The sequence below is a fragment of the Ralstonia condita genome (genome assembly GCF_958405655.1).
In the GTDB taxonomy this organism is placed as follows: Bacteria; Pseudomonadota; Gammaproteobacteria; order Burkholderiales; family Burkholderiaceae; genus Ralstonia; species Ralstonia condita.
Genome location: NZ_CATYWO010000004.1, coordinates 55,602 through 168,409 on the forward strand (window position 1 = coordinate 55,602; position 112,808 = coordinate 168,409).

At 63.4% G+C, this 112,808-nt stretch carries 112 protein-coding genes and 1 other RNA gene (2 of these 113 cut by a window edge); 64 read left to right on the forward strand and 49 right to left on the reverse strand.

Annotated features, from left to right (window positions below; translation table 11 throughout):
• The 12 genes from lapB to gyrA form a co-directional block, all read right to left on the reverse strand.
• Positions 1–1,227, reverse strand: the 5' portion of a protein-coding gene (gene lapB, locus R2N03_RS13975; protein ID WP_316658247.1) for a lipopolysaccharide assembly protein LapB. Its footprint begins 48 nt before the window's first position; the window shows 1,227 of its 1,275 coding nt (coding positions 1–1,227); it begins with the start codon at positions 1,225–1,227; its stop codon lies beyond the left edge, outside the window.
• Between the two features lie 3 nt (positions 1,228–1,230).
• On the reverse strand, positions 1,231–1,554 hold the full coding sequence (locus R2N03_RS13980) for a LapA family protein (RefSeq protein ID WP_316658248.1): 324 nt from the start codon (positions 1,552–1,554) through the stop codon (positions 1,231–1,233).
• Positions 1,555–1,732: 178 nt separating this feature from the next.
• On the reverse strand, positions 1,733–2,161 hold the full coding sequence (locus tag R2N03_RS13985; RefSeq protein WP_316658249.1) for an integration host factor subunit beta: 429 nt from the start codon (positions 2,159–2,161) through the stop codon (positions 1,733–1,735).
• 36 nt (positions 2,162–2,197) lie between these two features.
• A complete protein-coding gene (gene rpsA, locus R2N03_RS13990; RefSeq protein ID WP_316658250.1) occupies positions 2,198–3,886 on the reverse strand; it encodes a 30S ribosomal protein S1 in 1,689 nt (562 codons plus the stop codon).
• A gap of 133 nt (positions 3,887–4,019) precedes the next feature.
• The gene (cmk, locus tag R2N03_RS13995) at positions 4,020–4,712 is read right to left on the reverse strand and encodes a (d)CMP kinase (RefSeq protein WP_316658251.1); all 693 of its coding nucleotides are present in this window, start codon (positions 4,710–4,712) and stop codon (positions 4,020–4,022) included.
• Positions 4,713–4,738: 26 nt separating this feature from the next.
• Positions 4,739–6,043 carry a 3-phosphoshikimate 1-carboxyvinyltransferase gene (gene aroA / locus R2N03_RS14000; protein ID WP_316658252.1) on the reverse strand — a complete coding sequence of 435 codons (1,305 nt, stop codon included), beginning with the start codon at positions 6,041–6,043 and terminating at the stop codon, positions 4,739–4,741.
• 22 nt (positions 6,044–6,065) lie between these two features.
• Positions 6,066–6,962 carry a prephenate dehydrogenase gene (locus R2N03_RS14005; RefSeq protein ID WP_316658253.1) on the reverse strand — a complete coding sequence of 299 codons (897 nt, stop codon included), beginning with the start codon at positions 6,960–6,962 and terminating at the stop codon, positions 6,066–6,068.
• Positions 6,963–7,059: 97 nt separating this feature from the next.
• On the reverse strand, positions 7,060–8,184 hold the full coding sequence (gene hisC, locus R2N03_RS14010; RefSeq protein ID WP_316658254.1) for a histidinol-phosphate transaminase: 1,125 nt from the start codon (positions 8,182–8,184) through the stop codon (positions 7,060–7,062).
• A 94-nt stretch (positions 8,185–8,278) separates the two neighbouring features.
• Positions 8,279–9,394 carry a prephenate dehydratase gene (pheA, locus tag R2N03_RS14015; protein WP_316658255.1) on the reverse strand — a complete coding sequence of 372 codons (1,116 nt, stop codon included), beginning with the start codon at positions 9,392–9,394 and terminating at the stop codon, positions 8,279–8,281.
• Positions 9,395–9,481: 87 nt separating this feature from the next.
• A complete protein-coding gene (gene serC / locus R2N03_RS14020; RefSeq protein ID WP_316658256.1) occupies positions 9,482–10,618 on the reverse strand; it encodes a 3-phosphoserine/phosphohydroxythreonine transaminase in 1,137 nt (378 codons plus the stop codon).
• Between the two features lie 114 nt (positions 10,619–10,732).
• Complete coding sequence (locus tag R2N03_RS14025) at positions 10,733–11,293, reverse strand: DUF2059 domain-containing protein (protein ID WP_316658257.1); 561 nt, start codon at positions 11,291–11,293, stop codon at positions 10,733–10,735.
• Between the two features lie 128 nt (positions 11,294–11,421).
• The gene (gene gyrA / locus R2N03_RS14030) at positions 11,422–14,082 is read right to left on the reverse strand and encodes a DNA gyrase subunit A (RefSeq protein WP_316658258.1); all 2,661 of its coding nucleotides are present in this window, start codon (positions 14,080–14,082) and stop codon (positions 11,422–11,424) included.
• Between the two features lie 420 nt (positions 14,083–14,502).
• On the opposite strand from gyrA, the gene ompA reads away from it, so the two are divergent.
• Positions 14,503–15,159: an outer membrane protein OmpA gene (gene ompA, locus R2N03_RS14035; RefSeq protein ID WP_316658259.1), complete on the forward strand. Its 657-nt coding sequence runs from the start codon at positions 14,503–14,505 to the stop codon at positions 15,157–15,159.
• A gap of 150 nt (positions 15,160–15,309) precedes the next feature.
• Here the strand turns inward: ompA and R2N03_RS14040 are convergent, their stop codons facing one another.
• Entirely contained in the window at positions 15,310–15,810 is a 501-nt protein-coding gene (locus tag R2N03_RS14040; RefSeq protein WP_316658260.1) for an outer membrane lipoprotein, read from the reverse strand.
• 163 nt (positions 15,811–15,973) lie between these two features.
• Between R2N03_RS14040 and ubiG the strand changes: the two genes are divergently transcribed.
• The 4 genes from ubiG to ssrA all read left to right on the forward strand — a co-directional run bounded on the left by ubiG (position 15,974) and on the right by ssrA (position 21,620).
• On the forward strand, positions 15,974–16,690 hold the full coding sequence (gene ubiG / locus R2N03_RS14045) for a bifunctional 2-polyprenyl-6-hydroxyphenol methylase/3-demethylubiquinol 3-O-methyltransferase UbiG (RefSeq protein WP_316658261.1): 717 nt from the start codon (positions 15,974–15,976) through the stop codon (positions 16,688–16,690).
• Positions 16,687–17,376 carry an HAD-IA family hydrolase gene (locus R2N03_RS14050; RefSeq protein WP_316658262.1) on the forward strand — a complete coding sequence of 230 codons (690 nt, stop codon included), beginning with the start codon at positions 16,687–16,689 and terminating at the stop codon, positions 17,374–17,376. The genes ubiG and R2N03_RS14050 overlap by 4 nt, the downstream gene beginning before the upstream one ends.
• Before the next feature lie 107 nt (positions 17,377–17,483).
• Complete coding sequence (locus tag R2N03_RS14055) at positions 17,484–21,230, forward strand: DUF748 domain-containing protein (RefSeq protein WP_316658263.1); 3,747 nt, start codon at positions 17,484–17,486, stop codon at positions 21,228–21,230.
• A 32-nt stretch (positions 21,231–21,262) separates the two neighbouring features.
• Positions 21,263–21,620: a transfer-messenger RNA gene (ssrA, locus tag R2N03_RS14060) on the forward strand.
• A gap of 309 nt (positions 21,621–21,929) precedes the next feature.
• On the opposite strand, the gene R2N03_RS14065 is transcribed toward ssrA, so the two are convergent.
• From R2N03_RS14065 to phnC, 5 genes are read right to left on the reverse strand one after another with little or no spacing between them, the layout of a single operon-like run.
• On the reverse strand, positions 21,930–22,814 hold the full coding sequence (locus R2N03_RS14065; protein ID WP_004629222.1) for a LysR family transcriptional regulator: 885 nt from the start codon (positions 22,812–22,814) through the stop codon (positions 21,930–21,932).
• Positions 22,811–23,821, reverse strand: coding sequence for a phosphonate dehydrogenase (locus R2N03_RS14070; protein ID WP_009238667.1), 1,011 nt, complete (start codon positions 23,819–23,821; stop codon positions 22,811–22,813). The genes R2N03_RS14065 and R2N03_RS14070 overlap by 4 nt, the downstream gene beginning before the upstream one ends.
• A 24-nt stretch (positions 23,822–23,845) precedes the next feature.
• Complete coding sequence (gene phnE / locus R2N03_RS14075) at positions 23,846–24,643, reverse strand: phosphonate ABC transporter, permease protein PhnE (protein ID WP_009238668.1); 798 nt, start codon at positions 24,641–24,643, stop codon at positions 23,846–23,848.
• 12 nt (positions 24,644–24,655) lie between these two features.
• A complete protein-coding gene (phnD, locus tag R2N03_RS14080; protein ID WP_024973167.1) occupies positions 24,656–25,516 on the reverse strand; it encodes a phosphate/phosphite/phosphonate ABC transporter substrate-binding protein in 861 nt (286 codons plus the stop codon).
• A gap of 2 nt (positions 25,517–25,518) precedes the next feature.
• Complete coding sequence (gene phnC, locus R2N03_RS14085) at positions 25,519–26,337, reverse strand: phosphonate ABC transporter ATP-binding protein (protein WP_020200553.1); 819 nt, start codon at positions 26,335–26,337, stop codon at positions 25,519–25,521.
• Positions 26,338–26,589: 252 nt separating this feature from the next.
• Between phnC and R2N03_RS14090 the strand changes: the two genes are divergently transcribed.
• Entirely contained in the window at positions 26,590–27,309 is a 720-nt protein-coding gene (locus R2N03_RS14090; protein ID WP_009238671.1) for an NYN domain-containing protein, read from the forward strand.
• 97 nt (positions 27,310–27,406) lie between these two features.
• Here R2N03_RS14090 and R2N03_RS14095 read toward each other — a convergent pair whose 3' ends face one another.
• From R2N03_RS14095 to R2N03_RS14115, 5 genes are read right to left on the reverse strand one after another with little or no spacing between them, the layout of a single operon-like run.
• A complete protein-coding gene (locus R2N03_RS14095) occupies positions 27,407–27,886 on the reverse strand; it encodes a hypothetical protein (RefSeq protein ID WP_004629233.1) in 480 nt (159 codons plus the stop codon).
• Entirely contained in the window at positions 27,883–28,254 is a 372-nt protein-coding gene (locus tag R2N03_RS14100) for a hypothetical protein (protein WP_004629235.1), read from the reverse strand. The genes R2N03_RS14095 and R2N03_RS14100 overlap by 4 nt, the downstream gene beginning before the upstream one ends.
• Positions 28,254–29,645: a recombinase family protein gene (locus R2N03_RS14105; RefSeq protein ID WP_024973169.1), complete on the reverse strand. Its 1,392-nt coding sequence runs from the start codon at positions 29,643–29,645 to the stop codon at positions 28,254–28,256. Before R2N03_RS14105 ends, R2N03_RS14100 begins: the two co-directional genes overlap by 1 nt.
• Positions 29,642–30,091, reverse strand: a complete 450-nt coding sequence (locus R2N03_RS14110) for a DUF2924 domain-containing protein (protein ID WP_024973170.1) — start codon at positions 30,089–30,091, stop codon at positions 29,642–29,644. Before R2N03_RS14110 ends, R2N03_RS14105 begins: the two co-directional genes overlap by 4 nt.
• On the reverse strand, positions 30,091–30,282 hold the full coding sequence (locus tag R2N03_RS14115) for a hypothetical protein (RefSeq protein ID WP_024973171.1): 192 nt from the start codon (positions 30,280–30,282) through the stop codon (positions 30,091–30,093). Before R2N03_RS14115 ends, R2N03_RS14110 begins: the two co-directional genes overlap by 1 nt.
• A 227-nt stretch (positions 30,283–30,509) precedes the next feature.
• Between R2N03_RS14115 and R2N03_RS14120 the strand changes: the two genes are divergently transcribed.
• The 18 genes from R2N03_RS14120 (at position 30,510) to R2N03_RS14205 (ending at position 45,328) form a co-directional block, all read left to right on the forward strand.
• On the forward strand, positions 30,510–30,788 hold the full coding sequence (locus R2N03_RS14120; RefSeq protein ID WP_024973172.1) for a helix-turn-helix domain-containing protein: 279 nt from the start codon (positions 30,510–30,512) through the stop codon (positions 30,786–30,788).
• Positions 30,789–31,625 carry a hypothetical protein gene (locus R2N03_RS14125; protein WP_024973173.1) on the forward strand — a complete coding sequence of 279 codons (837 nt, stop codon included), beginning with the start codon at positions 30,789–30,791 and terminating at the stop codon, positions 31,623–31,625. It abuts the gene before it with no gap.
• Positions 31,626–31,727: 102 nt separating this feature from the next.
• Positions 31,728–33,164 carry a hypothetical protein gene (locus R2N03_RS14130; protein ID WP_024973174.1) on the forward strand — a complete coding sequence of 479 codons (1,437 nt, stop codon included), beginning with the start codon at positions 31,728–31,730 and terminating at the stop codon, positions 33,162–33,164.
• Between the two features lie 13 nt (positions 33,165–33,177).
• Positions 33,178–34,110: a hypothetical protein gene (locus R2N03_RS14135; RefSeq protein ID WP_024973175.1), complete on the forward strand. Its 933-nt coding sequence runs from the start codon at positions 33,178–33,180 to the stop codon at positions 34,108–34,110.
• 85 nt (positions 34,111–34,195) lie between these two features.
• Positions 34,196–34,459: a helix-turn-helix transcriptional regulator gene (locus R2N03_RS14140; RefSeq protein ID WP_024973176.1), complete on the forward strand. Its 264-nt coding sequence runs from the start codon at positions 34,196–34,198 to the stop codon at positions 34,457–34,459.
• Between the two features lie 11 nt (positions 34,460–34,470).
• Positions 34,471–34,953 (forward strand): hypothetical protein, encoded by a 483-nt coding sequence (locus R2N03_RS14145; RefSeq protein WP_024973177.1) that lies wholly within the window; start codon positions 34,471–34,473, stop codon positions 34,951–34,953.
• Positions 34,950–35,798 (forward strand): ATP-binding protein, encoded by an 849-nt coding sequence (locus tag R2N03_RS14150; RefSeq protein WP_024973178.1) that lies wholly within the window; start codon positions 34,950–34,952, stop codon positions 35,796–35,798. The genes R2N03_RS14145 and R2N03_RS14150 overlap by 4 nt, the downstream gene beginning before the upstream one ends.
• A gap of 5 nt (positions 35,799–35,803) precedes the next feature.
• Positions 35,804–36,430: a hypothetical protein gene (locus tag R2N03_RS14155; protein WP_024973179.1), complete on the forward strand. Its 627-nt coding sequence runs from the start codon at positions 35,804–35,806 to the stop codon at positions 36,428–36,430.
• Between the two features lie 10 nt (positions 36,431–36,440).
• On the forward strand, positions 36,441–37,295 hold the full coding sequence (locus tag R2N03_RS14160) for a P63C domain-containing protein (RefSeq protein ID WP_024973180.1): 855 nt from the start codon (positions 36,441–36,443) through the stop codon (positions 37,293–37,295).
• Entirely contained in the window at positions 37,292–37,792 is a 501-nt protein-coding gene (locus R2N03_RS14165) for a DUF6511 domain-containing protein (protein ID WP_024973181.1), read from the forward strand. The genes R2N03_RS14160 and R2N03_RS14165 overlap by 4 nt, the downstream gene beginning before the upstream one ends.
• Positions 37,789–38,526 (forward strand): PD-(D/E)XK nuclease family protein, encoded by a 738-nt coding sequence (locus R2N03_RS14170; protein ID WP_024973182.1) that lies wholly within the window; start codon positions 37,789–37,791, stop codon positions 38,524–38,526. The genes R2N03_RS14165 and R2N03_RS14170 overlap by 4 nt, the downstream gene beginning before the upstream one ends.
• Positions 38,523–38,777 (forward strand): hypothetical protein, encoded by a 255-nt coding sequence (locus tag R2N03_RS14175; RefSeq protein WP_024973183.1) that lies wholly within the window; start codon positions 38,523–38,525, stop codon positions 38,775–38,777. Before R2N03_RS14170 ends, R2N03_RS14175 begins: the two co-directional genes overlap by 4 nt.
• Positions 38,774–41,065, forward strand: a complete 2,292-nt coding sequence (locus R2N03_RS14180; protein ID WP_024973184.1) for a phage/plasmid primase, P4 family — start codon at positions 38,774–38,776, stop codon at positions 41,063–41,065. Before R2N03_RS14175 ends, R2N03_RS14180 begins: the two co-directional genes overlap by 4 nt.
• A 128-nt stretch (positions 41,066–41,193) precedes the next feature.
• Positions 41,194–41,658, forward strand: coding sequence for a crossover junction endodeoxyribonuclease RuvC (locus R2N03_RS14185; protein ID WP_024973185.1), 465 nt, complete (start codon positions 41,194–41,196; stop codon positions 41,656–41,658).
• A 1-nt stretch (position 41,659) separates the two neighbouring features.
• Positions 41,660–41,869 (forward strand): hypothetical protein, encoded by a 210-nt coding sequence (locus R2N03_RS14190; protein ID WP_024973186.1) that lies wholly within the window; start codon positions 41,660–41,662, stop codon positions 41,867–41,869.
• Entirely contained in the window at positions 41,862–42,278 is a 417-nt protein-coding gene (locus tag R2N03_RS14195) for a DUF6362 family protein (protein ID WP_024973187.1), read from the forward strand. Before R2N03_RS14190 ends, R2N03_RS14195 begins: the two co-directional genes overlap by 8 nt.
• Before the next feature lie 357 nt (positions 42,279–42,635).
• Positions 42,636–44,069: a site-specific DNA-methyltransferase gene (locus R2N03_RS14200; protein WP_024973188.1), complete on the forward strand. Its 1,434-nt coding sequence runs from the start codon at positions 42,636–42,638 to the stop codon at positions 44,067–44,069.
• On the forward strand, positions 44,066–45,328 hold the full coding sequence (locus R2N03_RS14205; protein WP_024973189.1) for a site-specific DNA-methyltransferase: 1,263 nt from the start codon (positions 44,066–44,068) through the stop codon (positions 45,326–45,328). The genes R2N03_RS14200 and R2N03_RS14205 overlap by 4 nt, the downstream gene beginning before the upstream one ends.
• Here R2N03_RS14205 and R2N03_RS14210 read toward each other — a convergent pair.
• The 3 genes from R2N03_RS14210 to R2N03_RS14220 all read right to left on the reverse strand — a co-directional run bounded on the left by R2N03_RS14210 (position 45,292) and on the right by R2N03_RS14220 (position 46,621).
• The gene (locus R2N03_RS14210) at positions 45,292–45,660 is read right to left on the reverse strand and encodes a hypothetical protein (protein WP_024973190.1); all 369 of its coding nucleotides are present in this window, start codon (positions 45,658–45,660) and stop codon (positions 45,292–45,294) included. The two genes, R2N03_RS14205 and R2N03_RS14210, sit on opposite strands and share 37 nt — an antisense overlap.
• A 97-nt stretch (positions 45,661–45,757) precedes the next feature.
• Complete coding sequence (locus R2N03_RS14215; protein WP_024973191.1) at positions 45,758–46,321, reverse strand: DUF3489 domain-containing protein; 564 nt, start codon at positions 46,319–46,321, stop codon at positions 45,758–45,760.
• A gap of 93 nt (positions 46,322–46,414) precedes the next feature.
• The gene (locus R2N03_RS14220) at positions 46,415–46,621 is read right to left on the reverse strand and encodes a DUF6900 domain-containing protein (RefSeq protein ID WP_024973192.1); all 207 of its coding nucleotides are present in this window, start codon (positions 46,619–46,621) and stop codon (positions 46,415–46,417) included.
• Positions 46,622–46,727: 106 nt separating this feature from the next.
• Here R2N03_RS14220 and R2N03_RS14225 point away from each other — a divergent pair, with 106 nt between their 5' ends.
• From R2N03_RS14225 to R2N03_RS14360, 28 genes are all read left to right on the forward strand, one after another.
• Positions 46,728–47,294: a hypothetical protein gene (locus tag R2N03_RS14225; protein ID WP_024973193.1), complete on the forward strand. Its 567-nt coding sequence runs from the start codon at positions 46,728–46,730 to the stop codon at positions 47,292–47,294.
• Positions 47,294–49,252, forward strand: a complete 1,959-nt coding sequence (locus R2N03_RS14230) for a phage terminase large subunit family protein (protein WP_024973194.1) — start codon at positions 47,294–47,296, stop codon at positions 49,250–49,252. Before R2N03_RS14225 ends, R2N03_RS14230 begins: the two co-directional genes overlap by 1 nt.
• A 30-nt stretch (positions 49,253–49,282) precedes the next feature.
• Positions 49,283–49,774 (forward strand): hypothetical protein, encoded by a 492-nt coding sequence (locus R2N03_RS14235; RefSeq protein WP_024973195.1) that lies wholly within the window; start codon positions 49,283–49,285, stop codon positions 49,772–49,774.
• The gene (locus R2N03_RS14240; protein WP_024973196.1) at positions 49,774–50,166 is read left to right on the forward strand and encodes a hypothetical protein; all 393 of its coding nucleotides are present in this window, start codon (positions 49,774–49,776) and stop codon (positions 50,164–50,166) included. The genes R2N03_RS14235 and R2N03_RS14240 overlap by 1 nt, the downstream gene beginning before the upstream one ends.
• Positions 50,166–50,387 (forward strand): phage head-tail joining protein, encoded by a 222-nt coding sequence (locus R2N03_RS14245; RefSeq protein WP_024973197.1) that lies wholly within the window; start codon positions 50,166–50,168, stop codon positions 50,385–50,387. The genes R2N03_RS14240 and R2N03_RS14245 overlap by 1 nt, the downstream gene beginning before the upstream one ends.
• On the forward strand, positions 50,387–51,898 hold the full coding sequence (locus R2N03_RS14250; protein ID WP_024973198.1) for a phage portal protein: 1,512 nt from the start codon (positions 50,387–50,389) through the stop codon (positions 51,896–51,898). The genes R2N03_RS14245 and R2N03_RS14250 overlap by 1 nt, the downstream gene beginning before the upstream one ends.
• Positions 51,899–51,931: 33 nt before the next feature.
• Positions 51,932–53,167 carry a S49 family peptidase gene (locus tag R2N03_RS14255; protein ID WP_024973199.1) on the forward strand — a complete coding sequence of 412 codons (1,236 nt, stop codon included), beginning with the start codon at positions 51,932–51,934 and terminating at the stop codon, positions 53,165–53,167.
• A gap of 1 nt (position 53,168) precedes the next feature.
• Positions 53,169–53,546: a head decoration protein gene (locus tag R2N03_RS14260; protein WP_024973200.1), complete on the forward strand. Its 378-nt coding sequence runs from the start codon at positions 53,169–53,171 to the stop codon at positions 53,544–53,546.
• Between the two features lie 2 nt (positions 53,547–53,548).
• Positions 53,549–54,562: a major capsid protein gene (locus tag R2N03_RS14265; protein ID WP_024973201.1), complete on the forward strand. Its 1,014-nt coding sequence runs from the start codon at positions 53,549–53,551 to the stop codon at positions 54,560–54,562.
• Positions 54,559–54,864: a head-tail joining protein gene (locus R2N03_RS14270; RefSeq protein ID WP_235202017.1), complete on the forward strand. Its 306-nt coding sequence runs from the start codon at positions 54,559–54,561 to the stop codon at positions 54,862–54,864. Before R2N03_RS14265 ends, R2N03_RS14270 begins: the two co-directional genes overlap by 4 nt.
• A gap of 4 nt (positions 54,865–54,868) precedes the next feature.
• Entirely contained in the window at positions 54,869–55,315 is a 447-nt protein-coding gene (locus R2N03_RS14275; protein ID WP_024973203.1) for a hypothetical protein, read from the forward strand.
• A 5-nt stretch (positions 55,316–55,320) separates the two neighbouring features.
• The gene (locus R2N03_RS14280) at positions 55,321–55,548 is read left to right on the forward strand and encodes a DUF7210 family protein (protein ID WP_024973204.1); all 228 of its coding nucleotides are present in this window, start codon (positions 55,321–55,323) and stop codon (positions 55,546–55,548) included.
• A complete protein-coding gene (locus tag R2N03_RS14285; RefSeq protein ID WP_024973205.1) occupies positions 55,545–56,297 on the forward strand; it encodes a phage tail tube protein in 753 nt (250 codons plus the stop codon). The genes R2N03_RS14280 and R2N03_RS14285 overlap by 4 nt, the downstream gene beginning before the upstream one ends.
• A gap of 11 nt (positions 56,298–56,308) precedes the next feature.
• Positions 56,309–56,722 carry a DUF6631 family protein gene (locus tag R2N03_RS14290; protein ID WP_024973206.1) on the forward strand — a complete coding sequence of 138 codons (414 nt, stop codon included), beginning with the start codon at positions 56,309–56,311 and terminating at the stop codon, positions 56,720–56,722.
• A 41-nt stretch (positions 56,723–56,763) separates the two neighbouring features.
• Positions 56,764–56,928, forward strand: a complete 165-nt coding sequence (locus tag R2N03_RS14295) for a hypothetical protein (protein WP_235202021.1) — start codon at positions 56,764–56,766, stop codon at positions 56,926–56,928.
• Positions 56,903–57,547: a DUF6441 family protein gene (locus R2N03_RS14300; RefSeq protein WP_024973208.1), complete on the forward strand. Its 645-nt coding sequence runs from the start codon at positions 56,903–56,905 to the stop codon at positions 57,545–57,547. The genes R2N03_RS14295 and R2N03_RS14300 overlap by 26 nt, the downstream gene beginning before the upstream one ends.
• Before the next feature lie 3 nt (positions 57,548–57,550).
• Positions 57,551–61,528 carry a tape measure protein gene (locus R2N03_RS14305; protein WP_024973209.1) on the forward strand — a complete coding sequence of 1,326 codons (3,978 nt, stop codon included), beginning with the start codon at positions 57,551–57,553 and terminating at the stop codon, positions 61,526–61,528.
• Positions 61,529–61,537: 9 nt separating this feature from the next.
• Positions 61,538–61,948: a hypothetical protein gene (locus R2N03_RS14310; RefSeq protein ID WP_024973210.1), complete on the forward strand. Its 411-nt coding sequence runs from the start codon at positions 61,538–61,540 to the stop codon at positions 61,946–61,948.
• The gene (locus R2N03_RS14315; protein WP_024973211.1) at positions 61,948–65,556 is read left to right on the forward strand and encodes a hypothetical protein; all 3,609 of its coding nucleotides are present in this window, start codon (positions 61,948–61,950) and stop codon (positions 65,554–65,556) included. Before R2N03_RS14310 ends, R2N03_RS14315 begins: the two co-directional genes overlap by 1 nt.
• Positions 65,557–65,602: 46 nt before the next feature.
• Positions 65,603–66,871 (forward strand): hypothetical protein, encoded by a 1,269-nt coding sequence (locus tag R2N03_RS14320; RefSeq protein WP_024973212.1) that lies wholly within the window; start codon positions 65,603–65,605, stop codon positions 66,869–66,871.
• 3 nt (positions 66,872–66,874) lie between these two features.
• Positions 66,875–67,870 carry a hypothetical protein gene (locus tag R2N03_RS14325; protein ID WP_024973213.1) on the forward strand — a complete coding sequence of 332 codons (996 nt, stop codon included), beginning with the start codon at positions 66,875–66,877 and terminating at the stop codon, positions 67,868–67,870.
• Positions 67,867–68,262, forward strand: coding sequence for a hypothetical protein (locus tag R2N03_RS14330; RefSeq protein ID WP_024973214.1), 396 nt, complete (start codon positions 67,867–67,869; stop codon positions 68,260–68,262). Before R2N03_RS14325 ends, R2N03_RS14330 begins: the two co-directional genes overlap by 4 nt.
• A gap of 17 nt (positions 68,263–68,279) precedes the next feature.
• A complete protein-coding gene (locus tag R2N03_RS14335; RefSeq protein WP_024973215.1) occupies positions 68,280–70,247 on the forward strand; it encodes a hypothetical protein in 1,968 nt (655 codons plus the stop codon).
• On the forward strand, positions 70,240–70,461 hold the full coding sequence (locus R2N03_RS14340) for a hypothetical protein (RefSeq protein ID WP_024973216.1): 222 nt from the start codon (positions 70,240–70,242) through the stop codon (positions 70,459–70,461). The genes R2N03_RS14335 and R2N03_RS14340 overlap by 8 nt, the downstream gene beginning before the upstream one ends.
• A 67-nt stretch (positions 70,462–70,528) precedes the next feature.
• Positions 70,529–70,837, forward strand: coding sequence for a DUF6127 family protein (locus tag R2N03_RS14345; RefSeq protein WP_286879704.1), 309 nt, complete (start codon positions 70,529–70,531; stop codon positions 70,835–70,837).
• The gene (locus R2N03_RS14350; protein ID WP_024974783.1) at positions 70,834–71,055 is read left to right on the forward strand and encodes a DUF7940 domain-containing protein; all 222 of its coding nucleotides are present in this window, start codon (positions 70,834–70,836) and stop codon (positions 71,053–71,055) included. The genes R2N03_RS14345 and R2N03_RS14350 overlap by 4 nt, the downstream gene beginning before the upstream one ends.
• On the forward strand, positions 71,052–71,552 hold the full coding sequence (locus R2N03_RS14355) for a lysozyme (RefSeq protein WP_024974782.1): 501 nt from the start codon (positions 71,052–71,054) through the stop codon (positions 71,550–71,552). The genes R2N03_RS14350 and R2N03_RS14355 overlap by 4 nt, the downstream gene beginning before the upstream one ends.
• Positions 71,549–72,043, forward strand: a complete 495-nt coding sequence (locus tag R2N03_RS14360) for a hypothetical protein (RefSeq protein ID WP_037057371.1) — start codon at positions 71,549–71,551, stop codon at positions 72,041–72,043. The genes R2N03_RS14355 and R2N03_RS14360 overlap by 4 nt, the downstream gene beginning before the upstream one ends.
• A 22-nt stretch (positions 72,044–72,065) precedes the next feature.
• Here R2N03_RS14360 and R2N03_RS14365 read toward each other — a convergent pair whose 3' ends face one another.
• The 5 genes from R2N03_RS14365 to R2N03_RS14385 all read right to left on the reverse strand — a co-directional run bounded on the left by R2N03_RS14365 (position 72,066) and on the right by R2N03_RS14385 (position 80,257).
• Positions 72,066–74,030: a DUF2357 domain-containing protein gene (locus R2N03_RS14365; protein WP_286879702.1), complete on the reverse strand. Its 1,965-nt coding sequence runs from the start codon at positions 74,028–74,030 to the stop codon at positions 72,066–72,068.
• A 1-nt stretch (position 74,031) separates the two neighbouring features.
• Complete coding sequence (locus R2N03_RS14370) at positions 74,032–76,035, reverse strand: McrB family protein (protein ID WP_286879701.1); 2,004 nt, start codon at positions 76,033–76,035, stop codon at positions 74,032–74,034.
• Positions 76,036–76,077: 42 nt separating this feature from the next.
• A complete protein-coding gene (locus R2N03_RS14375) occupies positions 76,078–77,136 on the reverse strand; it encodes a DNA-methyltransferase (RefSeq protein ID WP_200868548.1) in 1,059 nt (352 codons plus the stop codon).
• Positions 77,137–77,584: 448 nt separating this feature from the next.
• A complete protein-coding gene (locus R2N03_RS14380) occupies positions 77,585–79,342 on the reverse strand; it encodes a DUF262 domain-containing protein (RefSeq protein WP_024973312.1) in 1,758 nt (585 codons plus the stop codon).
• Between the two features lie 15 nt (positions 79,343–79,357).
• On the reverse strand, positions 79,358–80,257 hold the full coding sequence (locus R2N03_RS14385; RefSeq protein ID WP_037056838.1) for a helix-turn-helix transcriptional regulator: 900 nt from the start codon (positions 80,255–80,257) through the stop codon (positions 79,358–79,360).
• A 208-nt stretch (positions 80,258–80,465) separates the two neighbouring features.
• Between R2N03_RS14385 and R2N03_RS14390 the strand changes: the two genes are divergently transcribed.
• A complete protein-coding gene (locus tag R2N03_RS14390) occupies positions 80,466–80,870 on the forward strand; it encodes a lysozyme (protein ID WP_009238717.1) in 405 nt (134 codons plus the stop codon).
• 81 nt (positions 80,871–80,951) lie between these two features.
• On the opposite strand, the gene R2N03_RS14395 is transcribed toward R2N03_RS14390, so the two are convergent.
• The 9 genes from R2N03_RS14395 to mads1 all read right to left on the reverse strand — a co-directional run bounded on the left by R2N03_RS14395 (position 80,952) and on the right by mads1 (position 91,271).
• Positions 80,952–82,106, reverse strand: coding sequence for a S1C family serine protease (locus tag R2N03_RS14395; RefSeq protein WP_024973314.1), 1,155 nt, complete (start codon positions 82,104–82,106; stop codon positions 80,952–80,954).
• 23 nt (positions 82,107–82,129) lie between these two features.
• Positions 82,130–83,095, reverse strand: coding sequence for a zinc metalloprotease HtpX (locus R2N03_RS14400; protein WP_024973315.1), 966 nt, complete (start codon positions 83,093–83,095; stop codon positions 82,130–82,132).
• A gap of 7 nt (positions 83,096–83,102) precedes the next feature.
• The gene (locus R2N03_RS14405) at positions 83,103–83,573 is read right to left on the reverse strand and encodes a phosphate-starvation-inducible PsiE family protein (RefSeq protein ID WP_024973316.1); all 471 of its coding nucleotides are present in this window, start codon (positions 83,571–83,573) and stop codon (positions 83,103–83,105) included.
• Between the two features lie 75 nt (positions 83,574–83,648).
• Positions 83,649–84,089 (reverse strand): thioredoxin TrxC, encoded by a 441-nt coding sequence (gene trxC, locus R2N03_RS14410; protein ID WP_024973317.1) that lies wholly within the window; start codon positions 84,087–84,089, stop codon positions 83,649–83,651.
• Positions 84,086–85,969 (reverse strand): ATP-dependent zinc metalloprotease FtsH, encoded by a 1,884-nt coding sequence (ftsH, locus tag R2N03_RS14415; protein WP_024973318.1) that lies wholly within the window; start codon positions 85,967–85,969, stop codon positions 84,086–84,088. Before ftsH ends, trxC begins: the two co-directional genes overlap by 4 nt.
• Positions 85,970–85,996: 27 nt before the next feature.
• Positions 85,997–87,427 carry a cardiolipin synthase gene (gene cls / locus R2N03_RS14420; RefSeq protein ID WP_024973319.1) on the reverse strand — a complete coding sequence of 477 codons (1,431 nt, stop codon included), beginning with the start codon at positions 87,425–87,427 and terminating at the stop codon, positions 85,997–85,999.
• Positions 87,428–87,444: 17 nt separating this feature from the next.
• On the reverse strand, positions 87,445–90,294 hold the full coding sequence (gene clpK, locus R2N03_RS14425; RefSeq protein ID WP_024973320.1) for a heat shock survival AAA family ATPase ClpK: 2,850 nt from the start codon (positions 90,292–90,294) through the stop codon (positions 87,445–87,447).
• Between the two features lie 93 nt (positions 90,295–90,387).
• On the reverse strand, positions 90,388–90,957 hold the full coding sequence (locus R2N03_RS14430; protein WP_024973321.1) for an Hsp20/alpha crystallin family protein: 570 nt from the start codon (positions 90,955–90,957) through the stop codon (positions 90,388–90,390).
• A 32-nt stretch (positions 90,958–90,989) separates the two neighbouring features.
• Positions 90,990–91,271, reverse strand: a complete 282-nt coding sequence (gene mads1, locus R2N03_RS14435) for a methylation-associated defense system helix-turn-helix domain-containing protein MAD1 (RefSeq protein ID WP_024973322.1) — start codon at positions 91,269–91,271, stop codon at positions 90,990–90,992.
• A gap of 742 nt (positions 91,272–92,013) precedes the next feature.
• Between mads1 and R2N03_RS14445 the strand changes: the two genes are divergently transcribed.
• Positions 92,014–92,646: a LysE family translocator gene (locus R2N03_RS14445; RefSeq protein ID WP_316658265.1), complete on the forward strand. Its 633-nt coding sequence runs from the start codon at positions 92,014–92,016 to the stop codon at positions 92,644–92,646.
• Positions 92,647–92,729: 83 nt separating this feature from the next.
• Here the strand turns inward: R2N03_RS14445 and R2N03_RS14450 are convergent, their stop codons facing one another.
• The 6 genes from R2N03_RS14450 to R2N03_RS14475 all read right to left on the reverse strand — a co-directional run bounded on the left by R2N03_RS14450 (position 92,730) and on the right by R2N03_RS14475 (position 96,960).
• The gene (locus R2N03_RS14450) at positions 92,730–92,957 is read right to left on the reverse strand and encodes a sulfurtransferase TusA family protein (RefSeq protein ID WP_316658595.1); all 228 of its coding nucleotides are present in this window, start codon (positions 92,955–92,957) and stop codon (positions 92,730–92,732) included.
• A gap of 47 nt (positions 92,958–93,004) precedes the next feature.
• Positions 93,005–93,586, reverse strand: a complete 582-nt coding sequence (locus R2N03_RS14455) for an NUDIX domain-containing protein (protein ID WP_316658266.1) — start codon at positions 93,584–93,586, stop codon at positions 93,005–93,007.
• Positions 93,587–93,600: 14 nt separating this feature from the next.
• Entirely contained in the window at positions 93,601–94,638 is a 1,038-nt protein-coding gene (locus R2N03_RS14460) for a threonine aldolase family protein (protein ID WP_316658267.1), read from the reverse strand.
• A gap of 40 nt (positions 94,639–94,678) precedes the next feature.
• Positions 94,679–94,867 (reverse strand): 4-oxalocrotonate tautomerase, encoded by a 189-nt coding sequence (locus R2N03_RS14465; protein ID WP_316658268.1) that lies wholly within the window; start codon positions 94,865–94,867, stop codon positions 94,679–94,681.
• 17 nt (positions 94,868–94,884) lie between these two features.
• On the reverse strand, positions 94,885–95,670 hold the full coding sequence (locus tag R2N03_RS14470; RefSeq protein ID WP_316658269.1) for a class II aldolase/adducin family protein: 786 nt from the start codon (positions 95,668–95,670) through the stop codon (positions 94,885–94,887).
• Positions 95,671–95,745: 75 nt separating this feature from the next.
• Positions 95,746–96,960, reverse strand: a complete 1,215-nt coding sequence (locus R2N03_RS14475) for a YbfB/YjiJ family MFS transporter (protein ID WP_316658270.1) — start codon at positions 96,958–96,960, stop codon at positions 95,746–95,748.
• A gap of 101 nt (positions 96,961–97,061) precedes the next feature.
• On the opposite strand from R2N03_RS14475, the gene R2N03_RS14480 reads away from it, so the two are divergent.
• The 3 genes from R2N03_RS14480 to R2N03_RS14490 all read left to right on the forward strand — a co-directional run bounded on the left by R2N03_RS14480 (position 97,062) and on the right by R2N03_RS14490 (position 100,201).
• Positions 97,062–97,973 (forward strand): LysR family transcriptional regulator, encoded by a 912-nt coding sequence (locus R2N03_RS14480; RefSeq protein WP_316658271.1) that lies wholly within the window; start codon positions 97,062–97,064, stop codon positions 97,971–97,973.
• A 66-nt stretch (positions 97,974–98,039) separates the two neighbouring features.
• Positions 98,040–99,431 carry an NfeD family protein gene (locus R2N03_RS14485; protein WP_316658272.1) on the forward strand — a complete coding sequence of 464 codons (1,392 nt, stop codon included), beginning with the start codon at positions 98,040–98,042 and terminating at the stop codon, positions 99,429–99,431.
• An 11-nt stretch (positions 99,432–99,442) separates the two neighbouring features.
• A complete protein-coding gene (locus tag R2N03_RS14490) occupies positions 99,443–100,201 on the forward strand; it encodes a slipin family protein (protein ID WP_316658273.1) in 759 nt (252 codons plus the stop codon).
• A 121-nt stretch (positions 100,202–100,322) separates the two neighbouring features.
• On the opposite strand, the gene R2N03_RS14495 is transcribed toward R2N03_RS14490, so the two are convergent.
• From R2N03_RS14495 to alaS, 3 genes are all read right to left on the reverse strand, one after another.
• Complete coding sequence (locus R2N03_RS14495; RefSeq protein ID WP_316658274.1) at positions 100,323–101,363, reverse strand: purine-nucleoside phosphorylase; 1,041 nt, start codon at positions 101,361–101,363, stop codon at positions 100,323–100,325.
• Entirely contained in the window at positions 101,360–102,475 is a 1,116-nt protein-coding gene (locus tag R2N03_RS14500; protein ID WP_316658275.1) for a purine-nucleoside phosphorylase, read from the reverse strand. Before R2N03_RS14500 ends, R2N03_RS14495 begins: the two co-directional genes overlap by 4 nt.
• Before the next feature lie 304 nt (positions 102,476–102,779).
• Positions 102,780–105,422 (reverse strand): alanine--tRNA ligase, encoded by a 2,643-nt coding sequence (alaS, locus tag R2N03_RS14505; RefSeq protein ID WP_316658276.1) that lies wholly within the window; start codon positions 105,420–105,422, stop codon positions 102,780–102,782.
• Between the two features lie 207 nt (positions 105,423–105,629).
• Between alaS and R2N03_RS14510 the strand changes: the two genes are divergently transcribed.
• From R2N03_RS14510 to R2N03_RS14540, 7 genes are all read left to right on the forward strand, one after another.
• Positions 105,630–106,850: a CaiB/BaiF CoA transferase family protein gene (locus R2N03_RS14510; protein WP_316658277.1), complete on the forward strand. Its 1,221-nt coding sequence runs from the start codon at positions 105,630–105,632 to the stop codon at positions 106,848–106,850.
• 37 nt (positions 106,851–106,887) lie between these two features.
• Complete coding sequence (locus R2N03_RS14515; RefSeq protein ID WP_316658278.1) at positions 106,888–107,340, forward strand: DUF2214 family protein; 453 nt, start codon at positions 106,888–106,890, stop codon at positions 107,338–107,340.
• A 212-nt stretch (positions 107,341–107,552) separates the two neighbouring features.
• Entirely contained in the window at positions 107,553–108,038 is a 486-nt protein-coding gene (locus R2N03_RS14520) for a tripartite tricarboxylate transporter TctB family protein (RefSeq protein ID WP_316658279.1), read from the forward strand.
• A 10-nt stretch (positions 108,039–108,048) separates the two neighbouring features.
• Positions 108,049–109,551: a tripartite tricarboxylate transporter permease gene (locus R2N03_RS14525; RefSeq protein ID WP_316658280.1), complete on the forward strand. Its 1,503-nt coding sequence runs from the start codon at positions 108,049–108,051 to the stop codon at positions 109,549–109,551.
• Positions 109,552–109,736: 185 nt separating this feature from the next.
• A complete protein-coding gene (locus R2N03_RS14530; protein ID WP_316658281.1) occupies positions 109,737–110,723 on the forward strand; it encodes an esterase/lipase family protein in 987 nt (328 codons plus the stop codon).
• A 13-nt stretch (positions 110,724–110,736) separates the two neighbouring features.
• Complete coding sequence (locus tag R2N03_RS14535) at positions 110,737–111,789, forward strand: lipase secretion chaperone (RefSeq protein WP_316658282.1); 1,053 nt, start codon at positions 110,737–110,739, stop codon at positions 111,787–111,789.
• Positions 111,790–111,851: 62 nt separating this feature from the next.
• Positions 111,852–112,808 carry the 5' portion of a glutamine--tRNA ligase/YqeY domain fusion protein gene (locus R2N03_RS14540; protein ID WP_316658283.1) on the forward strand. It continues 792 nt past the right edge of the window, so the window shows 957 of its 1,749 coding nt (coding positions 1–957); it begins with the start codon at positions 111,852–111,854; its stop codon lies beyond the right edge, outside the window.

Here is a 112,808-nt window from a genome sequence, read left to right on the forward strand (position 1 = left end):
GGCATACGTCTCCCAGCGGTTGCAGCCGGGGCACTGCCAATAGAACAGGCGCGCGCGGAAACCGCACTCCTGGCAGGTGTAGCGCGCCAGATTGCGCGTACGGCTCTGGAGCAGATCGCGGATCGCCCCCAGATCCTGGGCGCGCTGAATGTCGGCGTTGGCGCCCGCCTCGACCGGATCCGCCAGCGCGCTTTCCGCTTGACCGGCCGCGACCACCGGCTCATGGCTCACGGCCTCGGACGCGCGCGTGGCTTCGGCTTCCACCAGTCGCGTCAGTGCCATGAGCGACGGCTGGCGACGGATCTGATCGCGCATCAGCGCCACCGCATCATCAATGCCGTGCACCTCAAGCTCGTATTTGTACACGGTGTCGAGCAGCTCCGGCCCCAGCCGCGCATCCATCTTGGAACGCAACCACGCCAGCCCTTCGGCGGCACGACCGAGCTGTGCGTAGGCCTTCATCAATCGCTCGGACACCAGCGGCAGAAATGCCGGGTTCTGCTGTTCGATGCTGCGCCAACGCTTGATGGCGCCTTCGATGTCACTCTGCCCCTGCGCAACATCGCCCAGCTGGATGGTGGCGCGCACGTTCTTGGGGTTCTCGTGCAGCGCGCGCTCCAGCCACTCGATAGCCGTCGGTACGTCCTTGCGTTGCAGCGCCTCCTGCGCCAACTCGCAGCAGAACTGTGCGATCTGGACGGAATAGTCCTGACCCTGTAAGGCCTGCAGTTCGCGTGCGGCGTCGATGGCCTTACGCCACTCCTTCTCGACCTCGTAGAGTTCCAGCAGCACACGCTTGCCCGGCTCGGCGAACGCGCCCTCCATGAGCATGCGCAGGGATTCTTCAGCCCGGTCCAGCAAGCCGGCGCGTAGAAAATCCTGACCCAGCTCATACACTGCGTGATCGCGCTCGTTGGACGGCAAATCGGGGCGATTGACGAGATTCTGGTGCACCCGAATGGCACGTTCGGTTTCGCCGCGACGACGGAACAGGCTGCCGAGCGCGAAGTGCAACTCGGTGGTTTCGGGGTCAAGGCGCGCGACCTCGATGAAGGCATCGATGGCCTTGTCCGGCTGTTCGTTGAGCAGGAAATTCAACCCTTTGAAATACGAGCGTGGCAGTGAGGACTGCTCGGTACGCAACTGGCGAGCGTCCAGGCGCGCTGCGACCCAACCCAAGCCAAACACCAACGGGATGGCCAGCAGCCACCAGAGATCGAAGTCCATGCGTCAGACCTTGGGGCCAGGAACGTGATAGGGGGAATCGGCAACCACCGGTGCGGGCGGCTCGGTCACCTCTTCCGCCTTCTTCATGCGTCCGATCTGCCGCCGCAAGCGGCTCGCGGTAAAGCGATGACGCATCACGCGAGGCGCCATCGCGAGCATGGCGAGCAAGATGCCGGCCACAAAGAATGCCAGCGCAATCAGAATCAACGGCGCGTGCCAAGCCACGCCGAACGGCAGCACCAGCGAGACTTCCGCCGTGTTGTGCAGTGCCAGCACAAAGAGCAGCACAAACAACAGAATGCGGACGACCCAGACGAGAAATTTCATGCGGATTCGGAAACGGGCGGCGGTGCGGCGACTGAGCGCGATTGCCGGGTTGTGCCGCATTGTAGCGGATTCACCTGTCGGCCAGCCACGCAAGGGGACACCCACAAAGGCGCCGCGACAACAAAAAAACGCCCCGGTAAAACCGGGGCGTTCCTGAAACTACCATGTGCAACCGAGGCTAACGCGTCATTGCCAGGGGAACAATCGGATCCGTCAAGAACCCAGCCGCCTGGCGACCGCCTTCAGCTTGCCTCGCTGCCTTCACGGCCATCAGCGACACGGCTGGCTCGCCCTCCGAAGAGGACTCGCCCTGTCGCTCCAGGCTACGATCGACCCGCTCGCGCAACTCCTTGCCCGCCTTGAAATGCGGAACCCGTTTTTCGGGAACCAGTACTTTCTCGCCGGACTTGGGATTGCGCCCGACGCGCGGCGGACGACGATTCAAACCGAAACTACCGAACCCGCGAATCTCGATGCGGTGGCCGTCCGCCAAGGCGTCGGACATCGCATCCAGGATCGTCTTGACCGCGATGTCCGCGTCCCGCAACAACAGCTGCGGAAAGCGGGCGGCCAGCTTTTCCACGAGTTCGGACTTGGTCATGGGCATCTTGCGCGCGTCCTTTCAGGTCGACCCGGTGGATGCTTACTGGTTGGTTTCGTTCAGCTTGGCCTTCAGCAGCGCGCCGAGGTTCGTGGTGCCAGCGGTGCCGGTGTCAGCCGCGAACTTCTGCATGGCTTCCTGTTGGTCGGCGCTGTCCTTGGCCTTGATCGAAACGTTGATGTTGCGCGACTTGCGATCGATGTTGACGATCATCGCGGTCATCGTTTCGCCTTCCTTCAGCACGTTGCGGGCGTCTTCCACGCGGTCGCTCGAGATTTCCGAGGCACGCAGGTAGCCTTCCACGTCGTCCGCCAGCTGCACCACGGCGCCCTTCGGATCAACGGCCTTGATCGTGACGGACACGATCGAGCCCTTGTCGTTGGCCGAGATGAAGTTGTTGAACGGGTCGCCCGACAGTTGCTTGATACCCAGCGAGATGCGTTCCTTGTCGACGTCGATGGCCAGTACCACGGCTTCCACTTCGTCGCCCTTCTTGTACTTGCGAACGGCTTCTTCGCCGGTTTCTTGCCACGACAGGTCCGACAGGTGCACCAGGCCGTCGATACCGCCAGGCAGACCGATGAACACGCCGAAGTCGGTGATCGACTTGATCTGACCGGCCAGCTTGTCGCCCTTCTTGTGGTTGCGAGCGAAATCGTCCCACGGGTTGGCCTTGCACTGCTTCATGCCCAGGCTGATACGACGCTTGTCTTCGTCGATATCCAACACCATGACTTCCACTTCGTCGCCCAGCTGGACAACCTTCGACGGAGCCACGTTCTTGTTGGTCCAGTCCATTTCCGACACGTGGACCAGGCCTTCGATACCAGCTTCGATCTCGACGAATGCGCCGTAGTCGGTCAGGTTCGTCACCTTGCCGAACAGACGGGTGCCTTGCGGATAGCGGCGCGAGATGCCGACCCACGGATCTTCACCCAGTTGCTTGACGCCCAGCGAAACGCGGTTCTTCTCTTGGTCGAACTTGAGGATCTTGGCGGTGATTTCCTGGCCAACCGACAGCACTTCGCTCGGGTGACGCACACGACGCCATGCCAGGTCGGTGATGTGCAGCAGACCGTCGATGCCACCCAGATCCACGAACGCGCCGTAGTCGGTGATGTTCTTGACGATACCGTTGACGATCGCGCCTTCCTTGAGCGTTTCCATCAGCTTCTGACGCTCTTCGCCCAGCGTGGCTTCAACCACGGCGCGGCGCGACAGCACAACGTTGTTGCGCTTGCGGTCCAGCTTGATGACCTTGAATTCGAGGGTCTTGCCTTCGTACGGCGTGGTGTCCTTGATCGGACGCACGTCGACGAGCGAACCCGGCAGGAATGCACGAATACCGTTGACCATGACGGTCAGGCCGCCCTTGACCTTGCCAGTCACGGTACCGGAGATGATCTCGCCGGATTCCAGTGCCTTTTCAAGGTTCAGCCACGAAGCCAGACGCTTGGCCTTATCGCGCGACAGGATGGTGTCGCCATAGCCGTTTTCGAGCGCGTCGATTGCGACCGAAACGTAGTCGCCGACTTGCACTTCCAGCTCGCCCTGATCGTTCAGGAACTCTTCGACCGGAACAAACGCTTCAGACTTCAGGCCCGCGTTCACAACGACGAAGTTGTGGTCGATACGCACAACTTCCGCAGAGATCACTTCGCCAGCCTTCATATTGGACTTGGCGATCGACTCTTCGAACAGGGCGGCAAAAGATTCGTTAGTTTGGGACATAAAAAATAGGCATCCGCAGAACATGCCTCGCAATGCTTTCGCTCAGATGGGCGAAGACACGCATGCGGGGTTACGAGTTGAACATCCGCCGGCAGCAGACGCTACCGGCACCGATCGGACCAGCACAGACGGTTCAGTTCGCCTTGGCGCCCTGCACCTGCCGATACCAGTCCAGCACCTGCGCGACCACCTCATCGACCGTCATGTCGGACGAATCCAGCAACCGCGCTTCTTGCGCGGGACGCAGCGGCGCGACGCTGCGGGTGCGATCCCGCAAATCACGCGCTTCCAAGTCCTGCGAAAGACTTTCCACTGTAGCAGAAAATCCCTTTGCAATCAATTGTTTATAGCGCCTCTCGGCGCGAGCCTGGACGCTCGCAGTCAGGAACACCTTCAGCACCGCTTCGGGAAAAATCACGGTGCCCATGTCCCGGCCATCGGCCACAAGGCCGGGAGCCTCGAGAAACGCCCGCTGACGTGCTCGCAAGGCATCACGCACAGGCGCATGCACGGCGATCGCCGAAGCCTGGTTGCCCACCGATTCATGGCGAAGGGCCACGCTCACGTCCTCACCCCGGAGCCAGATGTGGTCCGCCTTGAAGCGCACATCCAGCTCACTCGCCAGGCGGACGAGACTGCTCACGTCGTGGTCATCGACGTTCTCCCGCATGCTGACCAGCGCCACCAGTCGGTACAGGGACCCGCTATCCAAGAGATGAAAACCGAGCAAATCCGCCACCTGATGCGCGACAGTGCCCTTGCCAGACGCAGTGGGGCCGTCGATGGTGATGACGGGGTAAGGCGTGGAGGCAGCAGCGTCTGACATGGTTTTCGTTGGCGGTTAATTGCGTTTCAGGCAGCAATACGGCTGAAGGCTGTGAAGTATTCCGGGAAGGTCTTTGCGACACAGCGCGGGTCGTTGATACGCACGGGCACCGGGCCGAAGGCGGCGAGCGAGAATGCCATCGCCATTCGATGGTCGTCGTAGGTATCGATGCCGCCAGCGGGAGGCGTCCATTGCGACGGAGGCGTCACGCGGATGAAATCAGCGCCCTCCTCCACTGCGGCGCCCAGTTTGCGAAGCTCGGTGGCCATGGCTGTCAGGCGATCAGTTTCCTTGACCCGCCAGCTTCCGATATTGGTGAGCGTGGTGGTGCCATCGGCAAACAGGGCGGCCACGGCCAACGTCATTGCAGCATCGGGGATGTGGTTGCAGTCCAACTCCAGCGCGTGAAGCTTGCCGTCGTCGCGCTCGACGCCACGCACTTCAATCCAGTTGTCGCCCGCCATGACGTTGGCGCCCATGCGGTTGAGCGCGTCGGCAAACCGGACGTCGCCCTGAATACTGGACATCCCCACGCCTTCCACGCGCACCGGCCCGCCGCCGAGCGCACCCGCCGCGAGGAAGTACGAAGCGGACGAGGCATCGCCTTCGACGAAGATTTCGCCCGGCGCCCTATACGCCACGCCCGTCGGCACCGTAAAGGACACCCAGCCGTCACGCGCAACCTGCACACCGAAGCGCGCCATCAGGTTCAGCGTGATCTCGATGTAAGGCTTGGATATCAGCTCTCCGACGACCTCGATCGTGACGTGACCGGCCCGCTCCACCAGAGGGAGCGCCATGAGCAACGCAGTCAGAAACTGGCTCGAAACGTCGCCGCGCACGCGGATCGGCGCATCGAGCTTGACGGACGCGGCATGGATCGCCAGCGGTGGGTAGCCCGCGTTGCCCGTGTAATCGATATGAGCGCCGACCTGGCGCAGACCGTCGACCAGATCGCCGATCGGGCGCTCGTGCATGCGCGGCACGCCGTGCAACGTGTATTCACCACCCTGCAATGCAAGCGCAGCGGTCAGCGGGCGGATGGCGGTACCGGCATTCCCCATGAACAGGTCGGCCGATTTGACCGGGAAGCGACCGCCCGTGCCGGCGACACGGTAATCGTTGGGTCCAACGGATTCGACCTCGACACCCAGCTTGTCCAGCGCAGCCAGCATGACACGTGTGTCGTCGGAGTCGAGCAAGTCGCGCACGGTGGTGTCGCCCTGCGCGAGTGCGGCCAGCAGCAGCACGCGGTTGGAAATGCTCTTCGAGCCCGGCAGCTTGATGGTGCCGCGGGCTGCCTTCAGCGGACCAACGTCAAGGTATTCCATGAATCCAGTCAGTTAAAAAGCGTCATTCGGATGGTGTGGTGGGGGCCACCCGCTGCGGCCAGGCCAGGCGCGCTTCACTCGCGCGGCGGAACACGCGCTCCAGCGAGGCGCCATCGCGCTCGGCAATCATCGTCTTCAAGCGGCCAACCACGGCCTCGTACGTCGTCAGCTCCCGCAACAGCGCTTCGCGGTTCGACAAGCAGATGTCACGCCACATCTCGGGCGACGACGCGGCGATGCGCGTGAAATCGCGGAAGCCGCCACCTGCGAAGTCCAGTTTGAGCGAAGCGTCTTCTGCGTTGATGATCTGCGCGACCAATGCATACGACAGCACGTGCGGGAGGTGGCTGACAGCTGCAAATACCGCATCGTGCTGGACGGCAGACATCACGTGGCAATGCGCCCCAGCGGCTTCCCACATCGCCTGTACGCGGGCGACATCGGCGCGGCGGTTTTCCTGCAGCGGACACAGCACGGTCTTCTTGCCGACGTACAGATCGGCCAGCGCTGCCTCCACGCCGTTGAGTTCACGGCCGGCGATGGGGTGCGCCGGCACGAACTGGCTGACCTGATCGCCCAGCGCCGTCTTGGCCGCGATGATGACGTCGGACTTGGTGCTCCCGGCATCCGTCACGATGGTGTCCGCGCCCAGGTGCGGCTGCATGGCGAGCAGCAGCGGCAGCGTCTGCGCCACTGGCGCGCACAGCACGACGATGTCTGCGTCGCGTACGGCCTCGTCCATCGGCAGCGCCTCGTCGATCACGCCCAGGCGGATCGCCGCGTCGAGCGACGCCTGCGACCGCCCGACGCCGACGATATGCCCGACCACGCCCGCGCGGCGCAACCCAAGCGCGAGCGAACCGCCAATCAGGCCGACGCCGACGATCACCAATCGGGAACAAGAAAAAGAAGAGGCCACAACACCGCCCTGCCAAAAAAAAAGCAAAGCGGCATTGTAGCCCGATGTGTCCGACACCCGATGCCCGATCGGGCCCGCGGCAGACGCTGCGCCTGACTTAGGCGGCGGCCGATTCCTGCGCCAGCGCGACCTCCAGCGCATCGAGGAAAGCGGCGTTCTCTTCCGGAAGCCCGATACTGACGCGCAGCCATTGCGGCAAGCCATAGTTGCCGACAGGGCGAACGATCACGCCCTGTTTAAGCAGCGCGAGGTTCACACGCGCACCCGCGTCATCGTCGTCACCCACCCGCACCAGAACGAAGTTGCCTGACGACGGCACGTATTGCAGGCCGAGCCGATCGAACGCCTCCGTCAGCTGCAGGTAGCCGGCAGCGTTCAGTTCGGCAGACTGCCGGAGGAATGCCGTGTCATCGAGCGCGGCCACGGCAGCGGCTTGCGCCAGGCTGTTCACATTGAATGGCTGTCGGATGCGGTTGAGCAAATCGGTGAGCTGCGGCTGCGCGATGCCGTAACCCACGCGCAGGCCAGCCAGCCCATACGCCTTCGAGAAGGTGCGCGACACCAACAGATTCGGATACTGCCGCACCCAACTGACCGAGTCGTATTGCTGCGCCAGTTTCAGGAATTCGTTGTAAGCCTCGTCGAGCACAACGACGACTGTTGGGGGCACCTTGGCCAAGAACGCAGCAATCTCGTCTGCCAGCAGGAAGGTCCCCGTCGGGTTGTTTGGGTTAGCGATGTAGATGAGGCGGGTCGTCGACGTGATGGCAGCGGCCATCGCATCCAGGTCGTGGCCGTATTCGCGGGCCGGCACTTCGATGGCGCGCGCGCCGACTTCCTGCGCTGCCAGTGCGTACACGGCGAAGGAGTGCTGGGCGTAGATCACGCCCTGCCCCGGCGCCACCAGTGCGCGGGCCGCCAGTTCAAGGATGTCGTTGCTGCCGTTACCGAGCGTGATCCACGCTTCGGGCACGCCAAACTTGGCGTGCAGTGCGGCCTTCAGGCTGAACCCGTTGGCATCCGGGTAGCGTGCCAGCTCATCAATCGCCGCAGCCATGGCGTCCTTGGCCGACTGCGGCATACCCAGCGGGTTTTCATTGGATGCCAGCTTGACGATGCGCGCAGCATCCAGGCCGAACTCGCGCGCGACGTCGGCGATCGGTTTGCCAGCCACATAAGGTGCGATGGCGCGGACGTATTCGGGGCCGAACTGCAAAGACATCAGGTGCTCCTCTGTTATCGGCGCCTCGCCCAAGCGAAGCGCGTTTGGATCCCTCGGGAGCGCCGCAAACCGGCACCGGCTTGCCTCGTCCCCGTCAGTGTGCCGAGGGGTAAGACCCCAAGACTTTGAAATACGCTGCATCGTGCCGCAGCTTTTCCAGCGCACGCGCCACTTGCGGGTCGCGCTGGTGGCCCTCCACGTCGACGTAGAAGTAGTATTCCCACGCGCCGCTGCGCGCCGGCCGCGATTCAAAGCGGCACATCGACACGCCGTTCTCGGCCAGCGGTGCCAGCAACCGGTAGACCGCGCCGGCCTCGTTCGGCACCGATAGGATCAGCGAGGTCTGATCGCGTCCGCTCGGCTCCGTCTCGTAGTTGCCGATGACAACAAAACGCGTGCGGTTATGCGGGTCGTCTTCCACGTTCGCGCGTACCACGTGCAAGCCGTAGCGGTTGGCCGCCTGCACGCTTGCCAGCGCCGCGACGGTTTCGTCCTCACCCGCCATGCGCGCAGCTTCGGCGTTGCTCGACACTGCCTCGCGCGCGAGGTGCGGGTAGTTCGTGTTCAGCCACCGTTGGCACTGTGCCAGCGCCTGCGCGTGCGCCCTCACCACCTTCACGCCCGACATGTCGCCGGTCTTGTGAAGCAGGTTGTGGTGCACACGCAGTGCGATCTCGCCGCTGATCTTCAATGACGTCTGCAAGAACAGGTCGAGCGTGCGCGACACCACGCCCTCGGTCGAGTTCTCGACCGGCACCACGCCACAATCCACCGTGCCGGATTCAGCCGCGCGGAACACCTCGTCGATGCTCGGGCACGGCACCGCCTGGATCTCATGCCCGAAATGCGCGATCACGGCCTGCTCCGAGAACGTGCCCGCCGGGCCGAGGTAACCGATGCGCAGCGCCTGCTCCAGGCCGCGGCAAGCAGACATCACCTCGCGCCAGATGGCGGCAATGCTCTCATCGTGCAGCGGGCCCGCATTGCCCGCCTGCATCTTCCGGATGACCTGCAGTTCGCGGTCCGGCCGGAATGCCGGCGACGAATAGCGCTTCTTCACTTCGCCCACTTCCTGCGCCACCCTGGCGCGGTCGGAGAGCAGTTGCAGGAGCTGGCTATCGATCGCGTCGATCTTCAAGCGCAACGGCGCCAACTCCGCCGCCAATGCGGCATCCGGCTTCTGGTTCGTTTCGTCTGACTGACTGGTCATTGTAGGAATCGGGTTCGGCAGCGGATTGCGAATTGCCACGCGAAGCAACCGCTTCGCGCAATGTTCTGCCGGGGTTGAGCGCGCAGCTTAAGCGGCGGTCCGCTCGAACTCGCGCATGAAATCGACCAATGCTTCCACGCCCTCCAGCGGCATCGCGTTGTAGATGCTCGCCCGCATACCGCCCACGGACTTGTGGCCCTTGAGCTGCACCAGCCCGCGCTCGCGTGCCTGCGCAAGAAACGCATCGTTACGGGACTCGTCATTCAGGAAGAACGGCACGTTCATGCGCGAACGGCACGTCGGATGGATTTCGTTGCGATAGAGACTGCTCGCGTCGATGAAGTCGTACAGCAGCTTTGCCTTGATGATGTTGCGGGTCTCCAGTGCCTCCACGCCGCCCTGGCGCTTGATCCACTGGAACACCAGCCCGGCGACATAGATCGCGTAAGTGGGGGGCGTGTTGTACATCGAGCCGTTCTCGGCTACGAGGCGCCAATTGAACGCCGATGGGCAGAGCGGATGTGCGTGGCCCAGCAGGTCCTTGCGGACAATGGCGATGGTGAGGCCTGCCGGGCCTATATTCTTCTGCGCGCCGCCGTACAGTACCTGGTAGCCATTCCAGTCAATCGACCGTGAGAGGATGTGGCTCGACACATCGGCCACCACCACGCGCCCGTGGGCCTGCCCGATATCCGGTGTCTCCTGGTATTCGACCCCAACGATCGTCTCATTGGTGCAGAGGTGCACGTATGCTGCGTCGCTCGACAATCGCCATGTCGAGACATCCGGAATCTTATGGAAACGCTCGGCTTCGCTGGTGGCCGCGATGTCGACTTCGCCGTACCTGCGCGCCTCCTGCTGTGACTTGACTGACCACGTGCCGGTTACGACGTAATCCGCACGAGGCGCATCCACCGACAGGCGACGCATCAAGTTCAACGGCACGATCGCGTTTTCAGCAATCGCGCCGCCCTGGAGGAACAGGATTTCGTAGTTTTCGGGCACCGCCAGCAATTCGCGCAGATCGGAGAAAGCCTGCGCCATGATGCTTTCGAATTCGCGGCCGCGATGGCTCATTTCCATGACGCTCATCCCGCAGCCGTGCCAGGAGAGCATCTCGTCCCTTGCCTGCTCCAGCACTTCGGTCGGCAACACGGCCGGCCCCGCTGAAAAGTTGTACACGCGTGCCTGGCTGGCCTGGAGAGCTCGATCCGCTTGGTTCATGAGGCGAAAGACAAAAGAAAAATGGCTGTCTGGGCGCAAACCCAAACAGCCATTATCCACCAACTGGCGGGGCGACGGGGATTACACACCCATTCGCCCGCCTACGCCGGCCAATTACTTCGAAGCTGCGGAAATTTCCTTGTCAGCCATGTCACGCATCGCCTTGCCAACTTGCGGGCCGTACTTTTGCATCACGTTGCCCCACACTTCCTGCATGGCCTTACCCTGGTTGGCCATGAACTTCTGGCCGCTCGGCGTCTTCAGGAATGCCGTCAGATCCTTGAGTTCCTGCGCCGTGTAGTACTTGCCGAGCGAGTCGTAGTGAGCTTGCAGGGCGTCCTTGCGGAAGGCCTCGGTCTCAAATGCCTTGCCTGCGCCGTCCGTCATGCGCTGCACGGCGCCATTCTTCTTCAGCTTGTCGACAGCAGCCTGCTTTTGCTTGTCATTCAGCGTCTTGTTCTCGACCAGCGCTTGTTCCAGCACCAGAGGGGCTTCCTGCTTGGCGCCGTTTTCCAGCACTTCCCCCTGACCGCGGATTGCCTGATCGACGTTCATGGTCGTCAGCAGGTCCTTGATGGCAGCCGTCTTCTCGGCATCGCCGCCGGCGGTCTGTGCCAGGGCAAACAGCGGTGCGAAACCGGCTACCACGATCAGATGTTTCAGACTCTTGTGCATTGTTGCTCCCTTGAGATAAGCGTTGCGTTTAGGCGGGCCACGTGACGTAGAAGTTCCTGCCCTTGCCGCGCACAGGTCCGGCATCATGACCAGAACTGTGTCCAACGGCAAGCAAAAGATGTTTCCAATTATGTCTCGGCGCTGTCATCCGGCTGCGCATCCGCGTCCGGTGCGGCATCTGCCGCGTCGGCGCCATCGGACCCTTCCGCATCGGACTCCACAACACGCTGCAAGCCGGACAACTTGTTGCCCTCGCCCACCGAGATGAGCGTCACACCCTGCGTGGCCCGGCCCATTTCGCGGATTTCGTCCACGCGGGTGCGGATCAACACGCCGCCGGTGGTAATCAGCATGATTTCGTCTTCGGGCGCAACCAAAGCGGCCGCCACAACCTTGCCATTGCGCTCGGACGTCTGAATGGCAATCATGCCCTTCGTGCCGCGGCCATGACGGGTGTACTCGGAGATCGGGGTGCGCTTGCCGTAGCCGTTCTCAGTCGCGGTCAGCACGCTGCCGGCGCCCGCCTGCGCGCCCTCGCCTTCGGTCTCCGCCGGTGCCACCAGCATGGCGATGACCTGCTGCCCCTCTTCCAGATTCATGCCGCGCACGCCACGAGCCTGGCGCCCCATCGGGCGCACGTCGTTCTCGTCAAAACGGACTGCCTTGCCCGCATCCGAAAACAGCATGACGTCGTGCTGGCCATCGGTGATGTCCGCGCCGATCAGGAAATCGCCCTCGTCCAGGTCCACGGCGATGATGCCGGCCTTGCGGGGGTTGGAAAACTCTGTGAGCGCCGTCTTCTTGACGGTGCCCTTGGAAGTTGCCATGAAGACAAAGTGCTGCTCGTCAAACTGCTTGACCGGCAGGATCACGTTGATCTTCTCGCCCGGCGAGAGCGGGAACATGTTGACGATCGGGCGCCCGCGCGAGTTGCGGCTGCCCTGGGGCACTTCCCAGACCTTGAGCCAATACAGGCGTCCCCGGTTCGAGAAGCACAGGATGTAGTCATGCGTGTTGGCGACGAACAGCGTGTCGATCCAGTCGTCTTCCTTGGTGGCAGCGGCCTGTTTGCCGCGACCGCCGCGCTTCTGGGCACGGTACTCGGAAATCGGCTGGCTCTTCATATAGCCGCTATGGGATAGCGTCACCACCAGATCTTGCGGCGTAATGAGGTCTTCTGTGTCCAACTCTGTCGCATTGTGCTCGATCTGCGAGCGACGCTCGTCGCCGAATTCCGCACGGATGGCAGTGAGTTCGTCGACGATGATGGCAGTAATGCGCTCTGGACGCGCCAGAATGTCGAGCAGGTCGGCGATCTGCGCCATGACCTCGCGATACTCCTGGACGATCTTGTCCTGCTCCAGTCCGGTAAGGCGCTGCAGGCGCATCTGCAGAATTTCCTGCGCTTGCGTGTCGGACAGTTTGTAAAGGCCATCGCCCTGCATGCCGAAGGCCGGCAGAAGCCCCTCCGGCCGATACGCAGAGCGACCGCCAGCGGTTTCGCTTTCGGCGCGGGAGAGCATGTCGCGCACCAGACCCGAATCCCAACTGCGATTCATCAGTTCCGCCTTGGCGACGGGCGGCGTCGGCGCAGCCTTGATGATGGCGATGAACTCATCGATGTTGGCCAGTGCAACGGCCAGGCCCTCGAGAATGTGGCCGCGCTCCCGCGCCTTGCGCAGATCGAATACCGTGCGACGCGTCACCACTTCGCGACGGTGCAGCAGGAAGCACTCCAGCATCTGGCGCAGGTTCAGCAGGCGCGGCTGGCCGTCGACCAGCGCCACCATGTTCATACCGAACGTGTCCTGCAACTGCGTATTCTTATAGAGGTTGTTGAGGACGACCTCCGGCACTTCGCCGCGCTTGAGCTCGATGACCACGCGCATGCCGGATTTGTCCGACTCGTCGCGAATGTCCGAAATGCCTTCCACACGCTTTTCGGTGACAAGCTCGGCGATGCGCTCGAGCAGCGTGCGCTTGTTAACTTGATAAGGCAGCTCGTCGACGATGATTGCTTGGCGCTGGCCCCGGTCGATATCCTCGAAGTGCGTCTTGGCACGCATCACCACGCGGCCGCGCCCCGTGCGATAACCCTCACGCACCCCCGAGATGCCGTAAATGATGCCGGCCGTCGGGAAGTCGGGGGCCGGGATCAGTTCGATCAGTTCGTCGACAGTGGCTTCCGGATTCCGCAGCAAATGGAGGCAGCCGTCGACCACTTCATTCAGGTTATGCGGCGGAATGTTCGTCGCCATACCCACCGCAATCCCGGACGAGCCGTTGATGAGCAAGTTGGGAATGCGCGCCGGCAGAATCGAGGGCTCGGTTTCGGAGCCGTCGTAGTTGGGCTCGAAGTTGACCGTTTCCTTGTCGATATCGGCCAGCAGCTCGTGTGCGATTTTAGAGAGGCGGATTTCCGTGTAACGCATCGCCGCCGCGTTGTCGCCGTCGACCGAGCCGAAGTTGCCCTGACCGTCCACAAGCATGTAACGCAGGGAGAAATCCTGAGCCATCCGCACGATGGTGTCGTATACAGCCGTATCGCCGTGCGGGTGATATTTACCAATCACATCCCCGACGATACGGGCGGACTTCTTATAGGGACGATTCCAGTCGTTGTTGAGCTCGTGCATCGAATAAAGCGCACGGCGATGCACCGGCTTGAGACCATCCCGTACATCAGGAAGGGCGCGGCCCACGATCACGCTCATCGCGTAAGCGAGGTACGAACTGCGCATTTCTTCTTCGAGCGATACCGGGAGTGTCTCTTTGGCGAATTGATCCATTGGGCGAACGATTGGAGGTCCCGTAGTGAGCACTATGGGACGCTGCGGTTGCGCGAATAACAAGACATTTTACCATGCCGCAAGCCCCCTCCCGCCGCGATGGCGTGCGGCGCATTCTCAACCCCGGGCACGTTCCCTGCGAGCGGGAGCAAAACCGAGGACCTAGTCCCCATAAGGGTTTGCGAGCCATTTCCTGCCTTGTTGCGTACACACCACAAGGCCCAGGCGCCCCGTCTGAATCGCTTATATTTGCTTTTTAGGAGTGCGTGCTTGTGGCACAATCCCCCAGCGAAGAGGCAGACATTGTTCGAAGTGGAGCCTTCACCACACCGAGAATGTTATACTCCGAAGAATGTATGACTTGTTTTCGTCCCATCTGCTCGCAGTCTTCTGCGGTGATCTCATCCTGAGAGGAGAAATATGAAAAAATTTGCCAAGCTCGCGTTCGCTGCAGCTGCGGTAGCCATGGCTGCGTCCGCTTACGCTCAGTCGGTGCCCTACGAAAAGAAGGCCGTCAACGACAACTGGGGTAACGGCACGAGCGAGTGGGTCTGGAAGAACGGCACGAATGAACTGTGCTGGCGCAATGGCTTCTGGACGCCGGCAACCGCCAACGCTCAGTGCGACGGCGCTCTGGCTCCGGCTGCTGCCCCGCAAGCCCAGCCGACCCCGGCAGCCAAGCCGGTTGTTAGCTCGGAAAAGGTCACATTCGCTGCTGACACGCTGTTCGACTTCGACAAAGCCGTGCTGAAGCCGGAAGGCAAGGCCAAGCTGAACGACCTGGTCTCGAAGCTGCAAGGCATCAACCTGGAAGTCGTGATCGCCGTTGGCCACACCGACTCGTTCGGTTCGGACAAGTACAACGACCGCCTGTCGGTCCGTCGTGCTGAAGCCGTCAAGGGTTACCTGGTCAGCAAGGGCATCGAAGCCAACCGCGTGTACACGGAAGGCAAGGGCAAGCGCCAGCTGAAGGTTGATCCGAAGTCGTGCAAGGGCTCGCGCAAGGCACAAATCGCCTGCCAGCAGCCGAACCGCCGCGTGGACGTGGAAGTGGTCGGTACCCGCAAGGCTCAGTAATTCGGTATCTGCCTAAAAAAGAGCCCAGCGCAAGCTGGGCTCTTTTTCGTCCGCTGCACGCAGGAACATCAGGCAAAAAAAAGCGGTGACGCAGGAATGCGCCACCGCTTTTTTGTTGCATTCAACGAGGCAGCGCCCCTCACCCTCTCATCAGTAGGCTGGCGTTGCCTGGTCATTCGCAACCATGGCGCGGTCACCCACGCGCAGGTTGTTCGGGTTACGCTGCGTGACGGTCGCGACGCGGCCATCGTCCAGACGAACCGTGATGCGATACACGGTCTGCCCGCCAGCACCCGCGCGTTGCTCGACCTGGTTTCCAGCATATGCACCGAGTGCCGCGCCGCCAATGGTTGCAACTGTGTTACCCGTGCCACCGCCAACCTGATGGCCCAGGATACCGCCAGCCACGCCGCCGATGATCGTGCCCAGAATGCCCGGGCTATTTGCTGGCGCCTGCATCGGCTGAATGGACTCGACGCGGCCATATAAAGCGCCGGGTTGCTGTTGCGGCTGACTACCATAGGCGGGAGCAGGAGCGTAGCCTCCCCCATAACCTCCGCCGTATCCGCCGCCATAGCCAGGCGCCGCACAGCCCGCCAGTACAGTCAGGCTCGCGATGCCGAGCCCTGCCAGAAATTGTTTGGATTTCATTGATCTCTCCTTGAAGGAATGTGACAGTTGGAGACAACGCATGCGCGTTCGTTCACCTCTGTTTCAATGTGAAACCTTTTATCCCTGACGCGCGTCATTTGGTTGGGGCGATGCTTTTTGGTACATTTCCTCACCTAGCCGACACACCCAGGCGCAGCGCAACATGACCACCACTCACGCGAACGCCGATCCCGGCGAACTCGAAAAATTCAGCGAACTCGCCCACCGCTGGTGGGATCCGAACAGCGAGTTCAAACCGCTCCACGAAATCAACCCGCTGCGCCTGGACTGGATCCAGTCGCTCGCGCCGTTGAGCGGCAAGCGTGTCCTCGACATCGGTTGCGGCGGAGGCATCCTGTCTGAGAGCATGGCCCGTGCCGGCGCCGTCGTCAAAGGAATTGACCTGTCGCGCAAAGCATTGCGGGTGGCCGACTTGCATGGCCTGGAGGCCGGTGTGGCGGTGGATTACGAAGAGATCGCCGCAGAAGCCCTCGCCGCGCGCGAGCCGGCCAGCTTCGATGTTGTGACTTGCATGGAGATGCTGGAACATGTCCCCGATCCAGCCTCTGTTGTGCGAGCTTGTGCGACGTTGGTCAAACCGGGCGGTCACGTATTCTTCTCGACCATCAACCGCAACGCCAAGGCCTACCTGCTGGCAGTGATCGGGGCGGAGTACGTGCTGAACATGCTGCCGCGCGGCACGCACGATTACGCCAAGTTCATCCGCCCGTCCGAGCTTGCGTCCTTCGCGCGTCAGGCGGGACTGGAACCCGACCAGATGCGCGGCCTGGAATACAACCCGCTCACCGGCCGGTACGCCCTGACGTATGACACCAGCGTCAACTACCTGATGGCGACGCGCCGGCCGATCGACGCATGATGGTCCGCAAGTTTCCAAACCCGCTGGGTGCGGTGCTGTTTGACCTCGACGGCACGCTGGCAGATACCGCTCCGGACCTGGCCGCCGCGGCCAACAAAGTCCGTACTGACCGCGGGCTTGAGCCGTTGGCCTATGAAGCATTGCGCCCCGTCGCCTCACATGGCGCACGCGGGTTGATTGGCGTGGCCTTCGGAGTCGGGCCGCAAGATGCGGAATTCGAGTCGTTGCGGCTGGCCTTCCTGGCCAACTATGCGGCGGAAATCTGCGTCCGCACGCGGCTCTTTCCGGGCATGACCCACGTGCTGGCCGAACTCGGCCGGGCGGGCATCCCTTGGGGCATCGTCACCAACAAATCGGCGCGGCTGACCATGCCGCTGGTGGCACAACTCGCTTTTCCAGTGGCGCCCGCCTGTGTTGTCGCGGGTGACACCACGCCGCACGCCAAACCCCACCCCGCTCCCTTGCTGCACGCCGCCCAGTCGATTGGGATTGACGCCCGGCAAATCGTTTACGTGGGGGATGACCTGCGCGACATCGAGGCCGGCAGGGCCGCCGGCATGCCTACCATTGCGGCCAGTTACGGCTATTGTGGTAATGGACCGGCGCCTGAAGCCTGGCAGGCAGATGCCCTCATCGCGGGTGCCGCCGAACTGGTTCCACTGCTGCTCGAATCACAGCGTGTATAGGCAGGTTGCCTGGGCCGAAGCCCGGCGCCCTTCAAGACCGCTGCCTCCCCTCTGGACGCGGCGGTCGACCCACTGACACAACACGGCAGCTATCGCCGGACACTCGCATGAGCACCTCCCCCGATTCGCGTCCTGATCTGCAATCGCATGCCAACGGCTGGCGCGCATGGCTGAGCCGTGCCCGCAACACTGCCGGATGGCAACGCACCGTGCAGTTTGGCCAGCAGATGCGGGCTTCGAGGCGCACCAGGCGCGTCGGGTTGGGTGTGCTGATCTTTCTGGCGGTATTCGGACTGCTGGGCGCCGTGGGCGGCCCCCCGCTGCTGCGCCATCTGGCAGAAACGCAACTCAGCAAAGTGCTGGAGCGTCCGGTATCCGTGGGCAAGGTTCGCATCAACCCATATACCCTGCGACTGGAGGTTGACCAGATCCACATTGCCGAGCGCGATGGAAAGACGCCGTTCGTCGACATCGGCCATCTGCATGTCAATGCAGCATGGAGTTCGATTTTCCGCCGGGCACCCGTCATTGAGGAATTGAGCATCGAAGCACCGCATGTGCGCATCGTGCGTACCGCGGAGCAGCGCTTCAATTTCTCCGACATCATCGACAAGCTGAGCCAGCCCGAGAATCCGCCCAAGCCCAAATCGGCCGAACCTGCCCGCTTTGTCTTCGCCAATCTCCAGCTGACCAACGGTACGGTCGAGTTCATCGATCAGCCGCTCGGCACGCAGCACAGGGTGGACAACCTGCAGATTGGCGTGCCGTTTCTGGCCAACCTGCCGGCCGACGTCGATATCTTCGTGCAGCCGTTACTGGCCGCGCGCATCGACGGCGCGCCGCTGCACTTTGCCGGCAAGACCAAGCCCTTCGCCGATTCGCTCGAATCGAGCCTCAATCTCAAGGTCGAAGGCCTGGATCTCCCCCGCTACGTCGGCTACGTACCGGGCCCCTTGCCGGTGGCGGTGCCCCAAGGCAAGCTGACAACCGACCTGACGATCGACTTCCAGAAACCCAAAGGCGGTACGCCGGTGCTGCGCCTGCGCGGTACCGCTGGCCTCGACAACCTCGAAGTGATCGACGCCAAGAAATCGCCGCTCGTCACCGCCAAACAGGTACGAGCCGCGCTTACCGACGTACGCCCGCTCGACAACGTGTTCCACCTCGAAACGCTCACGCTGGATGGCGTACGCGTCGATGTCGCGCGCGGTCACGATGGCGCGCTCAATTTCGCGCAGCTCGGCAGCCAATCCGTGCCGGCCGATGCAAAAACAGCCAAACCCGAGCCTGCCCCCGGCACCCAGCCAAAACCACTGGACTTGCTGGTCAGCAAGCTCCAGGTGACCAACAGCGGCGTGCATTGGCACGACGCAACCACGCAGCCGGCTGCCGATCTGGCGCTGGAAGACCTCCACGGCGACGCGGCCGTCCGGACGCTGGGCGGCCCGACCGCGCTCGATGTCACCGCCAGGCAGGCGCAGGGCGGCACGCTGAACATCAAAGGGACGACGTCTCTGGAGAAGCACAACGCCGAACTGGAACTGAAGCTCGATGGCGTCAAGCTCGCCGGCATTGGGCCGTACCTGCGGCAAGCGGGCGCGCCTCAACTGCAGAGCGGCGCATTGTCGGCGGACGGCAAGGTCGTCCTCGATTTCGGCCCCGACAAGTTCAATGTGCAAGCCGAACCCTTGACCGCCAGCCTCGCCGATCTGTCGATGGCGCCTGCGTCCGGCAAGGAGACGGCGCTGCGTGCCAAGCTGATCCGCGCCGACGTGAAGCATTTCGATCTGGATGCACGCAGCATCGCCTTGAGCGACGTGCGTACCGACGGCCTGCAGGTGGATGCCCTGCGCAAGAAAGATGGCACCACGACGCTCACACTACTCAATGGGCCGCAAGCTGCCGCGACTGGCAAAGCCGGTGCCGCCCCCGCGCGAGCCGGCACATCGGGCGAGAAACCCTGGGCCGTGACGGTGCAGACCCTGCGGTTGGACAACAGCGCCGTCGGCTTTGAAGATCAGTCGAACGCGCGGCCGGTGAAGGTGCGGGTCGAGCCACTGAACGTCGTTGTGCAGAACGCTTCGACCGACCTCGGCAAACCGGTCAGCGTGCAAGTTGGCGCGGGCCTGGGCGCCAAGGGCAAGATCGACGTGCGCGGCGACGTGGTCCCGCAGCCGCTCAAGGCAGACCTGCGCGTCGCCACGCAAAACCTGTCGCTGGCTGGCTTCGATCCGTATCTCGACAAGTCGCTCAACGCGGCCATCACCAGCGCTTTGCTGACGATGGACGGCCGCCTGACGCTCAATCAGTCCAAGGCGCTGACGGTCAACTACCAGGGCAATGCGACGCTGGGCAACGTGCGTCTGCAGGATCGCGTCACTTCAGACGATTTCCTGCGCTGGCGCTCTCTCGCGCTCAACCGAATCCAGGTCCGCTACGACGGTGATACTCCACACGTGCGCGTGGGCGCAGTGGCACTGTCGACGTTCTATGCGCGGATCATCATCAATCCGAACGGACGCCTGAACCTGCAGGACATCCGCGTGCAGCCGGAAGAGGCGCGCCGCTCTCTGACCCAATCCGAGCCGGCGGCCGCCTCCGCGCCTGCCGCTGCACAGGCCGTTGCCCCGGCATCTGCCGTCGCCACTGCAGCACCCGCACCCAAGGCCGACGGAGCCGATCTGCGCGTCGATGCCATCACGCTGCAGGACGGCAACATCCGCTTCACCGACAACTTCATCAAGCCGAACTACACCGCCAACCTGACAGCAATCGGCGGCGCGGTGGGAACGATCAGCACCGCCGCCAGCCAGGTACCGGCCGACGTGACGTTGCGCGGCAGCGTCGACGGCACGGCACCCGTCGATATCCATGGCAAGGTCAATCCGCTCGCACCCACGGCCTTTGTCGATCTGACAGCCAAGGCCGACGGCGTGGAGCTGACCAATCTCACGCCCTATTCGGCCAAGTACGCCGGCTACCCCATCACCAAGGGCAAGCTGACGATGGATCTCCACTATCTGCTGGACCAGGGCAAGCTGACGGCGGACAACCACATCTTCATCGATCAGCTCACCTTTGGAGACCGCGTGGAGAGCAAGGATGCGACCAACCTGCCGGTCAGGCTGGCGGTGGCGCTGCTCAAGAACTCGCGCGGCGAGATCGACGTGCGCGTGCCTGTATCCGGCTCGCTTGATGACCCGCAATTCAGCATTGGCGGCGTGATCCTGCGCGCGTTCGTCAACCTGATCGCGCGCGCGGTCACGGCGCCTTTCTCACTGCTTGCCAGCGCTTTCGGCGGCGGCGGCGAAGAACTCGGCTACATCGAGTTCGACCCCGGCACGTCGAGCATCAGCCAGGCGTCGCAAGCCAAGCTCGACAAGCTGGCCACCGCACTCAAAGACCGTCCAGGCCTGAAGCTCGACATCATCGGCCGCGTCGACCCGGAATTCGACCGCGACGGCCTGCGGCGGGAGGCCGTTGAGCGCTCGATCCGCGAACAGAAGCTCAAGGACGCAGGCGACGCTGCCGAGGCAGACACCACTGTCAAGCCCGAGGAGGAAAACAAGTACCTTGAACGCGCCTATAAAGCCGCCAAATTCCCGAAGCCGCGCAACGTGATCGGCCTGGCGAAATCCCTTCCGCCCGACGAGATGCGAAAGCTGATGGAGACCAACGTTCAAGTGACGGAAGCGGACCTTCGCGAACTGGCCCAGCGTCGTGCCAACGCCGTCCATGTGGCGCTGGCGGAACGCGTGGATCCGGAGCGTCTCTTCGTGGTCGCGCCCAAGCTGACAGCCGAGGGCATCAAGGACAAAGGCAAGACGACGCGGGTTGATTTCTCGCTGAAGTAACCCATCTATGGGATAATCGATTCTTCCTTACTGGGGCCGACCTGGTTTCGACGTGGGTTGCGAAGCAGTGGAGGGCATACCGAGGACCCGTCACCTCGTTAATCAATGGGAATGCAATAACTGCTAACGACGAACGTTACGCACTGGCAGCCTAAGGGCCGCCGTCCTCGCACTGGCTCGCTGACGGGCTAGGGTCGAAAGACTAGCGAGGTCATCTACGTCAGATAAGCTCTAGGTGAGTCACGGGCCTAGAGACGAAAACTTAGTGAATCGCCGTCGTAGAGCGTGTTCGTCCGCGATGCGGCGGTTAAATCAAATGACAGAACTAAGTATGTAGAACTCTCTGTGGAGGGCTTGCGGACGCGGGTTCGATTCCCGCCGGCTCCACCACTATTTGAAAAACCAACCGTTCTCGGTTGGTTTTTTTTCGTCTGTTCCCCCCAGTGTTGGCGTGGTTTCCAGGCCTGGTCTCACGAGCGCCACCTCTGCAAAGGCGGCCTTTCCGCCCCCGCCGACGCATCTCTGTTCTCCGTTTTCTCTGGTGGCCACGCGAGCGTTCTCGAGGTCATTTCCTTTGCTGGCGCGGGTTTAGATGCGGTCGGTTGTAGTCGGCAACTCCTGTAGGGGTGGCGACTGAGGGTGACGATATGCACCGCTACGCGGTAGGCTACTCCCGGCCAGAAGCAGGCATTCGTTTTGCTATTTATATTCTATTGAGCCTAAATCCGGAGAATGGAGAATCAAATCTGCAAGGCTTGCCACCGGACCGCTTAACGAAGTTTCTGAGCGATGTACGAGATAAAGATCTTTGTAAACATCTTCTTCAATCGGAATTGCATGTAACCATCCGCTTGCCTGTTCATGCTTGACCGCGCTTTCCATCACAAGCGAGATTCCTAGCCCTGCGTGGACCGCGTGTTTGACCGCCTCGGTGCTACCTAACTGCATACCCACTGTGAACTCTGCCGAGTCGGCACCGGCATATTGTTGTAGTAGGCGCCCAGTTCCGGTAGCCGCTTCGCCTCCAAGCAAGTTCTGGGATTTTAACCACTTAAGTGGAATGGTCGACTCGGCAGCCCAAGGATGGCCGGGGCGAACAATGACAACCATCCTCTCGCGCCGCCATACTGTTGAGACGAACCCAGGACGTGAGTCCCACCACTCCATTACCGCTACATCCACTTCAAGCGTTTCCAGCAAAGCGGCAATCTCGATATTTTTGCCGATCCTCACATCGATCTTGTTTGCTAATTTATCTTGGAGCGCCTTGATATAGGGTTGTAAAAGATAAATGCCGATATTGGAGCTTGCACCAACGACCAGGCTTTTATTGTGGAGGGCTGCCGTAGCCTTATGGCTAGTACGGAGCAATTGTTCCGCATAGGGGAAAAAAATCTTTCCCTCCAATGTCAGGCTTTGCGGCATTGTTGCGCGGTCAATCAGCCGGGCCTGCAAAGACTGCTCCAGCCGCTTGATATGCTGCGTTACTGTTGGCTGGGACAATCCAGTTTGCTTCGCCGCTTCGCGAAAGCCCCCGCATTTGACGACGGCAATGAACGTCGCCACACGCTCCAGATCTATCACGCCGCCTTTACTCCCGGATACGGCTGATTAATCGCGCCCATCGGTTTTTCACCAGCGAGTGCCTGGATGATGTTCATCGCTGCCTGCCGCTCGATTTCAAGCCGAACTTCCTTGACCGCCGATCCCAAATGCGGCGTAAAAAACGTTTGTGCCGTATTGTCGAGCAGCGCCTTGGGGATAGCCTGCGGGCGATCAGCGCGTATCCATTCTTCCATCTCGAAGACATCGGCTGCATATCCAGCTAGTTTTCCAGACGCCAGTGCTGCTATCACCGCATTCTCATCCACGACCGAGCCGCGACATGCATTGATCAGGTAGCTACCGGTTTTCATCTTGGCCAACGCGGTGGCATCGATCAGATGCAGTGTCTCTGCGGCCATCGGAACCATCGGCACGACATAATCACATTTTTCGAGCAGTTCATCGAGCGTGACGCGCTGTACGTGCCAAGCCTTTTCTTGTTCGGCATTGAGCGGAATCGGATCGCAATACAAGAGATTCATTTCAAAGCCAGCCAAGCGCTGGGCGATTGCACGGCCGACCGCCCCCATACCAATGATGCCAAGCGTTTTTCCTGTCAAACCAGAGCCATATAGTGTCGGCCGCCAGCCTTGGAAGTGTCCGCTACGGATTTGCCTATCGCCTTCCAGCATATGCCTTGTCAAACCGAGAAGAAGGCCGATAGTCAGTTCAGCGGTCGGGATCGTAAGCAAATCCGGCACAATCGTAAGCCATACACCGTGGCGTGTGCAGGCGTTGACATCGAAGTTATCATAGCCTTTAAGCGCGGCGCCGATGACACGCAGCTTTGGACATTCCTCGAGAAACGCGCTGTCGATGCTGTCCGGCATGAAAGCCATGAGTGCATCCGCATCTTTGGCTCGCGCAATTACCTCAGAACGCGGCAAGGTTTCCCGTGTGGTGTTGGGGATAACATCGGCGCTAGCGGACAACAATTCGATGATTTCCGGGTGCACCCAGTGGGTGAGGACGACTTTGGGCTTCATAAAAACCTTTGTAAGCTTTGGGAGTTATTTGAACTTGCGACGCAGGAAGGAGCTGAAGGCGTCGACGAGGGTAACCATGCCTAAAATAACCAGCAAAATAGCCGAGACATCCTGGTATTGCATGATGCGCAGAGAGCCCATCAGCTCGAACCCGATTCCACCGGCGCCGACCATGCCCATCACGGTCGAAGCACGGAAGTTGTATTCCCATCGATAGATCGCGGTATCGGCCATTTGCGGAAGCACTTGGGGAAAGATCCCATGAAAAATCACCTGCAATGGCGTGCAGCCCGCTGCATGCGCGGCTTCTACCGGTGCCGGATCGGCATGTTCGATCGATTCCGAAAAAAATTTGGCGATCATGCCAACCGAATGTAAGCCTAGGGCTAAAACACCCGGCAATGCGCCGAAGCCAACGGCTGCCACGAACAGGATGCCCATGATCAGTTCGGGTATCGATCGCAAAGCGTTTAACAGGCCGCGTGTGGCTTGATACACGAGTGGATGAGGGCTAGTATTCCGCGCGGCGAGCACTCCTAAGGGAATGGATAGCAATACCGCGATTGCCGTGCCGGCGATACTCATGGCCAAGGTATCCAGTACCGGTTTGACCCAGGTGCCAGCCTGCGAGAAGTTCGGTGGGAACATCTCGCCGGCAATTTTTACCAGGCTTGGCATGCCATCCTTCAATCGCTCGGCATCAAATAGGCCGACGTAATACCAGCAACCGATCACAATCGCCAGCACAACGGCAAACTGCAGTATCGTGCGGTTCCATACGCGCTGGCGCTCGGCCAGAATCAAACCAAAATCAGCTTGCATGCTGTCGCTCACTTAGAACTTCGACAGATCGAGCTTGAGCAGTGTGCCAAGGCTGCGCACCACGTCATAGTCTTTGTCGCTGATCGGGCCGAAACCATCGGCTTTGAAAGGTTTCAGGACTTCCGGATCTTTGAGATTCAAGAAGGCTGCACGGATCTTTTCCTTCAGTTCCGGCTTCAGATTGCTGCGCATGGTCCACGGGTATTGCGGATATGGCTTCGATTCGGCAAGAACTTTTACTTTGTTGGGATCGACCAGTCCGCGCTGAACCAGGGATTCAAAAATCGGCTTACTCAAGCCGCCAGCCTGCGCGTGACCGTTTTGCACGGCCATGGCCACCGCGTCATGCGCACCGACAAAGTGTTCGCGATAGTTTTCGCCGGCTTTCAAACCGTTTTCCGCCAATATCGACTTCGGAATCAAATGGCTGGAGGTGGATGCCTTATCACCGTAAGCGACATTCTTGTTGACGATATCACTGATTTTGGCGATGCCGGCGCCAGTATTGGCGATCAATACGGACTGGTAGGTAGTGCTACCCTTTTGCTTCATCGCTGCGAATGGCTCGATGTCGCTCTTTTGCTTAGCCAGCACATACGACAAGGGGCCAAAATATGCCATGTCGATACGGCCGTGACGCATGGCTTCGATCATTGACGAGTAATCAGTGGTAACCACCAGCTCAATTTTCTTTCCCAGCTCTTTTTCCAGATAGATTTCGAGCGGCTTGTTGTTTTTAATTACGGTCGATGCGTTTTCGTCCGGCAGTAGCGCAACTTTGAGCGTTTCTGGATCGGGATTGGATGATGCATGGCCAATGCTGCAGACGGCGGCAAGCAAGACAGACATTAATGCGGATGCGAGTTTTTTCATAATCAATCCTTTACGGTAGCAAGTTGCATGGGAAATGAAGTATCGATAAGCCGTTCCTCTCGAGCGTCTTGTGGAACGCTCAAAGAAGAACGGGGTACTTGTTCATACAGCGTGTCGTAACTGGCTTGATCCAAAGTCTGCGGTGCGGCATCAAAAATGACTCGGCCATGGGACAGGCCAATAATACGGTCGGCATAACGTTGAGCGAGGTCTACCTGATGCAGGCTGACGACCGCCGAAATCCCGTCCTCTTTACAAATGCGGTGCAGCAGACTTAGCACTCGCTCTGCAGTAGCAGGATCGAGGCTGGCTACCGGTTCATCAGCCAACACCAGTTTAGGTTGCTGAGCCAGAGCCCGGGCAATACCGATGCGTTGCTGCTGGCCGCCGCTCAATGCGTCGACACGGCTTAAGGCTTTGTGCAATAAGCCGACTCGGTCCAGACTTTGCAGGCATATGGATTGATCCTTCGCCGGGAGGGGGAATAGACTGCGTAATGCCGTGTGGTAGCCCATTCGGCCCATCGAAACGTTTTGCAAAGCCGTCAGTCGGCCAATCAATTGATGCTGTTGAAACACCATGCCAGTCTGTCGGCGATGCATGCGCAATGCACGCGAGTTCGCCAAATTTCCTAAGCCGGCGACAATGGTGGTGCCGCGCTGCGACGCATGCAGCGAATTAATACAGCGAAGTAGCGTGGATTTTCCAGCGCCGGAAGATCCGAGCAATACGGTGAACTGTCCCTGATGGAGTTTGAGAGTGGTGGGATACAGTGCAATCGCATCACCATAACTGACTGAGACATTCTGTAGTTCGATCATGACACCTCCGGCAGATTTGAATTCGTAATCAAAAATGATGACCTGATTACGAATCTGAATTGCAGCGATGGTAATGTCGTGATATGACACCCTGATGACTCGTTGATGTCATTTTTGTGACATGGTCGCGGGTGCCTGTGAGGGAAATAAGTTGTGCTATCTATGCCAAATATAGACGTCTGCTATCGGCCACGACCGGTCGTTTGCTTACGACAGCTATCGGGTAGGCTGTCGGAAGGAGAAAACAAGACAATGGCACAAGACGCACTTCGGCTCGCTGTACTCATCGACGCGGACAACGCCAGCGCAGCGGTTATCAAGGAGCTGCTGGAGGAGGTCGCGAAGTACGGGGTCGCGACTGTGAAGCGCTCCTACGGTGACTGGACTACGCAAAACCTGGTGGGTTGGAAGGATCACCTCCACCGCCATGCAATCCAACCGATGCAGCAGTTCGCCTACACCAAGGGCAAGAACAGCACGGACAGCGCCTGCATCATCGACGCCATGGACTTGTTGTACGGAGGCAATGTAGATGGCTTCTGTCTCGTCAGCAGCGACAGCGATTTCACTCGACTTGCCACTCGCCTACGGGAGGCCGGCAAGGTCGTTTATGGGTTCGGGGAACGCAAGACTCCAGACGCTTTCATCGCGGCTTGCGACAAGTTCGTCTTCGTTGAGGTGTTGAAACAACCTGCCACAGGCGTAGACCCTGGGTTACCCGTACAGGTGAAAGACGTTCCGCCCCTTCACGGTCTGCTGTCGCACGCAGTGAAAGAGACACAGCGTGACACGGGCTGGTCGTCGCTCTCAGCCGTAGGCTCCTTCATCAGCAAAAACCACGCATCATTTGATCCGCGGAACTACGGCTTCAGCAAGCTCAGCGACCTGGTGCGCAAGCAACACCACTACCTGGAAGTCAAGGAGACCACAGATGCTGCAGGCTTCAATCACTTGCACATCAAGCTGAAGTAGTCCCATTTGGATGACCCAGCCTCCTCATGCGCGCGTGAGTGCTTCCGGGAGGTCAAATCACGCAACTCGCTGGCGGCATTGGGTCGAAAGTGTTAGTTCAACTTTGGACAGTATCGTGCAGTACTAGTTTCTGGGCAGCCCAGCCGTTGGGCAAGGGGCGGCGCATCACCTTCTCCAGCACGGCATCGGGCGAGCCCACCAGCCGTTCCACGACCTCCGGGGCCAGGAGCGTCAGCCGCATGACCCGGCGCACCTGCGTCACGTCCATGCCTTCGGCCTCGGCGATCTCGGCTACTGATGCCGCCCGCTGCTCATCCAGAAGGCGTTGCCAGTGGTGCGCCAGTCCGAGCGCCCGCATCAACGCGGTGTCCTGCGCGGCCGACCGGGCTTCCCGCTCCCGGGTGGCCTCGGACAGGAATTCCTGTGGAGCGTCCAGGGGCGTGATGACCTGCTTCTTCAGCCCCCGCTTCACCAGCGTCCAGGGCACGAAGGTTTCCAGTTGCACGCCGCCTGCTGGACTCGGCAGTTGATAGGTGACCGGATCACCCTTGAACCGGCCCCGGTGCTTCTTGCTCATGCGTCCTCCTCAAAGCGCTTCACGATCTGGCGTTGCGCCTCCCAATCCACCGGCAGCGGGTTGCGCTGGAACCAGATCAGGTTCATCCGGCGAGGCTGCCGCCCGGCCATCAGCAGTTCGAGGATGTCGGGCGCGAGCAGGCTCAGGCGCATCAGTTCGTTGGTGACCGATGGGTGTAAGCCTTCGGCCCGGGCGATCTCCGAGCCACTCTTCATCTCGCCGGTGTCCACGAGGTGCTGCCAGTAGAAACCGCGTGCCACCCCCTCCAGCAACGTCACATCGTGAACATGGCGGTCGTCGGCGGCCACGCGCCGCGCGCCCCGGCGGCGGAATGTCAGTGGCACGAAGGTTTCCAGTGTGTCGTTCATCAGGCCTCCACCTCCACCAGTTCCGCGCCGATGCCTCTCCGGGCGAACTCGCCGATCAGGGCGTCCCAGCCCAGTTCCCGCCACTTCACCTTGATGCCCTGCACCTCGCCGACGTGGACGAGGTCGATGCGCTCGATCATCAGGTTGGCGATGCGGTGGCGCTCCACCGGGAACAACTGATCCCACACGTCGTTGAGCCGTCCCATCGCCATCACCGTGGTGGCCTCGTCGATCTGTCCGCCCTTTGTTTTCTGGTTCTGCTGGATGTGGCGCACCACCGATGCGATGGATTCCGGGCTGGTCAGCACGGTGCGGATTTGGGCCACCACTGCCGCCTCAATCTCCGGTGCAGGCAGGCGTTCGTAGCTCTTGCCCGGTGCTCCGAACCGGCTTTCCGACTTGGACACGTAGTAGTGGTACTTGCGCCCGTTCTTGCGTGAGTAGGTCGGGTACATCCGTTCGCCCGAGGGGGCGTACAGCAGGCCGCGCAGCAAGGCGTCGGTGCGCGACCGGATCTTGGTTTCCACCGACCGGGCGTGTCCATCCCTGGCCAGCACCGTGTGGACCTTGTCCCAAAGCTCCTGGTCGATGATCGGCGGGTGAGCGCCGGGGTACCAGTTCCCCTTGTGCGACAACTCGCCCAGGTAGATGCGGTTGCGCAGCAGCTTGTGCAGGTACTTTTTGTCGATGCGCGTGCCCTTGCGGGTCTGGCCCTCCTGCGTCGTCCAGGCCTTGGTAGTGATGCCGTCGGCGGTGAGATTGACGGCGATCTGGGTTGGAGAACCAATGGTCAGCATCTCCTCGAAAATGCGACGCACCACCGCCGCCTCGGCCTCGTTGATGACCAGCAGGCGGTTGTCGACGTCGTAGCCCAGGGGCGGGACGCCACCCATCCACATCCCCTTGCGCTTGGCGGCGGCGATCTTGTCGCGGATGCGCTCGCCGGTGACCTCGCGCTCAAACTGGGCGAAGGACAGCAGGACGTTGAGCATCAGCCGACCCATCGAGGTGGTGGTGTTGAACTGCTGGGTGACCGACACAAAGGACACCCCGTGGCGTTCGAACACTTCAACCATCTTGGAGAAGTCGGCCAAGCTGCGCGTCAGGCGGTCGATCTTGTAGACCACCACGATGTCGATCTGGCCGCGCTCGATGTCCGCCATCAGGCGTTTCAGCCCCGGCCGATCCGTGTTGCCGCCAGAGAAGCCGGGGTCATCGTAGTCGTCGGCCACCGGAATCCAGCCCTCGGATCGCTGACTGGCGACGTAGGCGTGGCCCGCCTCCTTCTGCGCGTCGATGGAGTTGAACTCCTGGTCAAGTCGTTCATCCGAGGACACCCGGCAGTAGACGGCGCAGCGCTTGCGGGCCTTGGTGCTGGCAATATCGCTCATCGCGCACCTCCCTTGCTCAGGCCAAAGAACAGCGGCCCCGACCAGTGCGCGCCCGTGATGTGGCGGGCCACCGCCGTCAGGCTCCTGAAGTTGCGCCCCTGGTACTCAAACAGCCCCTCGGCGGTGACTGTCACCCGATGTTCGCGCTCGCCCCATTCGCGCAGCAGGATCGTGCCCGGCGCGAAATCGAACTCGCGCGGCTTGGCCCGCAGCTTGATCTTGGAGTGTTTTGCGCCGATGGCTTCCAGGCGCTGCTTGGTCTCGGGCGCAAGGCCACCGAAGGCTTCCTCCTGCAGCTTGTAGGCGAGACGGGACTCGACGTGCGTGCGGTTGGGGTAGTCCGGGCGACGCGGGAAATACTGATCCCACACCGTCCAGAGCTCGGACATCGGCAGGCAAGCCAGCTCCGCAATCCGCGCGGCGACGGATGCTTGTTTCTCGTTCATCACAACTTCTCCTCTTGATAGGGGGTTGTATGAACGCGCTGGTCGGGCAGGAAGCCAAGGCCAACTTCTCTCTGTTTTGGCGCTTCTGCGACGACGGTGCGGACGATGGCGGCCGCAAGGATGGCGGTGATTTCACCAGCGCGGGCGCTGGCGGACATCTCTGAGGGAGATGCGAGTTCGAGGTTCTTCATGACGGCTCCGAGGAATTGCAACCGTCTCAGATGATGTGCGCGATGTTCCGAAGCGGATGGCAATTCCGGGTAATCGGGCTCATCTGGTGGCCCGGCCTCGATGCCCCGGCAGGCCAGCGGCGCCTGTCTAGCAGGGAACCGGATTGCGCGTTAACGAAACAGTTGACAGGTGCCGATCTGCTCGATACGATGGCGTCAATTAACTAATCACGCAATTGGGTCACAAAATGGCATTTGGTGCCTACATCAGACTGAAGAGGGAGGCGAAGGGCATTCAGATGAATGACTTCGCCCGGCAGCTGGACATCTCGCCTGCCTACTGGTCGCGCATAGAGCGCGACATCGAGAAGCCGCCCAAGGACGAGCTGATCCGCAAGGCGGCAGAAATCCTTGGCGAGAATGTCGACGACGCCTTTGTTGAGGCCAGCCGCCTTCCGCCAGACATGCGCGACGACGTGGGGGGCCTGGTACGGATGTATCGCAAGCAAGCGACGGGGGACAAGTGAATGCCGGTGTTGACTCTTGGCTACCGGCATTGCGACCGAAAACGCCCCAGCTACATCAAGAATTCCGAGATTGAGGGCATCGCCGTTTTGGCCCGCCAGCAACTGGTGGAGGCGGCTGCCGATGCCATCCCGCTCGCAACCCTGAGCGCCATCTCCGGCCTGAAGATCAACGGCGTGGTCTTCGACCTGTTCGTCGGCACCGGGAATGTTGTGCATGACGAATGCGGCAACCCTGTTCTGGGCATCTGTGAGTACGACCCCGGCGTGCCGGACACGGCGATGGTGTCGGTGTCGCCGGTTGGCGTGAACGCCAGCGAGGAACTGGTACTGAGCACCCTCGGCCACGAACTCGGCCACGCCATTTTCGATGCGCCAGGATGGATCGTCGATGCCAGCAAGGGGCCGGGTCTGTTCGATGAACCCAGCGACGCGGCGCGGCGCGCCTACCGCACGACCACACGCGACGTCGAGCACTTGGCGAAAGTCACGCCCGTCGCCGAGGCGGCTGCGACGCCCTCCCTGGCGATTCCGGGCCACACCACCAAGGAAGAATACTTCGCCGAGCTGCGTGCCAACGAGTTCATGGGGTCGCTGCTGGTGCCGCGCCAGCGGTTGAATCTGGCTGTCGAAGAGATGGCTGCGCAACACGGCGTGACGATCCATCGTAGCCCGTCGCTCGACCCCGAGTTGCCCGGCACCAGTCTTTACCTGACGGCTGATGGCGACATCGAATGTTTGCAGAAGGCCGTGGCCAAGCGCTTCGGCGTCAACCGGCGGTTCATCCAGGTGCGGATGGAGCGCTATGGCCTTCTCAAGCCGGGGGCCAAGATCTTCTGATCAAAGCCTTCGTCCCGCCGCCGACTGCGTGTCGGCTTTTTTTGAACCGCTCAGTTAACCACTCGCGCAATCGCGCACTTCGTTTAGAAAAGGAAATTGCCTATGCCAGCGGACGAACAAATCATCGCTCAAGAACACAACCAGCCGACCGCCGCGCCGCAGCAGTCCGCGAAGCAGGCGCGATCCCGCCAATCGGACGATGGCCCGGAAATCCTGCCGTGTATGGAGCACTTCGTGACCCTGGTGCGCAAAGCCAAGCGCCCCGGCCTCGCCTTGCTCCTGGTCGAGCGCGCCAGCGCTACGTCGCTGCCGGAAGTGGCGGCGCTGACAGACGCTGCCAAAGGCATCCTGGCGGTGCAGTCGCGCAAGGCGATGTTCCACGCCGTCGCCAAGCTCGGCTCGGACGTCCAGCAGCGCATTGAGCGGGCGGCCGAGCGCGTGGTGCTGCTCGATGACGAGTACGGTGCGCAGGCCGTCCAGTCTCTCCTTGACGACGAGGACATCAATGACGCAGCGATCATGGCCGCGCCGAGTGATCGCTACAGCCGGGCCCTATTTCTCTGCCTGCTGCAGGACTTTCCGGAGACCGGTGCCACGCGCGATCAGCGCTTCGACAATGCCGAGCGCGTGCAAGTGATGCATCGGCAATGGAAGAGCGAGAACTACTCCAGCCACTACCTCGGCCCGAAGGGCGTGGTGCCGAGCATTGATGCCGACGTTGAGGGTGTATTGCGCGGGCGCATTTCGGCGCTGTTCCCGCAAGTGGCTCCCGACCAAATCATCATCGAGCAGTTCACGCGCCGTGATCTCGCGCATGCCGACCGCTGCGGCGGCAAGGACTCTGACGAGGTCACGCCCGTGCTCCTGCACACCCTGACTGCAACCTTCAACGGGTCGACGGCGCACTTTCGGCAGGTTGCCAACGGCGAGGTGGTCGAGCACGAAGAACCTGCAGCGATGTCGGCCAGCTTTTCGTGGGAGCCCGGCACCGGTGCGCTCGGCGTGTTCTGCGAAGACCGTGAGGTGCGCCGTGAACTGGCGACCATCTTCCGCGATGTCGTCTTGGCGTGCGACGGGGAGATCAACGACATGCCGATGCGCGAATTCGACCTGTTCGGATTCTCGACACCGGCGATGCTCAAGCGCATCGAGCAGGAGCGAGTGGCGGGCATCGAAAAGATTTCGATCTTGCAGATCAAGGTGGCGCGGCCGTTCGAGCAGCAAACCACCGACGCGGCCAACGGACGTGAGTTGATCCAGCATCTGTCGAGCACGATGCTGATCGGCAAGGATCGGCGCGACACCCGGCAGATTTATCAGGTCGCCTATGACGACTATGGCATCGACGACTTGACGGAATACACGCTGGCGCAGGTGAAGTTGGTAGTCAGGATGGCCAAACAGCCGCACCGCAAGGCCCACAACGTCGCCGTCCAAATCACGTCGCCGAACGGTCTGAACGACAAGAGCAAGACCGAAGATGACCGAAAGCGCGTTCTGGAACAGCTCACGCGAATTGGGGTGCTCCGTGAGTTCTGAAGGCGCTACCGCAATGTCGGCGCATCTGAGCTTTCTGGCAGTGCTGGAGCGGCTGCCCCGGGTTGAGTCCCGCGTCATGGCGGCGGCGCTCGGACGATGCAGACCAACGTTCCTGCAACGACGATGGGTCACGGAAGAGGACTACCTCAGCCATGTGATGGTCCCCGTCCGGGATTCGGAGCAGGAAGTCGAGGTTGAGATCGATCAGGATGCGGCGGTGTACCGGTACCGCAGCCCGCAGCAGCGATCACGAACAGTTGAGCGACCTCTTGCCGACATCGCGTTGTACGCCCTCCAGGTGGATGCGTGGCTCGCCGACTTGGCGTCCTTGATCGGCATCGAAGATCGACAGCGTTCCGACCGCCGACATCGCGTGCCGGGCCACCTGTGGCACCTCGGGGAAGTGCGAATCGCGGGCACCCACGACTTCGCCCCGGTGTTCGTTGCCCGAGCGTGGGAGCGTGCTCCTGTTGCCGCGATGACCTCGGTTTTGAGTGATCCGATCTGGCCGCGTGGCGGCATCGTGTTGCGGCATCAGCGAGATCCAGTTGAGCTGCCCCGCGACCATGTCATGCGCGGTCTGGACGAGTTCGTTCGCGTGGACGACGGTCAGGACGCTTTCGACGCGAGCGCATTCGACAGGGTGCTGCGTGGCTTCATCACCCCCACCGGTGCGCCGGAGCCAGAGCAGTTCTTCCAAGGCAATCGTTTGAAGTTGCCGCACTTCTCCGAATCACGCGAGCTGTCTGCGGAGCGGGCCAAGATCGTCAAGCAGATGTGGAGTGCCGACGGAAAGAACGCGCCCGAAGTTTCCTGGGCCGAGGTCAACAGGATCGCCAATACCGGCTACCAGTCGTTCGATGACGCCTTCGGCGGAAAGGCTGAGCGCGAGGACGTGATCGCATTGGTCAAGCGCGGCAAATACCGCCTGCGACGCAACCCATAAACGCGCCCATAAATCAAACCAGACACGGGCCATAAACCCGTGCGGAGACTTCGATGTGCCCATTTCATCTAGGAGGCACATCGAAATGCAAACCCAAGTTCCATCAATCGAATCCGGTCGGAATCCGCGCCGGATGAATCCCGGCGGTGCAACCTGCATCGCCCTCGACGAAAACGAGCTCGCCATCCGCTGGGGGCTCTCCGTCAAGACGCTGCGCCGCTGGCGTCAAGAGCAGCTCGGCCCCATCTACTGCAAGCTCGGTCGCCGGGTCACCTACCTCCTGCACGAAATCGAAGCCTTCGAGCGCCGCGTCTCGCGCTACTCGAGCTTCACTCGTGCGTACCAGTGAGGAGGACGGCCATGAGCGATCTGACCATCTTCCCCGTCGACATCGCTGAGATGTCTGTGAGCCAACTGGCCGCGCTGCCGCCCGAGCAGAAGTGCGAGGTCGACAAGAACCTTGATGCTGCCATCGACTGGCTAAAGAAGGCTCGCACCAAGTTCGATGCGGCGCTGGAACAGTGCTACGGCGAGCAGGCCCGTGTCGCACTGCGTGAATCCGGCCGTGACTTTGGTACCGCCCACATCAGCGACGGCCCGCTGCACATCAAGTTCGAGCTGCCCAAAAAGGTCAGCTGGAACCAGAAACAGTTGGGCGAAATCGCCGAGCGCATCGTGGCCTCAGGCGAGAAGGTCGAGGGCTACCTCGACGTCAAGCTCTCAGTGTCCGAGTCCCGGTACATCAACTGGCCGCCCGCATTGCAGCAGCAATTCGCGGCCGCCCGCACGGTCGATTCCGGCAAGCCGTCCTTCACCCTGAGCACCGATGGGGGTGAGGCATGAAGCGGCTACCCATCGTGTCCGCCGTCGAGCGGATGGCCGAGCGCAAGGGCGTGAAGCTGCTGATGCTGGGCAAGTCCGGCATCGGCAAGACGTCTCGGCTCAAAGACCTCGACCCCGCCACCACACTGTTCCTTGACATCGAGGCAGGCGACTTGGCGGTCGCCGACTGGCCGGGCGACACCATCCGCCCGGCGTCCTGGCCCGAGAGCCGCGACTTCTTCGTGTTCCTTGCGGGCCCGGACAAGTCGCTGCCGCCGGAGAGCGCGTTCTCGCAGGCGCACTACGACCACGTCATCGAGAAGTTTGGCGATGCGACGCAGCTCGGTCGCTACCAGACCTTCTTCCTTGACTCGATCACGCAACTGTCTCGCCAGTGCTTTGCGTGGTGCAAGACGCAGCCCGGGGCGGTCAGTGATCGTTCCGGCAAGCCCGATCTGCGCGCGGCCTACGGGCTGCTCGGCCAGGAAATGATCGGCGCGTTGACCCACCTGCAGCACGCCCGTGGCAAGAACGTTGTGTTCGTGGCGATCCTCGATGAGCGACTGGATGACTTCAATCGCAAGGTGTTCGTCCCGCAGATCGAAGGCAGCAAGACCAGCCTGGAGCTGCCCGGCATCGTCGATGAGGTCGTGACGCTGGCCGAGATCAAGGCCGAGGACGGCAGTTCCTACCGCGCCTTCATCACGCACACCGTCAATCCCTACGGCTTCCCGGCCAAAGACCGCAGCGGTCGTCTCGACCTGCTGGAGCCGCCGCATCTCGGCGCGCTGATCGCCAAGTGCGCGGGCGCTGTCCCCGCGCTAGCCAGCGCCGCCAACCCCGCACACATCGAATCTCAGGAGTAATCGCAATGACCGCATGGAATGACTTCAACGACGCCGACTCTCAGCAATCCGGCTTCGATCTGATCCCCAAGGGCACCGTCGTGCCGGTGCGAATGACCATCAAGCCGGGTGGCTATGACGACCCCGAGCAAGGCTGGGGTGGCGGCTACGCCACCGAATCGTTCGAGACCGGTTCCATCTATCTGGCCGCCGAGTTTGTGGTCACCGCTGGCGATCATGCCAAGCGCAAGATGTGGAGCAACGTCGGCCTGCTCTCCAAGAAAGGCCCGACCTGGGGCCAGATGGGGCGCAGCTTCATCCGGGCCGCGCTCAACAGCGCCCGCAACGTCCACCCGCAAGACAACAGCCCACAGGCCGCCGCCGCGCGCCGCATCAATGGCTTCGCCGAACTGGACGGTCTGGAGTTCTTGGCGCGCGTCGACATCGAGAAGGACGCCAAGGGTCAAGACCGCAACGTGGTGAAGCTGGCAGTCGAGCCCGACCACCCCGACTACGCCAAGTTGAAAGGTGTGCCGCCGAAGGGCAGTCCGGGCGGTGGCAACTCCGGCGCTCCCGCGCAGGCGGCCCCGGCCTATTCCGCGCCCACCCCGCAACGCGCACCAGTGACGGGCAAACCGTCCTGGGCTCAGTGAGGAGACGGCTATGAATGCATCCGTCCTCACTGCCAGTCACTACGGCGTCGTGCGCTTCGGCGATCTGCAATGCGAGGCCGTCGTCCTCAAGGGCGGCGAGCGTGGCTACGTTCGTCGTCAACTGGCCAAGCTGCTGGGCTTCCACGAAACGCACAAGGGTGGCCGATTTGCCCGGTTTCTTGCCGACTTCGCTCCTAACTCCTTGTCGGCATTGGAGAAAACTCGTGAGCCGATTCTGTTGCCGTCAGGTCGGCAGGCGCAGTTCTTCCCGGCCGGGATCATTGCCGACGTCGCGTCGGCGGTGGTCAGCGCGGCCATCAACGGCACGCTGCACAAGGCCCGCCAGGGCATCGTGCCCAATTGCATGAAGATCATGCGCGCGCTGGCCACCACCGGCGAGGTCGCGCTGATCGACGAGGCGACGGGCTACCAGTACCACCGCGCGCCTGACGCGCTGCAGGAACTGATCTCCAAGCTGCTGCGCCAGTCGTGCTCTTCGTGGGAGCGCCGCTTCCACCCGGACTACTACCGCGCCCTCTACCGGCTGTTCGGCTGGAAGTACCAGGGCCACGACCAGAACCCGCCCCACGTTGTCGGTCAGATCACGCAGCGCTGGGTCTACGGCCCGGTGCTGCCCGCCACGCTGATCGACGAGATTCGCGCCCGCAAGGGCATCTCGCAGAAGCACCACCAGTGGCTGTCCGATCAGGGCCTCGCCCGTCTGGAAACGCAGATTCACGCGGTCACCGCCATTGCGCGCAGCTCGACCTGCTACCGCGACTTCGACCGCCGCTGTGAAGCGGCCTTCGCTGGCGGCGCGCTGCAGCTGGCGCTGCTGGCCGAAGACTTTGAGGAGGGGGCGTGAAATGCTGGGTCTGCAAACGACAGGCCCGGGGATTCGGTCACACCGACAACCGACACGGTGTCGGCGATCCCCGGCGCTACCCCATCGACTGGGTGTTCTGCTCGCAGCGCTGCCAATCCGCGTTCCACGCGATGTACGGCAACTGGCTGCGCGCCAAGGATGGTCGCAGCGACATCAAGGGGGTCGCCATGATCGATCCCTCTGATATCGAGCTGGCCGCAATGCGCAAGTGCCTCAAGTCCTTCGGCGAGGCGGCAGGAGAGATCGGCTTCACCAAACCGCTGGGCAACTACTCAGAAGCCGAGGCGCTGCAGGTGATCGACGCCATCGTCACGTGCTACACCAAGGCGATGGTTGAGCACCACGAGGCGAGCAAGTACCCGCCCGTGCGCGGCATGACGCCGACGCCCGACCCCATGACACCGAGTGCAGCCAATCCGTTCGCGGATCTGGAGGACGACCTGCCTTGGGAAGAACCGAAGGGGAAGAAGCCATGATGGACTTCAACTCCACTTCGAGCATCTCGGGCCAGATCACTGCGCTGGTCGACGCCGGGATGCAGCGGGCGCGAGCCCAGCAGTCCGAGCGCCAGTACCTTGGTGCCTCGCGGTTGGGCGCTGCCTGCGAGCGTGCGCTGCAGTTTGAGTACGCCAAGGCTCCCGTCGATCACGGCCGGGACACCCCGGGCCGGATGCTGCGCATCTTCGAGCGCGGCCACGTCATGGAGGACTGCATGGTCGCGTGGCTGCGCGACGCCGGTTTCGACTTGCGTACCCGCAGGGCCGATGGCGAGCAGTTTGGCTTCTCCGTGGCTGATGGCCGTCTGCAGGGCCACATCGACGGCGTCATCGTCGATGGCCCGGAGGGCTTTGCCTACCCGGCGCTCTGGGAAAACAAGTGCCTCGGCATGAAGTCCTGGCGCGAGCTGGAGAAGAACCGGCTCGCCGTGGCCAAGCCCGTATACGCCGCGCAAGTGGCGATCTACCAAGCCTATCTCGAACTGCACGAGCACCCGGCGATCTTCACGGCGCTCAACGCCGACACGATGGAGATCTACACCGAGGCCGTGCCCTTTGACGCAGCCCTGGCCCAGCGAATGTCTGATCGGGCGGTGAAGGTCATCACGGCGACCGAAGCGGGAGATCTCCTGCCGCGCGCCTTCAATGACCCGACCCACTTCGAGTGCCGGATGTGCGCGTGGCAAGACCGCTGCTGGAGAACACAAGCATGACCGACAACAACACCCCGGCCACCGGCATCGAGCCGATGATCGATGCCAAGCAGGCGGCCGCCGCGTTGCGCCTGCCGTACTACTGGTTCGCCGACCACGCGATGCGCACCAAGTACCGGATTCCGCACTACCTGATGGGTGGTCTGGTGCGCTACCGGCTGTCCGAACTCTCTGCGTGGGCCACGCGTACCACCGCCGTTCAGGGCCGTGATTCCCATGATGCGGACGCACCTGTCGAGGGAGCCGAATGATCGACTTCAACGACACCACCCAACCTGCGGAGCACAACAGGGAATCTGAACGAGACGAGATTCGCGCCGACTTGCTTGCGCGTCTGGAGTCGGTGCTGACCACGATGTTTCCGGCTGGCAAGAAGCGCCGTGGCAAGTTCCTGATCGGCGACATCCTCGGCAGTCCAGGTGACAGCCTCGAGGTGGTGCTGGAAGGTGAGAAGGCCGGTCTGTGGACGGATCGTGCCACCGGCGATGGCGGCGACATCTTCGCCCTGATCGCGGCCTATCTCGGTGCGAACGTCCACACCGATTTCCCTCGCGTGCTGGATGAAGCTGCCGATCTGCTCGGGCGGTCGCGGTCGGTGCCAGTGCGCAAGGCGAAGAAGGAAGCGCCTGTCGACGACCTCGGCCCGGCTACGGCGAAGTGGGACTACTTCGATGCCGGTGGCAAGCTGATCGCCGTCGTCTACCGCTATGACCCACCGGGAGGCAAGAAGGAATTCCGACCGTGGGACGCGAAGCGCCGCAAGATGGCCCCGCCTGAGCCGCGCCCGCTGTTCAACCAGCCGGGCGTCGCTGCGGCCAGCCACGTCGTCCTGGTCGAGGGCGAGAAGTGCGCGCAGGCCTTGATCGCCAGCGGCGTGGTGGCCACCACCGCCATGCACGGTGCCAATGCCCCGGTCGACAAGACCGACTGGTCGCCACTGGCTGGCAAGACGGTGCTGATCTGGCCCGACCGCGATGCGCCAGGGTGGGACTACGCCGACCGCGCGTCGCAGGCGATCTTGCAGGCAGGCGCGACCTCGGTCGCCATCCTCATGCCACCCGACGACAAGCCGGAGGGGTGGGACGCTGCAGATGCCATTCCCGAAGGTTTCGATGTCGGTGGCTTTCTGGCCGTCGGCGAGCGGATGCCGGTGATGCGCTCGGTGGAGGAAGCGCCTTCGCCAGACTTGCTGACGGGCATTGATTGGACGACCGAGGATGGCCTGTCCAGCGCTTTCACCCGCCGCTATGGCGAAGACTGGCGCTACTGTGCCCTGTGGGGCAAGTGGCTGGTCTGGACGGGTGTGCGCTGGAATCCCGATCAGGTGCTCTACGTGTCGCATCTTTCCAGGGGCATCTGCCGCAACGCCTCGCTGAAAGCGGACACGCCGAGGCTCAAGGGCAAGCTGGCCAGTTCCGCCACGATTTCGTCGGTTGAAAAGATCGCGCGCTCTGACCCGAAGCACGCATCCACCGCCGAGGAATGGGACGCCGATGTCTGGGCGCTGAACACCCCCGGTGGCGTGGTCGATCTACGCACCGGCCGGATGCGCCCGCACCGGCGGGACGACCGAATGACCAAGGTGACCACGGCTACTCCGCAGGGCAATCCGGACAGCGCTTGCCCGACGTGGCGAGCCTTCCTCACGGATGTCACCGGTGGCGACGCCGATCTGATGGCCTACCTGCAGCTGATGGTTGGCTACTGCCTGACGGGCGTCACCAGCGAACACGCGCTGTTCTTCTTGTACGGCACGGGCGCGAACGGCAAGTCGGTGTTCGTCAACGTGCTGACCACCATCCTGGGCGACTACGCGGCCAACGCGCCGATGGACACGTTCATGGAGGCGCGAAACGACCGGCACCCCACCGATCTCGCAGGGCTGCGCGGCGCACGCTTCGTGTCATCCATCGAAACCGAGCAAGGGCGGCGCTGGAACGAGTCCAAGGTCAAGGCCATCACCGGTGGCGACAAGGTGTCCGCGCGCTTTATGCGCCAGGACTTCTTCGAGTACCTGCCGCAGTTCAAGTTGGTGATCGCGGGCAATCACAAGCCGTCGATCCGCAATGTCGACGAGGCCATGAAGCGCCGACTGCACCTGATCCCGTTCACGGTGACGATCCCGCCCGAGCGCCGCGACGGCAGGCTGACCGAGAAGTTGCTCAAGGAGCGCGATGGGATTTTGGCGTGGGCCGTCGAGGGCTGCAGCCGCTGGCAGCGCCAGGGCTTGAAGCCGCCCGCCAGCGTGGTGTCGGCGACCGAGGAGTATTTCGAGGCCGAGGATGCGCTCGGGCAGTGGATCGAAGAACGCTGTCTGCTGGCCAAGTCCCACCGCGAAGGCGTCTCCGAACTGTTCGCCGACTGGCGCGAATGGGCCGAGCGAGCGGGCGAGTACGTGGGTTCGGTCAAGCGGTTCTCGGAGCTGATGGCGACTCGCAAGTTCGAGAAGTGTCGGCTGACCGGAGGGGCTCGCGCCATCGCGGGCATCGCCCTCAGGCCCAAGCCGTACAGCAACGCCTACCCCTACCGCGATGACTGACCAATCCGGGCGAGTGACGGATTTGACGGGTTTCCTGATTGACGCTCTACACGTGCGCGCACGTAAAGGACGTTGTCCTGACAACCCGTCGCATCCGTCACTCGCCCACCCAACACGGAGTAAAGACGATGAACACGACAATCCTGGCCCTTGATCTGGGCACACACACCGGGTGGGCTCTGCAGCACCTGGACGGCACCATCACCAGCGGCACGGAGCACTTTAAGCCGCAGCGATTCGAAGGCGGCGGAATGCGATTCCTTCGATTCAAGCGCTGGCTCAACGAACTCCTCTCGGCCAGCAATCACATCAACGCGGTGTTCTTCGAGGAAGTTCGGCGGCACGCGGGCGTTGATGCGGCGCACGCCTACGGCGGCTTCATGGGGCACCTGACCGCGTGGTGTGAGCATCACAACATTCCGTACCAGGGCGTTCCGATCGGCACGATCAAGAAGCACGCGACCGGCAAAGGCAATGCGGGCAAGGACGAAATGATCACGTCCGTCCGCGAACGTGGTCACACCCCAGTCGATGACAACGAGGCCGACGCGCTGGCCCTGCTGCATTGGGCCATCGAGACGCAGGAGGTGTGACGTGAAGGTGCCGACACCCCAATACCGCTGCCCCCTTGGTCGGCTGCAGCCGCAAGCCACGGATCTGGACGCCATCAAGGAACGTGGCTGGCGTGACCAGCACATCCTGGTGGTCAACGCCTCCGACGACCGTCTGGACTTCATCGAGCGCGAGATCGTGCGACGCATTGGTGAACGCCTGTACGGGCTGGGAGGGACGCGTCATGGCTGAGTGGACAACCGACGACGTGGCAGCACGCTTCGAAGAGGCCGCCACCACCGGACGACGCCTGCCCCCTGTACGTGTGCAGGGCTACTTCAATTGCTGGCCCGCCTTCGTTCGCAAGGAGTGGGAAGCCTTTGCTGCCGACGAGAAGGTGTACAGACCCTTCCCACCAAGCCCCGAGGCCATCGACCGGATGCTGGAGACGATGCGCTGGGTGCAGTGGCTCGAGGTCGAGCAGCGCCACCTCGTGTGGATGCGGGCCAAGCGCTACGGCTGGAGGGACATCACGATTCGCTTTGCCTGCGACCGGACGACGGCGTGGCGGCGTTGGCAGAGGGCAATGGAGATCGTGGCGGCGAACCTCAACAGCGAAGGCGTGCGGTTGCCTTCCAAAAACGTGGGCAATTTAGGGTAATGCTTGCCGCGCTTGTCCCTGCTTTGCCTTGCTTGTCCGTTTCGAGGCCCGGCAGTTCTGCAACAAAACAGCCCGGTCGGGGGTAGTATTTCGGCTATCTTCTGGACAGCGGTGACGGTTGAGGCCGAGCGCTTGGCAATAGGCCCAGGCAAAAGGGGTCCTTCCTTCCCAAATCGCAATGCGGGGGGCGCGAGCGCGACGCTTTTTTAGCGTCAGGGCGCGGGCAAGGTTACCAGTCGGCCAGGTTACCGGCCCCGGTTACCACCCCCAGGCGCAGTTACCACGCCACCAGAATCTTTATTCACCCAACCCGCCCGGCGGCAACGCTCGGCGGGTTTTGCTTTTGGGACTTCCACTTTGAACACGCTCAACGTCGAGTACCGCAAGGTCGAGGCGCTGATTCCCTACGCCCGCAATCCGCGCACGCACGCCGAGAGCCAGATCGCCAAGATCGCGGCCAGCATCGTCGAGTACGGCTGGACGAACCCGATCCTGGTCGATGGCGACAACGGCATCATCGCCGGGCACGGGCGTCTGGCCGCTGCGCGCAAGCTCGGGCTGGATCAGGTGCCGGTGATTGAACTGGCCCATCTGACCGTCGCGCAGAAGCGGGCACTGGTGATCGCCGACAACCGGCTGGCACTGGATGCGGGCTGGGACGAGGAGATGCTGGCCCTGGAACTGGCCGATCTGTCCGAGGCCGGATACGACCTCGCTCTGACCGGTTGCGAGGATGCCGAGATCGAGGCACTGCTCACCGGTGACGTGACCGACGCCGACGCCGATGCCGATGCCGATGCCGACGCAGAGCCGGACACCGAGGAACCGGATGCCGCAGACGACGTGCCGGAAGCACCCGTCGTGGCGGTGTCTCGCCCCGGCGATGTCTGGGCCATCGGCGCGCACCGCCTGATCTGTGGCGACGCCACCGACCGGGACGTGGTCGCTTCGCTGATGCAGGGTGAAGTCTCTCGCCTGTGCTTCACCTCGCCACCCTACGGCAACCAGCGCGACTACACCTCAGGTGGCATCTCCGATTGGGACGGCCTGATGCGCGGCGTGTTCGCGCACCTGCCGATGGCAGGCGACGGTCAGGTGCTGGTCAACCTGGGTCTGATCCACCGCGATAACGAAGTGATCCCGTACTGGGACGCTTGGCTATCCTGGATGCGCCAGCAGGGCTGGCGGCGCTTTGCATGGTACGTCTGGGATCAGGGGCCGGGGATGCCCGGCGATTGGGCAGGCCGCTTCGCGCCGAGCTTCGAGTTCGTCTTCCACTTCAACCGGGAGAGCCGCAAGCCGAACAAGATCGTCCCCTGCAAGCACGCCGGCCAGGAATCCCACCTGCGCGCCGACGGGTCGTCCACCGCGATGCGCGGCAAGGATGGCGAGGTGGGCGGCTGGACGCACAAGGGGCTGCCCACGCAAGACACCCGCATCCCCGACTCGGTGATCCGCGTGATGCGCCACAAGGGCAAGATCGGCCAGGACATCGACCACCCAGCCGTGTTCCCGGTGGCGCTGCCGGAGTTCGTGATCGAGGCCTACACGGATGCGGGCGATGTCGTGTTCGAGCCCTTCGGCGGCAGCGGCACGACGATGCTGGCCGCCGAGCGCACAGGCCGCATCTGCCGAAGCGTTGAAATCGCTCCGGAGTACGTGGACGTCGCCATCAAACGCTTCCAGCAGAACCACCCCGGCGTGCCGGTCACCTTGATCGCCACCGGCCAGTCCTTCGGGCAGGTGGCTGCTGAGCGCGCCACCACCCTGGATGCCGAGGTGATGGCATGAACTGGCTGGCCGACAAGATCGAACAGTGGCCCACCGGCAAGTTGCTGCCCTACGCCCGCAACGCGCGCACCCATTCCGAGGAGCAGGTGGCGCAGATCGCTGCCAGCATCGCGGAGTTTGGATTCACCAATCCGATCCTGGCGGGCAGTGACGGCATCATCGTCGCTGGCCACGGACGGCTCGCCGCCGCCCAGAAGCTGGGTCTGGAGCGGGTGCCGGTCGTCGTACTGGATCATCTGAGCCCGACGCAGCGCCGGGCCCTAGTCATTGCAGACAACCGCATCGCCGAGAACGCGGGCTGGGACGACACGATGCTGCGGATCGAACTCGAAGCCTTGCAGCTCGATGGTTTCGATCTGGACATCACCGGGTTCGACGCCGACGCACTGGCCGAACTGATCGCGGGTGACGAGCCGGACAACGAGGGGCAGACCGCTGAGGATGCGGTGCCCGAAGTCAGCGAGACGCCCATCTCGCGTCCGGGCGATGTCTGGATCATGGGCCAGCACCGGCTGCTTTGCGGCGACTCAACCGTGGCCGAGAGCTACGACCGCCTGATGCAAGGCGCGTTGGCGGATATGGTCTTCACCGACCCGCCGTACAACGTGAACTACGCCAACAGCGCCAAGGACAAGATGCGCGGTAAGGATCGCGCGATCCTGAACGACAACCTGGGGGATGGCTTCTACGACTTCCTGCTGGCAGCGCTGACGCCCACAGTGGCGCATTGCCGGGGCGGCATTTACGTGGCGATGTCCTCCAGCGAGCTGGATGTGCTGCAGGCTGCCTTCCGCGCCGCCGGTGGCAAATGGTCGACTTTCATCATCTGGGCCAAGAACACCTTCACGCTGGGTCGTGCCGACTACCAGCGCCAGTACGAGCCGATCCTCTATGGATGGCCCGAGGGGGCGACACGCCACTGGTGTGGTGACCGCGACCAGGGCGACGTCTGGAACATCAAGAAGCCGCAGAAGAACGACCTGCACCCGACGATGAAACCGGTCGAGCTGGTCGAGCGCGCGATCCGCAATTCGAGCCGCCCCGGCAACGTGGTGCTCGATCCCTTCGGTGGCTCTGGCACGACGCTGATCGCGGCGGAAAAGTCAGGCCGCATCGCGCGGCTGATCGAACTCGATCCGAAGTACGTTGATGTGATCGTGCGTCGGTGGGAAGATTTCACCGGGAAGCAGGCTACCCGCGAGGCGGATGGCGCGTTGCTTGATCAGGCGGCGAGCGACTCGTCGACGATCTCGCAGTGAATCACAAAGCCCGTCAGGTAAGGCAGGCCGCGCGGGATGCCGTATTGCTTGCTGGTCTGGCGGCCAATCGTCCAGCCCATCCAGCGTTGGGTGGCGGCGTTGATCGCGCCCGCCAGGGGCTGGCCCTGATAGAGCCCGTTCTGGACGTCGTCTGCAAAATGGCGTCCGTGGCGGCTGTCGAGGAAGACCTGAACCGATTCGAGGGGCTGGCTGGTGGCGTCCGAGATGGCGGTCATCGCCAGGGGCCATGCGGCGCTGGCGTGTTCGTTCATCGTGCCCCAAAAGCCCCAGGCTTCGTTCTGGGTGGCGGGGATCTGCGTGGTGGTGTTCATTTCTGGCTCCTTCGGGTTGATCGTTGCGACACCCGTAGTAACGCGCTGTTCGATTGAGAAGCCAAGCGCCGCTTGGCCTCTTTTTCGATCATTCTGATCAGGCGATGCGGTAGACCCGCTCGCCGCCCTGCGGCTTGTCCGACACGATGGTCAGGCCCAGCTTCTTCTTGAAGGCCCCGGCAAAGGTGCCGCGCACCGTGTGTGCCTGCCAACCGGTGGCGGTGCAGATCTGGCCGATGGTTGCGCCTTCGGGGCGTTGCAGCATCCGGATCACTTCGGCTTGCTTGCTGTTGTCGCGGGTGCGCGGCTTGGCCCACGTTGCTTCGGCGGCGGTTACGGCGGCTTCCAGTTCGGGATCACTCGCGGCGGCTTGCGCGCCTTCAGCGTTGGCGATGATCTGGTCGAGATGGGCTTCGAACGGACCGATGCTGTTCCTGTTTACGCCGGGGCGCGGCATACCCAGGGCGTCGTAGCCCTCGGCGGCGACGAACCAGTCAGTGCCGTCGGTGGTGATCAGGGCACGGTTGAACAACCCGTCGAGCACCTTCTTGCGCGCGCCGCCTTTGATGTTGTCGGGGAACCAGTCGATCTTGCCTGCGCTGGTGTTGATGGCTTTTGCCAGGATGGCGTGTTGGGCCGGGGTCAGGTTGGTGGTGGTCATGGGCTGCTCCTTCGGGGGGTGGATGACGATGTGATGAACGCGCTGTCTGGGACTGAAGCCAAGCGCTTTCTGCTTGGCTTCGTCGGTTTCCAATCAGTCCTTGGCGATTTCTGCGTCCGAGGCCTTCGGGCTCGATACGCCAAATTCGACGCCCGCCTTGAAGGCCGCTTCCAACGCGTCCTTGAGGCACCAAACCGCCGTGTCGTGGAAGTCGAGGCTGTCGGCGTTGCGGGTTTGCAGGGTTTCGATGCCGAGATGCTTCTGGGCGATGAGGGTGAGGATGGTGTCGATCTGGCTCATGGCGTTTTCCTTTCGGGGTTGGTTGGCGTGACGTGATGAACGCGCTGTTCCCGATGGAAGCCAAGCTCAATCTGCCGACATGACGAACAAATGAGTGAAGGTGACGATGGGACTCTCGATTCGCGCCTACGCGCGCCACCGTGGCGTGTCGCACGTGGCCGTGAAAAAGGCCATCGACACCGGGCGGATCACACCGCTGCCTGACGGCACGATTGATCCGGACACGGCGGACGCCCAGTGGGCACAAAACACATTGCAGCCGCGCAGCGCCGCTGCGCCAGAGAAGGTCAGCACTGCGAAAGCGCGGCGCGTGGCCGCGACGGACGAAGCAGCAACGCAGCGCGATGCCGTCGACGCCAGCACAGCGCCGATGTCGGCCAGTGGCACCTCGCTCTTGCAAGCGCGCACGGTCAACGAGGTGCTCAAAGCCAAGCTCAACAACCTGGAGCTGGCGCACCGCAAGAAGGAACTGGTGGATCGGGCGCAGGCCGTGGCACACGTTTTCAAGCTCGCGCGCATCGAGCGTGATGCGTGGTTGAACTGGCCTGCGCGCGTCTCCGGCCAGATGGCGTCCACGCTCGGCATCGACGCGCACCAGATGCACGTGGCGCTCGAATCTGCCGTGCGCGAGCACTTGATTGAGTTGGGCGAGTTGCGTCCGCGCGTTGATTGATGACGATGGACTACGAAGGCGCGCAGGAAATCGAACGGGCGTGGCGCGATGGGCTCACTCCCGACCCGCTGCTCACGGTATCGGAATGGTCAGATCGCCACAGGATGCTCTCCAGCAAGGCGTCTGCCGAGCCGGGGCGCTGGCGCACCAGCCGCACGCCCTACCTGAAGGCGATCATGGATTGCCTGTCGCCGACCTCGTCGGTCGAGCGTGTGGTGTTCATGAAGGCAGCGCAGCTCGGTGCGACCGAGATGGGGTCGAACTGGATCGGCTACGTCATTCACCACGCGCCGGGACCGATGATGGCGGTCTGGCCGACGGTGGAGATGGCCAAGCGCAACTCCAAGCAGCGGATCGACCCGCTGATCGAGGAGTCTGCGGCGCTGGCGGAACTGATCGCACCCGCGCGCAGCCGGGATTCGGGCAACACGATTCTGGCCAAGGAGTTCCGGGGTGGCGTGCTGGTGATGACCGGCGCGAACAGCGCGGTAGGCTTGCGCTCGATGCCGGTGCGCTACCTGTTCCTTGACGAGGTTGACGGGTATCCGCTGGACGTCGAGGGTGAAGGCGATGCGATCTCGCTGGCCGAGGCGCGCACGCGCACCTTTGCCCGGCGCAAGATCTTTATCGTGTCGACGCCGACGATCTCGGGGGCCTCGGCCATCGAACGCGAATACGAGGCCAGCGACCAACGCCGCTACTTCGTGCCGTGCCCACACTGCAACCACCCGCAGTGGTTGCGCTTCGAGCAACTGCGCTGGGATAAGGGGCAACCGGAAACCGCCGCATACATCTGCGAGTCCTGCGACACCGCGATTTCCGAGCACCACAAGACGTGGATGCTGGAGCGTGGCGAATGGCGTTCGATGGCACAGGGCAAGACGGCAGGCTTTCACCTGTCGTCGCTGTACAGCCCGGTGGGCTGGCGCTCCTGGCGTGACATCGCTGCCGCGTGGGAAGCCGCCGTCAACAAGGAGTCGGGATCGGCCGCCGCGATCAAGACCTTCAAGAACACCGAGCTGGGCGAAACCTGGGTCGAGGAAGGCGAAGCGCCCGACTGGCAACGTCTGGTCGAGCGCCGCGAGGAGTACCGCATCGGCAGCGTGCCGCAAGGCGGTCTGCTGCTGGTTGGCGGCGCGGACGTGCAGAAGGATCGCATCGAGGCCTCGGTCTGGGCCTTCGGGCGCGGCAAGGAATCGTGGCTGGTCGAGCATCGCGTGCTGATGGGTGACACCGCCCGCGACGCGGTGTGGAAAGCCCTGGCCGCGATGCTGGCCGAGCAGTGGACGCACGCATCGGGCGCGGCAATGCCGCTGGCGCGCTTCGCGCTGGACACCGGTTTTGCCACGCAGGAAGCCTACGCCTTCGTGCGTGCCTGCCACGATGCGCGCGTGATGGCGGTCAAGGGCGTGCCGCGCGGCGCGGCCCTGATCGGCACGCCCACGGCCATCGATGTCTCGCAGGGCGGCAAGAAGCTGCGCCGGGGCATCAAGGTGTTCACGGTGGCGGGCGGCATCGCCAAGCTGGAGTTCTACAACAACCTGCGCAAGGGCGCGGACGTCGGCGAGGACGGCTTGACCCCGGAGTTTCCTGCCGGGTTCGTCCATCTGCCGAAGATCGACGCCGAGTTCATCCAGCAGCTCTGCGCGGAGCAATTGATCACCCGCCGCGACCGCAACGGCTTCCCGGTGCGCGAGTGGCAAAAGATGCGAGAGCGCAACGAGGCCCTGGACTGCTATGTCTACGCCCGCGCGGCCGCATCCAGCGCGGGACTGGATCGCTTCGAGGAACGCCACTGGCGCGAACTGGAGCGGCAACTGGGGGTAGCACCCCCACCGGATGAGCCACCGCCCATCCACGACATCGAATTGAACGAGGCCACCCCCAGCGGTGGCCTCGCTGCTTCTGGAACCCGCAATACCGGTCGACGCGTCATCCGAAGCCGTTGGCTTCGCTGATGGCCGTCGCCTTCAAACCAAGGAGAACACATGAGTCTTGCCACCCGTATCGAGAGCCTGGTCATCCGGGTCGCCCAAGAGTTCAACGACGTCCGGGCGACCGCAGGCAATCTCGCCAGCCTGTCCACCACCGACAAGTCAAGTCTGGTCGCGGCGATCAACGAGCTGAAGGCGGCGGTGCTTTCCGCCACCGCCATCGACGACAACCAGATCGCCACCTCCACCACCTACTCGTCGAACAAGATCGTGTCGCTACTCGACGCGCTCAAGGCCGACATCCTCGGTGGCGCGGACGCCGCTTACGACACTTTGGTCGAGATCCAGCAGCTCCTGCAGAACGGCAGCACGGGTCTGGACGCGCTCCTGGCCGCCGTCAATCTGCGTGTGCGCTTCGACGCGGCGCAGACCCTGACGGTCGCCGAGCAACTTCAGGCGCGCACCAACATTGGCGCGGTTGCGGCCGTCGATGTTGGCAACACCGACACGGATTTCGTCGTGATCTTCGACGGGGCGCTGGCCTGATGAGCCTCGCGTCCAGCATCGCCGCCCTGGCTGCGCGCATCGGCTTCGAGGTCAAGGCCAAGATCGACGCCACGCACCCTGGACTTGCTCGGGTGTGGGTGAGTTTTGGCTACGTGGGCGGTCAGATCGTGATCGGCAGCGCGCGCAACGTTGCCAGCGTCGTGCGCACGGCGGCGGGCCGGTACCGCGTGCATTTCGCAGCGGCGATGCCGGATGCGAACTACTGCTGGACGGCGCTCGCGCGGAGCAGCACCAACAGCGGCCAGCAGCGTGTGGCTGTCATTCGCGCCAGCTCCGACCTGAAAACGGCCCAGTACGTCGACATCTCTTGCGCGACGACAGCAACGTCGTTCGACGACTCCTCCGAAATCAATCTCGTGGTGTACCGCTGATGGCCTACACAGAAACCCAGCTCCAGGCCCTGGAATCCGCGCTCGCCAAGGGCGAACGGCGTGTGACCTTTGCCGACAAGACGGTCGAGTACCGCTCGGTTGACGAACTGATGGCCGCTATCCGCGAGGTCAGGCGCGGACTGCTGCAGCAGGCGGCTGAAACCGGGTTGCTGCCCGGTGCACCGCGCCAGATCCGTGTCACGACGTCGAAGGGGTTCTGATGGCCTGGTACTCCAAACTCCGTAGCCTTTTTGGTCAGCCTCCCGTCCACGAGGCGGCGGGGCGTGGCCGCCGCTCGCTGGCGTGGATGCCCGGCAACCCCGGCGCGGTCGCCGCGATGCTGGCGACCAACGCCGAACTGCGCGGTAAGAGCCGGGACCTTGTTCGGCGCAATGCATGGGCGCAGGCCGGTATCGAAGCCTTCGTAGCCAATGCGGTCGGCACCGGCATCAAGCCGCAAAGCCTGTCTGGCGACGAACGGTTCAAGGCCGAGGTGCAGGCACTGTGGCGCGATTGGGTCGAGGAAGCCGACGCGGCCGGACAGACCGACTTCTATGGCCTGCAGGCCCTGGCGTGTCGGGCGATGCTCGAAGGTGGCGAATGCCTGATCCGACTGCGGCCACGCCGTCCGGAGGATGGCCTGTCGGTACCCCTGCAGCTCCAGTTGCTGGAGCCCGAGCACCTGCCCATCAACCTGAACACCGATCTGCCGTCCGGCAACGTCGTGCGCTCCGGCATCGAGTTCGACAGCCTGGGGCGTCGCGTGGCCTACCATCTGTACCGCTCGCACCCGGAGGACGGGCGTTTGGCCCCGATGTCGGGCCAGGGCGGGATGGACACGGTGCGCATCGATGCCAAGGAGATCATTCACCTGTTCCGCGTACTGCGCCCAGGCCAGATCCGGGGCGAGCCGTGGCTGTCGCGGGCCCTGGTCAAGCTCAACGAGCTTGACCAGTACGACGATGCTGAGCTGGTGCGCAAGAAGACCGCCGCGATGTTCGCGGGTTTCGTCACGCGCGCCAACCCCGAGGACAACCTGATGGGCGAAGGCGCATCGGACGCCGACGGTATTGCGCTTGCCGGACTGGAGCCGGGCACGCTGCAGATCCTGGAGCCCGGAGAGGACATCAAGTTCTCCGATCCTGCCGACGTTGGCGGTTCGTACTCCGAATTCCTGCGCACACAGTTCCGCGCGGTTGCCGCCGCCATTGGCATCACCTACGAGCAGCTGACCGGTGATCTGACCGGCGTGAACTACTCGTCCATCCGCGCCGGGATGCTGGAGTTCCGGCGTCGCTGCGAGATGGTGCAGCACGGGGTGCTCGTGCATCAGATGTGCCGTCCGGTGTGGGCGGCCTGGATGAAGCAGGCGGTGCTCGCCGGGGCCCTGGATGCCCCGGGCTTCGATCGTGGCGGGCCAGCCCGTCGCCGCCAGTACCTCGCGGTGAAGTGGATTCCCCAGGGCTGGCAGTGGGTCGATCCCGAGAAGGAATTCAAGGCGATGTTGCTGGCTATCCGCGCGGGCCTGATGAGTCGCTCGGAAGCCATCTCGGCCAACGGCTACGACGCCGAAGACGTCGACCGGGAGATCGCCGCCGACAACCAGCGCGCCGACGACCTTGGCCTGATCTTCGATTCCGACCCTCGCTACACGTCGAAGGACGGCGGCAGCGCGGAACCCAACCGCAGCGCCAGCGTGCCTGACGCCACCGGCAGCCAAACGTCTTCCTGACCGGCCGCCAGACCGCCTTCCACAAGGATTCCCATGACCGTGCTACCCCATCTGGCGGCGCGCCTGTTCGGCGTGCCGCTGGCGATCCATCGCCCGAAACTCGACGTCATCCTCTCCGTGCTCGGTGCACGCGTCGGCCTCGCCGACCTCGCTGCGCCCGTGGGCTACACGCCTGCGGCCCGCGCGCTTGGGCCTCCGAGCGGCAAGGTCGCCGTCATTCCGATCCACGGCACGCTGGTGCGCCGAACCTCGGGCATCGAAGCCGAGTCGGGCCTCGCCAGCTACACCGGCATCGCCGCGCAACTGGATGCGGCGCTGGCCAGCCCTGAAATCGCCGCGATCCTGCTCGACATTGATTCGCCCGGTGGCGAGTCGGGCGGCGTGTTCGATCTGGCCGACCGTATCCGAGCGGCGTCGGAAGTGAAGCCCATCTGGGCTGTGGCCAACGACATGGCGTTCTCTGCAGCCTATGCGCTCGCGTCCGCCGCCGCCCGCGTGTTTGTCGCGCGCACCGGCGGCGTCGGCTCGATCGGCGTCATCGCGATGCACGTCGATCAGTCGGTGAAGGACGCTCATGACGGCGTTCGCTACACCGCCGTGTTCGCGGGCGAACGCAAGAACGACCTCAACCCGCACGAACCGATCTCCAACGAAGCCCACGCCGTCCTCAAGGCCGAGGTGGATCGCATCTATGACCTGTTCGTCGAGACGGTCGCGCGCCATCGCGGCCTCGATGCGGACGCCGTGCGCGCCACGGAAGCGGGTCTGTTCTTCGGCCCGGACGCCGTCGCCACCGGTTTGGCCGACGCCGTCGGCAGCCTTGACGACGCGCTTACACAACTCACGCAATCGCTTTCCCCACTCCCGACTCAGGTGGCTACGGCCAGCCAAGCGGGCTTTCTTCGCAACCACCAGATGGAGTCTTTCATGAATGATCGAACCGACCCCGCTGCTTCTGATCGGCCTCTTGCTGATCCTGCTGGCAGTCATCCTCAACCGTCCGCCACCGCCACCGCGCTGAGCGTGGCCGACGCCGTCGAAATCGCCCAGACCTGCACGCTGGCCGGGCGAACCGACCTGATTGCGGGCTTTCTCGAAGCGCAGTCCTCGCCCTCCAAGGTGCGCAGCCAACTGCTTGCGGCGCAGGCCGAAGCCAGTCCCGAAATCACCAGCCGCATCGCCCCCGACGCCGCGCGCCCTGTGGCCAGCAATCCGCTGATCGACGCCGCCAAGCAGATCGCGGCGCAATCCACCAAGAAGGAGATCTGAGATGCCCTCTCTCGCCGAACCTCTGAACCTGGGCGACCTGCTCAAGTACGAAGCCCCAAACCTTTACTCGCGCGACCGCGTCACGGTCGCTTCGGGCCAGAACCTGCCGCTGGGCACGGTGGTCGGCATCGTCACCGCAACGGCCAAGTTCAAACAGCTTGATCCGTCCGCAGAAGACGGCACGCAGGTCGCCGCTGGCGTGCTGCTACAGGCCTGCGACGCCACCTTGATCGACCGTGACGACGGTCTCGTCGTCGCGCGCCACGCCATCGTCGCCCACCATGCGCTCGCGTGGCCCGACGCCATCACCACCGCCGAAAAACTCGCAGCCATCGCGCAACTGAAGGCGCTGGGCGTGCTCGTCCGTCAAGGAGCCTGATCATGAACAACCCTTTCAGCAATCCTGCGTTCTCGATGGCAGCGCTCACCGCCGCCATCAACATCCTGCCCAACCGCTATGGGCGACTGGAAGAACTGAACCTGATGCCGCCCAAGCCAGTGCGTCAGCGCCAGATCATCGTGGAGGAGATGAACGGTGTACTCAACCTGTTGCCCACCTTGCCACCGGGTTCGCCTGGTACGGTTGGCGTACGCGGCAAGCGCAAGCTGCGCTCCTTCGTGGTACCGCACATCCCACACGACGACGTGGTGCTGCCGGAAGAAGTGCAAGGTCTGCGTGCCTTCGGTTCGGAAACGGAAACCGAATCCATCGCCAACGTCGTCGCACGTCACTTGGAGACCATGCGCAACAAGCACGCCATCACGCTGGAGCACCTGCGCATGGGGGCGCTCAAGGGTGTGATCCTCGACGCCGATGGGTCGGAGTTGGTGGATTTGTTTGATGCCTTCGAGATCGATCAGACCGTTGTCGAGTTTCCGTTTTCCAACGAGAAAGGTGACGTCAAAGGCGCCTGTATCGCTACGGCAGCAGCTATCGAAGAAGGTCTCGGTGGTGAGTTCTCAACCGGAATCCACGTGCTGTGCTCGCAGGAGTTCTTTGCAGCGCTGATTGCCCACCCGACGGTAAAAACGGCCTATGCCAATTGGCAAAACGGTGCCATCTTGATCAACGATGTGCGCAAGGGCTTCACCTATGGCGGCATTACCTTCGAGGAGTACCGGGGTAAAGCTGTTGCGAGAATCGGCGAGACCGTTGTCGTGCGCCGTTTCATCGAGGCAGGCGATGCCCACGCCTTCCCGACCGGCACCATCGACACCTTCGGCACCTACTTTGCACCAGCCGACTTCAACGAGACGGTGAATACGCTCGGCCTATCGCTGTACGCCAAGCAGGAGCCGCGCAAGTTTGACCGGGGCACCGACCTGCACACGCAGTCCAACCCGCTGCCGATGTGCCATCGCCCTGGTGTGCTCGTGAAGCTGGTGGCTGCATGATGGGTCTCGTCGAGCAGGTTTATGCCGCCGCTTTGAACGCGGGCCTGCTGCGTGATTGCCGGTGGCAGCCAGCCGGTGGATCTCCGTCGCAGACGCACGCGGTCGGCTTCACGGCACCGGATGATTCCGTATTCGACGGGCTGGCCTCGACCACCGACTATCAGATGTCGTACCCGGCGTCGGTGTTCGTGGGGCTGTCCCCACGCGAGGCGGTCGAGATCGATGGCGTGATCTATCAGGTGCGTAGCACCCGGGCCGTGGGCGACGGCTCGGAGATGCGCGCACAGCTCACCCGGGTGTAGTGCCGTGTCCAGCAACTCGATCCGCGAACAGATCCTGCTCGCGGTGATGGCGGCGGTCCGCACGCCGGTGGAGTCGCTTGGGGCGACCTTGCACCGCTCGCCCACGGTGGCCATCAGCCGGGAGCAATGCCCGGCGCTGGTGGTGTTCCCCGAGTCCGAATCGATCACCGAGCGCGCCAACGACCGTGTCACGCGCGAGCTCACGGTGCGCCTGGTCGCGCTGGCCCGCGCGGTACCTCCCGCCATTCCGGAAACCGAAGCCGACCGGCTGATCACCGCCGCCCACGCCGCGCTGCTGGCCGACCGGAATCTGGGCGGCTTGAGCCTTGGCATCCGCGAGCAGGAATGCGAGTGGGACGTCGAGGACGCCGACGCGGTGGCCGCCGCTATTCCCGCGCGCTACGCGATCACCTACCGGACGCTCGACACCGATCTTTCAACCAAGGGATGACATCCATGACTTCCATCGTTCTGACCCAACCGCACACCCACGCGGGCCAGGCCCACAAGGCGGGCGAACGGCTCGATGTGGATGGCAGCACTGCCGACTGGCTCATCGCCAACGGCATCGCCCGCCACGACCGCCAGCGCGTACCCGAGCCCGAGCCCCAGCCGCAAGGCGACGGCACACCCATTGAGCCCATCCGACCCATCACCACCCAACGCAAGGAACCCAAGCAATGAGCACCTACGCCAGTTTCCAAGGGCGCGTCTTCCTCGGCAAGCGCGACATCGACGGCCTGCCCGTCGAAGTGCGCTCGCCCGGCAACGTCGCCGAGCTGAAGCTCTCCCTCAAGACCGACGTGCTGGAGCACTACGAGAGCCAGACCGGTCAGCGTTCGCTGGATCACCGGATGGTCAAGCAGAAATCGGCCACTGTGAACCTCACCATCGAGGAGTTCACCAAGGAAAACCTCGCGCTGGCGCTGTACGGCAACCACGTCACCGGCAGCACGGGCACTGTGACGGCTGAACCCATTGGCGGCGCGGCTCCGGTGGTCGGCGACCGCTACTTCCTCGCGCACCCCAAGGTCTCGGCACTGGTGGTGACCGATTCGGCAGGCACGCCCGCGACGCTGACCGCAGGCACGCACTACACCGCCGACACCGACTTCGGTGCCCTCCAGTTTCTGGATACCACCGGCTTTACCGCACCGTTCAAGGCGGCCTACAGCTACGGCGTCGCCACCGAGATCGGCATCTTCACGCAGGCGCTGCCCGAGCGTTACCTGCGCCTGGAAGGCATCAACACCGCGCAGGGCAACGCCAAGGTGCTGGTCGAGCTGTACCGCGTGGCCTTCGATCCCTTGAAGGAAATCTCCTTCATCTCGGACGAGTACAACAAATTCGAGCTGGAAGGCTCGCTCCTGGCCGACACCACCAAGCCCTACGACGCGGTGCTCGGCCAGTTTGGCCGCATCGTGCAACTGTGATGGGGACTGCCATGAGTGATCTGGAAACCCTCATCCCGCAGGCGGTGGAGCTGGTCATCGATGGCGAGCCGCTGGCGATCAAGCCACTCAAGGTCGGCCAGATGCCCGCCTTCCTGCGCGCTATCACCCCGGTGATGCAGCAGATCGGCGGCGATGGCATCGACTGGCTGGCACTGTTCGGCGAGCGCGGCGACGACCTGCTGACGGCAGTGTCCATCGCCGTCGGCAAGCCCCGCGCATGGGTCGATGAGTTGGCCGCCGACCAGGCCATCCTGCTGGCAGCGAAGGTGATCGAGGTGAACGCGGATTTTTTTACCCGGACGGTGATGCCGCGCCTGAACGGAGAAATGGGCGGTCTGATCGCACAGACCAGCGCAGTGGCGGCCACAGCGGCCACGGCTGGTTCGACACCGTCCAGCACCTGATTGCCCACGGCCACCGGCTGCCGGACATCCTCGACTACACCTTGGCGCAGGTGCGTGGCTTCGCCGCCGCCACCGCGCGGGAGGACGCCGCACGCGATGCGCGGCTGCTCTCGCTGATCGCCATCGGCGCACGCGGCGACTCGCGTCACCTCGACCAGACCCTCGACAGGCTCCAAAACCATGCGCATCTCGGTTCGCATCGATAGCAAGGCCGCGCAGGCGCAGTTGCGCCGCTGGGGCGGCGAGTTCCGCGAGAAGGTCCAGAAAGTAGTCGCGCGCGGCATCGCCAGTGAGGCCGCCGAACTCAAGCAGGACGTGCGCAGCCACGTCGCGGGCCAGATGACGGTGGCCAAGAAGTCCTTCGTCAAGGGCTTCACTGCCAAGGTGCTCGACAAGGACAAGAACCGGCTGCCTGCGCTCTACGTCGGCTCGCGCATCCCGTGGTCGGGCATCCACGAGCGTGGTGGCTCTATTTCCGGCCGGATGCTGATCCCGCTGCACGGGCGTGTCGGCCGCAAACGCTTCAAGGCCCAGATCGCCGAGCTGATGCGCGGCGGCAACGCCTATTTCATCAAGAACGCCAAGGGGAACATCGTGCTGATGGCTGAGAACATCAAGGAACACGACCGGCCGTTGGGGGGCTTCAAGCGCCGATACCGCAAGGCCGAGGGGATCAAGAAATTGAAGCGCGGGGCAGACATTCCTATTGCAGTGCTGGTGCCACGCGTGCAGCTCAAAAAACGCTTGAATGTCGAGCGCCTGGTCGCTGGACGTGTTCCGCGACTGGCAGCAGCCATCGAAAAACAGCTACGACGTGTGGATTGAGCAATGGCCAATCGCATCTCTGTCCTCGTTGCCCTCGAAGGCGTTGATGAGGGGCTCAAGCGCGCCGTTGATTCGGCGGAGAAGTCGCTGGGCGAACTCTCGGGCAGCGCTAAGACTGCCGGCCAGAAGGCATCTGCCGGAATGGCCGAGGTCAATGCGGGGGTCTCCGCTTTTGGCGAACAGATCAACCGTGCCAAGACGCAACTGCTGGCCTTCCTGACCATCAACTGGGCCAGCGGCAAGGTGCAGGAGATCGTCCAGATCGCGGACGCCTGGAACATGATGTCCGCTCGCCTTAAGCTCGCCACCGCTGGCCAGCGCGAGTACGCCGTTGCCCAGAAGGAGCTTTTCGACATCGCCCAGCGTATTGGCGTTCCGATCCAGGAAACCGCCACGCTGTACGGAAAGCTACAGCAGGCGGTGCGGATGCTCGGCGGTGAGCAAAAGGACGCGCTCACCCTTACCGAGAGCATCTCGCAGGCACTGCGCATCTCGGGCGCTTCGGCCACCGAGGCGCAGTCGTCCCTGCTGCAGTTTGGCCAGGCCCTGGCATCCGGAGTGCTTCGCGGTGAGGAGTTCAATTCTGTCGTTGAGAACAGCCCCCGTCTGGCGCAAGCCTTGGCTGACGGACTGAATGTGCCGATCGGACGGCTGCGCAAGCTGGCTGAGGAGGGTCGGCTCACTGCCGACGTGGTGGTCAATGCGTTGATGGGCCAAAAGGACAAGCTGGCGGCTGAATACGCCCAATTGCCCGCCACCGTGAGCCAGGCGTTCACGCGCTTGTCCAATGCCTTCGGCCAGTGGATCAGCCGTCTGGACGAATCGACAGGCTTCACGAAGAAGCTTGCCGAGGCGCTGACCTGGCTATCGCAGAACCTGGAGTTGGTGATGCATTGGCTGCAGCGCATCGCCGAGGTGGGTCTGGCCGTGCTCATCTACCGCCTGATCCCAGCCCTGATCACGGCCTGGCAGACGGCAGGTGCGGCTGCAGTGACAGCCGCCAGCGCCACATCGGCGGCCTGGGCAACCGCCAACCTGTCGGTGTCGGCGGCTGTGGCCAGCGTGGGCTTGCTCAAGACGGCGTTTGCCGTGCTGGGCGCTTTCCTCGTGGGTTGGGAAATCGGTACCTGGCTGTCCGAGAAATTCGAGATCGTGCGCAAGGCGGGCATTTTCATGGTGGAAATGCTGGTCAAGGGCGTGGAGCAACTTCAGTACCGCTGGGAAGCCTTCGCAGCCATCTTCACTTCGGACACTATTGCCCAGGCCACCCAGCGCCACCAGCAGCGCCTCGCCGAGATGAACCAGATCTTTGCGCAGATGTACGCCGACGCGGGCAAGGGGACGGAGGCTGCCAAGGGTGCGATGAATACGGCGGCCACCGCTGTCGAGGAAATCGCCAAGCGGCTCGAAGCCGTGCGCCAAGGCACTCAGGAAGCGGTCGGACGTGGCATCGAGGCGGTACATGCTGCGTTGGAGAAGCTCAAGTCCCGGCTGGGCGAGGTCGAACAGGCGGTCGGTAAGGCGCAGGGGCAGGTCAACGACGCCACCGCCAAAATGGCCGAAGCCTACAAAGGGCTTACCTCCATCGTGGAGGCCAACCTTCAGCAACAGATCCAGGCCGTCAAAGCCCGCTACGACCAAGAAAAATCTGCCCTCGAGCTCTCCAAGCAGTCCGAGGCGGCGCAAATCACCCAGTCCACCCAACTGCTCACCGAGGCGCTCACCCAGCAAACCACGCTGCGCCGTCAGGCGACGACCGAGACACTTGGCCTGATCGATCAGGAAACGCAGGCGCGCAAGGACGCCGCCGCCCGGCAAGGCCAGACCGAGGAAGATCGCCGTGCCAACGTGCAGCGTGTCGAGAACGACATCCTGGCCACCAAGCGCCAGACGCTGACCCAGGCGCTCTCTGAGTACCGCCAGCACATCGACGCCCTCAACGCCGAGGCCAACCGGCATCTGGCGGAAGTCCAGCGCATCGAGGAGGCCAAGCGACAGCTGTCCATGTCCACGGAGGAGCGCGTGCGCGACATTCGGCGCCAGGGCATGACGGAGTACGAGGCCACGGAGGACCGGAAACGCCAGATCGCGGAGTACCAGACCAAGGCCCGTGAGCAGCTGGCCAATGGTGAATTCGAGCAAGCGCGGCAGCTCGCGCAGAAAGCGATGGATTTGGCCGCACAGGTGGCCAGCAGCCAGACCAGCGAGGCCAAGCGCGGCGAGGATGCTCGCAAACAGTCAGAACAGGCGGTATCGCAGGTCACACAACTCGAAGCACAGTCGCGCCAGGCCTTTCGCAACCAGGAGTACGAGAAGGCCAATGCACTGATGCGTCAGGCCGATGAACTCCGTACCCAGTTGGCGCAAAAGACCCGGGAGGCCGACGCGCAGATTGCCCAGGGCAAAGATGGCGTCAACCAGGCTATCCAGCGCATCCGGGAGTCCGAGGAACTGCTCAACCAGACCCTGGATGCGGAGGCCAAAGCCCACCAGACGGCGGCCCAGTCGGCCTTGACGGCCCGAGACCAGATCCGCCAGACGCTGGAGCAGACGCAAACCCAGATCGACCAGATCACATCCCAGCTTCAAGAGGGTCTGAAACTCACGCTCGATGCCGACACCACGCGCTTCGACCAGGCCATCGCTGAGCTGGACAAGGCGCTGGCCGAGAAGGAATACCTGCTGCAAATCCAGGCCGATCTGCAGGAGGCGGAAAAGAAACTCAAGGAATACGAGCAGCTGCTCAAAGAGGGCAAGACGCTGCCGGTCGATGCCGATGTATCCAAGGCCCGGGAGGCACTGGACAAGCTCAAGACCTACGCCGATCAGAACGCGCAGTTCGAGCTCAAGGTGGCAACAGAAAAAGCCCAAGCCGCGATTACCAACGTGGACGGAATGATCAAAGCCCTTGATCGCATCCAGACCGAGTCGCGCCACCAGGTCAGCACCAATGCCGATGCGGCCCGTTCAGAAATCATGAGCCTCAACGGTGCCAATACCAGCAGCACGCACACCATCTACGTCAAAAAGGTGGAGCAGAACGCTACCGGCGGCATGGTCGGCCGGGTGCTGAACTTCTCTGGTGGCGGTGCGGTAGCGCCTGCGTTCCCCCGGATGGCTGGCGGGAATGTGCCGGGCTCGGGTCACCACGACACTGTGCCACGGACCCTGGAGGCGGGCGCCTTTGTGCTTCGCAAGGCGGCGGTGCGTAAGTACGGCGCGGGCAATTTGGCGCGCCTGGCGCAAGTTTCCAATTCCGTCGCTCGTTTTGCACGCGGCGGCGCGGTCGGCCCGCAACCACCCAAGCGCAATCGCGAGGTGGTTGAAACCGAGAAGATGATCGAACTGGGCATCAAGGCACTCGGACAGATCAACTACAGCGGAAGCCTGGACGCCAAGGACAAGACCTTTGCCTACTGGATGCCGATGGCACGTACCGATCGGCGGGATCTGGAGAAACTGGTCGACCGTAAGACCCTGACCGCCAACGAAAAAGCCCAACTCGAGGGCATCCGCCAGCGTTGGCGCTACGCCATGTCAACGGTCATCATGTACGGCAAGGACTTCGAACGCGACCTGATCGACTACATGGAGTCTCTAGACGGTCAGTTCTTTGCCCGTGGGGGTTTAGCCAAGTCCGACACCGTCCCTGCGATGCTCACCCCGGGCGAGTTCGTCGTGAACCGGCAGGCCGTCGCCCGCTACGGCGCTGGCTTCTTCGAAGCCATCAACAACCTGAGCGCTCCGGCGCAGGCACTGGCCGGGCGTGCGCTGGCGGGCATCCAAGGCTTTGCCTCGGGCGGTCTGGTGCAGCCCGCAAGCCGCAGCCTGCCACGTCCGTCGTTGTCCGAAAGCACGCCCACCCGCACCGTGCGCGTGGAACTGTCTGCGGGACAGCAGAAGGTCAACGCCACCGTCGATGCGCGCGATGAAGCGCGCCTCTTGCAACTGCTAGACGCCGCCCGCGCCCGCACTGTCTGAGATTCCCTGATGCAACTGAAGAACCTCGCCACCGGGGTGGCTTTGCCATTGCCCGACGACTTGCTGTGGGCAGACGAACACGCGTGGTCACCTGCGGTGGCCAGCACTTCCTACCTGATTACCGGAGCCTTGCTGATTCAGTCAGCGACGCGGCAGGCAGGACGCCCGATCACCTTGGTGGGTGCGCCCGACATGGCGTGGGTGACGCGCGCCGCCGTGGAGCAACTGCGTGCGTGGGCTGCGCTGGCGGTGAGTGAAGCCACGGGCCGCTTCGAACTGAGTGTCACCGATGGCCGGGTCTTCACGGTTGCGTTCCGTCACCAGGACGCCGCCATTGAGGCCGAGCCGGTGATGGGTTTCCCGGCGCGCGCGAGCACCGATTTCTACCGACTGACCCTTCGATTCTTGGAGATTGCCTGATGCCCATCCAATCTGGCGACGTGAAGCTGCTCAAGTCCGCCGTGATGGCGGACGTGCCCGAAGGCGGCGGCGCGCCCACGGGCCTCGTGATTGCCGATGGCGTATCGAACGCCATCTTCCCCGACATCTCCGAGCTGGATCGCGCCGGAGGCCGTGTCAACCTGCGCAAGAGCTTCGTGCAAGTGGCCACGGATGACACCGACACCTACTTCGGGGCCAACGTCATCGTGGCCGAGCCGCCGCAGGACGAGCGCGTCAGCGTCACGCTGTTTTCCACCCGCAAGACCTTCGACACCCGTGAGCAGGCGCAGACCCGCATCGAGGCCTACCTCAACAAAGGGCCGGAGTGGGCGGGCTACCTGTTCGAGAACCACATTGCTGGCCAGCGGGTGATCCAGCTCTTCCAACGCCTCAGCGACGCCGTGCCCAACGTCGGCCAGACCCTCGTCCTGATCGAGAACGAAGGACTGCCCACGCAGAAGGAGCAGTACATCCGCGCCACCGCCGTGTCGGTGGTCGAGCGCAGTTTCACTTACAACACCGACCAAGACTACAAGGCGGCGGTCGTCACAGTCGCCATCAGCGACGCGCTGCGCTTTGATTTCACGGGCTCGCCTGCCAGCCGAACTTTCACGCGTGCAACCAACAGCACCAAGGTACGCGACACGGTGGTGGCCGACGCGGGCACCTACGTCGGCGTGGTTCCACTGACGCAGGCTGCCAATGTGGGCGACTTCACCATCAAGGGCGCGTCCATCTACACGCAGCTCGTGCCCAGCGCCCAGACCGAGACGCCGATCTCCTTCGTGCCCCCCTACGCCGCAGCAGGTTTGCCGGTACCGGGCGCTGCACCCGTGAGCTACACGGCCAGCCATGCCTGGAACACCAGCATCAAATTCAACCTGCCGGGCGGCTGCCTGCCCGGATCGCTGTCCATCGTCACCGACGGCGTCACGATCTTCGACGACGCGGGCCTGCTCAAGACCGCCAGCGGCACGCTGGGCACCATCGACTACGCCAACGGCATCCTGAGCCTGAACTCCGGCTCGATGTCCAACAGCAAGGCCATCACCTACACACCTGCTGCACAACTGCAGCGCGCGCCGCAAAGCGCGGAGATCGCGGTCACGCCGGAATCGCGCAGCCAGTCCTACGTCGGCTCCGTGAACCCGGTGCCGCAACCCGCCACGCTTGCCATCAGCTACATGGCGCAGGGCCGTTGGTACGTGCTTTCGGATGGCGGCAATGGCTCCCTCAAAGGGCTGGATGCCAGCTACGGCGCGGGCACTTTCAACAAGAACACCGGCGCCTTCGTCGTGACCTTGGGGGCACTGCCCGACGTGGGCTCATCGCTGATCCTGACGTGGAACGTGCCGACCCAGGAAACGCAGCAGCCAACCGCCGCTCTGAAGGCATCGCAGGCCCTGCAGCTTGCCCCGCCCGAAGGCAAAAGCGTTCAGCCGGGCACGCTCACCATCACCTGGCCACACGAGAGCGGCACGGGCACGCGCACGGCTTCCGCCACCACGTTTGGCGAGCTCAGTGGTGCTGCCACCGGCAACCTGAACGTCGCGCAAAACCTCTTGAGCTTCGCACCGAACGTCTTGCCGCCGGTCGGCGCGCTGCTGACGGTGGACTACGTTGCGGGCCCCAAGCAGGAAGACAGCTTCGCGCACCCCTCGCGGGACGGCCAGGGCAAGGTGCCCGTGACTGCAACCCTTGGCTCCATCGAGCCGGGTTCATTGGAGATCGAGTGGAACACCCTGACGGACACCGCCGTACTCGGGGTCTATACGCTGCAGCAGATTCAGGCGATGGGGCTGGGGCTGTGGAATCTCGTCGATCCCACGCAGTACGCCCGCGACGATGGGGCGGGCAACGTGCTGCGCGCAGGCCAAGTCATCGGCAGCGTCAACTACGCCACGGGCGCGGTGCAGTTTCAGCCGGATGTGACGATCAAGATTCCAAGCCCGGTGTATACCGAACAGCGCCTTGGTTGGGCCTCGGGCGTGGGCCAGATGTTTCGCCTCAACTACGGCGGCATCAGCTACGTGGACGCGCCGTCGATGTACCCGAACGACGAGTCCGGCTACGTCAAGCTGCGCTACAACAGCGCGGGCTCGACCAGCAACCACAGCGAGACGTTCGCGTTCAGCCCGTCGTTTCGGCTGGTGCCCGGCGTCAACGCGCAGGTGGTGACCGGAACGGTATTGCTGGCCATTGCGGGCAGCCAGCCCTGGGGCGACAACGGTCAGGGAACGCTCCGTGAATTCACGCCCAGCGGCTGGGTCACGCGCGGCAGCATCAACTACCTCTCGGGCGCGGTGACCCTCACCTCGTGGTCGGCGGGCGCGACCAACAGCATCACGCGCGCCAGTTGCGTGACCACTGTGGGCGAGAACATCTCCAGCGAGTACGTGTTCCGCAGCGGTGCTGCGCCACTTCGCCCAGGATCGCTCTCCATCCAGTTCGCCCGCGCGGAGGGTGGAACCCAGACCGTGACGGCAGGCATCGACGGCACGATCACCGCGTCTGGCGTCATCGGCAGCGTCGATTACGACACTGGCCTTGTGCGAGTGAGGTTTGGCACCGTGGTCACGGCGGCGGGCAACGAGAGCGAGCCGTGGTTCGACGCCGAGAACGTGCGGCCAGACGGCAAGATCTTCCGGCCAGAGCCGGTCGCGGCCTCCAGCCTGCGTTACAGCGCCGTGGCCTACAGCTATCTGCCCCTGGATGCGGCGTTGCTGGGCATCGACCCGGTACGCCTTCCCAGCGACGGGCGTGTGCCGATCTTCCGTCCAGGTGGTTTCTCCGTCGTCGGCCACACCGGTCGCATCACTGCCTCGGTCAGCAACGGCCAGACCATCGACTGTGCCCGCGTGCGTCTGTCGCGCGTGCGTGTGGTCGGCCACAACGGCGTGGTGATCCACACAGGCTACGTTACCGATCTGGAAGCAGGCACCGTCACGTTCACCGACGTGACTGGCTACAGCCAGCCGGTGACCATCGAGCACCGCATCGAGGACATGGCCGTGGTGCGCGACGTGCAGATCAACGGCGAGATCAGCTTCACGCGCCCGCTGACGCACGCCTATCCGCTGGCCAGTCCCGGCGATCCCGTCTCCGGCAGTTTTGTCTCCAGTGCGCTGGTGGCCGGTGACCTGTTCGCCCGCGTGAACCTCGTGTTCGATCAGAGCACCTGGAACGGCAGCTGGTCGGATGAACTCGTTGGCAGCGCTGCCACCGCCACCTTTAACCACACCCAGTACCCGATCATGGTCACCAATCGCGGGGCGCTCACCGAGCGCTGGGTGGTGCGGATGACCAACAGCACCTCGTTCGAGGTCATCGGCGAGAACGTGGGCGTGATCGCTACCGGCAATACCAGCGCCGACTGCGCCCCCAACAACCCGGCGACCGGCGTGCCGTACTTCCGTCTGCCCGCGCTCGGCTGGGGCAACGGCTGGGCCACCGGCAACGTGCTGCGCTTCAACACCATCGGCAGCCAGTTCCCGGTCTGGGTGGTGCGCACCGTCCAGCAGGGACCGGAGTCCGTGCCCGACGACCACTTCACGTTGCTGATTCGCGGGGATGTCGACACGCCCTGATGGTGTGGGTGCCCCTGATCTTTGAACCCTTCTCGCAGGAATTCCTATGACCGACCTGACCGTCAAATACTTCAGCAGCGGCATGACCGGCGCGCCCCAGATCGCCAACAACTGGGGCGATCTGGTGACGATGCTCGACGCCTGCCTTGTCAACGGCTTCGCTCTCAAGGCCATCGACACGCTGACCTGTGTTGATGGCTTGGCCACCGCCACCATCAGCGCGGGCCACGCCTACCGGCCCGAGCAGGTAGTCGAGATCGCCGGGGCCGACCAGCCCGCGTACAACGGGCAGTTCCGGGTCATCGCTACCACCGCAACTACGTTCACCTTCGCAGTGACCGGCACGCCCGTGTCGCCCGCGACCAGCGCCACCAGCCTGTCGGCCAAGGTTGCGCCGCTGGGGTGGGAGAAGGCGTTCGCGAGCACGAACAAGGCGGCGTACCGCAGCAAGAATCCCGCCTCGCCGCAGAACCTGCTGCTGATCGACGACAGCCTCAAGACGCCGGGCTATACGACGACGTGGGCCAAATGGGCCAACGTCGGCATCGTCGAAGACCTGACGGACATCGACACCATCGTCGGCGCGCAGGCTCCGTTCGATCCGAACAACCCGACGCAGAACTGGAAGCAGGTACAGGCCAACCAGTGGGGCTGGCACAAGTGGTATCACGCGCGCCAGACCGGCTATGACACTTACGGCGACAGCGGCGGCGGCGGCCGCAACTGGGTACTTGTAGGCGACGACCGGTTGTTCTTCCTGTTCGTCTCCAACGCTGCCGGGTACGGCTGGTACGGGCGCAACAGCTACTGCTTTGGCGATATCGAAAGCTTTAAGCTGGGTGACAACTACGCCACTGTGCTGTGCGCCGACGATCTGTACTGGAGCAACAACAACCACTACCTCAGCTACCCAGGCCAATACAACGGATACGGGATGGCCTCGTCGCTCGACTTCGCGGGCAAGGTTCTGCTGCGCAGCCACACCCAACTCGGCCACCCAGTGCGCTTTGGCCTCACATCGCTGAACACCAACAATGGCCAGCAGATCTGCGGCCGTGGCCCGATGCCGTTCCCCAATGGCCCGGACTACAGCCTCTGGCTGCTGCCGACCTACGTGCGGGAGGAGTCGGGGCATATGCGCGGCCTGATGCCGGGGATGCTGTGGATGCCGCAGTACCTCCCCTACAGCGATCAGACCATCGTCGATAACGTGGTCGGTCAGGCGGGCAAGAAGTTCCTGCTGGTCAGGACTCAGTACAGCTCGGAAACCGAGGGCGCGCAGATCGCCTTCGATATCACCGGGCCGTGGAGGTAAGCCATGGCGTGGTGGGACAGCGTGGCGTCGTTGACGCCGGTCGCGGCGTGGGATGCGCTGCACTTCGCGAACGGGCAACTGCAGGATCAGGTCGGCAGCAATGCCATCACCGTGCAGGGCGGTGTGGCCACGCCATTTCCGCTCTACGGGTTGTACGGCCAGGACAAGCCCTGGCCGTTGGCCACGCCGATGTCCTTGTCCGGCGACTTCGTGCTGGCGGGCTTCGTGATGCACGTCAGCCGAGGGCTGGTGTTCTACAAGACCCTCGGCGACAGCAATAGCTACTTTTTGGATCAGGAGTCCAACGGCGCAATCTACCAGTACGCCAATGGCAGTGGCGGTCAGGTGGGCAGCGGGCCCGCGTGGGGCGCGCCCAAGTTCATGGCGCTGGTCGTCAGCCCGGCCAGTGCCCGCGTGTACATCAACGACGACTGGGCGGGCGCGGCTTTCGCGCGCTCGTGGGTGGCAGACAGCGTGGGCGGCATCGGCTACTACGCCGACGGCAACGAATACAACATCGGCGGCAGCGAGCGCTTCTTCGCGGCCGGGTTGTGGTCTGGTGTCGCAAGTCTTGCCGACGTGCGCGCGCTCGAATCCGCCTGCCGTGCCGCGCTCGCGGGACCGCCGGTCGGCGTGCATTCCGCTGCCTTGGCCCGCTGGCACAGCCCGAACACTGAACTGTGGAGCCAGCCAGGCAGCTACCCGCCCCGGGTTCGAGCTGTGGCCAGCGCGCGCCGAGACATCTATTTCGGCGGCAACGGCCAGATCACCGGCACCGTCAAGGAGAAGGGGCAGCCCGACCAACCCCTCGTTCGCCAAGTTCTGCTCTACAGCGAAAACACCCACGTCCTGGTGGCGAGCACGTGGTCTCAGGCTGACGGCACCTACCGATTCGAGCGCATCGACCCTCAACAGCGCTACACGGTGATCTGCACGGACTACCGACAGATGTACCGCGCAGTGATCGCGGACAACCTCAGGCCGGAGCCGATGCCATGACCGTCGCCATCACGCAGGAACACAACGAGGCACGGCTGGCGGGCACGCTGTCCTTCCTCGATGCGGGAACCAACCCGGCGCGGCTGCGCATCTACGGCGGCACGCGTCCACCCAATCCGGCGGCGACGCCCACCAGTGCGATGCTGGTGGAGATCGCGCTCACCAAACCTGCAGGAACGATTGCGGGCGGACTCCTGACGCTGACCCAGCAGGAGGACGGCCTGATCGCTGCCACCGGCATCGCCACCTGGGCGCGGCTGGTCAACGGCAGTGAGGTGACGGCACTCGATCTGGATTGCAGCGGCACCGATGGCGCGGGCGATGTGAAGCTCGCCAGCACCAACCTCTATTTGGGCGGGGACGCCCGGATGGTATCGGCCATCTTGGGCTGAAGGATCGGGGGTGAACGATGCCTGCGCACTCTGGGCAGAACGTCGACCTGCTGTACGACCGACCCGCCGCCGCCGCCGCCGCCACCGCCGCCGATCTGATCTTCGGCGCGGACTACGTGCCGCCGCGCAACGATGTGGTGGTGCAGGCCACGCTGCCGCTTCCGGTGGCCAGCGTCGCCTTCATCCCGCCCGCACGGCTGGAGGTGTTGGCCGAGCTGCCGGGCCTGACAGTCAGCACGCTCATCCTGCGCCCGAGCGTGCCGCTCAATGTCGGCGTGGCCAGCCTGCCCGGCGTGGCGTTCACCGGCGAGGTGCGCTACGCCTCGCGCACCCAGCGACCGACGATCGGCCAAACGGCGCACGAGTGGCAGCAGGCCGTGCAGCACGAGGGCGGCGCAGCGCAGCGCCAGCAGGATGCGACGGCCAAGCCCGCAGGCTGGGGTGCGGCGTGGCAGCGGGGGGCTGTGTCGGTGCACGGCATCGCGCACCGGTTGCCGCCGGTCTTGGTGGCCGCGCCGCTGCTGCGGCGCACCGGCCAGCAGCAGGCGAAGCGCTTGTACGGTGCAACCGGGTTCACCCACGAGAACGCGGCGCCCATCGCGCCGATTCGGATGGGCGTGTTCCAGAACGCCACCCGTTTGCGCGACGCCACGCGCTTCGCGCATCAGGACGGTGACCGTAGCAAGCGCGCCGGTCGGCTCGTCCTCTGGCAAAGCGCCCGAGCGCTGACGCAGCGCCAGGGCACGGACTTCCAGAGCGCAAGCCGCCGACCGGTGGGCTGGCGCGGGCGGTACCAGGAAGCGATGCGGCCACCACCCGGCATCAGCGTGTGGGTGATCCCCGAGCCGCCCGAGCCGCCGCGTTGCTACACGCCGAGCGGCCACCTGCTGTTCGCTGCGCTGGCTCCTGCCAGTGCCCATCTGCTGTTCTTCTGCGAAAACCACACCGACCCGCCCGATGGCGAGCCGGTGGTCGTTCCCGTTCGGAGGGTCTATTTCGTGATCAACAACGCGACCCTGCACCGGCTTCCCGATGGATTGCCCGTGCCGGTGTTCAATCTCTCGCTGTCGCTCGACGCCGCGTCCTGGACCTGGGGCTTCGAGGCACTGCTCCCCGCCGCTGCAGAAAGCCTCGTCGCGCCCGGCAGCAACGGCGGCCCGGTCGAACTGGTGGCCAGCGTCAACGGCACGGCCTTCCGCGTGCTGGCCGAGAGCATCAGCCGCGAGCGGTTGTTTGGCGACGCAAGCATCCGCATCTCGGGCCGTGGACGCAACGCCGTGCTGGCTGCTCCCTACGCGCCGGTGATGAGCTTCCAGCAACCGCAGGCGCGCACGGCTCGGCAGTTGATGGACGACGTGCTGACGCTCAACGGCATCCCGCTGGGCTGGAACATCGATTGGGGCCTGACGGACTGGAACGTTCCGGCTGGGGTGTTCACACAGCAGGGTACGTGGATGGAAGCGCTGGTCGCCATCGCCAGCGCCGCCGGGGGCTACCTGATCCCGAATCCGTCCGACCAGAGCATCCGTGTGCGCCACCGCTATCCGGCCGCGCCGTGGGACTGGGGCACCGTCACGCCCGACTTCGTGCTGCCCGTCGATGCCGTGGCCCGCGAGTCGCTGCGCTGGGTGGAGAAGCCCGCGTACAACCGCGTGTTCGTGTCAGGGCAAGACGTCGGCGTGCTCGGCCAGGTGACCCGAGCCGGGACTGCCGGAGATGTTCTGGCCCCGATGGTGGTCGATGCGCTGATCACGGAGGCCGCTGCAGCGCGCCAACGCGGCATCGCTGTACTGGCCGATACCGGCCAACAGATCGAGGTGAGCCTGCGCCTGCCGGTGCTGGCCGAGACCGGGATCATCCAGCCGGGTGCATTCGTCGAGTACCAGGACGGCAACAGCGCCCGGCTTGGGCTGGTGCGCTCGACGCAGATCGAGGCCGGGATGCCGGAGGTCTGGCAGACCTTGGGGGTGCAGAGCCATGCATAACCTCTACGAACAGTTCCGCCAGCTCATACCCGACCCGCCGCTGCAGGCTGGCACGGTGGTGAGCGTCGGCGCAGGCGTGGTGACCGTCGCCTTACCCGGTGGGGGTCTGATCCGCGCACGTGGCAGCGCCGCCATCGGCCAGAAGGTGTTCGTGCGCGATGACGTCATCGAGGGCGTCGCGCCCAGCCTGACGCTGGAAATCATCGAAATCTGAAATCCAACTTTCCGATCAACCCCTGAACCCGCCCACGAGGCGGGTTCTGCATTTCTGGAGACCTGCAATGACCGAACCCGAACAACAAGCGCCCGCCGCCCTCGTGGAGAACATGCTGCTTCTGCGCAAGGAGGATTTCGACGATCTGCTCGACCGTGCCGCCGAACGCGGAGCCGAGCGTTGCCTCGCCCATCTCGGCCTAGAAAACGGCAGTGCCGCGAAGGACATCCGCGAGCTGCGCGACCTGCTGGAAGCGTGGCGCGATGCCCGTCGCACGGCATGGCAGACCACGGTGAAGGTCATCACCACCTGCATCCTGGCCGCGCTGCTGGTCGGCGCTGCCATCAAGTTGAAGCTGATGGGAGGCGCGCAATGAATCCCAAGCTCTGGCTGCTGGACGACTGGCGGCGCGTGCTGCGTCGTGCCTGGAGCATCCGCTTCTCGCTGCTGGCCGCGACTTTCACGGCGGCGGAAGTGGTGGTGCCGCTGTTTGGCGACGTGCTGCCGCGTGGCGCATTCGTGCTGCTGGCCTTCGCCGCCAGCATCGGCGCGACCGTGGCCCGCATCGTGGCGCAACCGGAGATGCACCGATGATCCGGCCACCGCAAAGACGCACCGTGGCTGCGCTGGCGCTGTCCGCCGCCGCCCTGGTCGGCATCGTGCTGCACGAGGGCTACACCGATCGCGCAGTGATCCCGGTCAAGGGCGATGTGCCGACCATTGGTTTTGGCACCACCACTGGGGTGAAGCTGGGTGACACCACCACGCCGCCGAAGGCGCTGGCTCGGGCGCTCACCGATGTGCAGCAGTTCGAGGGCGCATTGAAAACGTGCGTGACCGTGCCGCTGGCCCAGCACGAGTATGACGCGCTGGTGAGCTTCTCCTACAACGTCGGCAGCCGCGCGTTCTGCCAGTCCACGCTGGTCAGGAAACTCAACGCCGAGGACTACGCCGGAGCCTGTGCCGAGCTGCTGCGCTGGCGCTTCTTCCAGCGCAAGGACTGCGCGCTGCCTGCCAATGCGCGCCTGTGCGGCGGGCTGGCCACACGGCGCGAGGCCGAGTACCGCCAGTGCATCGGGGAAGCGCCATGAGCCTGATCTCGTGGCCGTACCGCTGGCTGGCCCTTGTCCTGCTCGCCGCTGCACTGATCGGATTCGGCTGGATCAAGGGTGCGAGCCACGTTCAAGCGCAATGGGATGCCGCCATCCAGCAACAAACCCTGCAAGCCGCCGCCGTCCGCGAGCGGCAGGCGCAAGCCACCGTCAAGGTCGTTACGCAGTACGTCGATCGCGTCCGCATCGTCCGCGAGAAGGGCGACACCATCATCAAGGAGGTTCCCGTCTATGTGCCCGTTCAAGCTGATGCTGCTTGCACTATCAACCGTGGCTTTGTGCGCCTGCACGACGCTGCCGCCACCGGTGAGTTGCCCGAGTCCGCCCGAGATGCTGATGCGGCCGCCGCAGGCATTGCGCTCTCTGCCGTCGCCGGAACCGTTGCCGCCAACTACCAGACCTGCCACGAGAATGCCGAGCAACTGAGGGCGCTGCAGGTGTGGGTCAGGATGGTGGCGAGTATCAAGTAAATGCGCTGGAGCCAGAGTAGAGCTACAGGACCCAATGGCCGCGCTCTTCTTCATAGTTGGATGGTCCGGCAACCGCTTCGAGCGCGACAGCCAGAAGTGAGGCGATGGCCTGTGTCTGCGCTGCGTCGCCACCAGGCGCCAAGTCGAAGGCGCCGACACTGGGGATTCGGTGCGTGCCCGACCCCCCAAAAGCACCAGGGTTCCGAACAAAGAGGTTGGGCTTTGGCAGATTGACAACGCCTCCGACGCCATCACCAGGAAAGAGAACGTAGGCTCCTCGCGTTCCAAGGATGCCATCTCGGTACGTGTGCATCTTGAATAGGTCTTCGAGCTTGTGGACGCGCGCTACTTCGGCTTCGTAATCAGCGGCTCCAGCGTCCGGTTCGCCATCAGGGGGCTCCTCGAAAACTGTCTCCGACAGTTGCCTCTCTAGACGATACTTTGCGTCGAAGTGAAACCAGTGCGACGGCGCTTCGGCGGCGACCTTGGTCATACGGATGCTGAAATCCGGATCGAAAAATGCGGTGTAGCTGCCCTCCCAAGCAGATTGCGGTGTTTTCGGGCGGCGAAAGCGGCGATTGAAGAAAAGAGAGACAAGGACCCTGGCGCCATTGGTCCCTGTGAACTCGAAGCGGCACTCGCTTCGCGCTCCCTTGGTAAGCCGCACCTTCAGCCCGTCTTTACTGACGGTCAGGAAATTGCCACCGCCGACTTCGGTACAAAGTGAAAGTAATATCTCCCGAAGGCAAAAGAAGCACCAATACTCGTAGATCTGGTTCACTGGACGGATGTCACCGGAGAGTCCGTCTGACAGCTGTGCGCCGTCATTCCACGCAAGATCCATAGCCATGCGCAGCGACAGGTCGTATCGGAGTAAGTCCTTGTAGCCTCGCTTTCGCAGGAGTGTCTGCGAGTTCGCTGGGATTTGCGTGAGGGCGCCCACCTCTCGCCACATTCCGTGCTGCAACGCTTCGTCGATTGATACCGCCCAGGCGCGCGCTTCGCGCGCTGACGCTCTTCGCCCCTGCGCTTCCAAGGCGCCTTCAAGCCGCCGCGCGACAAGGCTGCAATGCTCCAAGAAGGCTTTGGCGTATCGGTTCTCGGGCGTGTCGCGGGACTCGTAGATCTCGCGCTGTGGCAACGAGGCGGGCGTGAAACCTCGGAAGAGGCGTGCCAGTGGGCCGCCAGCCCGTAGTTCAGCGTAATCAAGTCCGTCTGCGACTAGCTCTGGGTCGACCTCTAGGATCTCCTCAATCGACGTCGATTCAACGCGTTCCACCAGACGCGCATGTGGCCGCTCCACGATTTCCTCGATGGATGTCGGCAGTCTGGCTCTTGACATCACGTGACGCATCAGGAAATGCAGGGCGGCTTCGTTGGCAGCGAGACCGTCAGTCGTCTGAAAGTTCAGGGATACTGGGCTGTCATAGGAGAGCAGTAGCTCTGCAGCCTTCGCTGCCAGCTCATCCAGCAGGCGCTTGAACTCATCGAAGTAGCGCAGCTTGCGGCAGGCGACCTCGGCTCGGAGCTCCCCGCCGAACACTGGCGATAGGTTCAGGACGCCGGCGTGAGAGCGCAGCCGGATTTGACCTGTGATCACCGTTTTGCCGTCCTCTTGCCGCCAGCGCCTGGGCGGCTCCCTCGTGAAGGCGCTCGCGACCCTATCCTCGAACGGCCATGCAGGATTCGCTTTGCACTGTTTAACGGCCTCGTCCATGGAAGACGGCGTGGCCACGTCGACGAAGTAGTCGGTGTCCTCGCGGAGCTGGAACTTCTCGAACAGTTCTCCAGCGTCGCGCCAGCACATTGGCGGTATGCCGCCCGACGAGACCTCATCGGCCCTGGCTTCCTCCTCGGCGGACAGCAGGCAGTCCGACTGGATAGCTCCCTCGGAGAGCGGCTTGCCTTCGCCGAGGTCGGCTTCGATGTCGATCCAGCAGCCCGCGCCTAGGTCGAATCGCGCGCGATGCAGAGGAACGAAGCTCATATCACTTCACGAAGGAGACGTAGTTGCGCGAGAGCAGCCGAGCGTGCATTTCCAGCAGCTTCGTCCGGCACCGTCCGAACTCCTTACCTGCCGGCAGCGCGATGGCTTCAGCTGGCTCAATGCGTGTCGGGGCCTCAGCACCAAGCGTGTACTTGGCTGGGGGAGCGCTGTCCGCATGCGAGCCGCCCAGGAACGCGTGCAGCGCCTTCAGGCTGTCTCCCAGAGCCGAGCGGCTGCCGTGGATCTTGGGAAGAACCTTCTGGAATAGAGCCCGATCGAGGCCATCGACCCAACGCTGCACGGCCTCCTCAGAGGTGGCGCCGTTGGCGATCTGGGCTTTGGTCCAGACCAGCATGTAGGCGTAGATCTCTTTGTTGATCCGGAAGGCGAACTCGAAGCCAACAGGCGCGAGCAGCTTGAAGCAGCCTTCCAGGACCTTGAGGGTGAAGTTCCGGCAGACGTCGAACTCAACGGCGTCTATGCCATGCTTAACTACCAGAGGGTAGAGAACCTTGACTGGATCGGAGTCGCGGCCTTCCCCGGCCTCTCGGTCGTCAATGGCCTCTCGCAGAAGCTGGTTGGCCACAGCAATGTCCACTGTCTCGTCGGGCGTTGCCCCGGCTGCGTATTCGGACGGCCGGAGCGCGCGCACCTCAAGGACATGAGCCCGATCGAGCACCTTAGGCGAGAACATGTAGGTGGTCTCGTCAATGTTTACGGTGCCGACGTAAAAAAGGTTGGGAGGTAGCCTCAGGGGCTGCTCGTTGGTGACCAGAATCTTTGCTGACTTTGCCTCCGAACTGTCAGGGTCTTCGAGATCCAGCAGCTCGCTGATGACTCGAAGTGAGCGCGGATCAATCAACGCCGCGTTGTCGCTGTCTTCCACGATGGTCGAGGCTTCCATGAGCGACAAGAAGGGGGCGAAATATCGCTCGACATGCGAGAGGTTCATCTCGTCGAAGATGAGGAAGTGCGGAATGGAAGTCGAGGTGGGATTGCACGCGCGCAGGATGATCCGGAGCGTGTCGGTAATCTCGTAGCTCTCGTTGGTGTCCTTGCCGTCAGGCGTCTTCCGAGATTGCCCGAAGGGGGTACGAAATCCGATCAAGCGCTTCGGGGAGGTCCAGTCTGGACCGATTGGCACCAACTGGAAGATGCTTCCGTCGACTTGTCCTTCATAGACATCCTGAAGCTGTTCGGCCAACCGCAAGCTTGAGCGGGATTTGCCAGTGCCAGAGGCACCGGTGAGAATCACAAAGGGCTTTGCGGCGAGAGCCGCCACGAGGTCAAGTGAACACAACTTACCCGTTGCTTCCAGCTCGGTTGGCGCCTCGCTCCCGGCGAGATCGAGGTAGTCCTCTGGGCTTGCCGGCGCGTCTTGCAAGTCGGCATCCTCAACGCCTGTCCCTGCGTTCGAGTCGAACAAAGTGGCGATCTCCTGAGGCGTCAGACCCACATCACCAATCAGCTTGTCTCGCAGGAGCTCGGCGCGCCGGATCGGGTCCGTTTCGGTGCCGAGCGTTCCGTCGAGGTCCAACCGGCGAAAGACCCAGACTGCGGCTTCAGTCAGCTTTGGCTTTGCTTCGTTAGCAGACTTCAACAGCGGCTTGGCGAGATTCGCCTCGTAGCCGTCCTTGAAGCCGACGCCACGTGGCTTGGTGTTGGAGAACTCGACGATGGTCTGCCACGGATTGCTGTTAACCGTCGTTCCCGGCCCGTTGGACATGTATTTGCCCGCGCGAAACCCACCCTTCTTGTCGTCGCTGGCGAAGACGTTGAAGAACTGCTTTTGCGCTTTCATATCCGGCGCGTCATGAACGGCCGCCAGTTCCCGCAACGCCTGCATGTAGGCGCCCTCGCCAAGTGACAGAGGCACCTTTGAAGCTCCCTTGAGAAGCAACGATCGCTTGAGGATTAGGAACTCCATTAAGGAGCTCTTGGCCCGCGTGTCTTCAAGGGCTTGGATGCTGGCTTTGATGCGCGTTGCGGTCAGGTATCGGGCCATTTGATCTTCCGTCGTTGTTCTTTTATGAGGAGTTTCTATGCTTTAGCCAAGCTCTCCGAGGTGCTCCACCATCGACTGACAGAACTCTTTCTTTATGTCGATGCCGATCGCGCGAAAGCCGTTCTTCCTTGCGAAGAGAAGACTCGTCCCACTCCCTCCGAACGGATCGAGCACGACGCCATGCTGCGGCGTGGTCGAGAGGATGGGAATCCGAACGAGCTCCTCCGAAAAGCGGGCTTTGTGCCTGTGGCTACACCGAGCTGGCGGGATCTCCCAGGTGTCGGGCGGCGGCAGGATGCTGCCGGTTTCGGACTTGCGCCCGACGGCGTCCTTGTTGAAGTAGTACCAGCGCGACTTCACCAGGTGGAACATATACTCGTGCGACATCGAGCAACGGTCACGCACCTGGTCGGGGATTGGATTCGGCTTCACCCAGACGTTGTCGTTGCGGACGATCCAGTCCTTATCCTGCATTGCAATTGCGAACCGATGGGGGATGAGCAGAAGCTGCTTGGGTTTGCACAACAGCCCGTCGCCTGTACGGTCCTGAGGGCGCAGGCCGAACCGCCGCGCGCTTTGCTTCGACTCTCCGCTCTTGTGCTCACCCTTGCCGCTCCAGTAGGTGTCACCGAGGTTGACCCACAGGCTACCGTTTTCGGCAAGCACAGGCCTGGCTGATTCAAAGCAAGCCACTAGCTGTTCAATGAATTGCTGTGGATGCTCTTCAAGCCCGATCTGACCCTTGGCTCCGTAGTCACGCTGACCGTAGAACGGGGGTGAGGTGACCATGCAGTTCACAAGCACACCGGCTGTCGCCAAGTGCGCCATAGCCTCCCGGACATCCATGTTGAAGATCAACACGTTCTCGTCTGCGTAGTAGGCAGCCTTACGCAACTTGGCATCGCAGAAAGCTTCTTCGGTGGCGACCTGAGGGATCAGGGCGAGATTGGCTTTTGTCAATGGCTTCGCAGCCGGCTTGTCTGCAGGCTTCTTGCCTCCTTTTTCGGGGCTCTTCGACGCTGACTGCAACTTGCTGACTGAGACGGCCACGTCAGAGCCTTGGTCGGCGTTCATATTTTGCAGAACCTCTTCTTCACTCATTTGCCCCCCTCGACAGGGGAGTTGCTGGCCTCACGTCGCCGCTGCTGCATGGTTGGAAGCACGATTTGATGCTGTTCGCAGTAGTTGGCTACCAGAACCTCGAGCATGTTGACCATACTGCGCTGCTCGTTATCAGCGGCAGCCTTCAAGGCCAGCTTGAAGGAGGGTGATACCCGCAGGTTTAGGGTGTCTGACTTTGTTTCTTCGAATCGCAAGGGAGCCCCGCAAGTGTCTGTGCAAATGCGTGATTTTAGCGTTGCAACCGACATTTTTCTAGCGGTACTGCCCCAGATAAAGCTGACCCGTAGCCAACGCCGCCGACAAGCGCGCAGACGAACTCTGGGCTTGCTACTCCTTGTAGTAGTTTGACTAAACATACACTGCGCCATCCCGACCCAGACATCATTTGGGGCCCCCGTCGTCGTCACCACTTTGTGTTCGGTTTTCATCAAACCTGCCCATCTGTGGCCGTTGTGATGTCAGGCGTCTTGCTTGCGGACTCGGTCGGCGACACTTCAAGAGCCCAGTGCTTCTTGAGCACGCCTACGAGGCGCTCTTGCCGATCAACCAGCATCGCCGGTGTCCATTTTTCTTCCGAGCGCACTTCCTGCGTCAGGACGAAGGGTGACGCTGTGCCCTTGCCCTTGAAGTACACGTTCTTCTTCTTGGCGAAGTCGTAGTTGCTGGCGGACGAGTTCTTGTTCCGGTCAAGCGGAACCAAGTTGGCCAAGCGGTGTGTCCACGCCTCCCGATCGTTCTCATCTGGGAACCACTGGAGCCAGTCCGAGCCATCTGGCGGTGTTTGCGGCAGCACGTGCTCCAACGACACGGCGTTCTGCAGTTGCACTCCGGGTGCGCGCACCAGTGACTCAAGGCGCAAGACCAGCGCCATCCTCGCCTTGGGCAGATCGTCGTAAACGTCGCCATCAAGTGCCGCGACGAACTTGCGCTTTTGCGCGTCTGTCAGGGCGAGTGTGGTGAGCGCGGCCAGATCCCCCTTGAAGGTTTCAGGCTCGATTTCCTTGGTGAGCGCAGCGTAGGTTTCGATGCGTTCGTTGATACCCACCTTGGTGACCAGCAGGAAATAGGTCAGGCGTTCCAGTGATTGAAAAAACTCTGCAAGCAGTTTGGGTTGCTGCCGAAAACGCTTGAAGTAGACCAGTGCCGGGGGCACCCAGTCCTTGAAGTCCACGCGGTTGAGCCAAGACAGGTGTTCGTTGATCGTCTCGGCGTGTTCGGTGGCCTCGAAGTCTGCATCGCGCACGAAGTCCCACACTTCGGCATAGGGTTTGATGACCTTGTCGACGAGGTCGATGGGGGTCTTGTACTCGGTGACGTGCTCCTGGAACTCCTTGACCAGGATGTACTTCTGCTTCTTCTTGGCGTAGATGCTGCGGATGTGGCCAAACAGGTCACCGAAGGCGTCGCGACCCAGCGAGCTTTCGATCCGGCTCCACTCTTTGGCGTAGGCGCGGCTCTTGACGTCGCCTGCTGTGGTGCGGATCAGGCCCAGCACCTGCGCCTTGATGATGTCGATAGGCGCGAGGTCGAGTCCCCGGTTGTTGAGTACGGAGAAGATGCGGTATGCGGCTTCGAGGTCGGGCGTGGAGATGACAACCAGCGAGCAGTCGTTGGCGAGGAACTGCCACAGCGCAATGAGGTCGGCAGGCGGAAGCGCCTTGGCCTTTTCGAGCAGCAGCGTGGCGTTTTCACGGTAACGCAGACGGCTGTCTTTCAGCTTGTCCGTACTGGCGACCAACTGTGCGATGCCACCCGGCTCCTGAATATTGGAGCGGAAGAAGTCGGCATCTTCCTCGCGGGCAGTCAGGCGGTACTCGTTTTTCTCGCCAAGACTGACCTTGCCCTTTTTGTAGAGGAAATCAGTGATGTCGTCTGCCGCGTCCGGCATCACGGTGCGCAACACGGCGAACAGCATTGTGAGCGTAGACAGGCGTTGCTGGCCGTCGACCACCGATGACTTCGGGTCCCGGTCGTTCTTGATCAGAACAATGCTGCCGAGGAAGTATTGGCTGCTGGCCCCCGAGACACGCGCGTCCTGCATCGCCGAGTACAGATCATCGAACAGCTCTGTGGCCTGCTCGGTTGTCCAGGCGTAGGGGCGCTGGTAGTCCGGAATCTCGAACTGGTAGCTGCCTTCGAAGATCTCCCTGATCAGTTTGTCGTGGGCTTCAAGCGTCTTGGCCATTGGTTTTCTTCTTTCCTATCGTTTCTTTGGGCTGCTTGGGGCTTGGTAGCCCGGAGCCAGCTTGGCGTTCTCGACGCCGTACAGCGCCAGCGGATCGCTGAGCCATAGGCGGTACTGTTCTTCCTTGAGCCGATGGTCGGGCGAGCAGTCCACGCTCCAGCGCAGCAGCATGTAGCCCGCGACGGCGGCGCGAACACGCATCCGGATCGAGCCGTCGGTCATCCCGTAGTCCATCTTGATGATCTCGGGGCGCTCAAGGCGCGGGTGCGGCACGAAGTCCAGCTCGACGATGCGCGTCCACTGGATGTCGTTGTCCGGCCGTTCGTTGGCCTGTGGCTCCTCGTCGAGCAGCGTTGGCGCTTCGATGCGCGTGACGACAAAGTCCCGAAACTCCCCGCTCTTGCGATCAAAGGCCCGGACGTGCCAGCGCAGGCCGGTATCAACCAGTGCGAACGGAACGATGACGCGCTCGGATTCACCGCTGCTCATCGAGTGGTAGCGGATGGCGACGGGTCGCTTGGCGTGGATCGCCCGGCAGACCGGGGCCAACACATCCATCCTGGGGTTGCTCAGAGCGGTAGGCGACTCGCACGGCAGCAGCGGCTGCGTTGCGCCGGTCACGCCATCGCCGAAGCCCAGAGCCAGCGCCGACAGCACGCGCTGCGATGCGTGGTCGAACAGCGGGGAGAACGCCTGCCCGATGCGGTAGATCTTGTTGCTGCCGTCGAAGGTGATGTTCTGCGGCGCGATTTCCCGGTACAGCGCCAAATCGCGTGTCGCCCCTGCCGGAGCAACGCCAAAACGGTCGATCAGGTCGGGGCGGCCAATCTCACCGAAGAAGTAGAGCCGGAAGTCGATGTAGGCCAGCCGCTCGCGCTGGGCGTGGCTCAAGCTCTCAACGCGCTGGGGATGCATGGTCAGGTGATCCTCACCCACGGAAGATGACGGTTAGACCGAAATTGGTTGTTCGATTGCTCATTTCTAGGCAGTTTACATCATCAAATTGATGACATAATACTCTGCGACGGAAGCTGGGGCAATGAGGTATGGCGAGTGAATGCCGGGGTAGTGTGAAGTTGATCGGTTTGCGCTCCTCGCCGTCCAGGATTTCGCTTGTCGTAAGGTGAAGCGTGGAATCGAGATCACTGCCATTCCTTACATCTGCCCCGCAGGCTTCTGGACGATTGGTTACGGCCACTTCTGCGATCCGAAGCATCCGCCGATCACGGAGGCAGAAGCCGAGGCCTATCTGGCGCGAGATCTGCAGACGGCTCTGGCGGCGACGCTGCGCTACTGCCCTGTGCTGGCCACCGAGCCCGAGAGCCGGATCGCGACCATCGTGGACTTCACGTTCAACCTCGGGGCGGGGCGGCTGCAGACCTCGACGCTGCGACGGCGGATCAACCAACGAGACTGGAGTGCAGCCGCAACAGAGCTGCGTCGATGGGTCTATGGTGGCGGCAAAGTGCTGCCGGGACTCTTCGCGCGACGAGAGGCTGAAATTTCCTTACTGGACACCAAAGTGTAGGGCATCGAGTTTCTGCGGCGCGAATACTTCATGCATCCCATCGTTATTCTTTGCCGATCCCCAGAAGTCATCAACTCCAGATCAGGCGCCAGGTTGCAACTCCACGCGCACTTCCCGTGGCTTACCGGCCCGCTCGACTGACAAGACCACAACATCTCCTACCTTTTGGTCGTCAAGCCGTGCGAGCAGTTTGGCGACATCGTCGACGGGAGCGCCGTCTATGCCTGTGATACGGTCTCCCGGCACGATGCCTTCGGGGCCAACGGTGATACCGCTCAGCCCCGCCTTTTGCGCCGCTGAGCCAGGGGCGACACGGAGCACAAACACGCCTTGGGTACTGGTCAGTGCCTGCAATCGGCGGTTGAGCTGCTCGTCTACCTCGATCCCAAGCGCCGGACGGATGTATTTGCCGGTCTTGATAAGTTGTGGCACCACACGCATGACCGTGTCCACCGGTACGGCGAAGCCAATCCCAGCCGATGCACCGGAAGGGCTGTAGATCGCTGTGTTGATGCCGATCAGACGGCCGGCGGAATCGAGCAACGGCCCACCCGAGTTGCCGGGGTTGATAGCGGCATCGGTTTGAATCAGGTGTTCGATGGTCACTCCGCCAGATTCTCCGGGCAGCGATCGATCTAGCGCGGACACGATGCCGTTGGTGAGTGTCCAATCCAGGCCGAAGGGGTTGCCGATGGCGAACACCTTTTGTCCCACCTTGAGGTCTGCGCTGGTGCCGACCGGAACGGCGGGCGGGCGCTGGAAGCCGACGCCGATTTTGAGCACCGCGATATCGTGTGCCGGACTCACTCCGACCAGCGCGGCTTGGTAATCGCGGCCGTCGGCCAGTTTGACCGTGGCCTCCGACGCCCCCTGAATCACATGAAAGTTGGTAACGACATGACCGGCGTCATCCCAGATGAAACCCGAACCCGTCCCGCGCGGCACGGAAAAGACGTTGCGCGTCCAGACATCTCGTACCAGTTGGGACGTCGTGATGTAGACCACCGATGCCCGGGATTTCTCGAACAGTTCGATGGTGGCCTTTTCATCAGCGGCCAGGTCGCCACGCGGCGTTACGGTGCGCTCGGCAGCTTCGCGCGGGCTGAACCAGGCTTCGATGGCGGGCAGAAACTGCCACAAGAGCATGAGTGCGGCAACACACGCGGTGATGAAGAGCCACCGCCGGACGAAATGATCCGGAGCTGGGCGTTGTGGGTAAGGATCGTGGTAAGCCATGGCGGGGGTTCCTTTCGAGTGATTTAGCGCCAAAGGCCGCTCAGGCCCCGGCGTGGCGGGCGCATCGGGCCGAACGACCTTGGCGCGAGATATTCCGTTTGGAACGGCAGGGCCTGCGATGGCTGAGGCGCCAACGCCATCAGGCGCGCGATACGATCCTCTGTCGCCGGATGCGTGCGCAACCAGGACGGTTCGGGATTCCCCCAGCCGGGCAACAACCAGGCTCGCCACGAGCGGCTCACCCGCTCGATCTTCGCCAGCGCCGAGGCGAGCCCGTGCGGATCTCCCGTCAGCTCTACTGCCATCCGGTCGGCATCGAACTCTCGCACACGTGACAGACCCAACTGTGCGAGCAGTGCCAGTTGCGGCGAAGCGGCCAACAACAGTAAGCCAATCCAGTTAATTTCTGCTGCACCGACCAGCAAGGCTGGCATGCTGATCAGGAGCGCGACCTGACCCAACAACGCCAGCAGGTTCGTGAGCCGGCTGATCGAATCGGCCAAGCCCATGACACGAAGATCTTCTTGAGCGATGTGCGCGACTTCATGCGCCAGCACGGCTTGCAGTTCGCGCATACTCAGGCTGCGGAGCAGGCCATCGGTGAGGGCAATGGAGGCAAGGCGCCTGGAGCCGGTGGCAAAGGCATTGACGATGTCGCTGGGCACATAGTACGGAACCGGCGTGTTCGGCAATCCTGCGCGAGCTGCGAGCGCTCGCAGCAACGACCAGATTGCGGGGGCTTCATCAGGGCGCAAGGGACGGGCGCCATACAGACGCAAGGTCATCGCGGAGGCGGCGACAGGTTCGATCAGCAGGGTCAATGCGCATGTTGCCAGTGCCAGCCAAAGGCCAATCTCGCCGAACAGCAGACTGCCAGCGGCAGCTGCGATCCCCACCAGGGTCAAAACCAGCAGCGCGGTTTGAAAGCGATTGAGCCAGCGGTGCCTCGACCTGGCGTCGTGTCGGCCGACTAGACCATAGGGGGTCATGCCTCCATTACTCGCTCTTGCGGTCATCGCGTTCACGCATGAGCCAATAGGTCAGACCCAAGGCCAGTACCGTCCCCGCCAGCGCGGCCACTTTGGCAGGATCAACGTCGGGTTCGAGGATTATGAACTTGCGGGCCAGTGCCAGGATCGCGATCAGAATGACGGTCTTGACCTGGATGATGCTTTCCTTGCGCAGAGCCACTTTGACGATCGAATGCTTGAATTCCATGGCGATCAGCAGCGTCATGGTGGCACCGAACACCAGCTGGAAAACCTTATGATCCAGTGGATTCAGCGCATCCATGACGAGCAGTGTGAACACCAGCCGAATCAACTGAATCAGCGAAATCACAATTACCAACGCGATGACGCCCGAAAGCGTGATGGCAACGAACTGCTCGAAGCGCTCGTAACCCGTCATCAACCGCCACTGGGAGCGTATCTCGTCAAGGGCCGTGTGGCCAGATTCTTTATTCATAAGCGTTGCGCTCTCTCTTTCAATGAAACGTTAATGGAACGGAGAGTCCGAGAAGACGACTCGATCACACCTGAATCACCGGGGCAATTGCGAAGCCACCCAGCGCATAATGTCCTGCGCGCCCATGGCGCCCGCCTGACGTGCAACCTCATGTCCCCCTTGGAACAAAATCAGGGTTGGAATGCTGCGAATACCGAACTGGGCGGCCAGGTGAGGCTCGGCCTCGGTATTTACCTTGGCCAACCTCACCTTGGGTTCAAGCAGGGAGGCCGCCTGCTCGAACTGCGGCGCCATCATCTTGCACGGTCCGCACCACGGCGCCCAAAAGTCAACCAGCAGCGGCAGGTCACTGCGCTCCAGATGACGGGCGAAGGTCGCTGTGGTCAGATCAATGGGTTCTCCGGTGAACAGCGGGTGCTGGCACCGCCCGCAATTGGGCTTCTCTGCCAACTTGTTGGCTGGCACGCGATTGATGGATTGGCAGTGTGGGCAGACGATATGAATGCTGTCACTCATGAGGTGGCTCCTTGGGACACAGAGGAAGTAATGGCTCCAGCAGTTGGGCCGCCGTGACATGGGGATTCGAACTGTAGCCCTTGCGTCAGTTGCCGGATGCTGTATTCATCCAGCGTTTCCCGTGCGAGCAGTTCGCGCGCGCATCGCTCCAGCACATCTCGGTTAATTTCGAGAATTCGGTATGCACGATCAAACACACCCATCACAATGTCACGGATGGCTTGGTCGATGCGTGTCTGAGTCGATTCGGCTACTCGGCAGCCACCCTGTGCCAGTTCAGGCGCATCAAGAAAACGCGGCCTCTGTGCCTCAAAAGCAACGTACCCCAAACCCTCATCCATGCCGAAGCGCGTAATCATGTCGCGGGCGATGTCGGTGGCCCGCGCGAGATCGTCTGAAGCCCCTGTGGACAGCTCGCCAAACACGAGCTTCTCAGCCGCACGCCCTCCCAGGAGCACGGCGATCTTGTGCTCCAGGTCGGCACGTGTCATCAGAAATCGGTCTTCGGTGGGCCGCTGCAGGGTGTAGCCGAGTGCACCGATGCCACGCGGAACGATTGAAACCTTGTGTACTGGGTCGGTGCCTGGCAGCGCCAGCGCCACCAGCGCATGCCCCATCTCGTGATAGGCCACGGTTTCCCGCTCCTTGGGATTGAGCACTCGGTTCTTCTTCTCCAGGCCCGCCACGATGCGCTCGATGGCGGAGGTGAAATCCTGCAACTCCACGGCGGACGCTTTGCGCCGGGTCGCGGCCAGCGCGGCCTCGTTGACCAGGTTCGCGAGGTCTGCACCCGAAAAGCCCGTGGTCAGCGCAGCCACCTGTTCGAGATCGATATCCTGAGCCAGCGTCACCTTCTTGACGTGGACTTTCAGGATGTCCAGCCGTCCCTTCTTGTCGGGCCGGTCCACCAGCACCTGACGGTCGAAGCGACCGGCGCGCAGCAGCGCCTGGTCGAGGATTTCGGGGCGGTTGGTGGCGGCGAGGATGATCAGCCCGACCGAGCTGTCGAAGCCGTCCATCTCCGTGAGCAGCTGGTTGAGGGTCTGCTCGCGCTCGTCGTGGCCGCCGATGGGGCCGCCGACGCCGCGCGCGCGGCCCAGCGCATCGAGCTCGTCGATGAAGATGATGGCCGGCGCCTGCCCGCGGGCCTGCTCGAACAGGTCGCGCACGCGCGCTGCACCCACGCCGACGAACATCTCGACGAACTCCGAGCCTGAGATGGAAAAGAACGGTACCCCGGCCTCGCCCGCCACGGCCTTGGCCAGCAGGGTCTTGCCCGTGCCGGGCGGGCCAACCAGCAACACACCTTTCGGGATGCGCGCCCCGAGCCGTCCATACTCCTGCGGATTCTTGAGGAAATCGACGATCTCAACCAACTCCGCCTTGGCCTCATCGACACCCGCGACATCGGCAAAGGTGACGCCGGTGTTCTTCTCCATGAACACCTTGGCGCGGCTCTTGCCGATGCTCAGGAAGCCGCCCATGCCCTGCTTCTCGGCGAAGCGGCGGAACAGGAAGAACCAGACGCCGAAGAAGGCCACCGCCGGCAGAATCCAGGAGAGCACATCACGTAGCCAGGTGCTTTCCACCACCCGCGCGTAAGGCACGTCGTACTTGGACAGCCGCTCGGCCAGGTCGGGTTCGACGCGAGTGGCCACGATGGTGGTCTTGCCCCGGCTGTCCGGCGATTTCAGGCGCCCGGTGACCGTGCGGTCCGACACCAGCACTTCGGCGACGCGCCCCTCGGCCAGCGCCTTCTCGAATTCGCTGTAGGGCACGGGCTCGACGGTCTTGGCCGCCTGCCAGTAGTTCTGCAGCGTCAGCAGCAACAGGCCGGCGACGATCCAGTAGCCAATGTTCCATTGATCTTTCTTTTCCATGGGCAATGTTCCTCGCAAGTCGTGCCGCTAGAGAATGGGGGTGAACAGACGGGCCACCCCGTCGCGCAAGCGGATGGCCAGCGGGCGGGCGCGCAACGCCATGGCCGATATCTCGTTCGATGCATCACGGGCGGCATCAAAAAGGGATTCCAGCCGCGTAGACAGCGCGGTGTCGTACACCTCCACATTGAACTCGAAGTTGAGGCGCAGGCTGCGCGCATCCCAATTGGCCGAACCCAGGCAGCACCACTGGCCGTCTATCAGCATCAGCTTGCTGTGGTCGAACGGGCCAGGCCGTTCGAAGATGCGTACACCGTGCTCCAGCACCTGCCAGTAGTGGGCGCGCGCGGCCCATTGCACCGTGGGATGGTCGCCGTTTGCGGGCGTCAGCACCTCGACGCGCACGCCGCGCAACGCGGCCGTGCTCAGCGCCGCGATCATCGGCTGATCGGGCACGAAGTAAGGTGTCCAGATGCGCACCGAATGCTTCGCCGCGCTCAAAGCGCCCATGAAGGTCCAGCGCATCCTGTCCAGGGCCTCATCGGGACCGGCCTCGATGCCGCGCGCCCAAGAGGTTCCTTGCTCATCAGCCGTTGCGGGCGGTTCGCCCCAGAAACCCTTGCTGAGCCGCTCGCCCGTGGTATCGCACCAATCATCGGTGAAGCACCGCATCAGATGCGCAACCACCGGCCCGCGCAGACGAAAGTGCAAATCGTGACAGGCCTGCTCCGGCGCATCGGGCCGCCAATACGGGCTGCAGATGTTCATGCCACCGGTGAAACCTGTCTCGCCATCGATCACCAGCAGCTTGCGGTGATTGCGCAGATGCGCGGCATGCAGGCGCGCGGGAATCAACGTCGGGTTGAACGTCGCTGCCGGAACGCCGGCGCGTTGCAAGGCGCGGTAAGCGCTGCGGGGCCTCCAGCGGGCATAGACGTCGTCGATCAGCACCCGCACTTGCACGCCGCGCTCATGAGCCCGGCGCAGCGCATCGACGAACTGCGCCCCGATGCCTTGGCTGTCGAAGATGTACGAAGCCAGCGCGACGCTGTGCCGCGCCGACTCGATGGCAGCGAGCATGGCCGGGTAGGCCTGCTCGCCATCGACGAGCGGCTCGATGCGGTTGCCGCTGGTCAGCGACTGGCCGGTGGCACGTCCCACCAGGTGCGCCAGGCCGGCAAACGGCGCCGATACGGCCTGGGGCATCGTAGGCACGAGGTCCTGCCGAACAGCAGGATCTGCCCCCGGAAACAGCCGCCGCGCCCGCCGCTGGTAACGGTTGATGCCGAACAGCCCATACAGCAGCGAACCGGCAAGCGGCAACAAGGCGATCAGCAGTACCCACAGCGTGGCCGATCGCGGGTCACGCTTGTAGATGATCGCGTGCCCCGCTGTGGGGATAGCGACCGCCAGCGACACGAGGGTGGCTGCCCATGTCAGCCCGTTGGGGTCGGACACGACAGCCTCCCCATGACTCAAGATTCGCCGCCCGCTGACTTCTTCTTGCGCGCAGGCTTGCTCGGGTCGCTCGGCGGCGTCTCGGCCACGTTCGCGGCATCGGGCTTCTCAGGCTCGGCCGGCTTCGCGGGTGGCTCCTGGCGCTCGAAGACCACCCGTTCGGCCTTGTCGTCCCAGCGGGCGCTGGCGTGATCGGCCTTGCCGATACCGCCACCCAGCATCTCGCGCGCCAGAGCAGTTTCCAGCTCGCTGCGGATCAGCCGCTTGAGCTCACGCGCGCCGAACTCGGGCTTGTAGCCTTCCTCCGCGAAGTGATCGATCAAGGTCTGATCGAAGGCGAGCGTCACGCCCTGGCTGGCGGCGTTGCGGGCCACACGATCGAGCTGCAGGCCGACGATATGGCGGATCTCCTCCTTGCCCAGCGCATGGAAGACGATGATCTCGTCGATGCGGTTGAGGAACTCGGGGCGGAAGTGTCCGCGCAGCACGTCCATCACCTCGCCCTTGGTCTTCTCGTATTCCTCGCCGGCGGCGCCACGGGCCTTCAGCCGACGCTGGATGATGTCCGAGCCCAAGTTCGAGGTGGCGATGATGATGGTATTGGTGAAATCCACCACCCGGCCCTTGCCGTCGGTGAGCCGCCCGTCGTCGAACACCTGCAGCAGGATGTTGTAGACGTCGGGGTGAGCCTTCTCGATCTCGTCCAGCAGCAACACGCTGTAGGGTTTGCGCCGCACCTTCTCGGTGAGCTGGCCACCCTCGTCGTAGCCGACGTAACCCGGAGGCGCCCCCACCAGGCGTGCCACGGTATGGCGTTCCCCGTACTCGGACATGTCGATGCGCAGCAGCGCACCTTCATCGCCATAGATGGACTCGGCCAGCGCCTTGGCGAGCTCGGTCTTGCCCACGCCGGTCGGCCCGAGGAACAGAAAAGTCGCCACCGGCTTGCTGCCTTCGCGCAGGCCCGCGCGCGACAACCGCACGGCATCGGCCACCGCGCGCACTGCTTCGTCCTGGCCCACCAGGCGCTCGTGCAGCCGCTGCTCCAGATGCAGCAGCTTCTCGCGTTCTTCCACCGTCAGCTCGTTGACCGGAATGCCGGTCAGGCGCGAGACGATCTGCGCGACATGCTCGGCCTTGACTTCGGCGCTGCCCGAGGCGCGCTCGCGTTCCCATTCCTCGACGAGCTTCTTGAGTTCAGTCTCCTTGGCCTCGATGCGCTTGCCCAGCTCGGCGGCCTTGTCGTACTGCTTGCGCGAGGCCACATAGTCCTGCTCACGCCGCAGCTGGTGCAGTTCGGACTCCAGCTCTTGCACCGCCACCGGGCGGGCCGTGGCCGACAGCTTCACGCGTGCGGCCGCCTGGTCGAGCAGGTCGATGGCCTTGTCAGGCAAAAAGCGCGCGGTGATGTAGCGGTCCGACAACTCGGCGGCGGCGATGATCGCATCCTCGGTGATGCTGACCTTGTGGTGCGCCTCGAAGGTGTCGCGCAGGCCGCGCAGGATCATCATGGTCTGCGCTATCGTCGGCTCGGGCACCATCACCGGCTGGAAGCGACGCTCCAGCGCGGCGTCCTTCTCGATGTACTTCTGATACTCGTTGAGCGTGGTAGCGCCGATCAGGTTCAGTTCGCCGCGCGCCATCATCGGCTTGAACACGTTGGCCACGTCCAGCCCGCCTTCGCCGCCACCCTGGCCTGCACCGACGATGGTGTGCACCTCGTCGATGAAGAGAATCAGCTCGCCCTGGTGCTCGGTCACTTCCTTGAGCACCTTCTGCACGCGCTCCTCGAACTCGCCGCGGTACTTGGCGCCTGCCACCATGGCGTTGATGTTGAGTTCGACCAGACGCTTGTCGCGCAGCGTCTCGGGCACTTCGCCGGCGACCATGCGCTGCGCCAGCCCTTCGACGATGGCGGTCTTGCCGACGCCGGGCTCGCCGATCAGCACCGGGTTGTTCTTCTTGCGCCGGGCCAGCACTTCGATGGTCGTCTCGATCTCCTGCGCGCGGCCGATGACCGGATCGAGCTTGCCCTCGCGCGCCATCTTGGTGAGGTCGCGCGAATACTTGTCGAGTTCCGGCGTGTTGGTCGGCGTCTCGGCGCGGCCATCCTCGGCCCCTTTGCCGACCACCTTGCTTACCTGCTGGCGCAGCGCTTGCGGCGTGAGGCCGTAACGGCGCAGCAGGTTGGCCGCCAAACCTTCGCCTTCCTCGGCGAGCCCGATCAGGAAATGCTCCGGCCCGACATAAGAGTGGCCGAGTTCGTTGGAGGCCACGAAAGCACGGCTGAGCGCGTCCTTGACCCGGGGCGACACGCCGATCTCGCCCTCGAACGGCTTATCGCCGCGCTTGGCTTCGGATTCGATCTGGCGCTTGAGGTCATCGACCTTGATCTTGAACTGCCCCAGGATGGTCTTGACCACGTCGCTGTCGGATAGCGCCAGCAGCAGGTGTTCGGTATCGACTTCGGCGCGCCCGAACTCTGCAGCGTGTCGGGCGGCCTCCTGCAATAGGGCCTCGGACTGTTCGCTGATACGGCTGGCGAGCCCACTGCCGCGACGGCGCGCGGTGCCCGTACCGGCCGGGGCGGGTTCGCCGAACGAGGCATCGACGACCTCGTCGGTATCGGCCGCCATGGACGGTGCGTCGTCACCGATGCGGAAGAAGTCGCTGCCAAGGAAGTCTTCGAACAGCCCGCTGCGCGAGCCGAACAAGGCTTCCAGCGGTGAGACGGTGCGCTTTTGCTGGCGCACCAGTTGGCGATAGTGATCGTCACACAACAGCATGGTGCTGTGGCGACCATTGAGATTGGCTTCCACCCGCACCGTGGCGGGCTGGCCGCAGACTTGGCATTGTTTTCTGGCCATGCTGATGCTCCTGTAAAGATTGATCTGACGAGGCACCGCCGATCACGGTGCCTCATCTCTTTGTGGTTTTTGAGAAAAACGCGCTGCCCCGCGTCAGCCGTTGATCGGGATCGAGCGCCCCTGCTTGGGCGTACTGGCCTCGCGCTTTTCCATCGTGATCGTGAGCACGCCGTTCTTGAAAGCGGCCTTGATCGTGTCCTGGTTGGCATCGGCCGGCAGGTTCAGAGCGCGCTGAAAGCTGCCGTAGGAGCGCTCCACCCGGTGGAAACCGCCGTCTTTCGTTTCCTGCTCCTGACGCTTTTCACCGCGCACCAGCAGCACGTCGTTGTCGAGCGTGATCTGGATGTCTTTTTCCTCGACGCCGGGTACTTCCAGGGCGATCTTGTACTGCTTGTCGGTCTCCTGGATGTCCAGCGCCGGCTTCAGCATGCCCGGCCAGTCCGACGGCCAGCGTGGCATGGCCAGCGTCGGGAAACCGAAGCCTCGAAACGCGTCGTCGAACAGGCGGTCGATCTCGCGATGCAATTGCAGGATGGGACTGACGGGCCCACCCGCCACCGGCAGGTCATTGCGCTGCACCGGCAGCGAGGCAGTGCTCTGTTGTTCTTCCTGCTCCTTCTTGAACCAGTTCCAGGGAGCCAATTTCTTGAAATCAATGTCCATGTCACACCTCCAGAAATCAATTGAAGACTCACTCAATCCGTTTGCCTGCGGCTATGGATAGCGCGCCCAGGCAACACGGGATGTTTCGCTGACTTCGGCTGCTCATCTGTGCGTATCACCTCCTTCTTTCTGCCTGCTTGGATCTGATCATTGATCCATTGATCGATTTCACTTTGACGAAACCGCCACGTCCCGCCGACCTTGAAGGCCGGAATTTCCCCGTGCGCGGCGAGCCGGTAAAGCGTCCGCTTGCCGACCTTTAAGTAGGTAGCCAACTCGTCGAGTGTGAAGATCGCCTGCTGGCGCGCTGTCATACCACCCCCACAAGTTCCGTCGTCACGCGGCCTCGCTCGAGGAAATTCTTGCAAGACTTTGCAAGATATTGCGCCTAACATGCCGAAAGTCAAGAGTCAACATCCAGCGACCTGCTGGGCGATTGATGTGACTCAAATCTTCAAGGACGGTATGCCAGGGCGGGCCGGTCCGGCGCAGGGGACGGTGGGTTGATCGGGACCTTGCGGGCGCCGCCCACGGCCGCAGATCAAACACCGATCCTCACGTTGTAACCGAGCGCCCGCAGCCCCTTGCTCGTCCGCATGTTCCTTGGTGGAAACTCGTCTGGGCGCGCCCAGCCGACGATTTCCCCGAGACTGCTCAGGCCAATGTGCGGAATGGCCCAGTCGTCGCTGCGGATCGCGCTACCCAAGAAGCCCAGTGGCAGCGCAGGACGATTTTGGCCAAATCATCGAATCCACGTCCTCAAGGCCAAGGCGTTACTATTTAGTTCGGATTACGGACGCGGGTTCGGTTCCGTGTTCCACCACCAGCATTACGCACTGAAAAACCGCGACGCTTTCGCCGTCGCGGTTTTTTTTGCCCTGCAGATCCGAACGCGAACCCCCTGCGCCGCGGTCAATGCATCCTGCCACGCGGATCGATAATGCCCCGGCAGCAGACCGATACAGAACCCGCCAGATTTCTCGATTTCTGTACCTGTCTGACGGTATCCAGCGGGTGCTAGGCTGCAAGCCTCTCTTGCCAACAGCCAGCACCGCCATGCCCACACTCGCCAACCTGCTTACCTTTGCGCTAGTCGCGCTTGGCATGGTGCTCACGCCAGGCCCGAACATGATCTATCTGATCTCGCGTTCGATCTGCCAGGGCCGGACTGCTGGGCTGATCTCGCTCGCAGGCATCGCCACGGGGTTCGTGTTCTACATGCTGTGTGCGGCGTTCGGCATCACGGCCCTGCTGATGGCTGTGCCCTTCGCCTACGATACCTTGCGCTTTGGCGGCGCGATCTATCTGCTGTATCTCGCCTGGCAAGCGGTGCGACCGGGTGGCCGTGCCCCGTTCCAAGTGCGGGAGCTGCCGGTCGACAGCCCGCGCAAGCTGTATTCGATGGGGTTGTTGACCAGCATGCTCAATCCGAAGGTGGCAGTGCTGTACCTGTCGCTCTTGCCGCAGTTCATCGAGCCCTCGCACGGCAGCGTGCTGGTGCAGTCGGTGTGCCTGGGCATCACGCAGATCTGCGTCAGCGTCACCGTCAACTCGATGATTGCGTCGACGGCGGGAAGCATCGCCCTATTCCTCTCGCGCAAGCCGGCATGGCTGTCGATGCAACGCTATCTGATGGGTTCCGTGCTGACCGGTCTTGCCCTGCGCATGGCAATGGAAGCCCGCAAGTAAGCCGCCAGACGATCATCAAAACGCTGCGGGGGGGTCGGGGCGGATGCCGGGATCCCCCCGCAGTCCGTTCTTTGCTCGACCTTTTAGCGGCGGCGCATGTAGAACGTGAACACCTTGTCGTCCTCGCTGTGCTCCAGCAGCTCGTTGCCGGTTTGCTTGGCAAAGGCCTGGAAATCGCGCGTGGCGCCCGGGTCGGTGGCGACGATCTTGAGCACCTCGCCAGTTTGCATATCGGCGAGCGCCTTCTTGGTGCGCAGGATAGGCAGCGGGCAGTTCAGGCCGCGTGCGTCGATTTCCTTCTGAAACTCCATGTCTTCCTCTGAGGTGCGGGCGAGCGGCGCGATGCTGCTCGCGTGGTTCATTCCGGTATTGTAACGAGCCGCATGGGCTGCCACTGGCGCGGCGGCGGCTCGGCAGGTTCGCCGGTGCGGATGTCGATATAGCTGACGGGCAGGCCACGCGCCGTCAGGAAATCAGCGACGGCATAGCCGGTGCCGGCCGTCCACGGACGGACCTTCTCGAACGGTTTCAGGCGGTATTCAACCAACTCTTCCGACAGCGCGATCTCACCATCGGCCACCACGTGGTACGCGATGATCAGTTCATTCTTGCGGATGAATTCGTACACCCCGATCAGCGAGATCGACTGCGCGTCTAGGTTCGTCTCTTCCTTCAGCTCGCGGGCAATGCCCTCTTCCGGCGTCTCATCACGCTCCAGAAAACCGGTGACGAGGGCAAACATGCCCTCCGGCCATAACGCGTTGCGCGCGAGGAACATCTGCCCGCGATACTCAACCACTGCTGCCAGGACCGGCAGCGGATTATTCCAGTGGACGAAGCCGCAGTCCGGCACCGGACACGCGATGCGCAGGCGTCCGGCGTTGTGCTGCTCGACGAGCGGCGTGGCGCATTGGGGGCAGAAGCGGTAGTCGAAGCTCATGGCAGAGAGATGCGTCAGACAGCTTGCTCACAGGCCGCGCGGATATCGGCAGCGAAGGCTTCCACCGTTTCGGGGTGCACGTCCCACGAGCACATCAGGCGGCAGCCGCCGGCGCCGATGAACGTGTAGAAGCGCCAGCCGCGTGTGCGCAGCGCCTCGATGGCAGGCACGGGCAACTCGGCGAACACGGCGTTCGATTGCGTCGGGAACATGATGCGCACGCCCGGCACATCGGCAATGCGCGCGTGCAGCAGCTGCGCCATCGCATTGGCGTGGCGCGCGTTGCGCAGCCACACGTCGTTTTCAAGCAAACCCAGCCACGGCGCCGAGATGAAGCGCATCTTCGACGCCAGTTGCCCTGCCTGCTTGACGCGATAGGCGAAGTCTTCGGCCAGGCGGCGATCGAAGAAGACCACGGCCTCGCCGACGGGCAGGCCGTTTTTCGTGCCGCCGAAGCACAACACATCGACGCCGGCTCGCCACGTGATCTCGGACGGATGGACACCCAGCGACGCCACAGCATTGGCAAAACGCGCGCCGTCCATGTGCACGCGCAACTGGCGACGCTTGGCGATCGCAGCAATCGCACGCACCTCCTCCACCGTGTACACCGTACCCACTTCGGTCGACTGGGTGAGCGAGACGACCTTCGGCTTCGGATAGTGGATATCGGAGCGCCGCGTGACGAGGGCCTCGACCGCGTCGGGCGTGAGCTTGCCGTTCTCGCCCTTGGCGGTCAGCAGCTTGGAGCCGTTGGAGAAGAACTCCGGACCGCCGCATTCATCCGTCTCGATGTGCGCCAGCTCGTGGCAGATCACGGAGTGATACGACTGGCACAGCGACGACAGCGCCAGCGAATTGGCCGCTGTACCGTTGAAGACGAAGAAGACTTCGCAATCCGTCTCGAACAGATCGCGGATGCGGTCGCACACGCGCTGCGTCCAGGAGTCGTCGCCATAAGCCGGCTCGTGGCCGCTGCCATTGGCTTCCAGGAAGTACTTCAGCGACTCCGGGCAAAAGCCCGCGTAATTGTCTGAGGCGAAATGCTGCATGGGCTGCATGGCGGGCCGGCGAGGAAGCGTGGACGACGTGTTACTTCTGTTCCGACCACAGCACGCCACCGGTCGCCCAGTTCTCGCGCTTGATGTCGGTGAGGATGATGTCGACGGCGCCCGGCGCACAGCCCAGCGTTTCGCAGGTGACGCGCGTCACTTCCTCGACAAGCTTCTTCTTCTGCTCGACGCTGCGCCCCTCGAACATCTCGATATGGAAAGTCGGCATGGTGTCTCCGGGTTCGGTCAGTCTCGGTAGGAGGCGTCAATTCTATCGAGTTTGCGCAGCAGGGCAGGCCACTCCATTACGCCTTCAATGGCGCCGCCGTCTTCCAGTTGCGCCGCGGCGCGATCGGCCACCTCCGGCGCGGGCGAGATGACTTCCCCGCCGGTCAGTGCCTGGATCTGGATCTCGCATGCCTTGATGAGCGTGGCCATCAACACGTGTGCCTCGGCCACGGTGCGCCCGATCGTGAGCGTGCCGTGGTTGCGCAGGAGCATGGCGACATGGCTGCCAAGCGATGCGGTCAGGCGCGCACCCTCGTGCGGTGTGAATGCGAGCCCCTCGTAATCGTGATAAGCAATGCGGCGATGAAAGCGCAACGCATGCTGCGACAGCGGCAGCAGCCCATGCGCCTGAGCCGACACCGCAATGCCTGCCGTGTTGTGCAGATGGATCACGCACTGCGCATCGGGCCGGGCGGCATGGACGGCAGCATGCAATGCAAATCCGGTCACGTTGACGGTGGGGCGCGTCGCGGTATCGCGCCAATCGCCAACCAGCTCGCCAGCGCGATTGATCTTGACGAGGTTGGACGCGGTGATTTCGTCGAACGCAAGGCCGAACGCATTGATGAGAAAGTGCTCCGGCTCGCCCGGAACCGATGCCGACAAATGCGTATAAATCAGGTCATCCCAGCCGTTAAGGGCGGCGAGCCGATATGCGGCGGCCAGGTCGACACGCACCGCGCGCTCGGCCTCACCGATCTCGCCGCCGGGCACGACGGCACCTGGGCGCAAAGCAAAAGACATGGGGCTCCTCCAATGGAGGAGGCATTCTAGAACGTGTACGCCGATTGCGTGACTCGGTGGCGCACATGACGCGGATCACGCACGCACGGGAGATGCGCGCCTGACCGCAAGGTACGTTGCCACCCCCACCACCAGCGACGCGGCCGCCACCACCAATGACGCACTGAAGCCGCCTGTCGCGGCAAAGAGCCGGTTTGCCAGCGGGGGCCCCGCAATCTGCCCAATGCCATACGCGGCCGTCATCAGGCCCATCAGGCGTGGCACGGCATGGGGCCACAGCCGGCGCGCCTCGCGCATCGCAAACAGCGTGATCGCCGTGAATGGCAGCCCGAGCAGCAGACTCGACAACGCCAGTCCAACGACCGTCGGCCAGACGATGCTGATGGTCACGGCAACAGCCTGCATGGCATACGCCGCAGCCAGCAGCGCGCGGTTGTCGCGCGCCAGGCTGATCCGCGTGGAAAGGAATGCGCCGAGCGCCACGCCCACCCCAAACATCGGCCAGAACAGATCGGGCCAGACCGACCCCGCCGGCAGCACCTTGCGCGCGATCACCGGCAAGAACGTCGCCGTGATGATGTAACCAAAGCCGGCGAGCCCGTAAGCCAGCGTGATGGCAACGGTCGGTGCATCCAGCCCGGGTGCCGCGCCCGCGCGTGCCGGTGCCGGGGCGCTGCGGGACTGGGCTTCGGGTCGAATGGTCCCCCACACAGCAGCGGAGAGCACCGCCGACAGCACGCCAAACGCCATCCAGGCCCACGTCGCATGCCAGCCAAGCGCCACCATGCCGCTGGCCGCCAGTCCAGGGAGGGCGATGCCCAGTCCGGGCCCGCAGAAGATGATGCCGCCCAGCGCTGCATGGCCCAACTCGGTCAGCCTGTGCAGACACCAGCCCGCCGTAAAGACGAACACCAGGGCGCTCGCCATGCCCGCGGCGAAGCGCAGCACGAGCCACGCTGGCTGGCCGTGCAACACGCCCATCCCTGCTGTCAGGAGCACGGTTGCGACCAGGCCCATGCGGATCAGCCTTGCGGCATCGCCGCGCAGCGTCATGCAGACCAACGCCCCGACGAAGTAACCGAAGTAGTTGCCGGTGGCGAGCCAACTACCCTGTGACAGCGTCAGGCTGCCGTCGTGCAGCATCATCGGCAGAATCGGCGTGAACGCGAAGCGCCCAATGCCCATCGCAACGGATAGCGCCACCATGCCGGCAATCGCCACTCGCCAGGCCGAGGTGCGTGCAACCCGCGAGGCGGACAATGCAGACGAGGGCGACAGGGTGTGCTCCATGCGAGGGCTCAGAAGGGGATTCAGGACTTCATGGTACGCACGGCCGCCCATCCTGAAAAATGAATTATATTGAACGAATCCATTAGCTTTCGAGATACATCATGGATTTGGCCTCGCTCGAGATTTTCCGGACGGTGGTGCGAGAAGGCGGCATCACGCGGGCGGCGCAGCAATTGAACCGCGTGCAGTCGAATGTGACGACACGCATCCGTCAGCTCGAAACCTCGCTCGGCGTGCAACTGTTCGTGCGCGAAAGCAAGCGCATGGTACTCACGCCCGCAGGCCAGACCTTGCTGACCTACGCCGACGACATCCTGCGCCTGGCCGCCGAAGCCCGTCAGGCCGTGCAGCCGAGCGAACCGCACGGACGCCTGCGCATCGCCTCGATGGAAAGCACGGCGGCAAGCCGCCTGCCGGCACTGCTGGCCACGCTGCATCAGCGCTGGCCGCGTGTGCAACTGGAGCTGGTCACGATGACGACGCGCCAGTCGATCCAGGCGTTGTCGAATTTTGAGGTGGACTGCGCCTTCATCGCCGAAACCGCGTGCCAGCCCGGTATGCGTCCCGCGCTCACCACCCTGCCCGCCTTTGCCGAAGAACTGGTGCTCATCGCGCACCGTGCGCATCCGCCCATCCGGCGCGCGACCGACGTACAGACGCCCGCGCTCCTGGGCTTCGAAGTCGGCTGCGCCTATCGGCAGCTCATCGACGACTGGTTCGCGGCCGATGGCGTGGTACCGACGCGCGTGCTGGAGCTGGGCTCGTACCACGCGATCATCGCGTGCGCGGCAGCAGGCATTGGCGTGGCGCTGGTCCCGCGCTCCGTGCTGGAGCTCTATTCGAACGCGCCGGAAATCAGCATCCACGCGCTGGACACACCCGGTCGTGTGGATACGCTTCTCGCCTGGCACCGCGACATGGCAGGTCCAGCCCTCCAGGGGCTGGTACAAGTGTTGCAGGATCCGCTTGCCGAGCCGACAAGCATTCCCACCGATGTGGCCATCGCTGCCTAAACTGGAGGCATGGACCCCGCCGCCGGTCCGCTCCAACCAGGCGACGAGTGACGAACGGAGGCGCGTATGCGACCGTCGTTGCAGCTTCGGCGTTACATCAGGTGGCTGATCGCCGGGATCGGGACGGCCTTGAGCAGTCTGGCGCTGGCGACCGCGCCAGTCATGGTGCTCCCGCTCACGGGGGCCATCGGCCCAGCCAGTGCGGCCTATGTGGTTCATGGGTTGCAGCAGGCGCGTGCGCAAGGCATGCAGCTTGTAGTGCTGGAAATGGATACCCCCGGCGGGCTTGATGCCTCCATGCGGCAGATCATCCAGGCCATCCTCGCCTCGCCGGTGCCGGTGGCGGGCTATGTGGCGCCGGGCGGCGCGCGGGCGGCAAGCGCCGGCACCTACATTCTTTACGCATGCCACATTGCCGCGATGGCCCCAGCGACCAACCTTGGGGCGGCATCGCCCGTGGCAATCGGCCTCGGCGGGCATGCGCCGTCGCCGGGCAACGCGGCCCAGCCGGCCAGCGCCCCCGCGGCCTCCAGCCAAGACGACACCCTCGCCCGCAAGCAGATGCACGACGCCGCCGCGTACATTCGCGGCCTGGCACAACTGCGCGGCCGCAATGCGGACTGGGGCGAGCGTGCCGTGCGCGAGGCGGTGAGCCTGGACGCACCCGAGGCCGCCAGCCAGCACGTGATCGACCTGATCGCCAGCGACATCCCTGACCTGCTCAAACAGGTGGATGGTCGCGCCGTGCGGACCTCGAGCGGCCTTGTCACGCTGCACTCCGCTGGCGCACAGACGATGACCGTCGAACCTGACTGGCGCAATCACTTCCTCGGCGTCATCACCGACCCGAGCCTGGCGTTGTTGTTGCTCACGGTGGGCGTGTATGCGCTGATCTTTGAATTTTCGACGCCGGGCATGGTCGTGCCGGGCATCCTGGGCGCGATGTGCATTCTGGTCGCCCTGTATGGGCTGCAGATGCTGCCGATCAACTACGCGGGGTTGGCGCTGATCGCGCTCGGACTCGGCTGCATGGTGGCGGAGGCCTTCCTGCCCACCTTCGGGGCGCTGGGCGTGGGCGGCATCGTTGCGTTCGTGCTGGGGGCGGTCATGTTGATCGACACCCAGACGCCGGGCTTTGGCGTGCCGCTTCCGCTCATCATCGGACTGGCCTTCGTGAGCCTGACGGTGGTTCTCGCACTCTCGAGCCTGGCGATGCGTGCGCGACGGCGCCCGGTCGTGACCGGCGGCGATACGCTCATCGGCATGACGGGTGAAGTGGTGGACGTCGACACCCCGGATGCCGATGCCGACAGTGACGGCTGGGCGCGCATCCGCGGCGAGCGCTGGCGCGTGCGCTGCGAGGGCGGCATTGCCCGTGGCGAACTCGTGCGCGTCATCGCCCGCCATGGATTGACGTTGCTCGTTGAACCGGTGGCACCCGTCGCCGCGCCCTCCTGAGGAGAAGACACATGGTCTACGGATTCTTCAGCGCAGGCGGCCTGATCTTCCTGGCCGTGCTGCTCGTCATCTCATCGTTCCGCGTGCTGCGCGAATATGAACGCGGCGTGGTGTTCCTGCTCGGTCGCTTCTGGCGCGTGAAGGGACCCGGGCTGGTGCTGATCGTGCCGGCCATCCAGCAGATGGTGCGCGTGGACTTGCGCACGGTGGTGATGGACGTGCCGCCGCAAGATGTGATCTCGCACGACAACGTGTCGGTCAAGGTCAACGCGGTGGTGTATTTCCGTGTGGTCGACCCCGAGCGCGCCATCATCCAGGTGGCCAACTATCTGGAAGCGACAAGCCAGCTCGCGCAGACGACACTGCGCGCCATCCTGGGCAAGCACGAGCTGGACGAGATGCTGGCCGAGCGCGAAAAGCTCAATCTCGATATCCAGAAGGTCCTCGACATCCAGACCGACCCGTGGGGCATCAAGATCGCCAACGTGGAGATCAAGCACGTCGACCTGAACGAATCGATGATCCGCGCCATCGCCCGCCAGGCCGAGGCCGAACGCGAACGCCGCGCCAAGGTCATCCACGCGGAAGGCGAGCTGCAGGCATCGGAAAAGCTGCTCGAAGCCGCGCGCATGCTGGCCCAGCAGCCCGAGGCAATCCAGTTGCGCTACCTGCAGACGCTCACGCAGATCGCCGGCGACAAAAGCTCGACGATTGTCTTTCCGCTGCCGATGGAAGTGCTGGGCGCAGCGAAGAAAGCGGCGGGCGGCTGACACGCATCACAGGTCAATCTTCATGCCGAGCTTGAATAGCCGCGGTGGTTGGCATCGCGATACCGCTCGTCGGCGACTGCCGCGCGCCACCCGCCGCGTTGAAGCGGATGCCGCATCACGGTTAATTCGCCGGCACCCCCTGTTTCCACTGGGGCCAGTGCTGCACGATCTCGTCCAGCAACGGCTTGGCCGCGTTGACGAGGTTGTGCGTGGCCGGCACGAAGCCGCCCTGCTGCGCGTAGTTGATGAGCCCGTCAGAAGCGCTTTGGCCGTCGTACGGACGGTCGAAGTCGGACCCGGCGCGCAGCAGTGCCACGCGGCTGAAGTCGACCTTGCCGGCACGGGCGCCGCGCGTCAGCACTTCCAGCGTGGCGTTGTCTTCCTGCGCTGTCGTGCAGTAGGTGCCCTTGTTGTCGGTCATCGTCTTCACCCAGTCACGCGCCCGCTGGCCCAGGTTGCGGCCGGCCCACCATGTGTCAGCGGAAGCCACGTCGCACTGGATGACGGCGGGCGGCTGATTGGCGGGCGCATAGGCGTAGTTCTTGCGGAAGGCGATGGCCTCGGGGCTGTCTTCCAGCGTCGCCGATTTCGACAACGTGTACGCCTTCTGCAGCAGCGTCTCGTTGAGCTGGAACACCTCGGTGCGGTAGTCCATCGGCGGCTTCTCGCCGGGGCCCTTGGTGCCGATGCCGAAGTCGCCGTACGGCCAGCCTGCCGGCATCTCGCGCGCATCGATCTCATGCGAGAGGCCGTAATCGACCGCATACCGCGCCCACGCCGCCGAGCCCACCGTCCCCTGCCCCGGGTCGATGCCCGCAATGCCGGCAATCACAAAATAGGTGTGCGAAAGGTCCAGCTTGCTGCGATAGAGCAGCGCGGAAATCGTCGACGCGGCATTCGCATAGCCCATGCCGGTGGTGACCTGGCAGATGCCGTCGTAGTTGCACAGCATGTTCGGCGCGTCGGGCGACAGGCCGGAGATGTAGACCTTCTCCTTCAGGTCGTAGCGGTCGATGAAGGGTTGGGCCTCGCCCTGGAACATGTTGATGACGATGACTTTCACCCCGTCATACGCGCAACTATTCAAGGTCAACGCTGCCAAGCCCACGGCGCACAGCTTGGCGACGGATCGCATGGGTGTCTTGACTCGGGAATCGATCATGGCGAGGGCACTCCGTGTTTCCACACGCTCCAGCGCGTGACGATCTCGTTGACCAGCGGACCGCCCGCCAGATAGAGGTTGTTGAGCGACGGCACGAACCCGCCCGAGTTGCTGTTGACCAGCGAGTCATACGGCGTCTGCCCCGGATACGGCCGATCGAAGTTGGACGCGGTACGCAGCACGGCCACGCGTTGCAGATCGAGCATGCCCGCCTTCGCACCGCGCGTGAGCGCCTCGAAGGTGGCGTTGTCTTCCTGCTGCGTGGTGCAGTAGGTGCCCTGCCCGTCCGTCAGCAGCTTGACCCACGCGGCTTCACGCTCGCCGAGCTTGGCGCCGTGCCAGTACGTGTTGCCGGCAGCGGTGTCGCATTGCACGACGGCGGGCGGCTGGTTGGCCGGTGCGCTCGGGTAGTTGGCGCGATAGGCCCGCGCGGTGGCGTTGTCGTCCAGCACCGTGCCCTTGGACAGGGCCAGCGCCTTCTGCAGCAGCGCCTCGTTCACGCGAAACACTTCGGTCTTGTAATCCAGCGGCGGCTTCTGCCCGGGGCCCTGCGTGTTGATGCCGATGAAGCCGTTGGGCCAGCTGGCAGGCACCTCGCGCGCATCAATCTCCCATGCGATGTCGCTGTCGACCAAGAAGCGCGCCCACGCGGCGCTGCCGAGCGTGCCCTGCGACGGATCAATCCCCGCAATGCCCGCTACGAGGAAATACGTGCGCTGCAGATCGAACTTGCCGCTGTAGATCAGCGCCGATACCGACGATGCGGCATTCGCCTTGCCCATGCCCGTGGTGAGCTGGCAAACGTCGCTGGCGTTGCAATGCACGTTCGGATAATCGATGGAGAGGCCCGGCACCGGTACGTCCTGCGTGAGGCCGAGCTTGTCGATCCACGGCTGCGCCTCGGGCGCGAACATGCTGATGATCAGCACCTTGACCTTGCGCGCGTGCGACTCGGGCGCAAGTTGCGCAACCGGTTGTGTCGATGCACCGACGCCGGCCGCCAGCAAGGCGCCAACCGCGACGGCGCGCGCCAATCGTTTGCCTTTGCGCCCGAGCAGCCGATGCGGCGGCTGCGGTGGCGGGGCGTCGACCTTGTCAGATAGGACGCTCATGGTTCTCCTTGGATTTGGGGATAGGAATGGGATCAACCCGCGCTGTGGGGAACAGCGCGCGCAACCGATGCAAGTTGCCTGCCAAGCGGCACACAATCCCTACACAATCGGCAACGTTTTCCCGGTATAGGCCATGGCGGGGCCTGTCTCCAGCGGCAGGCGTTTGCCAGCCGACTTGTCAAACAGGCCTATACAAGTCTGCGAAGCGTGCGCGGCGCACGGAATGGGGCCCAAAAAACGAACGGCGCGCGCCCCGTTGCCGGGAACGCGCGCCGTTCAGCGCATCCGATGCGAAGGGGTTACATCACACCTTCTGCTGCACCCACGCTGCCACACCAGCCAGCGCCTGCGGAAGGTTATCCGGCTCCGTACCGCCGGCCTGCGCCATGTCCGGACGGCCGCCGCCCTTGCCGCCGACCTGCTGGGCGACAAAGTTGACCAGCTCGCCGGCCTTGACCTTGGCCGTGGCGTCAGCCGTCACGCCGGCAATGAGCGCCACCTTGCCGTCGGTCACGCTGCCCAGCACGATGGCCGCGGTCTGCAGCTTGTCCTTGAGCTTGTCCATGGTTTCGCGCAGCGTCTTGGCATCGGCGCCATCCAGCTTGGCAGCCAACACCTTGATGCCGGCCACGTCCACGGCCTGGCTCACGAGCTCGTCGCCCTGGCTGGCGGCCAGCTTCGACTTGAGGCGCTCCAGCTCCTTCTCGAGCGACTTGACCTGATCCTGCACCTGGCCGATACGCTGCGTCAGTTCCGACGGCTGGGCACGCAGAGCGGCAGCCGCTTCGTTGATGCGCGTGTCGAGCGTCTGCAGGTAATGCAACACGTTGTCGCCAGTGATGGCTTCCACGCGGCGAATGCCCGCTGCCACACCCGATTCGCTCACGATCTTGAACAGGCCGATGTCGCCCGTGCGCGCCACGTGCGTGCCACCACACAGTTCCTTCGACGAACCGATCGACAGCACGCGTACTTCGTCGCCGTACTTCTCGCCGAAGAGCGCCATCGCGCCGTTCTTGACCGCGTCGTCGAAGCCCATGAGTTGGGCGCTCGTGGCCGCGTTGGCAAAAATTTCTGCGTTGACGCGCGCTTCCACTTCGCGGATCTGCAGCGGCGTCATCGGCGCGTTGTGCGAGAAGTCGAAGCGCGTCTTTTCCGCATCGACCAGCGAGCCCTTCTGCTGCACGTGGCTGCCCAGCACTTCACGCAGTGCCTTGTGCATCAGGTGCGTTGCCGAGTGGTTGCGCATGGTGCGCGCGCGGCGCACGGCGTCCACTTCCGCCGCCACGGCATCGCCAACCTTGAGCACGCCGGTGCGCAGCTCGCCGTGGTGGCCGAACACTTCCGGCTGCACCTTCAGCGTGTCCGCCACGTCAAACCAGACGGTCGCGGCCTTGAGCGTGCCCTGATCGCCAACCTGGCCGCCCGATTCCGCATAGAACGGGGTGTGGTCCAGCACCACCACGCCGGTCTGGCCCGGATGCATTTCCTGCACCGATGCGCCATCCACAAACAGCGCCGTCACCCGCGCGGTTTCACGCACGAGTTGGTCATAACCGTGGAAGGTGGTCTTGTCGCCGGTGTAGTCGAGCGTGCCGGCGGCCATCTTGAACTTGCCGGCGGCGCGTGCCTGCTCGCGCTGGCGGTTCATGGCGGCGTCAAAGGCGGCTTCGTCGACGATCACGTCGTTCTCGCGGCAGACGTCTTGCGTCAGGTCCAGCGGGAAACCGAAGGTGTCGTGCAGCTTGAAGGCGAGTTCGCCGTCGAGCATCTTGCCGCCGTTCGCCTTGAGCTCGCCCAGCGCGCCGTCGAGGATCGACATGCCGTGCTCGATGGTCTCGAAGAAGCGGGCTTCTTCCGTGCGTAGCACCTCGACCACGCGGTCGCGTGCCTCGCGCAATTCCGGATAGGCTTCGCCCATCTGCGCGACGAGGTCGTCCACGAGCTTGTGGAAGAACGCTGCGCGGCAGCCGAGCTTGTAACCGTGGCGGATGGCGCGGCGGATGATCCGGCGCAGCACGTAGCCGCGGCCTTCATTGCCGGGGATCACGCCGTCGACGATCAGGAACGAGCATGCGCGGATGTGGTCGGCAATCACGCGCAGCGAATTGTTGGCCAGATCCTTGGTGTTGGTCTCGCGCGCAGCCGCAGCGATGAGCGCCTGGAACAGGTCGATCTCGTAGTTGCTGTGCACGTGCTGCAGGATCGCAGCCAGACGCTCCATGCCCATACCGGTGTCGACGCACGGTGCGGGCAGCGGGGTCAGCGTGTATTCGCCGGTCGCCGGATCGAGCTGGCGATCGAACTGCATGAACACGTTGTTCCAGATCTCGATGTAGCGGTCGCCGTCGGCTTCCGGGCTTCCCGGAGGGCCGCCCCATACGTCCGGGCCGTGGTCGTAGAAGATTTCCGAGCACGGGCCGCACGGGCCGGTTTCGGCCATCTGCCAGAAGTTGTCGGAGGCATACGGCGCACCCTTGTTGTCGCCGATGCGCACGACGCGCTCGGGCGGCAGGCCGATGACCTTGGTCCAGATGTCGTAGGCCTCATCGTCGGTCTGGTAGACGGTGGCCCACAGCTTGTCGGCCGGCAGCTTGTATTCCTGCGTCAGCAGCTCCCACGCCCACACGAGTGCGTCGCGCTTGAAGTAGTCGCCGAACGACCAGTTGCCGAGCATCTCGAAGAACGTGTGGTGGCGCGCGGTGTAGCCGACGTTTTCCAGGTCGTTGTGCTTGCCTCCGGCGCGCAGACAGCGTTGCACGGAAGCCGCACGCACGTACGGGCGCTTGTCGGTACCAAGGAAGACATCCTTGAACTGCACCATGCCGGAGTTGGTGAACAGCAGCGTCGGGTCGTTGCCCGGCACCAGCGGCGAGGAGCGCACCACGGTGTGGCCCTTGCCCTCAAAGAAGGTCAGGAATTTTTGGCGGATATCGGAGGCTTTCATGTCGCGGGGTGCCGGAGTCAGCATGGCGCCTTGGAGCATCCCGCTCCTGAGCGCCTTGGATTAGTGCAAACCATTGATTATACGGGGTTCGCGCCCGGGTCGCGTCCATTCTGCGCCGCATTTTCCCCGGTTGGTCGCATGGGGCTGCGCCCCTTCCGGGGCGTGGTGTAGAGTGCACCCGTTCCAATTGTGTCGATTCGTCAATCCATGGGCGCTCTGAGCCATCTCCGTGTTCTCGACCTGACCCGCGTGCTTGCCGGCCCCTGGTGCGCGCAGAATCTTGCCGATTTCGGCGCCGACGTCATCAAGGTAGAACGCCCCGGCGCCGGCGACGACACGCGCACATGGGGCCCGCCGTGGCTCAAGGACGAAGCCGGCCAGGACACCGCCGAAGCCGCCTATTACCTGGCCGCCAACCGCAACAAGCGCTCGATCACCGTCGACATCAGCACGCCCGAGGGTCAGGACATCGTGCGCCAACTCGCCGCGCATGCGGATGTGGTGCTCGAGAACTACAAGGTCGGCCAGCTCAAGAAATACGGGCTCGACTACGCATCGCTCAAGGCGGTGAAGCCCGACCTCATCTACTGCTCCATCACCGGCTTCGGCCAGACCGGCCCCTACGCCGCGCGCGCCGGCTATGACTTCATCGTGCAAGGCATGGGCGGCTTCATGAGCCTGACCGGCGAGCGCGACGACCTGCCCGGCGGCGGCCCGCAAAAAGCCGGCGTGGCCATTTCGGATTTGATGACCGGCATGTACGCCACCGTGGCCGTGCTGGCCGCTCTTGCGCATCGGGACCGCACCGGCGAGGGCCAGTACATCGACATGGCGTTGCTCGACGTGCAGGTGGCGATGCTGGCGAACATGAACACGAACTATCTGGCCAGCGGTCAGGCGCCCAAGCGCTGGGGCAACGCGCACCCGAACATCGTGCCGTATCAGACGTTCCAGGCGGCCAATGGCTGGATCATCGTGGCAGTCGGCAATGACGGCCAGTTCCGCCGCTTTGTCGACGCCGGCGGCATGCCCGAGCTGGCCGACGACCCGCGCTTTGCCACCAACCCGCAGCGCGTGGCCAACCGCGACGTGCTGGTGCCGATTCTGGCCGAGATGGTCAAGCGCCTGAGCAAAGGCGAATGGATCGACAAGCTCGAAGCCGCCGGCGTGCCGTGCGGCCCGATCAACTCGCTCGACGAGGTGTTCGACAACGAGCAGGTACAGGCGCGCGGCCTGCGCGTCGACCTGCCTCACCCGAGCGCCGGTAAGGTCAAGCTGGTCGGCAGCCCGGTCAAGATGAGCGCCACGCCGCCCAAGGCCGCGAGCCACCCGCCGCTGCTGGGCGAGCACACCGACGCCGTGCTGCGCGACGTGCTCGACCTGCCGGCGGCACAGATCGATGCGCTGCGCGCGCGCGGCGTGATCTAGTCCCCCTGAACCTACCCCCCACTCTTGCGAGGTCAACATGTGGCTCGATGCGTTGCTGGCTTACCTGCATTACATCTCGATCTTCACGCTGATCGTCTTCATCACCGCCGAAGCAGTGGTGCTGCGCCCGGACATGACGCCCGAGATCCGCAAGCGCCTGGCACGTTATGACGCCGTGTACGGTGCTGCCGCGGTCGCGGTGCTCGTCACCGGACTGCTGCGCCTGTTTTACGGTGCGAAGGGCTATGCGTTTTACGTCCACAATCCGGTCTTCCACATCAAGGTTGGCCTGTTCATCCTCGTGGCGCTGATGTCGATTGTCCCGACGCTCACCATCCTGCGCTGGAAGAAGCAGGCCAAGATGCTGCCCGACTTCGTGCCGACGCCGTCGGAGATAGCCAAGACGCGCCGCTGGGTCATGATCGAGTCGCACCTGATCATCTTCATTCCGCTGGCTGCGGTGTTGATGGCGCGCGGTATCGGCATGTGACCTGCCAAGGGGCGCATGTGCGTTGGCAGCGATGGCGGCGGTACGGCCCGAGGTACCGACGCTACGCTGCTAGGACAAACCCTGAACCGATCGCCGCAACAGGCAGCACACGCTGTGCCCGCAAGGTGCTTGAAAGCCGGTCTGCATAGCGTGCACACTTGGCCCCATCCAGGCGGGCCGCCGCCCTGAGGCGCCGCACGAGGAGACCCACCTTGCAGAACGATCCGCAGAATCGTCCAGTCATCCGCAGTCAGCAGGATTTTGCGTCCGGCATCCTGTTCATCGTCGCGGGCGCAGCGTTTGCCTTCCTGGCGCGCAGCTATCGCATGGGCACGGCCAGCAGCATGGGCCCCGGCTACTTTCCGTTCTGGCTCGGCATCCTGCTGGCCCTGCTGGGCGGGGTGGTGGTCATGCAATCACTGTCGCGCAAGGGCGTGGCTGACCGCATTCCGCGCTGGGACGCCAAGACGCTGCTGTGGGTGCTCGGCTCGGTGGTGCTGTTCGGGCTGCTGCTGCAGCCGCTGGGCCTGGCGCTTTCGCTGGTGGTACTCGTGCTGGTGTCCAGCATGGCGAGCCACGAGTTCAGCTGGAAAGGCGCCATCGGCACGGCCATCGTGATGGTGCTGATGAGCCTCGCGGCCTTCGTCTACGGGCTCAAGCTGCAGTTCCCGGTATGGCCCGCGTTTATCGGCAATTGAGGCGCGCAACATGGACCTCTTTGCCAACCTCGCGCTCGGCTTCTCCACCGCGCTCTCGATCCAGAACCTGATCTACGCGTTCATCGGCTGCGTGCTCGGCACGCTGATCGGCGTGCTGCCGGGCCTCGGCCCCATCGCCACGATTGCGATGCTGCTGCCGGCCACCTACGCACTGCCGCCGGTGGCCGCGCTCATCATGCTGGCCGGCATTTACTACGGCGCGCAGTACGGTGGCTCCACCACCGCCATCCTCGTCAATCTACCGGGCGAATCGTCGTCCGTGGTGACCACCATCGACGGCTACCAGATGGCACGACGCGGACGGGCCGGCGTGGCGTTGGCGACAGCAGGCATCGGCTCGTTCTTCGCGGGTTGCGTGGCCACACTGGTGCTGGCCGCCTTTGCCACGCCGCTGTCGGAATTCGCATTCAACTTTGGGCCCGCAGAGTATTTCTCGCTGATGGTGCTGGGCCTGATTGGCGCGGTGGTGCTCGCCTCCGGTTCGCTGGTCAAGGCCATTGCGATGATTGTGCTGGGCCTGCTGCTCGGGCTGGTCGGCACCGACGTCAACTCCGGTACGGCGCGCTATTCGTTCGATGTACCCGAGCTGGCCGACGGGCTGAACTTCGTGTCGGTGGCGATGGGCGTGTTCGGCTTTGCCGAGATCATCGCCAACCTCGAGCAGAAGGAGCACCGCGAAACCTTTGTCGAGCACGTGCGCAACCTGTGGCCCAACCGCGCAGATTTCAAGCGCATGATCCCTGCCGTGCTACGCGGCACCGCGCTCGGGTCGGTGCTGGGCATCCTGCCCGGCGGCGGGGCGACGCTGGCGTCGTTTGCGTCGTACTCGCTCGAGAAAAAGACGTCGAAGTATTCACACGAGTTCGGCAAGGGCGCCATCGAAGGCGTGGCCGGCCCCGAGTCGGCCAACAATGCGGCGGCCCAGACATCGTTCATCCCGCTGCTGACGCTCGGGATTCCGCCCAACGCGGTGATGGCGCTGATGGTGGGCGCGATGACCATCCACAACATCCAGCCCGGCCCGCAGGTGATGACCAGCAACCCCGCGCTGTTCTGGGGCCTGATCGCCTCGATGTGGATCGGCAACCTGATGCTGATCGTGCTGAACCTGCCGATGATTGGCGTGTGGGTGCGCCTGTTGAAGGTGCCGTATCGCTTCCTGTATCCGGCCATCCTGGTGTTCTGCTGCATCGGCGTGTATTCGGTGTCGAACACGACGTTCGATATCTTCCAGACGGCCCTCTTCGGGTTGATCGGCTACGTGTTCGTCAAGCTGCGCTGCGAACCGGCGCCCATGCTGCTCGGTTTCGTGCTGGGGCCGATGATGGAAGAGAACTTCCGCCGCGCGCTGCTGCTCTCGCGCGGCGACTTCTCCACGTTTGTGGCCAAGCCGCTGTCACTGGCCCTGTTGATTGCTGCGGCGATCCTGGTTTTGCTCGTTGTTCTGCCGGCCATCCGCAAGAAGCGTGAGGAAGCGTTTCAAGAAGAATAGCGGCGCTGCTGCATTGCATCCCAGACGACCGGAGGCGCGCCCTCCGGTTTTTCTTTGCGCACGCGGCACTGCACCATTAGAGCCAAACTTCCACTTCGGTTGACGTCGGATACCGCACTTTGGATAACGGAGGGCGATCGATCCCGAGAGATCGGCACACCATCCAATGTCCAGGAGACAACCGAATGTCACGACCTACCCTGCTCCGCGCTGTGCGCGGCTTCCTACGCACGCACGCTGCAGCCGCCGTCTTGGCCACATCCGCGCTGACCTTGGCCGCTGCCGCGCCAGCCCAGGCCGCCAGCACGTATGCCGCCACCAAGTACCCGATCGTGCTTGTGCATGGCCTGTCCGGCACCAGCAAGTTCCTCGGCGTGGTGGACTACTGGTACCAGATTCCGGAAGACCTCCGCGCCAATGGCGCCAATGTCTATGTCGCCGATGTGTCGGCCTTCAACGATGAAACCGTGCGCGGCGAACAGCTCGTCAGCCAGATCCGTACCGTGCTCGCGACCACCGGCGCGACCAAGGTCAATCTCATCGGGCACAGCCAGGGCGGACTGACTTCGCGCTACGCGGCTGCGGTGGTGCCCGACCTCGTGGCGTCCGTAACGACCATCGGCACGCCGCACAAGGGCTCGGAGTTTGCGGATTTTGTCGAGTCGACGCCTCAGCCCTTCCAGGCACTGGTCAGCCTGGGCGCGGACGTGTTCGGCTCGGTGCTCGGCTGGTTCAACGGTGCGAACAACCCGCAGGATGGCTTTGCCGCGCTGCATATCCTGTCGACCGCGGGCGCGGCGGAATTCAACGCGCAGTTCCCGTCAGCGGGCCTGGCCAGCGGGTGCGACACCGGCAGCGCGATCGATGTACGCAACGGCAACGTGCAGAAGCTCTACTCCTGGACCGGGCGTTCGGTGGCAACCAACTTCCTCGACCTGTTCGACCCGGCGCTGGTCTTTACCGGCTCCGTCATGCAGGCGCGCGGCTCGGGCACGAACGACGGCTTGGTTTCCGTCTGTAGCGCGAAATTCGGTCAGGTGCTGTCAACCGACTACGCATGGAACCATCTCGACGAGGTGAATCAGTTGCTCGGCCTCATCGGCTGGGGGGCAGCCGACCCGGTAGCGGTCATCCGCACACAGGCGAACCGCCTGAAGCAGGCCGGCTTGTAAGGCGAGCACCACCATGAAGACCCGCTCGCCGTCCATGCAGCCCATGACGTTTGTCGTTGCCGTGCTGGCCGCCGCTGTGGCGGCGGGCGGCGTCTTCTGGTGGCATGCCTCCGGCGGCGTGCAAGCGCGCTCGGCAAGTGCGCCGCCCACCGCCGGGGGCGCGTTCATCGGCAGTGTCGGCAGCACCCAGGACCCCATCGCCGCGCAGCCACCCGAACTTGCCGACACGCAGGCGCCCGACGGCCTGCACGTCGACGCGCAGGGCCACCTCATCATGGAGGCGGCCAACCGCGAGGTGTTCGACTATTTTCTCGACGTGCCTGCCTCGCTACCGGAAACGCGACGTGTGGCGATGGCGGAAGCGCACCTGCGCGCCAAGCTGACGACACCCGCGCTGACCGAAGCCCAGTCGCTGCTGCAACGCTACCTCGGCTACCGCAAGGCACTCGCCGCACAGGGCGAGGACAGGCGCGCAAAGCCCAGCATCGAGCAACTCCAGCAACGCCCCGAGCTGATCGGCACGCTGCGTCAACAGCTCGCCGCCCGCGCAGCGCTGCGGCAGCAATATCTCGGTCGGGACGTGGCGCAAGCCTGGTACGGCGACGACGATGCCATGGATGCCGCCGCCCTGGACCGCATGGCGGTGATGATCGACCCGTCGCTCACGCCCGAGCAGCGCGCGACCAGGATCGCCGCCATCGATGCCAACCTGCCGCCGTCGATACAGCAGGCGCGCCGCGACGCCTCCGCCCCCCTGATGCTCGCCAACGACATGGCAAGCTGGACAAAGCAGGGCCTGAGTGATGCGCAGATCCGCCAGCGGCTGTCCGCACAGGGCATCAACGACGTGGTGGCGGATCGCCTGATCCAGGGCAATCGCGAAGACGCCGACTGGCATGCCCGCTACGACGCCTATGCGCGTGAGCGCGACCGGATCAGCCATTTTGCAGGCCTGTCGGAATCCGACCGCACAGCACAGATCGCCCAGTTGCGGCAGCAGACCTTTACCGCTTCGAACGAGCGGCTGCGTGCCCAGGCGCTTGATGGCCTGGCCCAGCGCAAATGACGTCCGGGGCCGATGGCGTCGAGGCACGGTAAAATCCCGGGATTGCCGAATCCAGCACTCCCATGAGCCAAGACAACGCCAGCGGCGCGGGCACCTCCGCCGCCCCCACGTCCAACTTCCTGCGCCAGATCATCGATGGCGATCTCGCACAAGGCACCTACGCCGGCCGCAAGGACGCTGCGGGGCAGCCCATTCCGCCGGTGGTCACGCGTTTCCCGCCGGAGCCCAATGGCTACCTGCACATTGGTCACGCCAAGAGCATCTGGGTGAACTTCGGCATGGCCAAGGACTACAACGGCCGCTGCCACCTGCGCTTTGACGACACCAACCCCGTCAAGGAAGACACCGAATACGTCGATTCCATCATCGACGCCGTGCACTGGCTCGGCTATTCGTGGAACGACGCCGGCGGCGAGCACCTCTACTACGCCAGCGACTACTTCGAGCAGCTTTACGGTTTTGCTGAAGTGCTGATCCAGCGCGGCGCAGCCTACGTCGACAGCCAAAGCGCCGAGCAGATTGCCGCCAACCGGGGCGATTTCACCAAGCCGGGCACGCCCTCGCCGTTCCGTGACCGTTCGGTGGAGGAAAATCTGGCGCTGTTCCGCGACATGCGCGCCGGCAAGTACAAGGACGGCGAACTGGTGCTGCGCGCCAAGATCGACATGGCCGCGCCGAACATCGTGATGCGCGACCCGGTGCTGTACCGCATCCGCCATGCGCATCACCACCGCACCGGCGACGCATGGTGCATCTACCCGATGTACGACTTCACGCATTGCATTTCCGATGCGCTGGAGAACATCACGCATTCGCTGTGCACGCTGGAATTCGAAAACAACCGCCCGCTGTACGACTGGGTGCTCGACCACCTGCGCGACGCCGGCGTGCTGCCCGCACCGTTGCCGCATCAATACGAATTCGCGCGACTGCACCTGACGTACGCCATCACCAGCAAGCGCAAGCTGCTGCAACTGGTGACGGAAAAGCGCGTCGATGGCTGGGACGATCCGCGCATG

Bases quoted from the DNA above. Each gene is read 5' to 3' on its own strand.
- R2N03_RS13980 (WP_316658248.1), bottom strand. From the start codon at position 1,554: ATGAAATTTCTCGTCTGGGTCGTCCGCATTCTGTTGTTTGTGCTGCTC.
- R2N03_RS13985 (WP_316658249.1), bottom strand. From the start codon at position 2,161: ATGCCCATGACCAAGTCCGAACTCGTGGAAAAGCTGGCCGCCCGCTTT.
- rpsA (WP_316658250.1), bottom strand. From the start codon at position 3,886: ATGTCCCAAACTAACGAATCTTTTGCCGCCCTGTTCGAAGAGTCGATC.
- cmk (WP_316658251.1), bottom strand. From the start codon at position 4,712: ATGTCAGACGCTGCTGCCTCCACGCCTTACCCCGTCATCACCATCGAC.
- aroA (WP_316658252.1), bottom strand. From the start codon at position 6,043: ATGGAATACCTTGACGTTGGTCCGCTGAAGGCAGCCCGCGGCACCATC.
- hisC (WP_316658254.1), bottom strand. From the start codon at position 8,184: ATGTCTTTGCAGTTCGGCCCCGAATACGTCCGCGCCATCGCACCTTAT.
- pheA (WP_316658255.1), bottom strand. From the start codon at position 9,394: ATGACCAGTCAGTCAGACGAAACGAACCAGAAGCCGGATGCCGCATTG.
- serC (WP_316658256.1), bottom strand. From the start codon at position 10,618: ATGAACCAAGCGGATCGAGCTCTCCAGGCCAGCCAGGCACGCGTGTAC.
- R2N03_RS14025 (WP_316658257.1), bottom strand. From the start codon at position 11,293: ATGCACAAGAGTCTGAAACATCTGATCGTGGTAGCCGGTTTCGCACCG.
- gyrA (WP_316658258.1), bottom strand. From the start codon at position 14,082: ATGGATCAATTCGCCAAAGAGACACTCCCGGTATCGCTCGAAGAAGAA.
- ompA (WP_316658259.1), top strand. From the start codon at position 14,503: ATGAAAAAATTTGCCAAGCTCGCGTTCGCTGCAGCTGCGGTAGCCATG.
- R2N03_RS14040 (WP_316658260.1), bottom strand. From the start codon at position 15,810: ATGAAATCCAAACAATTTCTGGCAGGGCTCGGCATCGCGAGCCTGACT.
- ubiG (WP_316658261.1), top strand. From the start codon at position 15,974: ATGACCACCACTCACGCGAACGCCGATCCCGGCGAACTCGAAAAATTC.
- R2N03_RS14050 (WP_316658262.1), top strand. From the start codon at position 16,687: ATGATGGTCCGCAAGTTTCCAAACCCGCTGGGTGCGGTGCTGTTTGAC.
- R2N03_RS14055 (WP_316658263.1), top strand. From the start codon at position 17,484: ATGAGCACCTCCCCCGATTCGCGTCCTGATCTGCAATCGCATGCCAAC.
- R2N03_RS14070 (WP_009238667.1), bottom strand. From the start codon at position 23,821: ATGAAGCCCAAAGTCGTCCTCACCCACTGGGTGCACCCGGAAATCATC.
- phnE (WP_009238668.1), bottom strand. From the start codon at position 24,643: ATGCAAGCTGATTTTGGTTTGATTCTGGCCGAGCGCCAGCGCGTATGG.
- phnD (WP_024973167.1), bottom strand. From the start codon at position 25,516: ATGAAAAAACTCGCATCCGCATTAATGTCTGTCTTGCTTGCCGCCGTC.
- phnC (WP_020200553.1), bottom strand. From the start codon at position 26,337: ATGATCGAACTACAGAATGTCTCAGTCAGTTATGGTGATGCGATTGCA.
- R2N03_RS14090 (WP_009238671.1), top strand. From the start codon at position 26,590: ATGGCACAAGACGCACTTCGGCTCGCTGTACTCATCGACGCGGACAAC.
- R2N03_RS14095 (WP_004629233.1), bottom strand. From the start codon at position 27,886: ATGAGCAAGAAGCACCGGGGCCGGTTCAAGGGTGATCCGGTCACCTAT.
- R2N03_RS14100 (WP_004629235.1), bottom strand. From the start codon at position 28,254: ATGAACGACACACTGGAAACCTTCGTGCCACTGACATTCCGCCGCCGG.
- R2N03_RS14105 (WP_024973169.1), bottom strand. From the start codon at position 29,645: ATGAGCGATATTGCCAGCACCAAGGCCCGCAAGCGCTGCGCCGTCTAC.
- R2N03_RS14110 (WP_024973170.1), bottom strand. From the start codon at position 30,091: ATGAACGAGAAACAAGCATCCGTCGCCGCGCGGATTGCGGAGCTGGCT.
- R2N03_RS14115 (WP_024973171.1), bottom strand. From the start codon at position 30,282: ATGAAGAACCTCGAACTCGCATCTCCCTCAGAGATGTCCGCCAGCGCC.
- R2N03_RS14120 (WP_024973172.1), top strand. From the start codon at position 30,510: ATGGCATTTGGTGCCTACATCAGACTGAAGAGGGAGGCGAAGGGCATT.
- R2N03_RS14125 (WP_024973173.1), top strand. From the start codon at position 30,789: ATGCCGGTGTTGACTCTTGGCTACCGGCATTGCGACCGAAAACGCCCC.
- R2N03_RS14130 (WP_024973174.1), top strand. From the start codon at position 31,728: ATGCCAGCGGACGAACAAATCATCGCTCAAGAACACAACCAGCCGACC.
- R2N03_RS14135 (WP_024973175.1), top strand. From the start codon at position 33,178: ATGTCGGCGCATCTGAGCTTTCTGGCAGTGCTGGAGCGGCTGCCCCGG.
- R2N03_RS14140 (WP_024973176.1), top strand. From the start codon at position 34,196: ATGCAAACCCAAGTTCCATCAATCGAATCCGGTCGGAATCCGCGCCGG.
- R2N03_RS14145 (WP_024973177.1), top strand. From the start codon at position 34,471: ATGAGCGATCTGACCATCTTCCCCGTCGACATCGCTGAGATGTCTGTG.
- R2N03_RS14150 (WP_024973178.1), top strand. From the start codon at position 34,950: ATGAAGCGGCTACCCATCGTGTCCGCCGTCGAGCGGATGGCCGAGCGC.
- R2N03_RS14155 (WP_024973179.1), top strand. From the start codon at position 35,804: ATGACCGCATGGAATGACTTCAACGACGCCGACTCTCAGCAATCCGGC.
- R2N03_RS14160 (WP_024973180.1), top strand. From the start codon at position 36,441: ATGAATGCATCCGTCCTCACTGCCAGTCACTACGGCGTCGTGCGCTTC.
- R2N03_RS14170 (WP_024973182.1), top strand. From the start codon at position 37,789: ATGATGGACTTCAACTCCACTTCGAGCATCTCGGGCCAGATCACTGCG.
- R2N03_RS14175 (WP_024973183.1), top strand. From the start codon at position 38,523: ATGACCGACAACAACACCCCGGCCACCGGCATCGAGCCGATGATCGAT.
- R2N03_RS14180 (WP_024973184.1), top strand. From the start codon at position 38,774: ATGATCGACTTCAACGACACCACCCAACCTGCGGAGCACAACAGGGAA.
- R2N03_RS14185 (WP_024973185.1), top strand. From the start codon at position 41,194: ATGAACACGACAATCCTGGCCCTTGATCTGGGCACACACACCGGGTGG.
- R2N03_RS14195 (WP_024973187.1), top strand. From the start codon at position 41,862: ATGGCTGAGTGGACAACCGACGACGTGGCAGCACGCTTCGAAGAGGCC.
- R2N03_RS14205 (WP_024973189.1), top strand. From the start codon at position 44,066: ATGAACTGGCTGGCCGACAAGATCGAACAGTGGCCCACCGGCAAGTTG.
- R2N03_RS14210 (WP_024973190.1), bottom strand. From the start codon at position 45,660: ATGAACACCACCACGCAGATCCCCGCCACCCAGAACGAAGCCTGGGGC.
- R2N03_RS14215 (WP_024973191.1), bottom strand. From the start codon at position 46,321: ATGACCACCACCAACCTGACCCCGGCCCAACACGCCATCCTGGCAAAA.
- R2N03_RS14220 (WP_024973192.1), bottom strand. From the start codon at position 46,621: ATGAGCCAGATCGACACCATCCTCACCCTCATCGCCCAGAAGCATCTC.
- R2N03_RS14225 (WP_024973193.1), top strand. From the start codon at position 46,728: ATGGGACTCTCGATTCGCGCCTACGCGCGCCACCGTGGCGTGTCGCAC.
- R2N03_RS14230 (WP_024973194.1), top strand. From the start codon at position 47,294: ATGACGATGGACTACGAAGGCGCGCAGGAAATCGAACGGGCGTGGCGC.
- R2N03_RS14235 (WP_024973195.1), top strand. From the start codon at position 49,283: ATGAGTCTTGCCACCCGTATCGAGAGCCTGGTCATCCGGGTCGCCCAA.
- R2N03_RS14240 (WP_024973196.1), top strand. From the start codon at position 49,774: ATGAGCCTCGCGTCCAGCATCGCCGCCCTGGCTGCGCGCATCGGCTTC.
- R2N03_RS14245 (WP_024973197.1), top strand. From the start codon at position 50,166: ATGGCCTACACAGAAACCCAGCTCCAGGCCCTGGAATCCGCGCTCGCC.
- R2N03_RS14250 (WP_024973198.1), top strand. From the start codon at position 50,387: ATGGCCTGGTACTCCAAACTCCGTAGCCTTTTTGGTCAGCCTCCCGTC.
- R2N03_RS14255 (WP_024973199.1), top strand. From the start codon at position 51,932: ATGACCGTGCTACCCCATCTGGCGGCGCGCCTGTTCGGCGTGCCGCTG.
- R2N03_RS14260 (WP_024973200.1), top strand. From the start codon at position 53,169: ATGCCCTCTCTCGCCGAACCTCTGAACCTGGGCGACCTGCTCAAGTAC.
- R2N03_RS14265 (WP_024973201.1), top strand. From the start codon at position 53,549: ATGAACAACCCTTTCAGCAATCCTGCGTTCTCGATGGCAGCGCTCACC.
- R2N03_RS14270 (WP_235202017.1), top strand. From the start codon at position 54,559: ATGATGGGTCTCGTCGAGCAGGTTTATGCCGCCGCTTTGAACGCGGGC.
- R2N03_RS14280 (WP_024973204.1), top strand. From the start codon at position 55,321: ATGACTTCCATCGTTCTGACCCAACCGCACACCCACGCGGGCCAGGCC.
- R2N03_RS14285 (WP_024973205.1), top strand. From the start codon at position 55,545: ATGAGCACCTACGCCAGTTTCCAAGGGCGCGTCTTCCTCGGCAAGCGC.
- R2N03_RS14290 (WP_024973206.1), top strand. From the start codon at position 56,309: ATGAGTGATCTGGAAACCCTCATCCCGCAGGCGGTGGAGCTGGTCATC.
- R2N03_RS14300 (WP_024973208.1), top strand. From the start codon at position 56,903: ATGCGCATCTCGGTTCGCATCGATAGCAAGGCCGCGCAGGCGCAGTTG.
- R2N03_RS14305 (WP_024973209.1), top strand. From the start codon at position 57,551: ATGGCCAATCGCATCTCTGTCCTCGTTGCCCTCGAAGGCGTTGATGAG.
- R2N03_RS14310 (WP_024973210.1), top strand. From the start codon at position 61,538: ATGCAACTGAAGAACCTCGCCACCGGGGTGGCTTTGCCATTGCCCGAC.
- R2N03_RS14315 (WP_024973211.1), top strand. From the start codon at position 61,948: ATGCCCATCCAATCTGGCGACGTGAAGCTGCTCAAGTCCGCCGTGATG.
- R2N03_RS14320 (WP_024973212.1), top strand. From the start codon at position 65,603: ATGACCGACCTGACCGTCAAATACTTCAGCAGCGGCATGACCGGCGCG.
- R2N03_RS14325 (WP_024973213.1), top strand. From the start codon at position 66,875: ATGGCGTGGTGGGACAGCGTGGCGTCGTTGACGCCGGTCGCGGCGTGG.
- R2N03_RS14330 (WP_024973214.1), top strand. From the start codon at position 67,867: ATGACCGTCGCCATCACGCAGGAACACAACGAGGCACGGCTGGCGGGC.
- R2N03_RS14335 (WP_024973215.1), top strand. From the start codon at position 68,280: ATGCCTGCGCACTCTGGGCAGAACGTCGACCTGCTGTACGACCGACCC.
- R2N03_RS14340 (WP_024973216.1), top strand. From the start codon at position 70,240: ATGCATAACCTCTACGAACAGTTCCGCCAGCTCATACCCGACCCGCCG.
- R2N03_RS14345 (WP_286879704.1), top strand. From the start codon at position 70,529: ATGACCGAACCCGAACAACAAGCGCCCGCCGCCCTCGTGGAGAACATG.
- R2N03_RS14350 (WP_024974783.1), top strand. From the start codon at position 70,834: ATGAATCCCAAGCTCTGGCTGCTGGACGACTGGCGGCGCGTGCTGCGT.
- R2N03_RS14355 (WP_024974782.1), top strand. From the start codon at position 71,052: ATGATCCGGCCACCGCAAAGACGCACCGTGGCTGCGCTGGCGCTGTCC.
- R2N03_RS14360 (WP_037057371.1), top strand. From the start codon at position 71,549: ATGAGCCTGATCTCGTGGCCGTACCGCTGGCTGGCCCTTGTCCTGCTC.
- R2N03_RS14365 (WP_286879702.1), bottom strand. From the start codon at position 74,030: ATGAGCTTCGTTCCTCTGCATCGCGCGCGATTCGACCTAGGCGCGGGC.
- R2N03_RS14370 (WP_286879701.1), bottom strand. From the start codon at position 76,035: ATGGCCCGATACCTGACCGCAACGCGCATCAAAGCCAGCATCCAAGCC.
- R2N03_RS14375 (WP_200868548.1), bottom strand. From the start codon at position 77,136: ATGAGTGAAGAAGAGGTTCTGCAAAATATGAACGCCGACCAAGGCTCT.
- R2N03_RS14380 (WP_024973312.1), bottom strand. From the start codon at position 79,342: ATGGCCAAGACGCTTGAAGCCCACGACAAACTGATCAGGGAGATCTTC.
- R2N03_RS14385 (WP_037056838.1), bottom strand. From the start codon at position 80,257: ATGCATCCCCAGCGCGTTGAGAGCTTGAGCCACGCCCAGCGCGAGCGG.
- R2N03_RS14395 (WP_024973314.1), bottom strand. From the start codon at position 82,106: ATGGCTTACCACGATCCTTACCCACAACGCCCAGCTCCGGATCATTTC.
- R2N03_RS14400 (WP_024973315.1), bottom strand. From the start codon at position 83,095: ATGACCCCCTATGGTCTAGTCGGCCGACACGACGCCAGGTCGAGGCAC.
- R2N03_RS14405 (WP_024973316.1), bottom strand. From the start codon at position 83,573: ATGAATAAAGAATCTGGCCACACGGCCCTTGACGAGATACGCTCCCAG.
- trxC (WP_024973317.1), bottom strand. From the start codon at position 84,089: ATGAGTGACAGCATTCATATCGTCTGCCCACACTGCCAATCCATCAAT.
- ftsH (WP_024973318.1), bottom strand. From the start codon at position 85,969: ATGGAAAAGAAAGATCAATGGAACATTGGCTACTGGATCGTCGCCGGC.
- clpK (WP_024973320.1), bottom strand. From the start codon at position 90,294: ATGGCCAGAAAACAATGCCAAGTCTGCGGCCAGCCCGCCACGGTGCGG.
- R2N03_RS14430 (WP_024973321.1), bottom strand. From the start codon at position 90,957: ATGGACATTGATTTCAAGAAATTGGCTCCCTGGAACTGGTTCAAGAAG.
- mads1 (WP_024973322.1), bottom strand. From the start codon at position 91,271: ATGACAGCGCGCCAGCAGGCGATCTTCACACTCGACGAGTTGGCTACC.
- R2N03_RS14445 (WP_316658265.1), top strand. From the start codon at position 92,014: ATGCCCACACTCGCCAACCTGCTTACCTTTGCGCTAGTCGCGCTTGGC.
- R2N03_RS14450 (WP_316658595.1), bottom strand. From the start codon at position 92,957: ATGGAGTTTCAGAAGGAAATCGACGCACGCGGCCTGAACTGCCCGCTG.
- R2N03_RS14455 (WP_316658266.1), bottom strand. From the start codon at position 93,586: ATGAGCTTCGACTACCGCTTCTGCCCCCAATGCGCCACGCCGCTCGTC.
- R2N03_RS14460 (WP_316658267.1), bottom strand. From the start codon at position 94,638: ATGCAGCATTTCGCCTCAGACAATTACGCGGGCTTTTGCCCGGAGTCG.
- R2N03_RS14465 (WP_316658268.1), bottom strand. From the start codon at position 94,867: ATGCCGACTTTCCATATCGAGATGTTCGAGGGGCGCAGCGTCGAGCAG.
- R2N03_RS14470 (WP_316658269.1), bottom strand. From the start codon at position 95,670: ATGTCTTTTGCTTTGCGCCCAGGTGCCGTCGTGCCCGGCGGCGAGATC.
- R2N03_RS14475 (WP_316658270.1), bottom strand. From the start codon at position 96,960: ATGGAGCACACCCTGTCGCCCTCGTCTGCATTGTCCGCCTCGCGGGTT.
- R2N03_RS14480 (WP_316658271.1), top strand. From the start codon at position 97,062: ATGGATTTGGCCTCGCTCGAGATTTTCCGGACGGTGGTGCGAGAAGGC.
- R2N03_RS14485 (WP_316658272.1), top strand. From the start codon at position 98,040: ATGCGACCGTCGTTGCAGCTTCGGCGTTACATCAGGTGGCTGATCGCC.
- R2N03_RS14490 (WP_316658273.1), top strand. From the start codon at position 99,443: ATGGTCTACGGATTCTTCAGCGCAGGCGGCCTGATCTTCCTGGCCGTG.
- R2N03_RS14495 (WP_316658274.1), bottom strand. From the start codon at position 101,363: ATGATCGATTCCCGAGTCAAGACACCCATGCGATCCGTCGCCAAGCTG.
- R2N03_RS14500 (WP_316658275.1), bottom strand. From the start codon at position 102,475: ATGAGCGTCCTATCTGACAAGGTCGACGCCCCGCCACCGCAGCCGCCG.
- alaS (WP_316658276.1), bottom strand. From the start codon at position 105,422: ATGAAAGCCTCCGATATCCGCCAAAAATTCCTGACCTTCTTTGAGGGC.
- R2N03_RS14510 (WP_316658277.1), top strand. From the start codon at position 105,630: ATGGGCGCTCTGAGCCATCTCCGTGTTCTCGACCTGACCCGCGTGCTT.
- R2N03_RS14515 (WP_316658278.1), top strand. From the start codon at position 106,888: ATGTGGCTCGATGCGTTGCTGGCTTACCTGCATTACATCTCGATCTTC.
- R2N03_RS14525 (WP_316658280.1), top strand. From the start codon at position 108,049: ATGGACCTCTTTGCCAACCTCGCGCTCGGCTTCTCCACCGCGCTCTCG.
- R2N03_RS14530 (WP_316658281.1), top strand. From the start codon at position 109,737: ATGTCACGACCTACCCTGCTCCGCGCTGTGCGCGGCTTCCTACGCACG.
- R2N03_RS14535 (WP_316658282.1), top strand. From the start codon at position 110,737: ATGAAGACCCGCTCGCCGTCCATGCAGCCCATGACGTTTGTCGTTGCC.